104 protein-coding genes and 5 pseudogenes (1 of these 109 only partly in view) are annotated in these 109902 nt (G+C 67.6%); 57 read left to right on the top strand and 52 right to left on the bottom strand.

What is annotated here, in order from left to right:
- A protein-coding gene (locus BLR05_RS27505) for a hypothetical protein (RefSeq protein ID WP_279616016.1) crosses the window boundary here: on the bottom strand, nt 1–119 show its 5' portion. Its footprint begins 16 nt before the window's first position; only the first 119 of its 135 coding nucleotides appear in the window; the start codon lies at nt 117–119; the stop codon falls past the left edge of the window.
- A 246-nt stretch (nt 120–365) separates the two neighbouring features.
- On the bottom strand, nt 366–917 hold the full coding sequence (locus tag BLR05_RS15300; protein ID WP_092835671.1) for a hypothetical protein: 552 nt from the start codon (nt 915–917) through the stop codon (nt 366–368).
- A 75-nt stretch (nt 918–992) separates the two neighbouring features.
- Here BLR05_RS15300 and BLR05_RS15295 point away from each other — a divergent pair, with 75 nt between their 5' ends.
- From BLR05_RS15295 to BLR05_RS25935, 6 genes are all read left to right on the top strand, one after another.
- Entirely contained in the window at nt 993–1316 is a 324-nt protein-coding gene (locus tag BLR05_RS15295; protein ID WP_244160108.1) for a helix-turn-helix domain-containing protein, read from the top strand.
- A 339-nt stretch (nt 1317–1655) separates the two neighbouring features.
- Nucleotides 1656–2321 carry a TnsA endonuclease N-terminal domain-containing protein gene (locus BLR05_RS15290; protein WP_167361272.1) on the top strand — a complete coding sequence of 222 codons (666 nt, stop codon included), beginning with the start codon at nt 1656–1658 and terminating at the stop codon, nt 2319–2321.
- Nucleotides 2318–4210, top strand: coding sequence for a TnsB C-terminal domain-containing protein (locus BLR05_RS15285; RefSeq protein WP_092835665.1), 1893 nt, complete (start codon nt 2318–2320; stop codon nt 4208–4210). The genes BLR05_RS15290 and BLR05_RS15285 overlap by 4 nt, the downstream gene beginning before the upstream one ends.
- Complete coding sequence (locus tag BLR05_RS15280) at nt 4207–5097, top strand: TniB family NTP-binding protein (RefSeq protein WP_092835663.1); 891 nt, start codon at nt 4207–4209, stop codon at nt 5095–5097. The genes BLR05_RS15285 and BLR05_RS15280 overlap by 4 nt, the downstream gene beginning before the upstream one ends.
- Nucleotides 5084–6658 carry a TniQ family protein gene (locus BLR05_RS15275; RefSeq protein WP_143015923.1) on the top strand — a complete coding sequence of 525 codons (1575 nt, stop codon included), beginning with the start codon at nt 5084–5086 and terminating at the stop codon, nt 6656–6658. Before BLR05_RS15280 ends, BLR05_RS15275 begins: the two co-directional genes overlap by 14 nt.
- Nucleotides 6645–8306, top strand: coding sequence for a hypothetical protein (locus BLR05_RS25935; protein WP_143015922.1), 1662 nt, complete (start codon nt 6645–6647; stop codon nt 8304–8306). The genes BLR05_RS15275 and BLR05_RS25935 overlap by 14 nt, the downstream gene beginning before the upstream one ends.
- Before the next feature lie 174 nt (nt 8307–8480).
- Here BLR05_RS25935 and BLR05_RS15270 read toward each other — a convergent pair whose 3' ends face one another.
- From BLR05_RS15270 to BLR05_RS15260, 3 genes are all read right to left on the bottom strand, one after another.
- Complete coding sequence (locus BLR05_RS15270; protein WP_092835659.1) at nt 8481–9293, bottom strand: IS5 family transposase; 813 nt, start codon at nt 9291–9293, stop codon at nt 8481–8483.
- Nucleotides 9294–9364: 71 nt separating this feature from the next.
- Nucleotides 9365–10234, bottom strand: a complete 870-nt coding sequence (locus BLR05_RS15265) for an ImmA/IrrE family metallo-endopeptidase (protein ID WP_092835657.1) — start codon at nt 10232–10234, stop codon at nt 9365–9367.
- Nucleotides 10235–10236: 2 nt separating this feature from the next.
- Nucleotides 10237–10629, bottom strand: coding sequence for a helix-turn-helix domain-containing protein (locus BLR05_RS15260; RefSeq protein WP_092835655.1), 393 nt, complete (start codon nt 10627–10629; stop codon nt 10237–10239).
- A gap of 275 nt (nt 10630–10904) precedes the next feature.
- Here BLR05_RS15260 and BLR05_RS15255 point away from each other — a divergent pair, with 275 nt between their 5' ends.
- From BLR05_RS15255 to BLR05_RS25925, 7 genes are all read left to right on the top strand, one after another.
- Entirely contained in the window at nt 10905–11129 is a 225-nt protein-coding gene (locus BLR05_RS15255; RefSeq protein WP_011812342.1) for a DUF2188 domain-containing protein, read from the top strand.
- 5 nt (nt 11130–11134) lie between these two features.
- A complete protein-coding gene (locus tag BLR05_RS15250; RefSeq protein WP_092835653.1) occupies nt 11135–12136 on the top strand; it encodes a CBASS cGAMP-activated phospholipase in 1002 nt (333 codons plus the stop codon).
- Nucleotides 12130–13272, top strand: coding sequence for a CBASS cGAMP synthase (locus BLR05_RS15245; RefSeq protein ID WP_092835651.1), 1143 nt, complete (start codon nt 12130–12132; stop codon nt 13270–13272). Before BLR05_RS15250 ends, BLR05_RS15245 begins: the two co-directional genes overlap by 7 nt.
- Entirely contained in the window at nt 13269–14897 is a 1629-nt protein-coding gene (locus tag BLR05_RS15240; protein WP_092835649.1) for a ThiF family adenylyltransferase, read from the top strand. The genes BLR05_RS15245 and BLR05_RS15240 overlap by 4 nt, the downstream gene beginning before the upstream one ends.
- A complete protein-coding gene (locus BLR05_RS15235; RefSeq protein WP_092835647.1) occupies nt 14885–15361 on the top strand; it encodes a Mov34/MPN/PAD-1 family protein in 477 nt (158 codons plus the stop codon). Before BLR05_RS15240 ends, BLR05_RS15235 begins: the two co-directional genes overlap by 13 nt.
- Nucleotides 15362–15861: 500 nt before the next feature.
- A complete protein-coding gene (locus BLR05_RS25930) occupies nt 15862–16158 on the top strand; it encodes a hypothetical protein (protein WP_143015921.1) in 297 nt (98 codons plus the stop codon).
- 2 nt (nt 16159–16160) lie between these two features.
- On the top strand, nt 16161–17609 hold the full coding sequence (locus BLR05_RS25925; protein ID WP_143015920.1) for a hypothetical protein: 1449 nt from the start codon (nt 16161–16163) through the stop codon (nt 17607–17609).
- Between the two features lie 20 nt (nt 17610–17629).
- Here the strand turns inward: BLR05_RS25925 and BLR05_RS15230 are convergent.
- Nucleotides 17630–17923 (bottom strand): annotated as a pseudogene (locus tag BLR05_RS15230) (transposase); the annotation flags it as partial.
- A gap of 584 nt (nt 17924–18507) precedes the next feature.
- Nucleotides 18508–19404, bottom strand: a pseudogene (locus tag BLR05_RS15225) (YifB family Mg chelatase-like AAA ATPase); the annotation flags it as partial.
- Nucleotides 19405–19646: 242 nt separating this feature from the next.
- Here BLR05_RS15225 and BLR05_RS15220 point away from each other — a divergent pair.
- The 4 genes from BLR05_RS15220 (at nt 19647) to BLR05_RS15205 (ending at nt 23667) form a co-directional block, all read left to right on the top strand.
- Nucleotides 19647–20372: a TorF family putative porin gene (locus BLR05_RS15220; protein WP_092835645.1), complete on the top strand. Its 726-nt coding sequence runs from the start codon at nt 19647–19649 to the stop codon at nt 20370–20372.
- Nucleotides 20373–20424: 52 nt separating this feature from the next.
- Entirely contained in the window at nt 20425–20763 is a 339-nt protein-coding gene (gene glnK, locus BLR05_RS15215) for a P-II family nitrogen regulator (RefSeq protein ID WP_011793419.1), read from the top strand.
- Nucleotides 20764–20815: 52 nt separating this feature from the next.
- Nucleotides 20816–22255: an ammonium transporter gene (locus tag BLR05_RS15210; RefSeq protein ID WP_092835643.1), complete on the top strand. Its 1440-nt coding sequence runs from the start codon at nt 20816–20818 to the stop codon at nt 22253–22255.
- A gap of 428 nt (nt 22256–22683) precedes the next feature.
- Complete coding sequence (locus BLR05_RS15205; RefSeq protein WP_092835641.1) at nt 22684–23667, top strand: SMP-30/gluconolactonase/LRE family protein; 984 nt, start codon at nt 22684–22686, stop codon at nt 23665–23667.
- Nucleotides 23668–23690: 23 nt separating this feature from the next.
- Here BLR05_RS15205 and BLR05_RS15200 read toward each other — a convergent pair whose 3' ends face one another.
- From BLR05_RS15200 to BLR05_RS15175, 7 genes are all read right to left on the bottom strand, one after another.
- On the bottom strand, nt 23691–24068 hold the full coding sequence (locus BLR05_RS15200; RefSeq protein ID WP_092835639.1) for a hypothetical protein: 378 nt from the start codon (nt 24066–24068) through the stop codon (nt 23691–23693).
- A complete protein-coding gene (locus tag BLR05_RS15195) occupies nt 24065–24667 on the bottom strand; it encodes a DUF4123 domain-containing protein (protein WP_092835637.1) in 603 nt (200 codons plus the stop codon). The genes BLR05_RS15200 and BLR05_RS15195 overlap by 4 nt, the downstream gene beginning before the upstream one ends.
- A gap of 16 nt (nt 24668–24683) precedes the next feature.
- Nucleotides 24684–25412, bottom strand: coding sequence for a hypothetical protein (locus BLR05_RS15190; RefSeq protein ID WP_244160107.1), 729 nt, complete (start codon nt 25410–25412; stop codon nt 24684–24686).
- Between the two features lie 16 nt (nt 25413–25428).
- The gene (locus BLR05_RS25920) at nt 25429–26145 is read right to left on the bottom strand and encodes a hypothetical protein (RefSeq protein WP_143015919.1); all 717 of its coding nucleotides are present in this window, start codon (nt 26143–26145) and stop codon (nt 25429–25431) included.
- Between the two features lie 5 nt (nt 26146–26150).
- Nucleotides 26151–27122 carry a pesticin C-terminus-like muramidase gene (locus BLR05_RS15185; protein ID WP_092835635.1) on the bottom strand — a complete coding sequence of 324 codons (972 nt, stop codon included), beginning with the start codon at nt 27120–27122 and terminating at the stop codon, nt 26151–26153.
- 68 nt (nt 27123–27190) lie between these two features.
- Nucleotides 27191–27532 carry a PAAR domain-containing protein gene (locus BLR05_RS15180; protein WP_092835633.1) on the bottom strand — a complete coding sequence of 114 codons (342 nt, stop codon included), beginning with the start codon at nt 27530–27532 and terminating at the stop codon, nt 27191–27193.
- Between the two features lie 45 nt (nt 27533–27577).
- On the bottom strand, nt 27578–30334 hold the full coding sequence (locus tag BLR05_RS15175) for a type VI secretion system Vgr family protein (protein ID WP_092835631.1): 2757 nt from the start codon (nt 30332–30334) through the stop codon (nt 27578–27580).
- A gap of 259 nt (nt 30335–30593) precedes the next feature.
- On the opposite strand from BLR05_RS15175, the gene glcE reads away from it, so the two are divergent.
- The 6 genes from glcE (at nt 30594) to BLR05_RS15140 (ending at nt 36717) form a co-directional block, all read left to right on the top strand.
- Nucleotides 30594–31721, top strand: coding sequence for a glycolate oxidase subunit GlcE (gene glcE, locus BLR05_RS15170; RefSeq protein WP_092835695.1), 1128 nt, complete (start codon nt 30594–30596; stop codon nt 31719–31721).
- Nucleotides 31722–31729: 8 nt separating this feature from the next.
- A complete protein-coding gene (locus tag BLR05_RS15165) occupies nt 31730–32500 on the top strand; it encodes a YoaK family protein (protein WP_092835629.1) in 771 nt (256 codons plus the stop codon).
- Between the two features lie 45 nt (nt 32501–32545).
- Nucleotides 32546–33805, top strand: coding sequence for a glycolate oxidase subunit GlcF (glcF, locus tag BLR05_RS15160; protein WP_092835627.1), 1260 nt, complete (start codon nt 32546–32548; stop codon nt 33803–33805).
- Between the two features lie 113 nt (nt 33806–33918).
- Entirely contained in the window at nt 33919–34830 is a 912-nt protein-coding gene (locus BLR05_RS15155) for a ProQ/FINO family protein (RefSeq protein ID WP_092835625.1), read from the top strand.
- A 687-nt stretch (nt 34831–35517) separates the two neighbouring features.
- Nucleotides 35518–36231, top strand: a complete 714-nt coding sequence (locus BLR05_RS15145) for a hypothetical protein (protein WP_092835623.1) — start codon at nt 35518–35520, stop codon at nt 36229–36231.
- 12 nt (nt 36232–36243) lie between these two features.
- A complete protein-coding gene (locus BLR05_RS15140; RefSeq protein WP_092835621.1) occupies nt 36244–36717 on the top strand; it encodes a hypothetical protein in 474 nt (157 codons plus the stop codon).
- A 10-nt stretch (nt 36718–36727) separates the two neighbouring features.
- Here the strand turns inward: BLR05_RS15140 and BLR05_RS15135 are convergent, their stop codons facing one another.
- The 3 genes from BLR05_RS15135 to lplT all read right to left on the bottom strand — a co-directional run bounded on the left by BLR05_RS15135 (nt 36728) and on the right by lplT (nt 39558).
- Nucleotides 36728–37222: a glutathione peroxidase gene (locus BLR05_RS15135; protein WP_092835619.1), complete on the bottom strand. Its 495-nt coding sequence runs from the start codon at nt 37220–37222 to the stop codon at nt 36728–36730.
- A 92-nt stretch (nt 37223–37314) separates the two neighbouring features.
- Nucleotides 37315–38190, bottom strand: coding sequence for a DMT family transporter (locus tag BLR05_RS15130; RefSeq protein WP_092835617.1), 876 nt, complete (start codon nt 38188–38190; stop codon nt 37315–37317).
- An 87-nt stretch (nt 38191–38277) separates the two neighbouring features.
- Nucleotides 38278–39558 (bottom strand): lysophospholipid transporter LplT, encoded by a 1281-nt coding sequence (gene lplT, locus BLR05_RS15125; protein WP_092835615.1) that lies wholly within the window; start codon nt 39556–39558, stop codon nt 38278–38280.
- A gap of 139 nt (nt 39559–39697) precedes the next feature.
- Here lplT and alr point away from each other — a divergent pair, with 139 nt between their 5' ends.
- From alr to BLR05_RS15110, 3 genes are all read left to right on the top strand, one after another.
- Nucleotides 39698–40804: an alanine racemase gene (alr, locus tag BLR05_RS15120; protein ID WP_092835613.1), complete on the top strand. Its 1107-nt coding sequence runs from the start codon at nt 39698–39700 to the stop codon at nt 40802–40804.
- Between the two features lie 57 nt (nt 40805–40861).
- Nucleotides 40862–41677 (top strand): hypothetical protein, encoded by an 816-nt coding sequence (locus BLR05_RS15115; protein WP_225979054.1) that lies wholly within the window; start codon nt 40862–40864, stop codon nt 41675–41677.
- A gap of 135 nt (nt 41678–41812) precedes the next feature.
- Nucleotides 41813–43408: an ABC transporter substrate-binding protein gene (locus BLR05_RS15110; RefSeq protein ID WP_092835609.1), complete on the top strand. Its 1596-nt coding sequence runs from the start codon at nt 41813–41815 to the stop codon at nt 43406–43408.
- 29 nt (nt 43409–43437) lie between these two features.
- Here BLR05_RS15110 and fahA read toward each other — a convergent pair whose 3' ends face one another.
- Both fahA and BLR05_RS15100 read right to left on the bottom strand, forming a co-directional pair.
- Nucleotides 43438–44703, bottom strand: a complete 1266-nt coding sequence (fahA, locus tag BLR05_RS15105; RefSeq protein WP_092835607.1) for a fumarylacetoacetase — start codon at nt 44701–44703, stop codon at nt 43438–43440.
- A 9-nt stretch (nt 44704–44712) separates the two neighbouring features.
- Entirely contained in the window at nt 44713–45714 is a 1002-nt protein-coding gene (locus BLR05_RS15100) for a Bug family tripartite tricarboxylate transporter substrate binding protein (protein ID WP_092835693.1), read from the bottom strand.
- A gap of 120 nt (nt 45715–45834) precedes the next feature.
- On the opposite strand from BLR05_RS15100, the gene BLR05_RS15095 reads away from it, so the two are divergent.
- The gene (locus tag BLR05_RS15095) at nt 45835–46614 is read left to right on the top strand and encodes an IclR family transcriptional regulator (protein ID WP_092835605.1); all 780 of its coding nucleotides are present in this window, start codon (nt 45835–45837) and stop codon (nt 46612–46614) included.
- A 21-nt stretch (nt 46615–46635) separates the two neighbouring features.
- Here BLR05_RS15095 and BLR05_RS15090 read toward each other — a convergent pair whose 3' ends face one another.
- From BLR05_RS15090 to BLR05_RS15080, 3 genes are all read right to left on the bottom strand, one after another.
- Nucleotides 46636–47253 carry a glutathione S-transferase family protein gene (locus tag BLR05_RS15090; protein ID WP_092835603.1) on the bottom strand — a complete coding sequence of 206 codons (618 nt, stop codon included), beginning with the start codon at nt 47251–47253 and terminating at the stop codon, nt 46636–46638.
- Nucleotides 47250–48245, bottom strand: coding sequence for a 2-dehydropantoate 2-reductase (locus tag BLR05_RS15085; protein WP_092835601.1), 996 nt, complete (start codon nt 48243–48245; stop codon nt 47250–47252). The genes BLR05_RS15090 and BLR05_RS15085 overlap by 4 nt, the downstream gene beginning before the upstream one ends.
- 124 nt (nt 48246–48369) lie before the next feature.
- Complete coding sequence (locus BLR05_RS15080) at nt 48370–48717, bottom strand: hypothetical protein (protein ID WP_092835599.1); 348 nt, start codon at nt 48715–48717, stop codon at nt 48370–48372.
- Nucleotides 48718–48987: 270 nt separating this feature from the next.
- Here BLR05_RS15080 and radA point away from each other — a divergent pair, with 270 nt between their 5' ends.
- The 4 genes from radA (at nt 48988) to BLR05_RS15060 (ending at nt 52116) form a co-directional block, all read left to right on the top strand.
- Nucleotides 48988–50367 (top strand): DNA repair protein RadA, encoded by a 1380-nt coding sequence (radA, locus tag BLR05_RS15075; RefSeq protein WP_092835597.1) that lies wholly within the window; start codon nt 48988–48990, stop codon nt 50365–50367.
- Between the two features lie 63 nt (nt 50368–50430).
- A complete protein-coding gene (locus tag BLR05_RS15070) occupies nt 50431–50889 on the top strand; it encodes a glycerate kinase (protein ID WP_092835595.1) in 459 nt (152 codons plus the stop codon).
- 44 nt (nt 50890–50933) lie between these two features.
- Nucleotides 50934–51872 carry a branched-chain amino acid transaminase gene (locus BLR05_RS15065; RefSeq protein WP_092835593.1) on the top strand — a complete coding sequence of 313 codons (939 nt, stop codon included), beginning with the start codon at nt 50934–50936 and terminating at the stop codon, nt 51870–51872.
- Between the two features lie 37 nt (nt 51873–51909).
- On the top strand, nt 51910–52116 hold the full coding sequence (locus BLR05_RS15060) for a zinc-finger domain-containing protein (protein WP_092835591.1): 207 nt from the start codon (nt 51910–51912) through the stop codon (nt 52114–52116).
- Between the two features lie 40 nt (nt 52117–52156).
- Here BLR05_RS15060 and BLR05_RS15055 read toward each other — a convergent pair whose 3' ends face one another.
- Complete coding sequence (locus tag BLR05_RS15055) at nt 52157–53149, bottom strand: glycosyltransferase family 32 protein (RefSeq protein ID WP_192883835.1); 993 nt, start codon at nt 53147–53149, stop codon at nt 52157–52159.
- Between the two features lie 179 nt (nt 53150–53328).
- Between BLR05_RS15055 and BLR05_RS15050 the strand changes: the two genes are divergently transcribed.
- From BLR05_RS15050 to BLR05_RS15035, 4 genes are read left to right on the top strand one after another with little or no spacing between them, the layout of a single operon-like run.
- The gene (locus BLR05_RS15050; RefSeq protein WP_092835589.1) at nt 53329–54630 is read left to right on the top strand and encodes an O-antigen ligase family protein; all 1302 of its coding nucleotides are present in this window, start codon (nt 53329–53331) and stop codon (nt 54628–54630) included.
- Between the two features lie 10 nt (nt 54631–54640).
- Nucleotides 54641–55804: a glycosyltransferase gene (locus BLR05_RS15045; RefSeq protein ID WP_092835689.1), complete on the top strand. Its 1164-nt coding sequence runs from the start codon at nt 54641–54643 to the stop codon at nt 55802–55804.
- Nucleotides 55801–56862, top strand: coding sequence for a glycosyltransferase family 2 protein (locus BLR05_RS15040; RefSeq protein WP_092835587.1), 1062 nt, complete (start codon nt 55801–55803; stop codon nt 56860–56862). The genes BLR05_RS15045 and BLR05_RS15040 overlap by 4 nt, the downstream gene beginning before the upstream one ends.
- The gene (locus tag BLR05_RS15035; RefSeq protein WP_092835585.1) at nt 56859–57884 is read left to right on the top strand and encodes a glycosyltransferase family 32 protein; all 1026 of its coding nucleotides are present in this window, start codon (nt 56859–56861) and stop codon (nt 57882–57884) included. Before BLR05_RS15040 ends, BLR05_RS15035 begins: the two co-directional genes overlap by 4 nt.
- On the opposite strand, the gene BLR05_RS15030 is transcribed toward BLR05_RS15035, so the two are convergent.
- On the bottom strand, nt 57862–58959 hold the full coding sequence (locus BLR05_RS15030) for an NAD(P)H-dependent flavin oxidoreductase (RefSeq protein WP_092835583.1): 1098 nt from the start codon (nt 58957–58959) through the stop codon (nt 57862–57864). The two genes, BLR05_RS15035 and BLR05_RS15030, sit on opposite strands and share 23 nt — an antisense overlap.
- Before the next feature lie 40 nt (nt 58960–58999).
- Nucleotides 59000–59884: a LysR family transcriptional regulator gene (locus BLR05_RS15025; RefSeq protein ID WP_092835581.1), complete on the bottom strand. Its 885-nt coding sequence runs from the start codon at nt 59882–59884 to the stop codon at nt 59000–59002.
- Between the two features lie 69 nt (nt 59885–59953).
- Here BLR05_RS15025 and BLR05_RS15020 point away from each other — a divergent pair, with 69 nt between their 5' ends.
- On the top strand, nt 59954–61228 hold the full coding sequence (locus BLR05_RS15020; RefSeq protein WP_092835579.1) for a YbfB/YjiJ family MFS transporter: 1275 nt from the start codon (nt 59954–59956) through the stop codon (nt 61226–61228).
- Between the two features lie 29 nt (nt 61229–61257).
- On the opposite strand, the gene BLR05_RS15015 is transcribed toward BLR05_RS15020, so the two are convergent.
- From BLR05_RS15015 to BLR05_RS15005, 3 genes are all read right to left on the bottom strand, one after another.
- Nucleotides 61258–62502, bottom strand: coding sequence for a sensor histidine kinase (locus tag BLR05_RS15015; RefSeq protein WP_092835577.1), 1245 nt, complete (start codon nt 62500–62502; stop codon nt 61258–61260).
- Nucleotides 62503–62522: 20 nt separating this feature from the next.
- Entirely contained in the window at nt 62523–63242 is a 720-nt protein-coding gene (locus BLR05_RS15010; RefSeq protein WP_092835687.1) for a response regulator, read from the bottom strand.
- Nucleotides 63243–63342: 100 nt separating this feature from the next.
- Complete coding sequence (locus BLR05_RS15005) at nt 63343–64704, bottom strand: AmpG family muropeptide MFS transporter (RefSeq protein WP_092835575.1); 1362 nt, start codon at nt 64702–64704, stop codon at nt 63343–63345.
- Between the two features lie 87 nt (nt 64705–64791).
- On the opposite strand from BLR05_RS15005, the gene BLR05_RS15000 reads away from it, so the two are divergent.
- From BLR05_RS15000 to BLR05_RS14990, 3 genes are all read left to right on the top strand, one after another.
- Nucleotides 64792–65556 (top strand): helix-turn-helix domain-containing protein, encoded by a 765-nt coding sequence (locus BLR05_RS15000; RefSeq protein WP_092835573.1) that lies wholly within the window; start codon nt 64792–64794, stop codon nt 65554–65556.
- A 71-nt stretch (nt 65557–65627) separates the two neighbouring features.
- Entirely contained in the window at nt 65628–66593 is a 966-nt protein-coding gene (locus tag BLR05_RS14995; RefSeq protein WP_092835571.1) for a DMT family transporter, read from the top strand.
- Nucleotides 66594–66733: 140 nt separating this feature from the next.
- Nucleotides 66734–67588, top strand: a complete 855-nt coding sequence (locus tag BLR05_RS14990; protein ID WP_092835569.1) for a M48 family metallopeptidase — start codon at nt 66734–66736, stop codon at nt 67586–67588.
- A gap of 21 nt (nt 67589–67609) precedes the next feature.
- On the opposite strand, the gene BLR05_RS14985 is transcribed toward BLR05_RS14990, so the two are convergent.
- Together BLR05_RS14985 and BLR05_RS14980 are read right to left on the bottom strand one after the other, a co-directional pair.
- Nucleotides 67610–69127 (bottom strand): SLC13 family permease, encoded by a 1518-nt coding sequence (locus tag BLR05_RS14985; RefSeq protein WP_092835567.1) that lies wholly within the window; start codon nt 69125–69127, stop codon nt 67610–67612.
- Nucleotides 69128–69309: 182 nt separating this feature from the next.
- Entirely contained in the window at nt 69310–69948 is a 639-nt protein-coding gene (locus tag BLR05_RS14980) for an MBL fold metallo-hydrolase (protein WP_092835565.1), read from the bottom strand.
- A 167-nt stretch (nt 69949–70115) separates the two neighbouring features.
- On the opposite strand from BLR05_RS14980, the gene BLR05_RS14975 reads away from it, so the two are divergent.
- Nucleotides 70116–71405: a M20/M25/M40 family metallo-hydrolase gene (locus BLR05_RS14975; protein WP_092835563.1), complete on the top strand. Its 1290-nt coding sequence runs from the start codon at nt 70116–70118 to the stop codon at nt 71403–71405.
- Nucleotides 71406–71492: 87 nt separating this feature from the next.
- Nucleotides 71493–72403 (top strand): annotated as a pseudogene (locus BLR05_RS14970) (bifunctional GNAT family N-acetyltransferase/nucleoside diphosphate kinase regulator).
- Between the two features lie 35 nt (nt 72404–72438).
- Here the strand turns inward: BLR05_RS14970 and BLR05_RS14965 are convergent.
- From BLR05_RS14965 to BLR05_RS14955, 3 genes are all read right to left on the bottom strand, one after another.
- Entirely contained in the window at nt 72439–72963 is a 525-nt protein-coding gene (locus BLR05_RS14965) for a GAF domain-containing protein (protein WP_092835561.1), read from the bottom strand.
- A 73-nt stretch (nt 72964–73036) separates the two neighbouring features.
- Nucleotides 73037–73258: a hypothetical protein gene (locus tag BLR05_RS14960; RefSeq protein WP_225979057.1), complete on the bottom strand. Its 222-nt coding sequence runs from the start codon at nt 73256–73258 to the stop codon at nt 73037–73039.
- A gap of 123 nt (nt 73259–73381) precedes the next feature.
- On the bottom strand, nt 73382–74134 hold the full coding sequence (locus tag BLR05_RS14955; protein WP_377778126.1) for a LysR substrate-binding domain-containing protein: 753 nt from the start codon (nt 74132–74134) through the stop codon (nt 73382–73384).
- Here BLR05_RS14955 and BLR05_RS14950 point away from each other — a divergent pair.
- A pseudogene (locus tag BLR05_RS14950) lies at nt 74074–74331 on the top strand (aldo/keto reductase); the annotation flags it as partial. The gene BLR05_RS14955 and the pseudogene BLR05_RS14950 sit on opposite strands and share 61 nt — an antisense overlap.
- Before the next feature lie 16 nt (nt 74332–74347).
- On the opposite strand, the gene BLR05_RS14945 reads toward BLR05_RS14950, so the two are convergent.
- The 5 genes from BLR05_RS14945 to BLR05_RS14925 are packed head-to-tail and all read right to left on the bottom strand — an operon-like array spanning nt 74348 to nt 78810.
- Entirely contained in the window at nt 74348–74695 is a 348-nt protein-coding gene (locus tag BLR05_RS14945; protein ID WP_092835557.1) for a DUF2218 domain-containing protein, read from the bottom strand.
- Nucleotides 74692–75552, bottom strand: coding sequence for an ABC transporter ATP-binding protein (locus BLR05_RS14940; RefSeq protein ID WP_092835555.1), 861 nt, complete (start codon nt 75550–75552; stop codon nt 74692–74694). Before BLR05_RS14940 ends, BLR05_RS14945 begins: the two co-directional genes overlap by 4 nt.
- A complete protein-coding gene (locus tag BLR05_RS14935; RefSeq protein ID WP_092835553.1) occupies nt 75549–76631 on the bottom strand; it encodes a FecCD family ABC transporter permease in 1083 nt (360 codons plus the stop codon). Before BLR05_RS14935 ends, BLR05_RS14940 begins: the two co-directional genes overlap by 4 nt.
- Nucleotides 76628–77638, bottom strand: coding sequence for an alpha/beta hydrolase (locus BLR05_RS14930; protein ID WP_167361271.1), 1011 nt, complete (start codon nt 77636–77638; stop codon nt 76628–76630). The genes BLR05_RS14935 and BLR05_RS14930 overlap by 4 nt, the downstream gene beginning before the upstream one ends.
- Nucleotides 77635–78810 (bottom strand): ABC transporter substrate-binding protein, encoded by a 1176-nt coding sequence (locus tag BLR05_RS14925; RefSeq protein WP_092835549.1) that lies wholly within the window; start codon nt 78808–78810, stop codon nt 77635–77637. The genes BLR05_RS14930 and BLR05_RS14925 overlap by 4 nt, the downstream gene beginning before the upstream one ends.
- 340 nt (nt 78811–79150) lie before the next feature.
- Between BLR05_RS14925 and BLR05_RS14920 the strand changes: the two genes are divergently transcribed.
- Nucleotides 79151–80119: a helix-turn-helix transcriptional regulator gene (locus tag BLR05_RS14920; RefSeq protein WP_244160106.1), complete on the top strand. Its 969-nt coding sequence runs from the start codon at nt 79151–79153 to the stop codon at nt 80117–80119.
- A gap of 159 nt (nt 80120–80278) precedes the next feature.
- The gene (locus BLR05_RS14915) at nt 80279–82402 is read left to right on the top strand and encodes a TonB-dependent receptor domain-containing protein (RefSeq protein ID WP_244160105.1); all 2124 of its coding nucleotides are present in this window, start codon (nt 80279–80281) and stop codon (nt 82400–82402) included.
- Here BLR05_RS14915 and BLR05_RS14910 read toward each other — a convergent pair whose 3' ends face one another.
- Entirely contained in the window at nt 82403–83218 is an 816-nt protein-coding gene (locus BLR05_RS14910) for an exodeoxyribonuclease III (protein WP_092835546.1), read from the bottom strand.
- Here BLR05_RS14910 and pyrE point away from each other — a divergent pair.
- Both pyrE and BLR05_RS14900 read left to right on the top strand, forming a co-directional pair.
- Nucleotides 83217–83936, top strand: coding sequence for an orotate phosphoribosyltransferase (pyrE, locus tag BLR05_RS14905; protein WP_377778122.1), 720 nt, complete (start codon nt 83217–83219; stop codon nt 83934–83936). The two genes, BLR05_RS14910 and pyrE, sit on opposite strands and share 2 nt — an antisense overlap.
- A gap of 33 nt (nt 83937–83969) precedes the next feature.
- On the top strand, nt 83970–84650 hold the full coding sequence (locus BLR05_RS14900) for a DUF4124 domain-containing protein (RefSeq protein ID WP_092835544.1): 681 nt from the start codon (nt 83970–83972) through the stop codon (nt 84648–84650).
- Nucleotides 84651–84662: 12 nt separating this feature from the next.
- Here BLR05_RS14900 and gatB read toward each other — a convergent pair whose 3' ends face one another.
- The 5 genes from gatB to gatC are packed head-to-tail and all read right to left on the bottom strand — an operon-like array spanning nt 84663 to nt 90173.
- Nucleotides 84663–86126: an Asp-tRNA(Asn)/Glu-tRNA(Gln) amidotransferase subunit GatB gene (gatB, locus tag BLR05_RS14895; protein ID WP_092835542.1), complete on the bottom strand. Its 1464-nt coding sequence runs from the start codon at nt 86124–86126 to the stop codon at nt 84663–84665.
- Nucleotides 86127–86133: 7 nt separating this feature from the next.
- Complete coding sequence (locus BLR05_RS14890; protein WP_092835540.1) at nt 86134–87147, bottom strand: ParA family protein; 1014 nt, start codon at nt 87145–87147, stop codon at nt 86134–86136.
- The gene (locus BLR05_RS14885; RefSeq protein WP_092835538.1) at nt 87144–88349 is read right to left on the bottom strand and encodes an RNA-binding domain-containing protein; all 1206 of its coding nucleotides are present in this window, start codon (nt 88347–88349) and stop codon (nt 87144–87146) included. Before BLR05_RS14885 ends, BLR05_RS14890 begins: the two co-directional genes overlap by 4 nt.
- Nucleotides 88346–89851 (bottom strand): Asp-tRNA(Asn)/Glu-tRNA(Gln) amidotransferase subunit GatA, encoded by a 1506-nt coding sequence (gene gatA / locus BLR05_RS14880; protein WP_092835535.1) that lies wholly within the window; start codon nt 89849–89851, stop codon nt 88346–88348. Before gatA ends, BLR05_RS14885 begins: the two co-directional genes overlap by 4 nt.
- A 22-nt stretch (nt 89852–89873) precedes the next feature.
- The gene (gatC, locus tag BLR05_RS14875; protein ID WP_092835533.1) at nt 89874–90173 is read right to left on the bottom strand and encodes an Asp-tRNA(Asn)/Glu-tRNA(Gln) amidotransferase subunit GatC; all 300 of its coding nucleotides are present in this window, start codon (nt 90171–90173) and stop codon (nt 89874–89876) included.
- Between the two features lie 206 nt (nt 90174–90379).
- Here gatC and BLR05_RS14870 point away from each other — a divergent pair, with 206 nt between their 5' ends.
- From BLR05_RS14870 to mrdA, 4 genes are all read left to right on the top strand, one after another.
- Nucleotides 90380–91423 carry a rod shape-determining protein gene (locus BLR05_RS14870; RefSeq protein ID WP_092835531.1) on the top strand — a complete coding sequence of 348 codons (1044 nt, stop codon included), beginning with the start codon at nt 90380–90382 and terminating at the stop codon, nt 91421–91423.
- A 139-nt stretch (nt 91424–91562) separates the two neighbouring features.
- A complete protein-coding gene (mreC, locus tag BLR05_RS14865; protein ID WP_092835529.1) occupies nt 91563–92483 on the top strand; it encodes a rod shape-determining protein MreC in 921 nt (306 codons plus the stop codon).
- Nucleotides 92480–92998 (top strand): rod shape-determining protein MreD, encoded by a 519-nt coding sequence (mreD, locus tag BLR05_RS14860; protein WP_092835527.1) that lies wholly within the window; start codon nt 92480–92482, stop codon nt 92996–92998. The genes mreC and mreD overlap by 4 nt, the downstream gene beginning before the upstream one ends.
- A 34-nt stretch (nt 92999–93032) precedes the next feature.
- The gene (mrdA, locus tag BLR05_RS14855) at nt 93033–94979 is read left to right on the top strand and encodes a penicillin-binding protein 2 (protein ID WP_092835525.1); all 1947 of its coding nucleotides are present in this window, start codon (nt 93033–93035) and stop codon (nt 94977–94979) included.
- 21 nt (nt 94980–95000) lie between these two features.
- Here the strand turns inward: mrdA and BLR05_RS14850 are convergent, their stop codons facing one another.
- The 5 genes from BLR05_RS14850 to BLR05_RS14830 all read right to left on the bottom strand — a co-directional run bounded on the left by BLR05_RS14850 (nt 95001) and on the right by BLR05_RS14830 (nt 99869).
- The gene (locus BLR05_RS14850) at nt 95001–95894 is read right to left on the bottom strand and encodes a DMT family transporter (protein ID WP_092835523.1); all 894 of its coding nucleotides are present in this window, start codon (nt 95892–95894) and stop codon (nt 95001–95003) included.
- A gap of 5 nt (nt 95895–95899) precedes the next feature.
- On the bottom strand, nt 95900–96658 hold the full coding sequence (locus BLR05_RS14845) for an amino acid ABC transporter ATP-binding protein (RefSeq protein WP_092835521.1): 759 nt from the start codon (nt 96656–96658) through the stop codon (nt 95900–95902).
- Complete coding sequence (locus tag BLR05_RS14840; protein WP_092835519.1) at nt 96655–97437, bottom strand: amino acid ABC transporter permease; 783 nt, start codon at nt 97435–97437, stop codon at nt 96655–96657. Before BLR05_RS14840 ends, BLR05_RS14845 begins: the two co-directional genes overlap by 4 nt.
- Before the next feature lie 62 nt (nt 97438–97499).
- Nucleotides 97500–98267: an ABC transporter substrate-binding protein gene (locus BLR05_RS14835; protein WP_092835517.1), complete on the bottom strand. Its 768-nt coding sequence runs from the start codon at nt 98265–98267 to the stop codon at nt 97500–97502.
- Between the two features lie 213 nt (nt 98268–98480).
- A complete protein-coding gene (locus BLR05_RS14830; RefSeq protein WP_092835515.1) occupies nt 98481–99869 on the bottom strand; it encodes an L-serine ammonia-lyase in 1389 nt (462 codons plus the stop codon).
- Between the two features lie 120 nt (nt 99870–99989).
- On the opposite strand from BLR05_RS14830, the gene BLR05_RS14825 reads away from it, so the two are divergent.
- Nucleotides 99990–100913, top strand: coding sequence for a LysR family transcriptional regulator (locus BLR05_RS14825; protein WP_092835513.1), 924 nt, complete (start codon nt 99990–99992; stop codon nt 100911–100913).
- Here the strand turns inward: BLR05_RS14825 and BLR05_RS14820 are convergent.
- Together BLR05_RS14820 and BLR05_RS14815 are read right to left on the bottom strand one after the other, a co-directional pair.
- Nucleotides 100903–101661 carry a sulfite exporter TauE/SafE family protein gene (locus tag BLR05_RS14820; RefSeq protein ID WP_092835511.1) on the bottom strand — a complete coding sequence of 253 codons (759 nt, stop codon included), beginning with the start codon at nt 101659–101661 and terminating at the stop codon, nt 100903–100905. The genes BLR05_RS14825 and BLR05_RS14820 overlap by 11 nt on opposite strands.
- A 301-nt stretch (nt 101662–101962) precedes the next feature.
- Nucleotides 101963–103657 carry a GMC family oxidoreductase gene (locus tag BLR05_RS14815; protein ID WP_092835509.1) on the bottom strand — a complete coding sequence of 565 codons (1695 nt, stop codon included), beginning with the start codon at nt 103655–103657 and terminating at the stop codon, nt 101963–101965.
- Nucleotides 103658–103977: 320 nt separating this feature from the next.
- On the opposite strand from BLR05_RS14815, the gene BLR05_RS14810 reads away from it, so the two are divergent.
- From BLR05_RS14810 to BLR05_RS14795, 4 genes are all read left to right on the top strand, one after another.
- Nucleotides 103978–105105: an MlaE family ABC transporter permease gene (locus BLR05_RS14810; protein WP_092835507.1), complete on the top strand. Its 1128-nt coding sequence runs from the start codon at nt 103978–103980 to the stop codon at nt 105103–105105.
- A gap of 4 nt (nt 105106–105109) precedes the next feature.
- Nucleotides 105110–105994 carry an ABC transporter ATP-binding protein gene (locus tag BLR05_RS14805; protein WP_192883836.1) on the top strand — a complete coding sequence of 295 codons (885 nt, stop codon included), beginning with the start codon at nt 105110–105112 and terminating at the stop codon, nt 105992–105994.
- Nucleotides 105994–106974, top strand: a complete 981-nt coding sequence (locus BLR05_RS14800) for an MlaD family protein (RefSeq protein WP_092835505.1) — start codon at nt 105994–105996, stop codon at nt 106972–106974. Before BLR05_RS14805 ends, BLR05_RS14800 begins: the two co-directional genes overlap by 1 nt.
- 74 nt (nt 106975–107048) lie before the next feature.
- Complete coding sequence (locus BLR05_RS14795) at nt 107049–107714, top strand: ABC-type transport auxiliary lipoprotein family protein (RefSeq protein WP_092835503.1); 666 nt, start codon at nt 107049–107051, stop codon at nt 107712–107714.
- A 60-nt stretch (nt 107715–107774) separates the two neighbouring features.
- On the opposite strand, the gene BLR05_RS14790 is transcribed toward BLR05_RS14795, so the two are convergent.
- On the bottom strand, nt 107775–109160 hold the full coding sequence (locus tag BLR05_RS14790; protein ID WP_092835679.1) for a type III secretion system effector protein: 1386 nt from the start codon (nt 109158–109160) through the stop codon (nt 107775–107777).
- A gap of 57 nt (nt 109161–109217) precedes the next feature.
- Between BLR05_RS14790 and BLR05_RS26590 the strand changes: the two genes are divergently transcribed.
- Together BLR05_RS26590 and BLR05_RS14785 are read left to right on the top strand one after the other, a co-directional pair.
- Nucleotides 109218–109388: a hypothetical protein gene (locus tag BLR05_RS26590; protein WP_167361270.1), complete on the top strand. Its 171-nt coding sequence runs from the start codon at nt 109218–109220 to the stop codon at nt 109386–109388.
- A gap of 236 nt (nt 109389–109624) precedes the next feature.
- Nucleotides 109625–109902: pseudogene (locus tag BLR05_RS14785) on the top strand (transposase); the annotation flags it as partial.

Here is a 109902-nt window from a genome sequence, read left to right as displayed (position 1 = left end):
ACGGCCTCCATCGCCTCGCCAAGTACGGACGCGATCACGCAAGGCGGATGTGCCGCGAGATAGGTGCTGAGCTTGCCAGGCGAGGCAAAGTCGAATGAGATGTTGGCGGTGAGAAGCATTGAGCCAAGTCCTTGGTCGAAGGCGCCGCCATGTCCTGTCTACGGACACCGCCAGCACCGTGGGAAGGTGCTGACGAGGGTGAGGCCAACCAATTTCTCACGCGCGCATCAGCACATCACGAATCGCGATGGAGCGGCGTATGAGAAAGGAAGACGAGAAGGACATCACATGTGCTCAGTTGCAGGCAGAGAGTAGCGAGCGCGAGGCGCGACGTCTAGAGGGGGGTCAAGCTGCAACGCCTCGCTCTAGATGAGGCGGACGCCAGGAATGCGGGCCAACATCGCGGAGCACTGTTCAAGCATTTCCATCTGGTACTCCATGCCGGTCGCGATCTTCTTGCCGGTTCGCCAAAGCACTATGCCACCACCGATCATCAAGATGCCGATGAACACCAGCACAAGCGGAATCCCAAGCAGCACGAGCGCGGCGCCTGCCCACTGGAGCAGTTTGCCTGTTCTGCGGGCCCGATCTGTGTCTGCCATCGTGCTATCCGAGCCTCGGCTTTTCAGATCAATACCGAACGTTGGCCCTCCTTCGCGGCCGACGGCGATCAATGCGGTCGAGGCGTCAGCTGTTCGCACATTCTGACCTTCCAGCAAGTAGAACAGGGCGTCACCGACATTCTGTGTTTCTCTCAACTTTGAGAGCATGTCATCGAAGACCGTGACGTTCCGGACCCTCCCTTCGCTGCGGAATTCCAAGTAACTGAATTGGGTAGCGTTGGCTTCCTGCCTGCTGGGACCAAATTCGACCAACTCGTCGCGAACCACTCTCTGCTGCCACTGTTTTAGCTGCATTGTTTTCCCTGTTGTATGTTGAATGTACGAATTAGTGTGTGTATGAAAGAGTATACCTAGCGGAGAGTCTTGGACGTGCCGCCGCAGAGCCCGTCCACCGTTGCCAAGAAGAAAAAGGTCGAACTCGATCCACGTAAGAGCTTGGGCCTGCGGATCAAGGAATTACGTGTCGAACATGGGCTCACGCAGGAAGAGTTGTCCGACCGAAGCGGCCTCTTCCGGACATACATGAGCAGGATCGAATCTGGCCAGGCCAACCCCACGCTGACGATGCTTCATCAGATCGCTGGCGCCTTTCCGATCGACGTGAGAGATCTGCTGGCTCCCCCCCAGAGCCAAGTAGCGGCCTCCAGAGTGCGAGCTGCTACCTCAGTCTCGCGTGGCCGCGTGAACCGGTGATCAGCACCTTGATCACCCAAGATCAAGGTGCACTAATTCATACATGACTGTGTGGTCTTGCTGATCTCTGCCACGGTGGTTTTGGTATTTCACTAGAGATAAATTCGTGTTGTGATCCAGTCACCAGAACCTCGCGTTTTTCGCTAAGACCCTGATGTCCTAAGCAACGGCGCTGCCGATTCGTTACTTTGTATCGGCCCTTCATCGCGATAGTTCTTTGTGTGATTGTTCAAGGGCGGAGGCCTGGTTTTGTCGGTGAGAATGTGCTCGGCAAAAGTCTTTGCTTTTACGTGCCTTATCGAGAAAACTAAGGTCAATCCTTCTGCCTGGCTCATTCCCGTGCTCCGCCCGCAATCCGTCCGCCGCATTCCGATCTCAACACGAAGCATCACCGGCCGGCTCGGCGATCAGGAGTTCGAATCTGCGCTGGAGAGAGATCTGTTCATGCAGCTTGCATGGGACCACGACGAGATCGATTGGTACGCGGCTCAGCCCGTGACCATCGAGTATGAGGTCTCACCAGGGCAAGCCAGGCGCTACACGCCTGACGTTTTGGTGGTGTTCAAAAAGCAAGCCGGCAACCATCCGACGCCGCTGCTATGCGAGGTCAAGTACCGACGCGAACTTGCCAAGAACTGGCAGGAGCTGAGGCATAAATTCCGAGCGGCCCAGGGGTACTGCGAAGAGCGAGGGTGGCGTTTTGCGGTCCTTGATGAAAGCGATATTCGCACCACAAGGTTGGAGAACATCCAGTTCCTGTGGCGATATCGCAATGCTGACTATCCGGCAGATTTGGCCGCGCAGTTGCTTCGAGCGCTCGAAGATCGAGGCGAGAGCACCCATGGGCAGCTCATCGACATGGTGGCGGCAACGTGGTCGATGGAACGACGTGCCCAAACGATCTGGACGTTTTGGTCGTTAGTCGCCCGCCAGCGCATCGTCTTTGATGACTCGTCACCGGTCACGCATTCCACCATCTTCTCTACGGAAGGCCGCGTCTCGTGAGCAGGGTCGCGCCACACATCCGAGCAGGTAGCGCCGTCGTCAAGAGCGGCATTGCCTACACCGTTTTGGACTTTGTGGATCTCACCAGCGTCGTCGTCACAGACAACGAAGGAAAGCACCTTGTCTGCAACGTCTCGGATCTTCAAAGCACCGTTCAGGCTAACGATCCAGTTCGCGTAGAAGACCTCGACTGCATCGAAGACGAAGCCTGGAACAGAGCGTTCGAAATCTATAGAAATCTCCATGTGCTTCTGCAGTTGAAGCCCGCTGACCGCACCGTGGCAGAGATCAAAAAGGTAGCAAGCGTGCTCGGCCTAAGTTCTTCTTCGGTGTACCGCCTGCTCGCTGCCTACAAGGCGAGTGGTCGCATTTCATCGTTGCTGAGAAAGCGCCGCAGCGACGTCGGCGTGCCTCGCTTGTCTGCGCAGGTGATGTCCATCGTGAATGAAGGCATCGAAAAGCACTATCTGAGCCAGAACAGAAAGTCTGTGGCCAGTGTTTGGAAGGAGATCGATCGAGCTTGCAAGGCTGCCAATCTAGGTACGCCGACGCAGACTACGGTGCGGAGCATCATCCACCGGCTCGATGGCGCCACGGTCGAGGCTCGCCGGTACTCCCGGAAGCGCTCGGAAGAAACCCATGCGCCGCTTCTGGGCTCCTTTCCTAACGCTCAGTTTCCCTACGCCGTCATTCAAATCGACCACACGCCGATGGACGTGATCATCGTCGATGACGTTCATCGAAAGCCAATCGGCCGTGCTTTCCTGACCATCGCCCTGGACGTGAGAAGCAAGATGGTGACCGGGTTCGTTTTGTCCATCGATCACCCCGGCGCGCTGGCGACGGGACTGTGCATCAGCATGTCGATCTTGCCGAAGGACGAATGGCTCCGGGAACGTGGGCTGGAGAAGCACCTCACCTGGCCGTGCTATGGCTTCATGCGCACGATCCATACGGACAACGCGAAGGAATTCCGAGGCGAGATGCTGCGAAAGGCTTGTGCCGAATACTCGATCATTCCCGAGAGGCGAGTTAAAGGGCAGCCGCGGTATGGGGGGCATGTGGAGCGGGCGTTCAGGACGTTCATGCAGGAAGTCCATGAGGAACTGCCAGGCACTACCTTTTCCAACGTCCAGGAGCGAGCGGACTACGATTCCGAAGGCAAAGCGGTACTGACCCGGGCTGGGCTCGAAAAGTGGTTCGCCATCTACCTTCTGGGCCGATACCACCTGACTCCACATGCGGGCAATGATGGGATGGCCCCACTTGATGTCTGGACCAAAGCTCACTTGGAGGGCCTCGACGGAGCACTGCCCTTAGGGCTTCCTCCCTATCTGTCGCCAGAGAAAGCAGAGCGTCTCCGTATCGACTTCTTGCCATTCTTCGAAGCGACGGTCCAGCAGTATGGCGTGAGGAGCTGGAGCATCGATTGGTACTCGCCCCGCATTCAACGGTTCATTGCCGAGAAGACGCCAGATGGAAAAGGCCGTACCTTCGTCTGCCGGTACGACCCACGTGATTTGCACCAGATCTGGTTCTACGACGATCGTGCGCGTGAGTACATCACGTTGCCGTATCGCGTCGCCTCCCGCGCCCCTGTGAGCCTGTGGGAGGTGTCGTGGGCGAAGAAGATGCTGAAGGATCAAGGCAGCCCGACGAACAACGAAGTGCTGATCTTCAACAGCATTGACCTCGCGAGAAAGATCATCGCGGATGAGTCGGCCCTCAAGAAGGCGGCAAACAGGAAGGCCCAGAAGCGCCGAGAGTGGGCGAAAGTGGGCGAGACGCGAAGGCCGAAGAAGGTCACACCTGTCACGGATACTGAAGACGACGAGAATCTGCCGGTGCCAAGCATCGACCTTTTAATCGGAGTACGGGAGGCTTCATGAGCACTGAGCGGGTACTGTCACTAAAGGCGAAGGAGCTTCTCGAAAGCAGTGTTGAGGCACGGATCGAACACATAAAAAAGAACGTGTTCGTGCCCTACCCGAGCGCAGATTCCCTGCTCCAAGAAATGGAGGAACTGCTGGTACTCCCGAAAACCACTCGGCCTCCCAATCTGCTGATCGTTGGGCGCTCTAATAATGGCAAGACGCACATCCTGAAGGAGTTCCGGCTGCGTCACCTCTCGGACGAGCGGCCGACGGGCGACACGACTTTCGCGCCCGTCGTGTTCATACAAGCGCCGCCTACGCCTGACAACCGGCTGTTTCTCGATAGGACACTACACGCTTTCAACATTCAGCCTCAGCGCTCAGCGACGGACAGCCGTAAGCTACAGCTTGTTCTTGACCAATTGAAAGCATGCGGAACCCGGATTCTTCTCATCGATGAGATTCATTCAATCCTCGCAGGGCCTATTCATCGCAGAGAAGCTGTGTTGAACACGTTCAAGTACCTGTCGAACGAGTCCAGTGTGTCTATCGTTGCAGCAGGGACGGCCGTGGCCCGGGACATCCTTCTTGCGGCCTCGGAGATGAAGAGCCGCTTCGAAGTGCGTCCTCTGACACGATGGGATATGGACGATGACTTCAGGCTGTTATTGACCCAGTTCGAAATGCTGCTTCCCTTGCGAGAGAAGTCAACGCTCGCCGGAAAGGCGATGGCTCGAGCGATTCTTGGCATGTCAGAGCAGACGATTGGCGGCATCGCACGAGTTGTTCGCGACGCGGCGATTAAGGCTCTGCAAATGGGAGAGGAGGCGATCACGCTCGAGATTGTGGAAGGCATGCAGCAACAGCGCGAACGCGTCGAGGAGGCCGGTGCTCGACTCTAAACCGCTCAGGCTATGGCCCAATCATTTCAAGCCGCTGCCCGATGAACTGCTCGGTAGCTGGATGCTTCGGCTGGCCCACGCCCATGGCTACAAGGCAGAGCAACTCAGCCTCATGTTTGTTGGTCGCGACAAACCGCTTTGGAACCGCGACGTCGACAGGTGGGCTGGCGAGGAACTCCGACGCTCGCTGCGCGAAGCCACGGCGGCCTCTGACCCGCAGATCTCTGCGGCAACACTGCATGCCTACGAAGGCTATGTGAGTGGAAAAGTCACGCTCAACGGGAATTCAAGGTGGCTCACGCATTTGGGCGTGTTTCACCGCGTACGCCGACGTGCTGGACTTGCATGTTGCTCCCTGTGCTTGTCAAGCGATCGTGAGCCCTATTACAGGCGTGCGTGGAGGCTGTCATTCATCACAGTTTGCTCTGTTCATCAGTGCGAGCTTATTGATGCTTGCCCTCGATGTTCTGCAGCTTTCATGCCTCACCGAATCGACGTGGGCCGCGACGGGTATGCACCGCGACGCGGCCTGCTGGCCCTGTGCTCGGCATGCGGTTACGACATGCGCAAACATGTGCCACAGAAGGCTAAGGCAGCCCTGGTCGCTTGGACATCGACGCTGCTCGACGCGGCGCAACTGGGCCACCTCGCGTGGGCCGGCATTCGTGACCTTCACTCGGTATTGTTCTTCGATGGCCTGCGACCTCTCACCGAATGCATCGTCAGCCAAGTCCTGCGTCTGTCTGGTGATGTGGACGAATTGCGTATCGCCGTGCGGCGGAGTGCGATGGATGAACTCTCGACAATGCTGTCGAACCCGCTGCGGTACACGCGAGAACGAGGACTGAACTTCACGCAGGTCGTAGGAACCAGGGGAGGCATGCAAAGGCCGCTGTGGTTGGAGACCATGTTCTGCGACCTTCGCATGCAGCGAACGAGGCATCACACCCACGAGGAACTTGCCGGGATCGCTAGGGCACTGGACGTGAAGGTCGGGAAGGTCTCGCTTGCCTTGGCCAAAGAGCACTTCGGAGCAAATATCCCCAAGGGCACAAGTTCAAGCTTTTACCGTAGCCAAGTGAGCAACGAAGCATACGAAAGTCTGCTGATATCGCTCGATCACGCGGTTGGCAGCACGGCCGATCCCAAGACTCGTCTCGCGCTGCTGCAGGACAAGCTCGCCATCTCCATGGTGCGAGTGTTGGGCATGAGCATGGTCGAACTCGCCGCCATGACCCTGGACCAGGCTGCAGACCGGCTCCCCCGACCAGATGTTCTGAAGCATCCCGGTCATCAACCTGTTCCTACGGCCGAGGATCAGATCAGTGATCATCTTTGGTGGCACGTTGAAAAGGTGCGGCCTCGCATACCCGGGGCCAGTCACTGCTCCCGGCTCTTCCTGTCTTGCCACACAGGTAGGCCAATGGGTGACACCTCATTTGGAAATCGGTTTGCCAGCGCTGTGCGCGCAGCCTACCTTACGGCTGCGATATCAAGCGTAGATGCCTTGCGCAGAAGACCTGCGATTGCATTACAGGAGATCTGCGATGAGCGAGCGTGAGGAGTACTTCCCACAGCCGATCAAGTTACTGAAGCTTGATCGTGGCCCAGGTGTACGAAGCCACATCGACTGGCTAGGTGACATCGTAGGAGACCAAGAGCGGCGCATACGCGTCGCCGTCTCTGACTGGAACTTGGCCAAGCGGTTTGGTGGAAAATCCGAGCAGCGGATGGTAGAGCTTCCAGTGGCTTACTTGTCAGAATTGCGTGTGGGCGATCTCTGGGTTGAAGGCGTTCGTGAGCAACCGGAACAGGTAACTACTGAGGCCTTCATCAACCTTCGCGTTGACAACACGACGACCGAGCTGTTTGCCGTTGGCAGAAACCTGGCGACCAACCCGCATGAGCTGGCAAAGTTCGCCATTCCCTTCTCCCAATTTGACGGCTACAAGCAGCACACTAAATCATTTGTTGTGCGGGTCAAGGTACGGGAGCGGACGTATCTGTTGGTGCCATCGACTGAAATCGTTCGCTTCTACTTCGGTACGTCGGGAGCATTGTTAAAGCAAATTTTCTCGGGAGCGCTGGCTCGGCGAGAGCTTGTGGCGGGCTGCAATATTCGATCTGACACCGGTGTTGCGAATGTCGAAATGCCGAAAGGCTTTCCGCGAGAAGCCGCGCCAATTATTGCTCGGATCGCATTTGATCCGGCGGCAACTCATGCTCTCAATCAGCTTATTGTTTCAGGCACACTGGCGTGTCAAAACAATATTGCATGGTATCCAAAAATGGGATTTCCCATCGCTGGGACTACGAACCTCCATGCTCGGGGGTGGTGGAGTGAGCAAGGGGAGGAGAGAACCTTTTTTGTGCAAGAGTTGGAGTCATGCTCCTACCCCTTCCCCTATCACACGCTTTTCATACATTACCGTAATGAGCGAGAAGACCTCAATGGAGCGTCTGCAACCTCGGCACGCAAGATTAATGTTGCCGCAAGGGCGAAGTCGAAAAATCCCCTGACATTGGCAACGCGGCCAATAGAACGGGGTAAGCAACTACGTGTGGAGACTGGACATTACCAGCGAATGCCCGCTTTTCCTGATCTCCTCAATAAAAGATTGCTCCGAGGCGCCGAACGCCCGTCCTCTATTACGGCCGCGGCGGCTTCAGAATTGCCCGAGGCCGCCTCCCTGGGAGGTGTACAAGGTGCACCTGCCCCGGGAGTAGAGGTAGTAGTCGATTGGGAAAGAGTGCTCGCCGAACTACCTCCTATCCTAGGGTGCCTCATTTGCAAATTGTATATGGACGGGTGGGTTTCAGTCCGCTTCGATGGCGGACATATTGCGAGCTACTCGGAAACTGACGCACTGCCCACAAAGGCAATTTCTTCCTATGGCCTGTGCTTAGCATTCCTGCGTCGGCCTGGTGGAGGCGATGGCCCGGTTTTTGGTCTGGCATGTCTGGATCCACCGATTGGAGGGCGTATTCCAGAACTCGCCGTGCTACGTCTTTACGATGGGACTTCAGCTAATCTGAGGGATGAGTCGAAAGAGCACCTGCGCAAAACAATGTGGACTAAGACGGCGGGCGGCGCTGCGCGTGCCAAAATTGCTATTGAAGAAGTATTTTCATCGGAACAGGTGACTGAGGCGGTGCAGCGAGAAAGATTGGGAGATCTTCTGCAAGCCATGACTTCAGATGATCAATGAAAATGTGTCAAATGCATGTACTACAACTGTGCTTAAAAAATTGTGCATGCCGAAGGGAAGCTGCCTGTGGCCTAATGTTTGGTACAAGCGCCACGCTTTTGCGCGATATGCTCTAGAAGGCCTATGCGGTAATCTGCGGCGAGCCGAGTAAACAGTAGCAAGTATTAGAGCGTGTTATGAACTTCCCGCCGCAGCCAGCACCCGTGCGGCTGCGGGCAACATGAGCACGGCAAAGACCATGAAATGCAGCCCGCAGAGCACTTCGGGTAATCGCTCATAGTCCCGAGTGAGTCTGCGAAATCTCGCCAGCCAGCCGAAGCTGCGCTCCACCACCCAGCGCCGGGGCAGCAGCACGAAGCCCTTTTTCGCTTCAGGCAGCTTCACGATCTGCAGATCGATGCCGTTGTCCCTTGCAGCCTCTGCTGCCACCTCGCCCGTGTAGCCCTGGTCCGCCCAGCCCAGCTTCACCGAGTGGCCTGTGGCCTGCTGTACGTCTTCGCACAGACGCTGCACCTGCGCTCTTTCCTGTTCGTTGGCTGGCGTGATATGCACCGCCAGCAGGTGCCCCAGGGTATCCACGGCCATGTGAACCTTGCTGCCCCGCTTGCGCTTGTAGCCGTCGTAACCCGCACGCGGTCCGCTCTCGCAGCTCGACTGCAATGTCCGCCCATCCATCACCATGGCGCTGGGCTGTCCCTGGCGCCCTTGCGCCACGCGGATGATCGAGCGCAGATCTGACACCATCGCCTCGAAGCAGCCCGCTTCCAGCCCGCGTCGGGTTTGCTGGTAAACCGCCTCCCAAGGAGGTAGATCGTTGGGCAGCATCCGCCAAGGCGCGCCTGCGCGCACCAGCCAGCGCAGCGCGTCGAAGACTTCGCGCAGATCGTGCTCGCGCTGGGGGGCGCGCTGGTTCATCAGACTCAAGTAGGGCGCAGCGAAGCTCCATTCTTCATCGCTGACATCCGTCGGGTAGGGCTTGCGGGGCATCCGCAGACTCTACCTTTGACTTCCTCGCCGAGGAACAAAGTTCATAACACGCTCTAGGGACGCCAGTTCTACTAACGACGCTTGCTTCGCCTTGGCCAAGCTAATTGCCCCGTAAGTTCCGCCAAGCCGCCATCGTCCTCGACGCGAACACCGAAGCGGTTCACCTCGACCTCAGGCAAGTCTTCAATGTCGAACCACAACAGCGACGTCGTGGTATCCGTACGTGCGTAGTGCCTGGAGAGCTCCCATAGGTCGAGCCCCTTTTCCCAATTTTCGAACCAGATATCTTGTGCAACTTCATCCGTGTCGGCAGCACTGTTGCCCGAAGAACGGAGGCGGTGAGCCACAGAGCCGACAGGGATAGCAGATCTGGGAGATATCCAAGCCCCAGCGTTTCGCAAACTGGTGGACCGTGCTGCATAGCGCACGACACCGCGTTCCATGGTGACAAAGGCGCACGGGATGTCGCTGAGGGACGCAAACCGTGACGCTGCGGCGGGGAATGACGTGTTGAACAAGTCTGCCATGCGCTGGATCAGTTCCAACGAGGGCTCTTCTTTGGGCACAAGCGATAGCCATTGCTGATACGGCATTAGCAGTTCAGCAGCGAAGGTGTCACAGGCGATTTCGTTCGGGTGTCGCTTAGCATAGGACCAGGACGGAACCTCATCGTGGCTCGACTCCAGGGCCAAGACGATATGTGCGATTTCGTGGCAAATGGTGAAGCGCTGGCGTTCTTCTGTCTCCAACGAATTCACTGTGATGACATGTTTGCCGTTCGGCTTGGTGATCGTGTAGCCTGACTCGCCCTCGCAAAGCTCATCCTTCTTGACCTTGGCGTTGGCCGCGATCACATAGGGTGTGAGGTCCTCTCGGATGCCGGACACATCGACCTTTGCCACAAAGGCGCGTGCTTTCTGCCTGACATCCGCTTCATCCATGCTCAGTCGTCCTCGTCCTCGTCCTCGAACGCTCTCCGTATCCGGGCGATCAGCGTCGCGGGGTCGGGTCTGACATTGCCACGATGCCTTACCCCGGCTGCCGCCGAAAAGATGTCGATGCTGATGGAAGGATCGTTTAGCACGAACTCGACAAGGCGGGGATCGGCCTCCGCATGGTCGACGAGCCACATCAACAGCGCGCAATCTCTCTCGCCAGGTTTGAGGACCCTCAGCAGCTTCTCGACCAAGTCCGGTGACGGGTTTGTCTTCTCGCCAGACTCCAGCCGATGGACGTAGGCGTGGTCTACCGAAGAGAGCTGACCGATTTCTCGCAACGAGAGGGTTCTGCGCTCGCGCAGCGTCTTGAGGGCGACGCCCAGGCCTGTTTGTGACATCCGTTCCGTTCCTTGCGGCTGCTGACGAGCGTAGATATGCGCCCGCCCTCGCAGCAGTTGCGTTCTTTGGTTCCAAGCCGATTTGCAGCCTGGCACCGACTCTGATACATTGTTGTCCAGCTAGACAACAGATGCGAATTTCAAGACTGCAATCGGTTGATTTGGCTTGACTCATCCGTTGTCTGTGAGAGCAACATATTTTGCTATAGCGGGTGGTCATTGGCAACTCGGCTGGCTGGCCGAGCTTTCGATGGTTTAACTTTAGGAAATTAGCCATGACAGGCAAAAATCAGCATGTAGTTCCTCACCAGGACGGTTGGGCCGTCAAGGGTGCCGGCAATCAGCGAGCAACCTCCGTGCATGACACGCAGCAGCAGGCCATTGACGCGGGGCGGGATATCGCTCGCAATCAGCAGTCCGAACTGGTGATCCACCGTCCGGATGGCCGCATCCGTGACAAGGACAGCCACGGCAACGACTCTTTCCCGCCGAAAGGCTGAGTGTCATGACAGGCGTGCCCACCTACCATGTGCTCGCCCTGTCTGGGGGCGGCTATCGCGGCCTGTACACGGCGACGGTTCTGGCCGAGCTTGAAGCCGCGCTGGGCCGCCCCATCGCTTCGCATTTCGATCTGATCTGCGGCACATCCGCAGGCGGCATGCTTGCCTTGGGGCTGGCCGCGGAAATCCCAGCCATTGAACTCAAGGCACTGTTCGAAAAGCATGGGTCCCGTATCTTTGGTTGCCGCAGTCTTGCAAGGCGCCTGCTGGGCTTCTGGTTGACCGCGAAGCACGGCTCATCAGGGTTGCAGACCGTCTTGGCCGAGCGCTTCCAGCACATCACGATCGGTGACTTGAAGCACCGTGTACTCGTGCCGGCCGTCAACTATTCCACAGGGCGTGGCCAGTTCTTCAAAACGCCTCACCATCCCTCCTTTGAGATGGACCACCGCATGAAGATCGTCGACGTGGCGTTGGCGACAGCCGCCGCACCCGTGTACTTTCCGCTGGCGCGCAACGACCGGGGAGTCTTTGCTGATGGTGGATTGGTCGGCAACGCGCCTGGACTTTTTGGATTGCACGAAGTCAATACGTTCCTCGCGCCAAAACAGAACGCGCTGGTTCGGGTGCTGTCGATCGGCACGATGACGATCGGCGCGACGGTTCGCGGCGATGCCAGCCTCGACCGCGGCTTCGGCAAGTGGCGCGGGGGGCTGTTTGATCTCGTGATCTCTGCCCAGGAGTCGTCGGTGGACTACATGCTGCGCCAGTCATTGGGGAGCAACTATTTTCAGATCGACGACAAGGCTACGCCTGATCAAAGCAAGGACGTGAAAGCGCTAGACCGGGTTTCCATCGGCGCCACCAATACGCTGAAGGACCGCGGCAACCACGCAGCGCAGCGCGCGCTCGGCGACCCTCATTTCCAACCGTTTCGAGCGCACCAGGCCGGCGCCCCCATCTTCTATCACGGTCCCAATAAGAACGTTCCGGAGGCCGCATGCTGAACCTGAGCCCGCTTTTCTTCACTGCCGTTGATGACGAATCCTGCATGCACGAAGAGCTGGATCTGTCACCAGAACAACGCGCCTGGATCGCCAGCGCCCGCAACGATATCAGGACCTGCCTGCGCACCGGAATTCCGCGCGTCCTACGCGACCGGGGGTACACGGATGACGTACCGCAGCCGCGCTTCTTTACGCAAGGGTCCTGGGCTTACAAGACGTTGAACGCTCCGGCACAACGGCCCCAGCAGGCGGATGTCGATGATGGTTGCTATCTGCCATTGAGTTTCGTCTCGCAAACGAAGCGTCCCAGCAGGGCAACAACGGTGTTCTTTGCCGCTGCAGAAGAAGCCTTGAAGCCGCTGGTCGAGGAAAAGCGTTGGAAGCTCGTCACCGACAAGCCAACATGCATCCGGATAGTGATTGCTGCCTTTGCCCACGTCGACATCCCGCTGTACGCCATCCCTGACATGGAGTTCGACACGCTCGCGAAGGCTTCGATGGAGCGGTACGGATACGCTTCTCTCACCGAGGCGGTCAACAAGGCAGAGCGGGACGCCTGGACGGCCTTGCCCGCTGACAAGGTGCTCCTGGCTCACCGCGAGTGCAACTGGATGACCTCCGATCCCAGGCCCGTGAAGGACTGGTTTCTAGGCGAAGTGGAGGCCAAGGGCGAACAGTTTCGCCGCGTGGTTCGCTACTTGAAGGCGTTCCGCGACTGGAGGTGGTCTAGCGGCGGGCCCGCTTCGATTCTGTTGATGGCCGCGGCGGCTCCGATTTTTGAGAAGCGGGATCGGCGCGACGACCTGGCATTGCTGGATGTTGTCGCGGCATTGCCGGCTCGGCTGCGTGCGGGGGTGAACAACCCAGTAGATGAGTCGGAGTCCCTGACGGTACGCCTCGGCAGAGACGGCGTCGAAGAAGCGGCGAAGGCTTTCGAAGAATTGGAGAAGGTATTGCGTGGCGCAACCGACGCCGGCAGCCCTTCGCAGGCCTGCGTCTGGATGCAAGGCGAGTTCGGTCCACGCTTTCCGAATGCGCCGGATCGGGTCAAGGTGGTATCCATCGCCGCCACTATCGCCTCAGCGCCAGCCACGGCTGGCCCGAGCGAACTGGTCGGGCGAACGAAGGCCGGATGAGCAGCGTCGTTGCAGTTGCAGACGTTGTCGATGCCTTCAAGCAGCAAGGCTTCGAATTTGTCGGCAAGACGGAAGACGGTTGGTTCAAGCTGCGGGGGCTTCTGATTCCCCCCGGCTCGGACCAGGGGCTTCCGTGTGAGGTTCAGCTCGACCCCACGTTCTTCGACCTGCCTCGCATTCGGCTGCTTGACCTTCCCCCTGAACTGCCCAAGGCGGTTCCTCATCTTGGCGCGGAGGGTGGTCTTTGCTATCTCGCCAAGGGAACAGTCGTTCTGGACATCTACGACCCTGTCGGTCAGTCCTTGGCGTGCCTTAAACGTGCGGCCGCGGTCCTCGGGCAGATACTCAAGGGCGAGATGGTCGAAGATCTCGCGGAAGAGTTCTTTGCCTACTGGAATGGCTTGCCTTGTTTCGTGGACATGCAAGGCGACGATCTGGGGCGGCAGAACTGCATCGTCGCGCGAACAAATAAAGATCTGTTGTGGTTCATCACCGACAACGAAGATCGGACCAAGCGGAAGTTGGATTCGCTCGGCCTTCAGGTCACTGATAAAACGGTGCTGACGTACCGGGTCAAGACCACTGGACAACCCCGACCGCTGACGAGCCACTGGCCACCCGAAACCGTGGGGGATGTCCTGACTTGGCAAAGCACCTTGGACCCTCGATGTAGGCGCAAGATTCACGAACGGATCAAGGAGGGGGAAAGCAAGAAGGCAAATGGGGTCCTGATCATCATCGAATCGCCGTTGATGACCTATGGCTTTGCTGTGCTCCTCGACCACCAAGTGAGTCAAAAAAACAAGTTCGCTAATCGCAGAGATTCCAGCTATGGACTGAAGGTGATGCCCGTCTCGGTGATCCGGATCGATGATCGGTATTTGGCCCAGCGCAACATCCCCAACTCGAAGACGTTGGCAGGGAAGCGAATCGCACTTGTGGGTTGCGGCACGATTGGCGGGTACCTATCGGACATGCTAGTCAAGGCCGGGGCAGGAACACGCGGCGGGAAGCTCACGCTGGTGGATTTTGATTGCCTCCTTCCGCAGAACATCGGGCGGCATCGCCTTGGATTTCCGGACCTGTTATCGAACAAGGCGCAGGCCATGGCGAAGGAGCTCAAGCGCTTGTCGCCAGGCGTCGAGGTTTATGCGCTCCCCGTGGATGTTAGGCAGGCCCAACTGGGACAGATGGATCTGCTCATCGATGCCACCGGCGAAGAGTCACTCGGGCACTGGCTGTCTGGCCAATACCGGGCCCCCGCGCCCATGCTTTCTGTCTGGATCGAAGGGCCGGGAACGGGTGTACGTGCGCTCCTGAGAGCGACCGCATCTGGTGCTTGCTACCGATGTCTGTGGCATAGCCACCGCAGGGGCGAGCTTCGCTCGACCCTCGATCCTCTTCCTACCATCTTGGCGGGCCATGGCTGCGAGGGCTTGTACGTGCCTTTTCCGGCTTCGGTGTCGGTACAGGCCGCCAGCTTGGGGGCAGAAATGGCGCTTGATTGGATGAACGGTGTTCATTCTCCGGCGTTGCGGACCCGGCTGATCGACCATACCCATCAGCTCGCCACGCCGGATTGCGATCCCCTACAAGATCAAGACTGCCCCATATGCAATTCCTGAGTTCTTGGGCGACCAGCGATAAAAGCAGGCTACTGCATTTCTCGACAGGTACGCTGGAGACATTCAGTCAGCAGGTCCAGGGCAGTGATGCCGACTGCGAGGCCGGTGGGCTTTTGCTTGGTTCTGTACACGGAGCTCATTTGCTCATTGAGCAAGCAACGGTTCCTACAGCATGGGATAAGCGATTTCGCCACCTGTTCGAGAGGATGCCGTTCGGTCACGAGACTATTGCCCTGGCGCATTGGACGGCGAGCCAGGGAACTGTCCGCTATCTGGGTGAATGGCACACCCACCCTGAAGACCAGCCCCATCCCTCTGATCTCGATAGATCAGAATGGAATCGATTGTCAGCGCAGCGCCGGGACAAGCGTCCAATGCTCGCTGTCATCGTCGGGCGAAGGTCTTTGTATGTTGAACTGGTGCCAAGTTCAGGTTGTGGTCCGGTGCTGATCCCAGTGGAGTAGCGACCAATCGTGAGGTTGTAGTCTTGGTGTGGCGGTGCGCAAGCGCAACAAGGCCAGGAAGTAGCAGGGCGAGTGGACACCGCTCGTGGCCGCCATGTGGGCCAACCAGATCTGAAGCTTGGATTCCGTCAGGGATGCACTGACCAATGTCTGACCATCACCTATGACTTCACCGGCGAGTGCATCAACATCGCGGCGGATCTCTCGATGTCGGTGCCTACGTCGCCCGGGCGATGGAGCAGGCAGGACGCTTCAGAGAGTACCCGCCGGCCATGCGAACCTAAGAAGTACTCAACGGACTACATGCCACCTTTACGGCGGTCGTGAGCCTCGTGGACTGCAGCACTGGAACTGCATCATAGCCGTTCTGAACGCAAAAGTTTCGCGGGAGATTCGGCCTTTGCGATTCCTGAGTCGTATTAAAAAATCTGCCTTCCTTTCGATCATCGAAGGGATAGCGCCGGCTTTTCTCCGGTATCTTGTCGAACTTCGGAGCTTTTATGTCTCTTTCTACCTACCTTAATGAAGCCAACCTCGTGTTCCGCCAGGGACAACAGTTGTATCACTTGCATCAGATGTTGAAGGATTTCCCCGAAGATAGGGTCATTAGCAAACTCGGTCAAACCTACGTAGAACTGGGTTGCGCTTCTACTTTAGCCGCGGGCATCGTAACTGCTGCCGCAGTTGTCGAGTCATATCGCAGCACTGAGCGTGGTGAGCGTGCCATGCAACTTGCAAGACAGGGCCTAAAAAGCACCGCTAAGGCTGAACAAAAATATGGTCTGAAGGAGGCATAAATATGCAAAAGCGCACTTGGACAGATGCCCAACGTGCGCTCGAAAATGAGTTCGAGCGAGTTGAGCGCAAAGAAAAGGAAAATAGCGCTAAAGATGGGAGAAAAGAGAAGAAGGTGAAGTTGGCGATCGAGAAATCAACGGTAATTCAAGTCATTCGAGATGTTCTATCTCTTCCGGAAAATGTGGAAACTCCCGGAACTAAACAGGAGCATCTACTTCTTGAACAGATCGTCTGCCTGATGAATTTTCATAATCGCAAATGGATGCGAGAAATCCAAGTAGCATTTTCATATATGCAGATGATTGGCGATGATATTCCCGGAGAGGCTGAAATTAAACTCCGCGTCACTCTGAGCGAATTGGATGAAGCGAAAGAGCGGGGTCGCATTGTCGATCTGCGGAACTATTTCTGCAAACTGTTACGCATGTGCATTCCTGGCGAGGAGCAGGTCCTGCACGATGAACTTGAAGATTTTTTGAATAAATATTCGGTAGCTGATGCGCGAGTGGAAGTGCTGGAATCCGCTGCATATAACGTGGCAACTAGTTTCCAGTCAGCCTTTTATGAGTGTAAGCGAAGCATTCGTCCCCGGCCTGTGAGAGTTGATTGTCTTTCAGACGAGTCCCATCGTCACAGATACCCGAATTTACTGGATCAGTATATTAAAATTTCGACGCAGATATCTGGTCGAGATTCCTTTCGTATTGGGCTCGCTGCCGAAGATTCCTTATTTACCCGTCTTTACCTTAATGCTAGTCTCAATCGTTTTTTGCTTGAGCAGTGGGCTTATGAGTGGAGGGCTCGTAAAGCATTGCCTGTGCAGGTCGAACTCGTAAAATCTCTTGAATCCTCCGGATGTCAAATTATATCTACTTTGGGCAGACATATAAATGATGGGGTTGTTTGCTACCCGGAAGTGGTCAAGGAAGTCTTGGCCGAGACGCTGCAGAGCGCCGGTGGAGCGGAAAGGGTATTGACCTCAAATGTCTTGGAGCGTATTGGGGAGCAGGTATGCGCCTGCCAAGCCAGCGCACTTCTTCCAGAATTTAGAAATGAGCATGGTACGAACGAATTTATGTTGAAATATCCACCGTTGTCTTGCTGCCTTTGGTGGATCGTTCTGACATGGTGCTACCTACACAAGAGTACACTTCCCAACGACGACGCGCGCGTTCACAGTAGTCTGACAAGGCCAATATCCAAACGATCAAAAATCGTTGTCGGCGGGCAGCAGATGTCCTCTCTTCGTCGCTTATTTTCAACGTTATTCTATAGCTACCAGTTTGTGTCACCCTCGGTGAAGCGGTTGCACTATCATGCCGACCATGTCGCAGGTGTTAAAAAGGTGGTAAACGATTTTGTCGGCATGGAGCTTAAGACGGCATCTTTACATCAGCTAAGATCAGGAGTGGAAAAATTAATCGCCGGTGTTGTTCCTGCAGTGCGGTGACATCCTGACGCTAGAGCGTGTTATGAACTTCCCGCCGCAGCCAGCACCCGCGCGGCGGCGGGCAACATAAGCACCGCAAACACCAGGAAATGCATCCCGCCGAGCACTTCGGGTAGCCGCTCGTAGTCCCGGGAGAGCCTGCGAAACCTCGCCAGCCAGCCGAAGCTTCTCTCCACCACCCAGCGGCGCGGCAGCAGCACAAAGCCCTTCTTCGCCTCGGGCAGCTTCACGATCTGCAGGTCAATTCCGCTGTCCTGCGCCGCCTTCGATGCCGCTTCACCCGTGTAGCCCTGGTCGGCCCAAGCCAGTTGCAATCAGGGTCAGGTACGGCGCAGCGAAGCTCCATTCTTCATCGCTCACGTCCGTCGGGTAGGGCTTGCGGGGCATCTGCAATCTCTACCCTCGGCTCCGCGCTCAGGGAACAAAGTTCATAACACGCTCTAGGCGGGTTGCCAGACAAGTTCTGCGCTGCTGTGCCCGCGGAAGCCAGCCTTGATCTTCAGCGACTTCCTTACCGATTAGGCCACATCGTCCGCACTTAACGCGATTGCCGACCTGATGAGCAACTGCTTTCGCGGGGCCTGGGATGTTGACCTGCCCGCAGTAGATGTGTAGGCAGCGTGCTCTGGAGACCGCTGATAGTGCTGCGGGAGTCTCAGGAGCCTCACTAGGCAGCCGAAGCCCTGTCGCTATTCGGCACTGGGATGACAGCGCGAAACCTGCCGTGATGTGGATGCAACGGGCGCGAGTCACTTATGCCAGCCCACACACAAACCTCGAGGCCTTAGGTGATTAGAGGGCGGGTTGGTGAAAGATCTAGCCTGATTCTTATTTAATGTCGCACTTCCCGGCTAATTCTTATTTAATTCTAATATTCCTAAATAGCGGTTTCGATTACACCGCCCCCCACCAGGGCCACCGCACTGCAGGAGTGGTGGGGCGCGGCCGTCGGCCTGGCACCCCATGCGGTCGGAGTGAACCGCCCGGCCAGGCTGGCCACCGCGGCGCTTTCCAGCGCCTCGTCCACCGACATCGCCGGCAGCAGGCCCGCGAAGCGGTGCGCCAGCATCGACTTGCCCGAGCCCGGCGGGCCCACCATGAGCAGGCCATGGCCGCCTGCGGCGGCGATCTCCAGCGCGCGCCGGGCGGCGGCCTGGCCCTTCACGTCGGCGAGGTCCTCGGCGGGTGCTGCGGCCATCGGGGGCATGCCCTCCACCCGGCACCACCCGTCTTCGGTACCGCTTTCGGGGCCAGGCCCGGCGCTGGCCGCCGCCTGGGGCGGCAGGAACCGCGCCACCACGTCCAGCAGGTGCCGGGCCCGGTACACCTCGGTGCCGGGCACCAGGGCCGCTTCTTCGGCACTGCCGGGCGGCAGCACCATGCGGGCACGGCCATCGGCGGAGCGCAGGGCGAGGCTGGTGGCGAGTGCGCCGCGTACCGGGCGGAGTTCACCGGACAGCGACAGCTCGCCGGCGAACTCATGGCCAGCCAGTTGCGCGCCGTCGATCTGGCCGCTGGCGGCCAGGATGCCCAGGGCGATCGGCAGGTCGAAGCGGCCGGAGTCCTTAGGCAGGTCGGCCGGCGCCAGGTTGACGGTGATTTTCTTGTTGTGGGGGAATTCCAGCCCCGCGTTCTGCAGCGCCGAACGCACGCGCTCGCGCGCCTCCTTCACCTCCACGTCTGCCAGCCCCACCAGCGTGAAGCTCGGCAGGCCATTGGCCAGATGCACTTCCACCGTGACGGCCGCGGCCTGCAGGCCCAGCAGCGCGCGGCTCTGCACCAAGGCAAGACTCATGAACTTTTTCCTCCCCACTTGGGTGCGCCGCCAGGTGTCGGCGCATCGGGGGCGCATGCTACGCACCATTCGGGTGCGCCGTGCTGCAAAACCGTCAGGGTTGTAACCATCCTCGCAAGGGAGGAGAGTGCGGCGCACCCATTCGGAGCGCCCGGGGCACCATGCGGGCAAAACATGGCACGGTCCATGCTTGGCGTCTGGCGAACCTTTATCCACCGTTGGCTTATTCCGAAGGAGCCCCCATGAACCGCGTCCTGAAGTCCCTGAGCATCGCCTTCCTGGCCGCCGCCCCCGTCTGGGCCAGCGCCCAGCTGACTGGCAATGTGAGCCTGACCACCAACTACAAGTTCCGTGGACAGGACCAGGACGCAAGCAAGGTGAAGGCCGTCAAACCCGCCATCCAGGGCGGCTTCGACTACACCTTCGGCGAGACCGGCTTCTACCTGGGCAACTGGAACTCCAGCGTGGACTGGCTGCCCGGCAATTCCATCGAAATGGATTTTTATGGCGGCTATAAATTCAAGGCCGGGGGCATGGACCTGGACGTGGGGGCCCTGACCTATGTGTATCCCGGCAACACCAACGGCAACACGACCGAGCTGTATGGCGCTGCCACGTATGGCCCGGTGACGGCCAAGTACTCGCACACGGTGTCCAAGGACTATTTCGGCTGGGCGGGCGCCAAGTCCTCCAGCAGCCGCGGCCGCAACACCGGCTACCTGAACGTCGCCTTCGCGCAGGAAGTCGCACCGAGCACCACCTTCAAGGCCGCAGTGGGCTACACGCGCTTCGCGAGCGACATCAAGGACCTGGGCGTGCCCAACTATGTGGACTACAGCGTGGGCGGCGCCTACGATTTCGGCGCCGGACTGTCGCTGTCGGCCGCGGTGGCGGGCGCCAACAAGAAGAATTTTTTCGGCCCGGTGAACAAGAACCGGCTCATCGTCACGCTCACGAAAACCCTTTGACCGACCATATCCACAACGGGGGCCCGGAGGCCCCTACTACGGAGATCCGAACATGAAAATGGTGACAGCCATCATCAAACCCTTCAAGCTCGACGAGGTGCGCGAGGCCCTCTCGGACATCGGCGTGCAGGGCATCACCGTGACCGAGGTCAAGGGCTTCGGGCGGCAGAAGGGCCACACCGAGCTCTACCGCGGCGCCGAGTACGTGGTGGACTTCCTGCCCAAGGTGAAGATCGAGGCCGCCGTCGCGGACGACCTCGTGGAGCGGGTCATCGAGGCGATCGAGGGCGCCGCACGCACCGGCAAGATCGGCGACGGCAAGATCTTCGTGGGGCACCTGGAGCAGGTGGTCCGCATCCGCACCGGCGAGACCGGCAAGGAAGCCCTCTGACGGCGGCCCGAGCGCACAGCCAACGGATCAACGCATTCCGAGAGATACAACCATGAAAAAACTGCTTGCTTCCTTCCTGCTGGGAATGGGCCTGCTGGCTGCCGGCTCCGCCGCGCTGGCACAGGCCCCTGCCGCCTCCGAGCCGGCCGCCGTCACCGCGTCGGCGCCCGATGCCGCCCCCGCGCCGGCTGCTGCCGCAGCACCCGCGGCCGCCGCACCGGCTGCCGCTGCCGCCTCCGAAGCCGCCCCCGCGGCGCCGGCACCGAAGCTCGACTCCGGCGATACCGCCTGGATGCTGACTTCGACGCTGCTGGTGATCCTCATGACCATCCCGGGCCTGGCCCTGTTCTACGGCGGCCTGGCCCGCTCCAAGAACATGCTGTCGGTGCTGGTGCAGGTGTTCGTGATCTTCTCGCTGATCTCCGTGCTCTGGGCCATCTACGGCTACAGCCTGGCATTCGGCGGCGAAGGCACGTTCTTCGGCACGTTCGACAAGATCTTCCTCAAGGGCATTGCGCCGGACACGCTCTCCGGCGCGCTGCCGACGATCCCCGAGTACGTGTTCGTGTCGTTCCAGTCCACCTTCGCGGCGATCACCGTCGCGCTGGTCGTGGGCTCGTTCGCCGAGCGCATCAAGTTCGCCGCCGTGCTGATCTTCTCGGTGCTGTGGTTCACGTTCAGCTACATCCCGATGGCCCACATGGTGTGGGGCGGCGGCCTGCTGGGCAAGGACGGCGCGCTGGACTTCGCCGGCGGCACCGTGGTGCACATCAACGCCGGTATCGCCGGCCTGGTGGGCGCCTACATGGTGGGCAAGCGCATCGGCTTCGGCAAGGAGGCGCTCACGCCCCACAGCCTGACGCTGACCATGGTGGGTGCATCGCTGCTGTGGGTGGGCTGGTTCGGTTTCAACGCCGGTTCCGCCGGTGCCGCCAACGGCGCTGCAGGCCTGGCCTTCGTGAACACCGTGCTCGCCACGGGCGCCGCCACGCTGAGCTGGCTGGCCGGTGAATCCCTGCACAAGGGCAAGGCCTCCATGCTGGGCGCCGCCTCGGGTGCCGTGGCCGGCCTCGTGGCCGTCACGCCGGCCGCCGGCTTCGTCGGCCCCATGGGCGCCATCGTGCTCGGCCTGATCGCCGGCGTGGTCTGCCTCTGGGGCGTGGGCGGGCTCAAGAAGATGCTGGGCGCCGACGACGCGTTCGACGTGTTCGGCGTGCACGGCGTGGGCGGCATCCTCGGCGCCATCCTGACGGGCGTGTTCGCTTCGCAGGGCCTGGGCGGCACGGGCGGCCCGACGCCCGACACGTTCTCGATGGGTGCCCAGGTGTGGATCCAGGTCAAGAGCGTGGTGATCACGCTGGTCTGGTCCGGCGTGGTGGCCTTCATCTCCTACAAGATCGCCGATCTGCTGGTGGGCCTGCGCGTCAGCGAGGAAGCCGAGCGCGAGGGGCTGGACATCACTTCGCACGGCGAAACGGCCTACAACCGCTAGAGCAGGCGACACCCCCCTGGGCGGCTGCGCCGCTCCCCCCGCTCTCGCCGCGCGAGCGCGGCGGGCAGGGGGACGCCGCCGGTGGCCCGGCAAAGCCGGTTCCACGGCGTCTGCTGGCGTGGCCTGCTTAGCGGCCATCTGACCGACCAAGCCGCGAGGAGAGTGAATCAGGGTTTGTGCGCCGTTCCTTTGGATGCTGAAAAAGGGTACGGTGCCAGGTATCTGGACCGGGGCGGCGACTGGTGGCGTCACCCGGGCCGGACGACAACGAACGATCGAGTTGCTCCTTTTGGACATTCGGCCCGCCCGCAAGGCGGGCTTTTTTTTTGGCCGTGCGGCGCCATGGCCGAATAATCGGTGCCGGGGCCCGGGAAGGCGGCTGCGGCGGTCGCGCCGCCCAAGGGCTCCATCACCGAAGAGGACACCGCATGCACCTGGACATGGACTGGCGCACGGGCAGCCTGGAGCCCGACGCGCTCGGCGAGTCGCCGTTCTGGCATCCGCTGGAAACCCGCCTCTACTGGGTCGATATCGCCGGCTGCGCGCTGGCCCGCTGGGAGCCCGACACCGGCCGCATCGACCGGTGGGCCATGCCCTGCGAGCCGGGCTGCATCGCCCCCGCGCGCACCGCGGGGGTGGCCAGCGGCCTGGTGATCGCGCTGCGCGATGGCATCTACCGGGCGCGCGAATGGGGCGGTGCCCTGGTGCCGGTGGCCACGCTGCCCTACGACCCGGCCACGCAGCGCGCCAACGACGGCAAGTGCGACGCCCTGGGCCGCTTCTGGGTGGGCACGCTGCACGAGCCGCCGGCCGGGCAGCCGCGGGAGGCGGTGGGCGCGCTCTACTGCATCGACGGCCGCGGCAGCGCCAGCGCGCCCGCGGTGCGCCGCATGCTGGATGGCGTGATGACCGCCAACGGCCTGGCCTGGTCGCCGGACGGCCGGCGGCTCTACTGGGCCGATACCCCGGCCCACACGGTGAGCGCCTGGGAGTGCGACGCGCACGGCGAACCCCAGGGCAGCCCGCGCGTGTTCCATTCCTTCCCGCCCAAGCCGGCGCAGTGGCGCCCCGGCGATCCCGGCTACGCCGGCCGGCCCGACGGGGCCGTGGTGGACGCCGAAGGCCACTACTGGACCGCCATGTACGAGGGCGGCCGGCTGCTGCGGCTGGCACCGTCGGGCGAGATCGTGGCCGAGGTACCGGTGCCGGTGGTGTGCCCCACCATGCCCTGCCTGGGCGGGGTGGGCGGGCGCGAGCTGTTCGCCACCTCGGCCCGCAAGGGCCGCCCCGAGGAGGAAGTCACCCGGCTGCCGTGGACGGGCTTCCTGCTGCGCGCCGGCCGGCCGGCGCCGGCGCCGGGCCAGCCGGTGGCATGGTACGAGGAGGCGGCGCTGCCGGCGGGGATGGATTGACCGGCGCCCGGGCGAGCGTGGCTTTACGGCGGCACCGGCCTGGCCAGGGCCAGTGCGCGTTCGACGCTGGCATGCGCCAGGGCCATGTTGCCTCCGCGAGCCATGCGCACGCAGAAGTCGATCATCTCGCCCAGGTTGCCGTCGATGCCGCAGTGCATGGCGCGCAGCGCGTCGAACCCGGTCAGGATCAGGGCTGCGCCGTCCTCCAGTCCGGCCAGCCGCCCGGCCCGGTGCACCATGTAGAGACAGGCGGTGACCTGCTCGGGCGTGAGGGCTTCCTCGTCCGGAAACTCCTGCGCCTCCAGCCGGAACCAGCGCCGCGCCACCTGCACGATCCAGCGCTGCGCCTCTTCCAGGCTGGCATGCTCCATCTGCTCCGGGGTGAATGCCATCACCGTCATGGGCGGGCTCCTTCCTGCGTGCCGGCCGTTTCGGCCCAATGGTGCTCCGTCACACGCAGAGGGATCGTGGCCGGCACCAGGCCCCACAGCCCCTTGCGCGCGGGGCCATGGCGGACGGTGCGCGTGCGTGCCGCGTCCCCGCCGCTCACCCAGGTCAGCCCGTCCAGCCGGTCGCCCAGCATCCAGCGCAGCTGCCCCTCGGTGCCGATGCGCATGAAGCGGTCGAACACCCGCGCGTCATAGAAGCGGAAATACGCCGATCGACCGTCCGGCAGCCGCACCAGGCTGCTTTTCTTGAGCTGGATGCGCGTGGCCTCCGCGCCGCCCGTGCCGCGCACGACCATGCTCCAGGCCCCGCCCCAGGCATACGGCACTAGCCGCTCCAGGTGCGGCGCCAGCGCGGCCATCGGCACCAGATAGGGCGCCACGCGCGCGAGCGTGAGCGCCTTCACGCCGGAAAACAGGCAGTGGTGTTCGATGTTCGCCTGCCGCATCTGCGGCACCAGGGAATGGTCGCGGGCGGAGTCGATCAGGGCGTAAAGGTTGGCGGCGTCGCTGCGCAGGTGGGCGATGAAGCGCGGGAGACTGGGAGAGGCCATGGCTGGGGTGTTTCGGTCAGCGGACAGCAGCGCGCTGCCGGGGCTCTGCCGGACGTACGCTGCGGCAGAAGATTTCGCATTCATCGCCGTTTTCCGTGTCGCGGGGCGGAGGCGCCATGTACACGGCGATGTCGCTGGAGACCTGGATCAACACAACTTCCTTGCTGACGGTGCAGCAGTATTCAGTGATCTGATACCCCACGGATTCGCCCCATCTTTGCCAAGAGGTTCCATGGCTCACCATGGTGGCAAGAGACATATGACCATAATGATTACCCAACTGCACTTCCTCTGAGGTAGTGCGAGCGCCTTCGGTGTTTTCCCACTTGTTTTCTTTGTAAGTGAAGCCCCCTACCGTCTTTTTGTCTTTATCGAAGTTTGTCTTGGCAACCAGAATTTGGCTGGCCGGTCCGTCCATGGGGCGCCACTCGCACTCATTTTTCTCCGAATCCGGATAGCGGATATCCCCCTCTCTGCAAGTCCCCTCGAAGACACGGCGTTTGGCATATTCGATTTGAAATTCACATTCTTCCACTCCATCCGTGTTGACGGTTCTTTGGGGCGCTGTGATTTTCAGATGGCGCGGAAGTTTGAAGCTGATGCCGCAGGACGTGACTTGTCTTGGTTCTTGGGTTGTTTTTGGCTGGCTGGGCTCGGCATGAGCGGTTTGCATTCCTGTGAATAGGATTGGAAGTATTACTTTTGCGTATGAAGCCGCAAAGCCATCTCTGAATGCTAAGAACATGATTGATATTGATTGGTTAGTCTGGTGCTTTCAAACCTCGCGGTTGAGTGGCTTTTTTTAAAACTGTGGCGTAGCTGAAGCTGGAGTACTTTTTCTGGTTTTGAGGCTTTAAGTTGTCCGGTCGGTTGAACATCAGGTAGATTTCCTGTTTGGTTTTCGATATCGATATGAAGTTGAGCGCGGATGGCATGATGGTTATAGGGACAACGTCAAAATAATACGGCTCCAATTTTGGCCATGTGATAGCGAAATCTTCGGCAGGGAAGATGTTGAGGATGAGCATCTGTTGCTGAAAAGGGGCATCACTTTTCTCATATAAATCGCAGGCCTCTTTCCATCCATCTCCCCATTCGTCATGCGGACAGAAGTCTTGGCCAAAAGGCGGAAATATCGTATACGTGAAGCCATCACCAGCTCTTCCAGACGGTTGTCCATCGGAGGATTTGAGATTCATTGCTGTGATGCCTGTGCTTTTTATGTGGATAATTTTTCCGACAGGAAGATATGCTTTGTTATCTCTAAAGCCCTCTGGCCAATCTTGAGGTAGCGCACGGCCTGATGCAGCCTCGTGCCTGACCACTTGCCACCAGCCTTCGATTTCTCTTGCCGGATTTTTATATCTTGTCATGGATGGTTTTTTGTTAATTGAGGGGTCGGTTGAGGGTTTGGCAAGAGTTGCTAATGAAGAGGCAAGAAAAATGATGGAAATATTTAAAAATATCCGATACCTCATGATTTTTACTCTTTCTTTTTTTCTGGCATTGAAGTGTATAGGTAATCCCATTCGCGGAGTTTGCGGGGGATTTTTTCACGATCTTCGTTTAGAATGGCTGCTTTCAGATCAGGATTAAGGTTCCAGCTTTGGTAAACGTTTGAGAGGATTGATGTTTGTTGCTCTCTAGTAAGCTCCTTAAATGTTTTTGAACCTTGGGGATTTCCTTCCTCATAAAGGGTTTGAGCCCTAGTGGCCGTTTCTTCGCCTGCTCTTAAATTCAATAAATCTGCTTCTCTTTGGCTTATTGTTAGGGGGTTTTTTCTTGCGAAATCGCATGCTTCTCCCCCAATTTTTCCGAAATATGGTTTAATTTTCTCCACGAGTTTTTCTAGTTCTTCTTCTGAAAGAATTTTGTTTCTCTGATTGTATTTTTCCAACCCGCGTTTGTATGCGGCATGACCTTGTTGGCCGAAGTCTATTCCCTTTGCGATGGTGACTCCCGAGTTGTTTTCTCTGCCATCATTAAGTTTTCCCTGGAGTCTGGTCTCCCCATTTCTGTTTTTCAGCAGAGGTTTGCCATCTGGTTGCTGGATTGGCCACCATGGAACATAGGACTGGAGATATACCCCTTCCCATTTTGCGATCTGAGCGAAATCCAGGTTGGTTTTTTGCGCCTCGTTGATCATTTTCCCAATCTCCGGATTTAGAGTGCCCTGCATAGTTTTTTCTGCAGGCAGACATGAGAAATTCCCTTTTGGGCAGTTTTTTCGCATTTTCCCCTCTGTCTGTTTGATCAATTGATCTAGCCTCCGCGCCTCTTCCGCATACCCCTCCGCCTTGCGGTCCAGTTTCTGTCGTTCCTTTTTTAACCCGGGCAATTCCGCCTTGGCCTTCTCCTGTTCCTGGCGGCATTCCTCGGCCGTCTTGCGCAGCGCACGTTCGCGCGAGAGGGCGTCCTTGTCGTAGTCGGGAAGGTCTTCTTCCTTGAGGGCCATGGGGTTCGGGGTCTTTCGGTGTCGATGGAGTGGGGACGGGCGGGCTCGGGTGGTGCGAGGGCCTCACGTCACGGTCGATGCGCCGGCACGACGAAGGCTGCGCCCTCGTCGGCGGCGGCCTGCATGCAGGCTTCGTCCTTGTCGCGGCCGATGCGCACCGTGGGGCAGCCCTGGGCGATCACGCCGTGGCAGGCGACTTCATCGCCGACGCGGGCGGCGGGGCGCCCGGCCAGCCGCACGGAGGGCTCGCCTTCGGTGATGGGTTCGATGCCCTTGTTGTGGCGCACCCGGTCGCCCATGCGGGCGGCGGGTTGCCCCCCGATGCGGACGGTGGGGGCGCCTTCCAGGATGGGCCCGGCGCCGCGCCGGTGGGCGACGTCGTCGTGCATGCGGGCAGCGGGTTGGGCCATGGCGGGTCGATCGCTTTTTCTGTCGGTATCTGGCTGCTGGGTCGGTCAGGGCTTGGCGCTCCAGCCTGGCGTCTTGCCCATGGCCGCAGGGCCGGCGGAACCGGCAGGGGCGCTGGCCACACTGCCGCCACTGCCACCCGCCCCGCCCAGGCCGGCGATGCCTCCGGCCAGCCCGGCCAACCCGGCGATCGCGCCCAGGTCGCCGCTCTTCAGGGCCTTGGCGGTGTCGAGCAGTCCCTTGGCCTGCTGGAGTGCGCCGAGGGCGCTTTGCAGGCCGGAGGCGCCGCCGCCCATGGCGGCGTTCGCGGCGGACTCCGCCTGGCGCTCCGCGGTGTCGGCGGCCTGCTGCGCCGCGTCGCCGGGCGCGTCGCTGGCGGGCGGAGGCGTTTCGGGCGCGGTCTGGCTGCTGCCGCAGTTGAGGTCGATGAGCCCGGCGTCCGCGTTGATCGCGGCGCTGGCCTGCATTTCGATGTGCGTTCCCTGCAGGTAGATGCCACCGTCGCTGCGCAGCACGATTTTCGCCGCGCCGCAGGCCAGTTCCAGGTGCTCGCCGGCCTGGGCGAAGAGCACCTTGCCGGCTCGGGTTTCCTGGCGCTCGCCCACGTTCACTGTCTGGGTGCGGCCGACCTGCAGGTTCCAGGCCTTGCCGATGTCCTGGGTGTAGGTGTCACCCACGTCGAGGCGCTTGGTCCTGCCCACCTGGGTGCTCTGCTGCAGGCCGACCAGCGTGTTCATCGCCACGCCCACGTTGAGGCTGTAGCCCATGCCGACGTTGTCCAGGCGCGCCATGCCCACGTTCTGCAGCGACATCCGGCCGATGGTCTCGGTCTTGGTCTTGCCCACGCGCAGGGACCAGTTTCTGCCGATCCGGTCTTTCTCGTTGTTGCCGATGGTCTTGGCCCGGTTGGCGCCAATGGAGACCTGCTCGTTGCGGCCGACATCCTCCGTGCGGTCCACGCCGATCGATACCGTTTCGTCCAGTTCGACCCGTTCGCGGCGGTTGCGGTGGATGGTGATGGATTCGTCCCGGTCCACCGTTTCGGTGCGGTTGGAGTGGATGGCGATGGTCTCGTCGCCATCCACTTCCTCGGTGCGCCAGCCGTGTACCGTGATCTTCTCGTTGCGGTCCACCGTCTCGGTGCGGTCCCGGTGGATGGTGTTCGTCTCGTCCCGGTCGATCGTCTTGGCCCGGTCATTGCCGACCCAGTGCGCTTCATCGTTCTCGACCTCGATGAGCTGGTCCTTCTGCGCATGCAGCCATAGCTGCTCCGCGCCCTTCCTGTCCTCGAAGCGGATCGCGTTGGCATCGCCGGCGCCGTTCCTCATGCCGTCGCCGGTCGCGCCGCCCTTGCTCGATCGTGTCTTGATGCCGGACTGCGTGGCATTGCCCGGTAGTGCCCAGGGTGGCATGTTCGCCGCGTTGTAGACGCTGCCTATGACGATCGGATAGTCCGGATCGCCGTTCACGAAATCGATCACCACTTCGTGCCCTATGCGGGGGATGGATACTGCCCCGAAGCCTGAGCCGGCCCAACTGGTCGCCACGCGCACCCAGCAGCTGGAATACTCGTCCATCGCCCCCAGCCGGTCCCAGTGGAACTGCACCTTGATGCGGCCGTATTCGTCGGTCCAGATTTCCTCGCCCGCCGGGCCGACCACGACGGCCGTCTGCGGGCCCGTGGTGCGCGGTTTCGGTGTTTTTCTTGCCGGGGTATAGGGCAGGCTCGTGGGCTGGGCCGTGAGGCTGAATTTCTGGAAGGAGCCCTGCTCTTCGTTGCTCTTGAGCGCTTCTCCCGGCGTGGCGCTGTTGATCGAGGACGTGCCCGGATTCTCGTGAAGGTGGTACGTCACCCCGGTGATGAGGTACTGGCGGTTCTGGTCACCCCGCGGGTAGTTCTCCAGCGTGAAGGTATAGCCGGGTGCGATGCTGCGGTGCCGGGACTCGCCCCTGACGGTGCTGTGGCCCGTGAGCCCTTCCTGCAGGCGCACGCGGGCGTATTGCTCGCCGTCGCCGTGCTGCACGTAGCCGCCCGGCCATTCATAGATCTCGTACGCATCGTGCGCGTGCCCCGGCGGCTGCTGGCGCATGTTGGAGAGGTCCGACCGGGGCTTCTTGAAGTCGTAGTCGTCGTTGTAGTACCGGCCCGACTTGATTTCCTCGCTGAGCACCCAGGCATGGATATTCTCTCGGTCGGCCGTGGCCGACTTCTCCGGCGGGTAGAACGGAATGGTTGCCGCGCCCGGCAAGGGTTCGTGGCAACCTACGATGTCGTCGGCAATCACCAGCGTGTGCTGGCCGCTCGCGTGCTGGAAGTAGTAGTACGCGCCCTCATGCTCCAGCAATCGCGAGACGAAGTCGAAATCGCTCTCGCCGTATTGCACGCAGTAGTCCCAGCTGCGATAAGCCCGCGTGAGCTTGAGCTGCATCGGGTAGCCGTAGCGGCCCAGCACGTCCTGCACGATCTGCGGGGCGGTCTTGAACTGGAAGATGCGGAAGTCCTGCCGCCGCGTGGCCACCCAGAGCCAGGGTTGCAGGCGCAGGTGGTACGAACAGAAGCGGTGGTCCTGCCCCTGCATGCCGAAGCGGGTGACCAGGCCATCGAGGCAACGGCGCCCGCCGCCTTGCGTCTCGATCTCCACCGTCGCAGTTTTACCGAGCAGTGCCTTGGGATCGATGTTCCGGCTCTCCGAGCGCAGGTCGATGTCGAAGGAGAAAAGCTGGCTCAGCTCCTCGCTGCCCCGCAGCTGCCGGAACTGCAGCTGCTCTCCCAGGGGCGTCCGGATGGTGACGCGGCGTGTCATTGTGGTCGGGTTCAGCCCTTGCGGCCGAACGGTAGAGTTCAAAACGGGCGCGATGATAGGAAGCGCTTCCAAAGCAGGGAAGGGCTTGCCAAAATTTGTTTTGTGTCCGGATGTCGGGTGTTATGGCGGTGCAAATGAACCGTTATGCGAGGGTGCCGGCGGGGTCGTTTTCGTGCCCATCCAGGCTTCACGCGCCGTGTTCAAAAAATTCACGCGGGCACCGGGCGCCCCGCTCCGGGGCTGCCGCTACGATGCAGCCATGGATTCCGCCCTCCGCCAGATCATCGAACGCGTGCGCGACAGTGCGCGCGAAGGCCGTCCCCTGCGCATCCGCGGGGGCGGCACCAAGGATTTCCATGGCGGCATGCCGCTGGCCGGCGAAGTGCTCGACACGCGTGCCTGCGCGGGCGTGGTGGACTACGAGCCGAGCGAACTGGTGGTGACGGTGCGCGCCGGCACGCCGCTCGCCGAGCTGGAGGCGCTATTGGCCGGCCGGGGGCAGTGCCTGCCGTTCGAGCCGCCGCATTTCGGCGAGGGCGCCACCGTGGGCGGCATGGTCGCGGCGGGGCTGTCGGGCCCGGCCCGCGCGAGCGCCGGAGCCGTGCGCGATTTCGTGCTCGGGGCGGAGATCGTCAACGGCCGCGCCGAATGCCTGCGCTTCGGCGGGCAGGTCATGAAGAACGTGGCGGGCTACGACGTCTCGCGGCTGATGGCGGGGGCCTGGGGCACGCTGGGCATCGTCACCGAAGTGAGCCTCAAGGTACTGCCCGTTCCACCCGCGGAGGCCACGCTGTGCTTCGATCTGCCGCAGGCCGATGCGCTGCGGCGGCTGCAGGAGTGGGGCGGCCAGCCGCTGCCGCTGAATGCCAGCCGCTGGGAGGCCGGCCCGTCCGGTGCCGCAGGCGGCGTGCTGCACTTGCGGCTGCGGGGTGCCGCGGCGGCCGTGGAGTCCGCCTGCCGAGCGCTGGGCGGAACGTTGCAATCGCCGCAGGAGGCGGCCGCGCAGTGGGGTGCCTGCCGCGAGCAGGCGCTGCCGTGGTTCGCCGGCCGGCCCGCGGGCGCCGCGCTCTGGCGCCTGTCGGTGCCGCAGTCGGCTCCGGCCCTGGCATTGCCCTCAGGGGCATCCGGCCCGCTGGTCGAATGGCACGGCGGGCTGCGCTGGGTGCAGGCACCGCCAGCCCTGGGGCCTGCCCTGCAGGAGGCCGCGCGTGCCGTTGGCGGCGCGGCCACGCCGTTCCGCGCTCCGGCGGAGTCTCCTCTGGTGCCGGCGGACGGTGCCGTGCCGGCGCAGCCCGCGGACGCGGCCCTGCAGCGCATCCACGACCGGCTGCGTGCCGCCTTCGATCCCGCGGGCATCTTCAACCCCGGACGGCGGGTTGCGGGGTAGGGAAGGGCATGCGCCTGCTGCGGCACCTCATGGGGCGGCACCGCACCCCGGCCACCAACCGGCTGCTGGGCCTGCTGCTGGCGTTCAACGCGGGCGCGGTGAACGCGGGCGGCTTCCTCGTCGTGCACAGCTACACCTCGCACATGACGGGGTTTCTGTCCACCGTGGCAGACAACCTCGTGCTGGGCAACATGGCCCTGGTGCTGGCCGCCGTGGGCACGCTCTGGGCGTTCATGTCGGGTGCGGGTACCACCGCGATCATGGTGAACTGGGCGCGCCACCACCGGCTGCGCAGCGGGTTCGCGCTGCCGCTGCTTCTGGAGGCCGTGCTGATGCTGCTGTTCGGGCTGATGGGCGCGATCACCCTGGGCTGGCCCACCCCGTTCTCGGTGCCGCTCACCGTGCTGCTACTGGCCTTCCTCATGGGGCTGCAGAACGCGGTGGTGACCAAGATGTCTTCGGCACAGATCCGCACCACGCACATGACGGGCGTGGCCACCGACCTGGGCATCGAGATGGGCAAGATGCTCTACTGGAACCGGCGCGGCACGCCGCCGGAGGCGCACGTGCATTCCAATCGCGCCCGGCTCGTGCTGTTCGCGAGCCTGCTGGGCATGTTCACGGCCGGCGGCATCGTGGGCGCGGCCGGCTTCAAGCATGTGGGCTTCATCTGGGTGGTGCCCCTGGCGGCGGTGCTGCTGGGGCTCGCGCTGCCGCCGCTCGCCTCGGATTTCGGGCACCTGGCCGCGCTGTGGCGTACGCGCCGCCACCGCCCTTGAGTGCCCTGCGGGCCGCCACCACGACATTCCCACGACAAGAACACCATGCAAACCCGACTCGCCCCCGAATTCCAGGACACGCCCGAAGGCCGCGAGGCCGAGGGCATCCTGCGCAAGTGCGTGCACTGCGGCTTCTGTACCGCCACCTGCCCGACCTACCAGTTGCTCGGCGACGAACTGGACGGGCCGCGCGGGCGCATCTACCTCATCAAGCAGGTGCTGGAAGGGGAGACTCCCACGCGCAAGACGCAACTGCACCTGGACCGCTGCCTGACCTGCCGCAACTGCGAGACGACCTGCCCGAGCGGCGTGCAGTACGGGCGCCTGGTGGATATCGGCCGGCGCATCGTCGAGGACAAGGTGACGCGGCCGCTGCCCGAACGCGCGCGCCGCTGGGCGTTGAAGGAGGGCCTGCCCTCGCCGCTGTTCAAGCCGGCGCTGAAGGCCGGCCAGGCCGTGCGCGGGCTGCTGCCTGCCACGCTGCGCGCCAAGGTGCCGCGCCCCCAGGAGGCCGGCGCCTGGCCGGTCCGCGAACACGCGCGCAAGGTGCTCATGCTTGCGGGCTGCGTGCAGCCGGCCATGCTGCCCAATGTGAACCGCGCCACGGCGCGCGTGCTGGACGCCGCGGGTATCCAGACCGTGATCGCCACCGGCGAGGGCTGCTGCGGCGCGGTGAAGTTCCACCTCAATGACCAGGATGGCGGCCTTGCGCAGATGCGCGCCAACATCGATGCCTGGTGGCCGCACGTGGAAGCGGGCGGCGTGGAGGCGATCGTGCTCAATGCCTCGGGCTGCGGCGCCACGGTGAAGGAATATGGCCACCTGCTGCGCCACGATCCGGCCTACGCCGCGCGGGCGGAGCGCGTCAGCGCGCTGGCGCGGGACCTGTCCGAACTGCTGCCGGACATGCTGCCCGCGCTCGCCGAGCGGCTGGAGGGGCGGATCGATCCCCCGCGGGCGCTGCTCGCCTACCACCCGCCCTGCACGCTGCAGCACGGCCAGAAACTGCGCGGCGGGGTGGAGGCCCACCTGGCCCGCCTGGGATTCCGCCTGCGCGTTGCGCGCACGGAAGCGCACCTGTGCTGCGGCTCGGCCGGCACCTACTCGCTGCTGCAGCCGGAGATCGCCGGCCAGCTGCGTGACCGCAAGCTCGGCGCGCTGGACGAGGCGTGCGCGGAGGAGCCGCCGGCGGCCATCCTCTCGGCCAATATCGGCTGCATCACGCACCTGCAGAGCGGCACCCAGGTGCCCGTGCGGCACTGGGTGGAGGTGCTCGACGAGGCCCTGCGGCCGGGTGCCGTCTAGCGCTGCGCAGGAGTCAGCGCGCGGCAAACTGGCATGATGGCGGGTTTTACGCCGCGTGGCCGTGCCGCGCAGCCGGGCCACACGCCCTGACCCAGACCGCATCCTTGATTGCCATGACCGACAACGCGACCGCAGAAGCACCCCAGAACCCCGTCACCGCCGCAGCGGGCGACGCGCAGGCCGTGGCAGGCCGCGAAGCCGCGGCGGACAACGCCGCGCTGGCCGCCACCGGCGATGCTGCCGAGGCCGGCAGCGAAGTCCGCGCCCCCCGCGCCGGCCGGCGTGGAGGCAGGGGCCGCGGAAGCGCCCGCAACCGCGCCGCGGGCGAGCCCGCCGCCGCGCCAGGCGCTGCCGCGGCGCAGGCCCAGGGCCCGCGCCGCACGCACCCCGTGCTGGAACAGCTGGCGGGCTTCTATCCGCACCTCTTCGGCGCGCAGTTCCTGCCGCTCAAGCGCGGCATCTTCCAGGACCTGCAGGACGCCCACCCTGGCGCTTTCGAGAAGGACGACCTGAAGGCCGCGCTGGGTATCCACACCCGCTCCACACGCTACCTGCAGGTGGTGGCCGAGGGCCGCCCCCGCCACGACCTGCAGGGCCAGGCCGTCGAGGCCATGGCGCCCGAGCATGTCCACCACGCACTGCTGGAAGTCTTCCGCCGCAAGAAGCCGCGCGACGGCGAGGATCTCACCGCCAAGCTGCGTCGCCGCATCGTTCAGGCGCACGAAGCATCGGGCCTCACGCGCGACGCCTATGACGCGCTGGTGCGTGGCCGCGACGAGCGCGCCAATGCCGTGCTGGACGAAGCCTTCGCCGAAGTCGCCGAGCGCGATGCCAAGGCCGAGGCCCTGCTGCGCGCCTTCGAGGCCAGCGGCAGCACGGTGGAACAGTTCGCCGACATGTACGGCCTGCAGCCGCGGGCGGCCGAGCGGCTGCTGCAGCGTGCGCGCCAGATGCGGGCTGCGCCCGTGCCTGCGTCCGCACCAGCGGCCCCGGAAGCTCCGGAGCCGCCCCCGGCCGCGGCCTGAGTCGCCCGGCCAGCGCCCGCTGGTGCAGGGTGCCAGCAATTCATCGAGCCGTGCGTCGTTATCCCGTCGCCGGCAAGCCCGTAGCTTCCCTGGTATCGGCAGTTCTGGTTGTTGCCCCTGGTGAGGAGGGTGTCCATGCGGAACGCGCCGTTGCGTGCGTCGAGGTGGATGGCGACCGAGCCGCTGGGAGGATAGGGGGACAGGTACTGCCGGCCCTCGAAGGCCTTGCCGAAGCGCGCGGTATGGTCTTCGTAGCGATAGCGCGAGATGCGCCGCGGCGTGTCGCCGGGCAGCGTGATGGTGCCTGTGGCGGGGCTCGGGCTCCGCGCCCGCCGCCGCGGGGGGTTGCGCCCAGGCCGGCGCGATGCCTGCCGCGGAAGCGGCCAGGACAAGCGCGCATGCCAGAGCAAGGCGTGCCGTGCGGGAGCGCCGGGAGTGCCGGGCGATGATGGTGTTCTGCCTGGGTTTCCCCCCTGTCCTGTGACGTGAATGCGAAGTATTTACTAAAGCGTAAAACGCACTTTTTGCCTATCTCCCCGGGTGAGCATCTGGTATCAGTGGATACCAAAAATGACCTTTGTGACGGGTCGTTTCGCAACCGCGGCGGCCTGCGCTGGTACGGTTGGCACCAGCCCCATGGCACCGCTTTTTCCGGAACCGGGCGCGTCATCACGGGCAGGAGGAGACATGACCACCGATAACGACAATTCCGCAAAGGATCGCTCAGCGTTCGAGACGTCCATCTGGATGCTCAAGGTGGAGATGGGCAATGCCGGCGCGCACATGACCATCGACGCGAACGCCCGGCTCGCCTACACACGCCAGATCGACGCCATGGCCAACGAACTGCGCACGCAGGCCCTGTCGGGGCGCATCACCTGGGCTCAGGCCGCGCAGCAGGCGCAGGACACGCGCAACGTGATCATGGAGGTGGTCCGCGGCCGCAGCACCCCCTTCGGCCGGGCCATGGCGCAGCAACTCAAGGCCGATGGCAAGACGCTCAACGAACTCATCGCGCGCAAGGTGCAGCAGTTGCATGGACCGGGCGCGCAGTTCGACCGGCTCACGGCGGCGCAGCAGAACGGTGTCTATGCGGAGATCGTGAAATCGGCCGGCAAATCCAATCCGCGCGTCACCCAGACGATGCGGGGGCTGTCGCGCGCGGGGCGGGGGCTCATCGTGCTGTCGCTGGCGCTGTCGGTCTACAACGTGGCGACGGCGCAGGACAAGGTGGAGGCGGCCGGCCGGGAGGTGACCGTCACCGGAGCGGGCATCGGCGGCGGCATTGCCGGCGGCGCGCTCGCGGGCCTGGCCTGCGGCCCGGGCGCGCCGGTCTGCGTGGCGGTCGGGGCCTTCGTGGGGGGCGCACTGGCCGCCTTCGGCGTGGACATGCTCTGGTGAGGCTCCCGGCCCATGGATGTCCTCGCCCCTGAAGAACTCTCCCTCCACCTCCTGCGGGAGGCCGATGCGCGGCACAAGCCGCTGAGCGACATCGTGCTGGCCGGGCAGCGCACCGGCCGCACCGTGGAGGCCGCGCTGCTGGAAGCGGCATTCCGCTGCGACAGCGGCTATCTGCTGTTCACCACCGACGACGTGCCGGACGAGGAATTCCTCGGCATCCACCTCTTCAGCCCCACCCTTGAACTGCTGGACTCTGCCACCCTCGGAGGCATGTATTCCACCGGCAGTTTCCTGCTGCTGGGCGTGGAGGGCACGGACACGGTGCGGTTCCGGTTCATCGGCGGCACCGACTGGCGGCTGAGGGTGCTGCCGCGGCCCCGCCTGCGCGTGCCCCTGGTGCCGGAGGCGCGCGGAGTATCGAGGCCGCTGGGGTTCTCGCGCCGCTTCGAGATCACCGGGCGGCCCCAGCGCGAGCTGTCCGACTGACCGGGGTGGCTCAGGGAGCGGGGCTGGCGAGCGCTGCCTCGATGTCCGTGGCGAGCGACGCGGGCTTGTCGGTGGGCGCGTAGCGGCGGATCACCTGGCCGTCCCGGCCGACCAGGAACTTGGTGAAGTTCCACTTGATGGCCTTGGTGCCCAGCAGGCCCGGGGCTTCCGCGGTCAGCCACCGATAGAGCGGCGGCGCCTCGGACCCGTTCACGTCGATCTTGGCCATCATCGGGAAATCCACGCCGTAGTTGCGCTGGCAGAACGTGGCGATCTCGCCGTTCGACCCCGGATCCTGCCGGCCGAACTGGTTGCACGGAAAGCCCAGCACCACCAGCCCCTGGCCGGCGTACCGCTGGTGCAGTTCCTGCAGGCCCGCGAACTGCGGCGTGAAGCCGCAGGCGCTGGCGGTGTTCACGATGAGCAGCACGCGGCCCGCGTATTGGCGCAGCGGCACTGTGTGGCCGTCCATCTGCAGGGCATCGAAATCGTAGGCGGAGGTCATCTGGGCGTCTCCCGGTGAAGAAGGACCCGCAACAGCGGGCTTCGCACCCATTGTCGCAAGGACCGCCGCGGGCCGTGCGCCTGCCGGCGGCTTCAGCGCCGCTGAAGGGAGGCCAGCAGCGCGGCGAGCACGATCATTCCGCCGCCCAGCAGCGTGCGCGGCTGCAATGTGCCCGCCGACAGCAGCACCGACGACACGCTGGCGAACACCACTTCCGAGAGCATCACGACCGCCGTCGTGCCCGCCGCCAGCCGGGACGCGCCGAATTGCAGCGCCCAGTTGCCCAGCAGCAGCACGCCCGCGAGCAGTGCCGCCGTGGCGATCCAGGTGGCGTTCGGCGCTGGGAAGGGCTCCACCACGCCCGTGTGCAGGCCGATCGTGCCCACCACGAGCGCCATCAGCATGCAGCCGCCGAACATCGAGAACATGCGTGCCTGCCCCGGTACTGCGTGCAGGCGCCTCAGCGTGACGTTGGTGAGCGCGAACATGAAGCCGCCCAGCAGGGCGAGGCCGTCCGCCATCGACAGTCCGTGCAGCAGTGCGTGCGCGGAGGCGCCCTCGGGCCAGATCACCAGCACCACGCCTGCGAAGGCCAGCACCAGCCGCATGACCGCCCCGGCCGTGGGCCGTTCGCCGAGCACCTTCCAGGCCAGCAGCACTGCCCAGGCGGGCATGAGGTAGAACAGCAGGATCACGCGTACCACGTCGCCCACGGTGACCGCCCAGTTGAAGGCCACGTTGTTCAGGCCCGAGCTGAGGGCCAGCAGCCAGAGCTGCGGATGCGCGCTCACCTGCGCCCAGAGACCGGGGCGCACCGCCAGCATTGCGAGCAGCACGCCGCAGTACATCAGCGCCGTGGCCCAGAGCGGGTGCAGGCCGGCCGCGTGCATCTGCCGGAAGGGCCACCATGCCAGCCCCCAGGCGAAGGCATTGAACAGCAGGGCGAGGATGGGCAGCGGGGAGGTCATGGGAAATCCGGGCCGGGATGGCGGCGGGTGCCTGGATGCGGATGCCCCGCGCACCGGTGCCGGGCGCGGCCCGCGGGGGCCGGTGCTTCAGTGGTGGTGGTCGTGCCGCGCGATGTGCAGCAGGTGTTCCACCTCGTCGTGATAGCGGGTGCTATTGTGGATGTGCCAGCGCCGGATCAGCCACATCACGCCCGCCACCACGAGCCCGAAGACCGTGATCGCGCCGAACACCGACAGCCCCATCTTGAGCGACAGGCTGTAGAACGCGCCCAGCCCGAGGATGGCCGCCTGCTCGTTGAAGTTCTGCACGGCGATGGACCGGCCCGCGCCCATGAGGTTGTGGCCGCGGTGCTGCAGCAGCGCATTCATCGGAACGACGAGGTAGCCGCCCAGGCCGCCCAGCAGGATCAGGAAGGGGATGGCGATCCAGATGCTCTTGATGAAGACCATCAGGATCAGCAGCACGCCCATGGCGATGCCCAGCGGGATGACCTTGGTCGCCATGTCCAGCCGCATGCGCATGGAGGCCACCACGGCCCCCACCGCGGTGCCGATGGCGACCACGCCGGTCAGCGCCGAGGCCTGGGTGGTGTTGTAGGCCAGCGCCGCGGCCGCCCAGGCCAGCACGATGAACTTCAGGTTGCCGCCGGCTCCCCAGAAGAGGGTGGTGGTGGCCAGCGAGATCTGCCCGAGCTTGTCGCGCCACAGGCGGTTGTTGCAGGCCCAGAAATCGGGCAGCAGCGCCAGCGGGTTGCGGGGCATGGGGCGCATCTCGACGCCGGTGTGCGGGATGCGGGTGTTGAACCAGGCGGCGGCCAGGTACACCGCGATGAGCGTGGCGATGGCGGCCTCGGCGGCGGTGTCCACGCCCGTGTCCACGAACGGGATGTCCACCGACAGCAGCCATCCGGAGATGTTGGGTCCCACCAACTGGCCGCCCAGCAGCACGCCCAGGATGATGGAGGCGATCGTGAGGCCCTCGATCCAGCCGTTCGCCTTGACCAGCTGCGATGCCGGCAGTAGCTCGGTGAGGATGCCGTACTTGGCGGGGGAGTAGGCCGCGGCGCCCAGTCCCACCACTGCGTAGGCGATGAGCGGATGGGAACCGAACAGCATCATGAGGCATCCGACGACCTTGATCGCGTTGCTCACGAACATGACCTTGCCCTTGGGCAGCGCGTCCGCGAAGGCGCCCACGAAGGGAGCCAGCACCACGTAGAACAGGGCGAACATGGGCACCAGCGCAGCCCGCTGCCATTCCGGCGAGCCATTGGTGCGCAGCAGTTCGACGGCCGCCACGAAGAGTGCGTTGTCGGCCAGCGAGCTGCAGAACTGCGCCGACATGATGGTGTAGAAACCGCGCTTCATCGAATGGCTGTGGGGTGCATCAGCGGAACTGATGCCCTGTTAAATCTCGGACCCGGCTGCAAGTGACTGGCGGTTATATCACGCGCCCTGTGCGCTCCGATGCCAGAATTCCTCCCTTTCTGCCTGTCGTCCAGCCCCCATGCCGCGCCCCATACAAGCCACCATCCACACTGCTGCACTGCAGCAAAACCTGGCGCGTGCCCGTGCCGCCACGCCCGATGCCCGTGTCTGGGCCGTGGTCAAGGCCAATGCCTACGGCCACGGCATCGAGCGCGCGTTCGAGGGGCTGCGCGGCGCGGACGGCTTCGCGCTGCTGGACCTGGGCGAGGCCGAACGGGTGCGCCAGCTGGGATGGCGGGGGCCCATCCTCCTGCTGGAAGGGGTGTTCGAGCCCCGCGACCTGGAGCTGTGCTCGCGCCTGTCGCTCTGGCACGTTGTGCATTGCGACGAACAGATCGACTGGCTGTCCGCGCACAAGACGCACGCGCCGCACCGGGTGTTCCTCAAGATGAATTCGGGCATGAACCGCCTGGGCTTTCCCTCCGCGCGCTACCGGGCGGCCTGGGCGCGGCTCAATGCGCTGCCCCAGGTGGACGAGATCTCGTTCATGACCCACTTCAGCGACGCCGACGGGCCGCGCGGCATCGCCCACCAGGTCGATGCCTTCTGCGCCGCCACGCAGGACCTGCCGGGCGAGCGCACGGTCAGCAACAGCGCCGCCACCCTGCGGTACGCCGGCGATGCACGCGTGCGCGGCGACTGGGTGCGCGCGGGCATCGTGCTCTATGGCAGCGCGGCCGACCACCCCGAACACACGGCAGCGCACTGGGGCCTCGCACCCGCCCTGACGCTGTCGGCGCGCATCATCGGCACCCAGCAGCTGCAGCCCGGGGACACCGTGGGCTACGGGTCTTCCTTCACGGCGGACCGGCCGCTCGCCATCGGCGTGGTGGCCTGCGGCTACGCCGACGGCTATCCCCGCCATGCCCCCACAGGCACGCCGGTGCTGGTGAATGGCGTGCGCACCCGCACCGTGGGCCGGGTGAGCATGGACATGATCACCGTGGATCTCACGCCGCTGCACGAGGCCGGCGTGGAAGCGGGCGTGGGCAGCGAGGCCACTCTCTGGGGGCGGGCGTCCTGCGGGACCGTGCTGTGCATCGACGAGGTGGCGCAGGCGGCCGGCACGGTGGGCTACGAGCTGATGTGCGCCCTGGCCCTCCGGGTGCCGGTCGTGGTGGACTGAGCGGTGCGCGGCAAAGCCCGGTCCGGACAGCGCGCCGGGGGATCGAACTGGCGCCGCGTGCGCACGCCCGCCAGCACGCTGCAGGCGTCGCTGCTGAGCCGCTACCGGCTGCGCGTGCACGGCTGGTGCATCGGTGCCTTCATGATGGCCTTCATGTGGGCGGTCTCGCACACGCAGATGGTGCTGGGCGTGGAGTCGCTCGCCGTGCGCTACCTCGTCACGCTCGGGGCCGGGTACCTTGCCTATCTGCTGGTGCTGCGGCTCTGGGCGGCGCGGCTGGTGCAACTGCCGGCCGGCCGGTCGCGCCACCGGGAGGATGACGGTATCGATCCCTCCAGCGGCATGGACGTGGCCGACGTGGCCGAAGCCCTCTGCGACGCCGGCGATCTCGCGGCCCGGGCGGTGAGGGGTGCCGGCGGGCGCGCGCCGGCGCTGCCGCAGTCCGGCGGTGGCGATTTCGCCGGGGCAGGGGCGGACGGGTATTTCGGCGATGCCCTGGGGAGCATGGCGGGAGATGCGCTGGGTGCCGCCGCCGAGGCCGACGAAGGCGCGGTGGTGGTCGTGCCCGTGGTGGCCATCTTCCTCATCGGCGCGGCCGTGCTTTTCGGCGCGGGGGCGCTCGCGCTGCTGTATTTCGGCTTCGACGTGCTGCTGGCCGTGGCGGTGGAGCTGGCATTTTCCTATGCCACGGCGCGCGCCGCCATGGGCGTGGAGCGCGCGGGCTGGCTCGCGGCCGCCGTGCGCCTCACCTGGAAACCCCTGCTGGGCGCGGTGCTGTGCGCCGTGGTGCTCGGGGCCGCGCTCGACCGCTTCCTGCCCGACGCGCGGTCGCTGCCGCAGGCGGTGCGCATGCTCCGGGGCGGCCACCGCTGAATCTGCGATGTGGACGCGGGCTGCGCCTGCCGCCCCATATCGATACAACCACAAAGTCGTTCTGCCGGCGGGGGCGGCTTGGCATAGTGGCTCCCTCGCTGCGGAGCAGCCCCATCCCGAGACGAAGACACCACCATGCGATTTTCCCGCACCCTCCTGGCGGCCGCGCTCGCGGCCTCGATCACGGCAGCCCTGCCCCTGGCCGCGCAGGCTGCCACCTTCCGCTTCGCCCGTTCGGCCGACGTGACCACCTGGGACGTGCATGCCCACAACGTGGGCCCGAACAACGTGCTGCATTCGGCGGTGTACGAGACGCTGGTCGAATACAACAGCAAGACCTTCAGGCCCGAGCCGCAGCTGGCCACCGCGTGGAAGCAGGTGAGCCCGACGCAGCTGCGCGTCACGCTGCGCCAGGGCGTGAAGTTCAGCGACGGCTCGCCGCTCACGGCCGAGGACGTGAAGTTCTCACTGGAGCGCGCCCAGGCCAGGACCTCGAACTATGCGGTCTATGCCCAGGGCATCGACCGCGTGCAGGTGGTCGATGCGCAGACCATCGACATCTTCTCGGACGTGCCCAACCCGGTGCTGGTGAACCAGCTCACCGAGCTGCGCATCCTGAGCAAGCCCTGGGCCGAGAAGAACAACGCGCTCACGCCCAAGGACATCAAGACCAGCGACGAGCCCTACACCCACCGCAACGCGCTGGGCACGGGGCCGTTCGTGCTCAAGTCGTGGTCGCCCGACCAGCGCACCGTGCTCGCGGCCAACCCGCACTGGTGGGGCAAGGGCAAGTTCGCCGGCAATGTGACGGACGTGGTCTACACCCCGATCAAGTCGGACGCGACGCGCACCGCGGCGCTGCTGTCGGGCGAGGTGGACTTCGTGCTCGATCCGAGCCCGCAAGACATCGCCCGCGTGCGCCAGACCAGCGGCTTCAAGGTGCTGGAAGGCCCGGAGAACCGCACGCTGTTCCTCGGCCTGGACCAGTTCCGCGAAGAGCTGCCCGGCTCGAACGTGAAGGGCAAGAACCCGCTCAAGGATGTGCGCGTCCGGCGCGCGCTCTACCAGGCGATCGACATCCAGACCACCCAGCGCGTGACGCTGCGCGGCCTCGCGCAGCCCGCCGGCGCGCTCATCGCGCGGCAGGTGAACGGCTGGACGCAGAAGGCCGACGTGCGCTGGCCCTACGACGCCGCCGCTGCGCAAAAGCTGCTGGCCGAGGCCGGCTATCCGCAGGGCTTCGAGGTCGATTTCGCGTGCAGCGCGGGCCGCTACACGAACGACGAGCAGCTCTGCCAGGCGATCACGGCGCAGTGGGCCAAGGTGGGCGTGCGCGCCAAGCTGCGCACCCAGCCCTTCGCCACGTACTTCCCGATGATCCAGCGCAACGAGGCCAGCATCTACCTGCTGGGCTGGGGCGTGCCGACCTTCGATGCGTTCTATTCGCTGCAGTCGCTGGTCCGATCGCCCGGCGCGGGCGGCGATGGCAACTTCAACCTGGGCCGCTTCTCCGACCCGCAGCAGGACGCGCTGATCGAGCGCATCAAGAAGGAAACCGATGCCGCGACGCGCAACGGCCTCATCGAGCAGGCCCTGCTGAAGGACCACGAGCTGATCTCGCACATCCCGCTCTACAACCAGATCATTCCGTGGGCCGCCACGCAGAAGGTGGAGCTGCCGCACCGCGCCGACAACCGCATCGACTGGCGCGTGCTGAAGGTCGAGAAATGACCGGCCCGCGGCGCGCGTGAGGGGCGCCGTCAGCCGGAGATCGTCCCGCTGGCTTCGCCCAGGCCGATGCGCGCCGCGCCCTCGCGCTCGCACCAGCCGCGCAGCGTGACCGTGTCGCCGTCCTCCAGGAAGCTGCGCTCCTCGCCCGACGGCAGGCGCACGGGCTGGCGGTCGGCCGCGGCCAGTTCCAGCAGCGAGCCGGCCTCGCCCGGGCCCGGCCCCGACAGCGTGCCGGAGCCGAGCAGGTCGCCGCTCTGCAGGTTGCACCCGTTCACCGTGTGGTGCGCCACGAGTTGCGCAGGCGTCCAGTAGGCGGCGCGCGCGGTGCCGGTGCGCGAAAGTACTGTCGGCGGCAGCCCCTGGGCGCGCATGCGTTCCGTCTGCAGCAGTACTTCCAGCGTGATGTCGAATGCGCCCGCGGCACGGTGGGCGGATGAGTCCAGGTAGGGCAGGGGCTGTGGATCCTCCGCCGGCCGCGTGAAGGGCGCGCGGAACGGCGCGAGGGCTTCCAGCGTCACCACCCAGGGCGAGAGCGTGCTCGCGAAATTCTTCGAGAGGAAAGGGCCCAGCGGCTGGTACTCCCAGCCCTGGATGTCGCGCGCGCTCCAGTCGTTGAAGAGCGCGACGCCGAACAGGTGGTCCTCCGCCTCGCCGATGCCGATGGGCTCGCCCTGTGCGTTGCCCGTGCCGATGAACCATCCCAGTTCCAGTTCGTAGTCCAGCCGCCGGCTGGGCGCGAGCACCGGTGCCGCGGCATCGGAGGCCTTGAGCTGGCCGTGGGGGCGCCGCACCGCCGCACCGCTCACGCCGATGGAGGATGCGCGGCCGTGGTAGCCGATCGGCACCCACTGGTAGTTGGGCAGCAGCGGGTTGTCGGGGCGGAACTGCCGGCCCACGTTGGTGGCGTGGTGGATGCTGGTGTAGAAATCGGTGTAGTCGCCGATGCGGCAGGGCACGAGCATCCCGGTGCCCGCCTGGGGCAGCAGCGCGGCCTGCCATGCGGCCTGCTGCGCGCTGCCGGCGGCGAGGCCCTGCGAGAGGCGCGCGCGCAAGGCCCGGCGCGCCTGCGGCCCTGCGGCCATGAGCGCGTTCATGTCGTCGCCGGCCACGAGGCCCGCGGCCTGCAGGTCCAGGATCCGGTCGCCGATGGCCACGCCGATGCGGGCGCCGCCTTCCTGCGCGCGGAAGCGGCCGAAGGGCAGGTTCTGGATGGGAAAGTCGCTGCCCGCGTCGTTGGCGGATTCGACCCAGCTGCGCAGTGCCGGGTCATGGGTGGCGTCGGTGTGCTGTGGCATGGCGGGACCTCAATCGACGGTCATCCCGGCCGTGCGGGCCACTTTGCCCAGGCGGTCGTACTCGCGCAGCGTCAGCGCTCCCAGTTCGGCCGCGGAGGAGCCGCGCGGCGTGAAGCCGGCCGCCTGCAGGCGGTCCTTCACGGCGGGATCGGCCAGGGCCTCCTGCAGGGCCTTGTCCAGGCGCTGCACCACCGCGGCCGGCATGCCGGCGGGGCCATAGACCCCGAACCAGGGTTCCACCGCGTAGCCGGCCAGGCCCGCTTCGGCCAGGGTGGGCACGCCGGGCAGCGCGGGCGAGCGCTGCGATCCGGCCACCGCCAGCGCCCGCAGCTTGCCGGCCTGGATGTGCGGCAGCGACGCGGGCAGGTTGTCGAACGCCACGGGCACCTGGCCTGCGATCAGGTCGGTGATGAGCGGGGCGCTGCCCTTGTAGGGCACGTGCGTCCATTCGGTCTTGCTCAGCTGCCCGAACAGTACGCCGGCCAGGTGCATGGAGGTGCCCGCGCCCGCGGTGGAGAACGGCAGGCCCGGGTGCTTGCGCGCGTAGTCGATCAGCTCGGCCACGTTCTTCACGGGCAGGGCGGGGCCGGCTTCCAGCACGATGGTCGATTGGCCCAGCAGGCCCACGGGGGTGAAGTCCTTGCGCGGGTCGAAGGGCATCTTCTTGTAGATGTGCGGGTTCAGCGCATTGGTCGAGATCGCGCCCATGCCCACGGTGTAGCCGTCGGGCGCGGCCTTGGCCACCGCGTCCATGCCGATGTTGCCGCCCGCGCCGCCGCGGTTGTCGATGACGACGGGCTGGCCCAGTGTCTGGGCCATGCGCGCGCCCACGGTGCGCGCGACGAGGTCTGTGGTGCCGCCGGCCGCATAGGGCACGATGAAGCGGATGGGGCGGGACGGAAACGCCTCCTGCGCGGCCAGGGGGCCGGCGGCGGCCAGCAGCAGGGCCGCGGCGGCGCCCATTGCCATGCGGCGCGGCATGCAGGGGGAATCGGAAGGGATGGAACGCATGCTGTCTCCTGATGGGTCGTTGCCGCGATTGTTGCCAGCCTTCCCGGCCATGCCAGTGGTTTGTCCACGGTGTGGACAAGAAGCGGCGAAATTCCATTCCCCGCCGGGTATGCTGGTGCCATGACCACCGTGGTGCTCGATCGCGTCCTGCGCATCCTCGACCAGCTCTCGCGCTACGACGCAGGAGGCCTCTCGCTGTCGGACATCGCCCGCCAGTCGGGCATACCGCATCCGACTGTGCACCGCCTGCTGCGCGACCTGGCGCAGGCGCGCCTCGTGACGCTGCTGCCCGATGGTCGGGGCTATGTGCTGGGCCGGCTGGCCTACGAGGTGGGGCTGGCGGCCCGCGCGCGGCACGATGTGGCGACGCTCTTCTCGGCCGCCCTGCGCCGCCTGGCCGAGGCCACGGGCTACGCCGCCTATCTGTTCGTGCGCAGCGGCCTCGAGGCCGTCTGCCATGACCACACCCACGCGCAGCGGCTCGATCCACCCCTGTCCGTCACCGTGGGCGGCCGGCGGCCGCTCGGCGTGGGCGCCGCGGGCCTGGCCCTGCTGGCCGCGCAGGACGACGCCCGGGTGGAGGCGTCGCTCGCGGCCCATGCGGGCGTGCTCGGGCGCTACGGCGGGCTCGACGTACCATCGCTGCGCATGCTCATCGCGCAGACGCGCGCCCTGGGCCATGCCCGCAGCGGTGGCTGCCTCAACACCAACACCGCCGCGGTGGGCCATGCCGTGCGCGACCCGGGCGGCTGCGCGTTCGCGGCCGTGAGCCTGTCCACCACCGTCGCGCGCCTCACGCAGCGCGAGGCCGCCCGCCTGGCGGCGCTGCTGCGCGCGGAGATCGCGCAGATCGAGCCGCGCGTGCGCTTCGCATGGAGCGACGAGGCCGCGCTGCGGTGAAGCGGGCGGCCCGCCGCAGGCTCAGGCCAGTGCCTGCTGTACCGTCGGGCGCGCCGCCACGCGCTGAGAATGGGCGTGCACCTTGGGAAAGCGGGCGATGTCCACGCCGTCGCCGGCCAGCCAGCCGGCCACGGTGAACAGGTAGCCGTCGGCCACCGTGTACTGGTCGCCCATCACCCAGGGGCCATCGCCGAGGGCGTGGTGCTCGATCATCTCGAAGCACTCGGTCATGTTCTGCGGCACCTTGCGCTGCATCGCGGCGATGGCCTCGGGCTCGTCTGCCCAGCGGACCGCGCGGGGACGGTGCGCATGGGCGACGTGCACGGTGGAGGCCAGGTAGCTGTGGAACTCCTGCATGCGCGCGAAGCCATGGGCATCGGTGGGCGCAAGGCGCGCCTGCGGAAAGCGCTGGGCCACGTAGGCGAGCAGGGCGGGCGTCTCGGTCAGCGTGCCCTCTTCGGTGACCAGCGCGGGCACGCGGCCCTTGGGGTTGATCGCGAGGTATTCCGGGCTGCGCTGCTGGCCGGCCGGGAAGTCGAGGCGCACCAGGCGGTGCTCCGCGCCGGCTTCGTGCAGGGCGATGCGAACCGCCTGTGCGCAGGTGCCGGGGGCGTAGTAGAGGGTCAGGGCAGAGGTCATGGGCGGGTGTCGTTGCGAAGGGAAGAACGGGTGGATGCGAACAGGCGCACGAGGCCCAGCAGCGCATCGGTGTGGGGCGTGGGCACGCCGGTGGCATGGCCCAGTTCGTGCACGGCGCCCACCAGGGCGTCGATCTCCAGCGGCTTGCCGGCCTCCACGTCCTGCAGCATGGAGGTCTTGAAGGCGCCGAGCTTGCGCGTCACCGCGTGCCGGTCCTCGGGCTGCTGTTCGATGCGCAGGCCCAGGCGCTCGCCGATCGCCTTGGCCTCCAGCATCACGGCGGAGACGAATCCGCGCACGAGGTCGTCATCCAGGATGCGGTCGGTGGTGGCGCCGGTCAGGGCGCTGATGGGGTTGATCGTCATGTTGCCCCAGAGCTTGAACCAGATGTCCTGCTGGATGCGCGGGGACTGCTCCACCTCGATGCCGCCGCGGGCGATGAGCGCCGAAAGCGCTTCCAGGCGCGGGGTGGTGCCGCCGCCGGCCTCGCCGAGGATGAGCCGGTTGCCGAAATGCTGCCGTACGATGCCAGGCCCATCGACCGAGCAACTGGCGTGCACCACGCCGCCGACCACCCGGCGGATGGGGATGGCGCGCGCCAGCGAGCCGCCCGGGTCCACGGAAGCCAGCTCCCGCCCATGCACCGGGCCGGAACATCCCTCCAGGAACCACCAGGGCACGCCGTTCATCGCCGTGAGCACGGTGGTCCCGGGGCCCAGCAGCGGCGCGATGCGCGCGGCCACGTCGGGCAGCGCCGGCGCTTTCACGGCCAGGACGACCACATCCTGCACGCCGAGCGCGGCCGGATCCTCGTGGGCGGCGACGGGCACCGCTTCCCGGCTGCCGTCCGGCCGGATGCACTGCAGGCCGTGCGTGCGCAGGGCCTGCAGCGTGGCGCCCCGCGCCACGAACGATACGCCGGCGCCGCCTCGCGACAGCGCCATGCCCAGCCAGCCGCCGATGGCGCCGGCACCATAGATCGCAACCTGCATCGTCTCCTGTCTCCTCGCGTGTCGCGCTGCAACGAGCGCAAAACCGCCCGGCACGCGAGACGCGTGCCGGGCGCAGGAGGCTATTGTGCTGTGGGTGGCGGAGCCACCCGGAAATGGCGCGGTATCAGTTCGGGACGCTGGCGGCGTCCGATGCCGCGGAGGCGGGTGCGGTGGGTGCCGTTCCGCCGAAGACGGCGCCGCCGGAAGGGGCGGAGGACGCCGCGCCAGGGGACGTTCCGCCGAAGACCGCGCCGCCGGAGCTGCTTCCGGAGCCCGACGTGCCCGCATCGGAGGCGGGCGGCGTGGTCGTTGGCGCCGGGGCGGTGGCAGGGGCCGGGGTGCTGGCCGGCGTGTTGTTCACGTTGCTTTCCTTGTTACGGTCGCAGGCGGACAGGGCCAGCACCGATGCCAGCGCGATCGGTGCGGCCACCAGCCAGCGGCGCGATGCGGAAAGTGCGGTGTTCTTGGTCATAGATTCGTTCTCCGTTGAAGGAACAAGGCGGCGCCATGCCACCGGGAGGCCCATCCTAGGGAGGCCGCCGTCCGCGCGGAGTAGGATAGGGTTGACGACGCATTTGCTTACGGTTGCCCCGCTTTCCTGCAGGGCCCACCGCTGCGCGCCCCGTGAAAATCGGCATCGCCGGCCCCATCTGCATGCCTGGATGCGTGCCGACCACTGGGTCTCGCTCCTCTCTCTGCACCTTCCTTTTCCCTGGCCCGCATCCTGCGGGCTCCCTCTGCCATGGCCAAAGACAAGACCGTTTTCACCTGCACCGAATGCGGGGGCACCAGCCCGCGCTGGCTCGGCAAGTGCCCCGCCTGCGGGGCCTGGAACACGCTGGTGGAATCCGTCGCCGAGTCCGGACCGGGCAAGAACCGCTACAGCACGCCGCAGCATGCGGGCCTGGCGCAGTCGCAGGCGGTGACGCCCCTGTCGGCCATCGAGGCCGCCGACGTGGCGCGCACCGCCAGCGGCATCGAGGAGCTCGACCGGGTGTTGGGCGGCGGGGTGGTCGAGGGCGGCGTGGTCCTCATCGGAGGGGATCCGGGCATCGGCAAATCCACCCTGCTGCTGCAGGCACTGGACGCGCTGCAGCGCCTGGGCCTGCCCACGCTCTACGTGACGGGCGAGGAAAGCGGCGCGCAGGTGGCGCTGCGCTCGCGCCGGCTGGGGCTGGACCACAGCCAGGTCAACGTGCTGGCGGAAATCCAGCTGGAGAAGATCCTCGCCACCGTCGAGGTGACGCAGCCCGCCGTGGCCGTGATCGACTCGATCCAGACCGTGTATTCCGACCAGCTCACCAGTGCGCCGGGGTCGGTGGCCCAGGTGCGCGAGTGCGCGGCGCACCTCACGCGGGCGGCCAAGACCACGGGCGTGTCCATCATCCTCGTGGGCCACGTGACCAAGGAGGGGGCGCTGGCCGGCCCGCGCGTGCTGGAGCACATGGTGGACACGGTGCTGTACTTCGAGGGCGACACCCACAGCCAGTTCCGGCTGGTGCGCGCCATCAAGAACCGCTTCGGTGCGGTGAACGAGATCGGCGTGTTCGCCATGACCGAAAAAGGGCTGAAGGGCGTGACCAACCCCAGCGCCATCTTCCTGAGCCAGCACAGCGAGCCGGTGCCCGGCAGCTGCGTGCTGGTCACACTGGAGGGGACCCGGCCCATGCTGGTGGAGATCCAGGCGCTGGTGGACGAGGGCGGCCCGAGCCCGCGCCGCCTGTCGGTGGGCCTGGACCGCGACCGCCTCGCCATGCTGCTGGCCGTACTGCACCGCCATGCGGGCGTGGCCTGCATGGACCAGGACGTGTTCGTCAATGCCGTGGGCGGCGTGCGCATCAGCGAGCCGGCGGCCGACCTGGCCGTGATGCTGGCCATCACCAGCAGCCTGCGCGGCAAAGCCCTGCCCAAGGGTTTTCTCGCCTTCGGCGAAGTGGGGCTGGCGGGCGAGGTGCGGCCCGCGCCGCGCGGCCAGGAGCGCCTGAAGGAGGCCGCCAAGCTCGGCTTCACCCTGGCCGTCGTGCCCAAGGCCAACGCGCCCAAAAAGCCCATCGAGGGGCTGACGATCCATGCGGTCGAGCGGGTGGAAGAGGCGATGGAAGTGGTCCGCGGCATGGGTTGAATTCCTCCCTGTATAAGCACCATCCACAGCGAGGGGCTTGCCCGGGCCGACGACAATCGGCGCATGAACCTGCTGCGCCGCTTCTTCATTCCCGTCCTCATCGCCCTGCTCGTCATCGCGGCCTACCGCTCGTACGGCTGGCAGGGCGTCTTCGCCGTCGGCGGCGGCCTGCTCATGTGGGCGCTGCTGCATTTCACGCGCCTCATGAACGTGATGCGCAAGGCCGCCGACCGGCCCATCGGCTACGTGGGCAGTGCCGTGATGCTGAACGCCCGCCTGCGCGAGGGGGTGAACCTGATGCACGTGGTGGCCATGACGCGCTCGCTGGGCGAACTGCTCTCGCCCGAGGGCGAGGATCCCGAGCGCTACCGCTGGACGGACGGCACGCAGTCGCACGTGACCTGCGAGTTCCGCGGCGGCCGGCTTGCCGCCTGGGAGCTGGTGCGTCCGGCAGACGCCGGGGCCGGGGCCGGCGGCGCTTCCGGTGCGCTGCCGCCCGCCGCCGGGCCGTCCGCGCCGTAAAATCGCCGGTTTTGCGGCAGCAAGCCCCCGGACAAAGGAATCCCATGAGCCCCGTAGTTCCCTCGATGGCCGACCGTGACGGCAAGATCTGGATGGACGGCAAGATGGTGGATTGGCGCGACGCCAAGATCCACGTGCTCACCCACACGCTGCACTACGGCTGCGGCGCGTTCGAGGGCGTGCGGGCCTACCAGACGCCCCAGGGCACGGCGATCTTCCGCCTGCAGGAGCACACCGAGCGGCTATTCAACAGCGCCAAGATCCTGCGCATGCAGATCCCCTTCACGCAGGACGAGGTGAACGAGGCCCAGCGTGCCGTCGTGCGCGAGAACCGGCTCGCTTCCTGCTACCTGCGCCCGCTCACCTGGATCGGCTCGCAGAAGCTGGGCGTGTCGCCCAAGGGCAACCAGATCCACCTGATGGTCGCGGCCTGGGCCTGGGGCGCCTACCTCGGCGAGGAAGGCATGCAGCGCGGCATCCGCGTGAAGACCAGCAGCTACACGCGCCACCACGTCAACATCACGATGACGCAGGCCAAGGCGGTGAGCAACTACACCAACTCCATCCTGGCCAACATGGAAGCCACGGAAGACGGCTACGACGAGGCCCTGCTGCTCGATTCCGCCGGCTTCGTGTCCGAGGGCGCGGGCGAGAACATCTTCGTGATCAAGAACGGCGTGGTGTACACGCCCGACCTGTCGGCCGGGGCGCTCAACGGCATCACGCGCAACACGATCCTGCACATCTGCAAGGATCTCGGCATCGAACTCGTGCAGAAGCGCATCACGCGCGACGAGGTGTACATCGCCGACGAGGCGTTCTTCACCGGCACGGCCGCGGAGGTCACGCCCATCCGCGAACTCGACCGCATCGCCATCGGCGCGGGCAGCCGCGGCCCGGTCACCGAGAAGATCCAGAACGCGTTCTTCGACATCGTGAACGGCCGCAACCCGAAGTACGCCCACTGGCTGACCCTGGTCTGATCCTTTCCCTTTTTGCCCGCACAGCGCGAACCCCACCATGACGCAAGCCATCATCGAACTGCTCGCCCAGGACCTGAACCCGCAGGGCGGCGTCTTCTGCCCCAGCCCCAAGGCCGACATGAAGGTCTGGAACACCCATCCGAAGGTGTACCTGGACGTGGCCCACACGGGCGAGGCCAAGTGCCCCTACTGCGGCACCGTGTACCGCCTGAAGGCGGGCGAAGCCGTTCGCGCGGGCCATTGAGCCGCGGCCGCCTGCGCGCGCGGCGCTGATTTCCATGTCCCTACGCTGCCGAGCCGTCTCCGGCGTGCGATGGCGCCGCTCCGCTGCAGGCCTGCTGCCAGAGGCTGCCGGGCGCCGGCCCGCCATGCTGGGTGAACAGGTCCGAGAAATGCCGGCGTTCGCCGCCGCGCAGCTTGATGAGCGGCGCCGGGTCCGGCTCGGCCGGCACGAGGCACAGCCGCGGATACAGCAGATACCACTTCCAGCGCAGGGCCTGCTGGTAGAAGAATGCGGTGTCCTCCGCCTTGCAGAGCGCCAGCCGGAAGGCATTGCCGCGCCGCAGCACCTGCTGGGCGGCCACGTGGATCAGCAGATAGGCCGGGTCCGCGATGCCCTGCAGCCGTGCGGCCGCATCGTCCTGCCCCCGCACCTGCGCCAGGTAGGCGTCGGTGCCGGCAGTGACCAGCGCGTGGTGGAACTCCTGCTGCCAGGCGGTCACGAAGGGCGCGTGCGCGGGGGCGCCGAAGGCCCAGCTCTCGATCACCGGAAAGCGTTCGTCGTGCGTGTAGCCGCCCAGGTAGAAGCCCGCGAATTCCGCGCCGTGCGACTGCCGCAGCGCGTCCATCCAGTGCAGCGGCTGCGTGAGCAGGATGGTGGCGTCGAGCCAGTAGCCGCCATGGTGGCGCACCAGGTAGAGGCGCACCCAGTCCGACTGCTTGGTCGGATGCAGCTGGGCGAAGCCCGGCGGCAGGTCGCCGGCCGCGACGAAATCGCCGATGTTGCGGCGGTTGACCACCTGCACCTCGAAGTCCGGGCAGTGGATGCGCCAGTTGGCGATGCACTGGTCCACCAGCGGATCGGCGGTCTCGGTATCCCAATACGTCCACAGGCGTGGAGGGATCGGCCGGCCGGCAGCGGCGGGCGCAGCGCCGGGCTGGCCGTCGAACAGCACGGCCTGCGGCTGGCCGGGATAGCGGGCGTTGCCGCGGGGGCGCAGGCAGGTCACCAGGCGGTAGGCCGCGCGCAGGGCGCGGGCAGAAATGCGAAGCGTCATGGAATGCCGTGTCGGCCGGACTGCGCGGATGCGCGACGGTCGGCATTCTGGCACCGCGGCGCTGCGTTACGATCCGCCGCGGAGAGACCATCCGAATAAATATTCCGCGTTCCGCGCCGTCGCGCCCTGCGTGGCGCCCTTTCCGTATCCGTGCCCGCGAAGCACGCCTTTCCCCTCCGATGACTCTCGCTGCCTTCTCCTCCCTGCTGGGGCCCGACCCCTGGCCGCGTCGCCTCACGACGCTGGTCGCCTTCCTGTTGCCGGCCCTGGCGCTGACAGTGCCGTCCGGCTATTCGTACGGGGCCGTGCTGCTCCTGCTCGGGGCCCTGGCCACGCTGCCCCGCTGGATGCGCCTGCGCCCCGACCGGGGGACGCTGGTCCTCGTCGCGGTGACCTTCGCGATGGGGCTGCTGTGGTGCGTGATGTCCGATCCGCGCGAAACCATGGGCCAGTGGGACCGTCCCATCAAGTTCATACTGGGCGCCGTGTGCGGGCTGTTCATCGCCTCGCAGCCGCCCCGGCCGCGTCCGCTGTTCTGGGGGCTGCTCGCAGGCTGCGTCGGCGCAGGCCTGGTGGCGCTGTGGCAGGTGCATGTGCAGGGCGCGCTGAGGGCTTCCGGATTCCCGACGGGCCGCACGAACGCCATCCAGTGGGGCAACCTGGCATTGCTGCTGGGCTCGATGCTGGCCCTGCAACTGATCGTGCTGTGGCGCCAGCTTCCGCGCGCGGTCGCATGGCTGGCGGTCGTGGCCGCGCTCGGGGCCCTCAATGCCTCGGTGCTGTCGCAGTCCCGCGGCGGATGGCTGGCGCTGCTGCTGGCGCTGCCCATGGGCCTGTGGCTGCTGCACCGCCTGCATCCGGGCCGGATCACGGCGATCACCGCCGTGCTGGTCACCGCGCTGGCCGTGCTGACGGCCATGAACTGGGGCGTGATGGAAAAGCGCTGGGAGCGGATGCAGGAAGAGGTGACGCAGTACGACACCCACGGCGAAGCCGACAACTCCGTCGGCCAGCGGCTGGAGCATTGGCGCTTCGCCTGGAACGTGGGCATGGAGCGGCCCTGGACCGGCTGGGGCATGGCCGGCTACATGCAGGAGAAGGCCGCTCGGGTGGCAGCGAAGCAGTACGAGCCTTCCATCCTGGAATACATCTACGTCCACAACGAACTGCTGGACGTCTTCGTCAAGACCGGCATCGGGGGCGTGATGCTCCTGCTGTGCTTCTACGGCGTGCCGCTCGCGCTCTTCTGGCCCAGCCGCCGCCGCATGGCCGCGGTGGCTTCCGAGCCTGAGCCGGTGCGTTTCCAGGTGCTGGCACTGCGGCTGTCGGGGGTGTGCATCCCGGTGCTCTATGCGGGCTTCGGGCTCACGCAGGTGTTTTTCGCGCACAACAGCGGCATCATGTTCTACATCTTCATGAACATGGTGACCTGGGCTGCCTTGCTGGGCATGCGTGCGCCGGCGGCGGGCGCCAGGGCGTGAAACCCGTGCCATGAGCGCGCGCACGCTCCACGTCGCTCCGGCCGCGGGCATGCCGCCAACGCGGCGGCCGCGCGTGCTGCATTTCGTGACCGGCGGCTTCTCCGGCGCCACGCAGGTGGCCGTCGATCTGGTGCGCGCGCATGCGGGATCCGGCCGCTTCGACGCCCTGCTCGCGCTGCGCTCCAAGCGCCGTACCACCACGCCCGAGCGCGTGGCGGCGCTGCGGGCCGAGGGTCTGGCGGTCGAGCTGGTGCCCGGCTGGGCGCATGCGGCCACCGTGTGGCAGCTGGCAGCGCTCTGCCGACGCTGGCGGCCGGACATCCTGGTCGCGCACGGCTTCAGCGAGCACCTCTGGGGCCGCTATGCCGGCCTGCTCGCGGGCGTGCCCCGGCTGGTGCACGTGGAGCACAACTCCCGCGAGCGCTACACCGCCTGGCGGCTGGCGCAGGCGCGCTGGCTGGCGCGGCGCACGGCGGCCATCGTCGGCGTTTCGGAGGGCGTGGGCGGCACGCTGCTGGAGCGCGGCTTCCCGCCGGAGCGCATCCATGCCATTCCCAATGGCGTGCGGCTGGAGCCCTTCGCCCAGGCCGCCGCCCACCCCTTCGCCGCGCGCGAGCCCGGCATCGTGATGGCCGCCCGCTTCGCCCGCCAGAAGGACCACGCCACGCTGCTGCGCGCGGTGGCGCTGCTGCGCGATCGCGGCCTCACGCCGCCCGTGCGGCTGGCCGGTGGCGGAAAGGCCGGCGCACGGCAGGCGGCCGAGCGGCTGGCGCGCGCACTGGATCTGCTGCCCCAGGTGCAGTTCATCGGCCACTGTGCCGACGTGCCCGGACTGCTGATGGGCCAGCGGATCTGCGTACTCTCCACGCACTACGAGGGCATGCCGCTGTCGCTCATCGAAGGCATGGCCGCCGGCTGCGCGGTGGTGGGCAGCCGCGTGGTGGGTGTGCAGGAAGTGATCGCGCCCGGCCGCACGGGCCTGCTGGCCGAGCCGGGCGATGCGGCCTCGCTGGCCGATGCGCTGGAGCGGCTCCTGACCGATCCCGATGCCGCCGCCCGCATGGCCGCCGCCGCGCGCGATGACGCCGTGGCGCACTATGGCCTGCCCACCATGACGGCGCGCTACGAAGCCCTGCTGGAGGGGCTGCTGCGCGAGGCGCCGGCTGCACCATGACGTTCTCCGCATCCCCTGTGGCGGCCTGCACGGCCGCCACGTCCTGGCTCAGCGTGCTGGTGCCCGTCTTCAATGTGCGCGAGTACCTGGCCGAATGCGTCGAATCGGTACTGGCCCAGGCACCGGCCGGTGCGGGTGTCGAAGTGCTGCTGCTGGACGACTGCTCCACCGATGGCTCTGCCGAGGTCATGGCCGCGCTGGATGCCCGCTGGCCCGGCCGCCTGCGGCTGATGCGCCACGAGCGCAACGCGGGCCTGAGCGCCGCGCGCAACACGATGATCGCCGCGGCGCGGGGCGACTACCTCTGGTTCCTCGATTCCGACGACAAGCTCCTGCCCGGCGCCATCGCGGGCTTGAGCGAAGTAGTGCGCCTGCACGCGCCCGACGCCGTGCTGTGCGACTTCACCGTGTGGCGCGAGCGTCCGCGCCTGAAACACCGCCTGCGCGGCGAAGGCCACCGGGGCAGCTTCGACGGCCCGCATGCCACCTTGCGCCCCGGCGGGCCGGAGCTGCTGGCCGGGCTGCTGTCCACGGGGCAGCTGCACGCCTGGTCCAAGATCACGCGCCGCGGACTCTGGCCGGATGCCGTTCGCTTTCCGGCGGGCCGGTATTTCGAGGACATGGCCACCATGCCGCTGGCGCTGCTGGGCGCCCGCAGCTACTGGCATGCGCCCCGGCCCTGGGTGGCCTACCGCCAGCGCGGTGGCAGCATCCTGGCCACCATGACGCTGCCCAAGGCACTGGACCAGTCCGCCGCACTGCGGGCTTTCAGCGAAGCGCTGCGAGGCCGGCCCGAGGCCGGGGACGCGGCGCTGCGCTTCGCCCTGGCCCACCAGAGCGCGCGCAATCTCACGGGCGCCATGCGCGTGGTGGCCCGCGCCGCGGGCCAGCCCGGCGCGGATGCGGCGGCGCTGGATGCCACCGCCGACCGCATCCGCGCCGATTTCGCCGCCGTGTCGCCGCTGCCGGCCGACGCGCTGGCGCGCGCCTATCTGCGGCGCGGCTGGTGGTTGCGGCGAATGAAATTCCTGCGCGCCCACGCGCTCCGTCCACAATGAACCTGCCCGCATTCCCCCGCCCCACGCTCAAGACGCATGGCGAACTCTGGCTGGCGCGCGGCCTGCGCTGGTTCTACGGCCTGTGGCCGCGCCGGCTCGAGGCCTGTCCCCCGCCACCGTTCGCGCTGCATGCCATCGCGTCCGCCCCGGGCGTGCCTGCGGACGGAGAGGGCGAAGCGGGCCCGCGCCCGATTCCGCGCGTCATCTGGGCCTACTGGAAGGGGGCCGCTGCGCCCCTGCTCATCCAGCGCTGCTTCGCCAACTGGCGGCGCAACAGCCCGGGCTACGAGATCCGCCTGCTGGACGATGCCTCCGCCCGGGCATGGCTGCCCGACATCCCGGCCGTGCTCGACGACGTATCGCCCGCGAAGCGCGCTGACTGGATCCGGCTGGAACTGCTGCGGCTGCATGGCGGCATCTGGGTGGATGCCAGCACCATCCTCACGGCGCCGCTGGACTGGGTGCTGGCGCAGCAGGAGCACACCCCGGCCGATTTCGTGGGCTTCTACCTCGGGCGCCACACCCGCGACGCGGCCTACCCGGTCGTGGAGAACTGGTTCATGGCGGCGCCGCCGGGCAGCCGCTTCATCGCCGACCTGCAGCAGGAGTTCACGACCCAGGTGATCCACCGCACGGGGCATGAATACATCGCCCACCTGCAATCCCTGGGCGTGTACGAGGAGGTGCGGCAGTACATCGATGCGCCGGACTACCTCAGCATGCACCTGGCGCTGCAGTTCATCCTGCGCGCACGTGGCGGCTACCGGCTGGCGCTGGCCCGCGCGGAAGACGGGCCGTTCTACTACCACATGCTTGGGCGCTGGCAACGCACGCAGCTCAAGCTGCGGCTGCTGTTCTCGCGGCCCGCGGGCTCGCTGCCGCCGCTCATCAAGCTGCGCGCACCCGACCGCAGGCGGCTGGACGACTATCTGGCACGGGGCCTCTACCTTCCGGACAGCATCGCCGCGCGGCACCTCATGGCAGAGGCCGGCCCGGCCGTCACGCCGGTGAGACCCCGCTGACCCCGCCCGCCGCAGCCCGCCATTCGCCGGCCAGCAGCGCCACCAGCTCGCCCGCCGGCATCGGCCGCACCGCCGCCACGCCCTGGCCGGCCCACAGCGCCACCGCATCGGCGCAGCCCCGGGCGGCGGCGGCCTTGCGCACCGGGCCCATCAGCGCGTTCTGCACCGGGTAGGCCGGCACGCTGCCTTCCCAGGGGGCAAGCCGCTCCATGGTGGCGTTGACGATGCCGCGCGCCGGCCGGCCCGAGAACACGCGGGTGAGGCGGGTGCTGGTCTCGCCTGCCTGGGCCAGCGCCGCCCGGTAGGCCGGTGCGATGGCCGACTCGGGGCAGGACAGGAAGGCCGTGCCCATCTGCGCGCCTTCGGCGCCCAGGGCCTGCGCGGCAGCGATGCCGCGCCCGTCCATGATGGCGCCGGCCGCGATGACCGGAATGCGCAGCGCGTCCACGCACTGCGGCACCAGGGCCAGCGTGCTGACCTGGCTGGATGCGAAGTCGGCCAGGAAGGTGCCCCGGTGGCCGCCGGCCTCGAGCCCGCTGGCGCAGACCGCGTCGGCGCCCACGTCGGCCCAGGCACGGGCCTCCGCCACGGTGGTGGCGGTACCGATGACGACGCAGCCCGCCGCCTGCAGCCGCTCCACCTGGCGCGCGTCGAGGATGCCGAAGGTGAAGCTGGCGACGGCCGGGCGGGCCTCGACCAGGGCCTCGAACTGCGCCGCGAAGTCTTCGCACCACTGCGCGGGCACGGTGGGCTCCAGGCCGAATTCGGCGTACAGCGGCGCCAGCCGGTCCAGCGCCTCGCGCACCGTGGCGGCGTCGGGCGAAGGCGTGTCCTGCACGAAAAGGTTCATGCCGAAGGGGCGGGCCGTGCGGCGGCGCACTTCGGCGGCGGCCTCGGCCATGGCGGCGGGCGAGCGCATGCCGCAGCCCAGTGTGCCCAGCCCGCCGGCTTCGGACACGGCGGCGGCCAGGGCGGGGGTGTCGGCGCCGGTCATGGGGCCCTGCACGATGGGCAGGTCGATGCCCAGGCGGTCGAACAGCGGGGTGCGGCGGGGTGAAAGGACGGGCGTCGGCATGGCGGGTCTCCGGTGGACTGGGAACAGGGGATGGCCGGGATCAGGCGCCCGGCGGCGCGCCGGCCGGGGCGTCGCGCAGCGCGTCCAGCAGCGCATCCAGGGCCGGGGTGTGCCAGCCGCGCCGGCGCACGAGCACCGTCTCCCGGTCGGGCAGCGGCACCCAGCGCAGCGCGGGCGGCTCGCGCATCAGGTCGATGACGGACTGCGGCACCACGCCGGCGCAGCGCCCGGCGGCCACGCAGGCCAGGATGGCGTGGTAGGAGGCCAGTTCCAGCACCTGGGGCGCGGCGCCGTGCCGCTGCACGCGCATCCAGTCCTCGCCCATGCGGCGGTAGGTGCAGCCGGTGCCGAAGGCGGCGAGCGTGTCCACCTGCAGGTCGCCGGGGCGCGCCACGGGCGGGTGGCCGGCCGGCAGGGCAATGGCCAGCGATTCGCTGAAGACGGGCGTGCGGTCCACCGGCGCCTCCGGGTCCACGCCGGGCGGCGGCCAGGCGACCAGGGCGCAGTCGCTGGCGTGGGCCAGCACCTGGTCCACCAGGTCGCGCGACGCGCCGGTACGCAACTCCAGCTGCAGGCCGGGCCATCGGGCGTGCAGGCGGGCCAGGGGGGCGGGCAGGCGCGCGGCGGCGGTGCTCTCCATGGCGCCCAGGCGCAGCCGGCCCACGGGCGTGCCGGGGTGCAGGGCCTGGCGGGCCTCTTCGGCCAGCGCCAGCAGGCGATCGGCATAAGCCACCAGCGAGGTGCCGGCCGGTGTCAGGGCCATGCGCCGCCCTTCGCGCAGGAACAGCGTGGCGCCCAGCTGTTCCTCCAGCTGCTGCACGCGGGTGGTGACGTTCGACTGCACCCGGCCCAGCCGCTCGGCCGCGCGGGTGACGCTGCCTTCGGCAGCGACGGCACGGAAGATTTCCAGGGCGGACAGGTCCATGAAATTCTTTTTGAGAGATGGATATTTTGAATGTTAATCTTAAAAAGAGAATAAACAAGAGGAGACCGCATGGCACACCATCCCATTCCGTCCGATCCCTTGGCCGCGGCCCCCGCCCTGGCGGATCGCCCGCTGGCCGTCGCCCTGGCCGGCATGGCCGCGCTGGGCGCCGCCATGGGCATCGGCCGCTTCGCCTTCACCCCGCTGCTGCCCATGATGCTGGCCGACGGCGTGGTCACCCTCGCGGGTGGCAGCTGGCTGGCCACGGTCAACTACGTGGGCTACCTGGTGGGCGCCCTGGTCTGCATGGCCCTGCCGTGGCTGGCGCCGGGCACGGCCCGGTCATGGCAGGGGGCCCGGCTCACGCGCTGGGGGCTGGCGGTCACGGTACTGCTGACCTGCGGCATGGCGCTGCCCGTGCCTGGCGCATGGCCGCTGCTGCGCGCGGCGGCGGGCGTGGCCAGCGCGGTGGTGTTCCTCAACGTGTCGTCCTGGTGCATGGCCCGCCTGGTGGCGCTGGGGCAGCCAGCGCTGGGCGGGCTGATCTTCTGCGGGCCGGGGCTGGGCATCGTGCTGACGGGGCTGTCGGCCGGCGCCATGGTGTCGGCGCACTGGCGGGCCGCTACGGCCTGGGCGGTCTTCGGGCTGCTCTGCGCGGTGCTGTGCGCGCTGGTGTGGCCGGTGGTGCATGGCGCGGCGCGGCGTGCGGCGGGCGCGCCGGGGCCTGTGGCGGTGCAGGCGGCCGCCCCCGCGGCCGGGGGCGGCCGCTCCGCCCGTGCGCTGCTCACGCTGGCCTACGGCCTGGCAGGGCTGGGCTATATCGTCACCGCCACGTTCCTGCCGGTGATCGCCCGCGGGGTGCTGCCGGCCGGATCGCCCTGGCCCGACCTGTTCTGGCCGGTGTTCGGCGCGGGCGTGGCGTTGGGCGCGGCCCTGTCCACCCGCACCCCGGCGGTGTGGGACCGGCGCTGGCTGCTGGCGGGCTGCTATGCGCTGCAGGCCCTTTCCATCGGCCTGGGCCTGGCATGGCCGGGGGTGCCGGGCTTCGCCCTGGGCAGCCTGCTGCTGGGGCTGCCCTTCACCGCCATCACGTTCTATGCGCTGCAGGAGGCGCGGCGCATCTGGCCGGCGGCGGGCGACAGCTTCGCTGGCCTGCTGACGGTGGCCTACGGCCTCGGCCAGATCGCCGGGCCGCCGCTGGTGGCCTGGGCACTGCACCATGCGGCCACGCCGCAGCAGGGGTTCTCGCACGGTCTGGCGATGGCGGCCGGAGCGCTGGTCCTGGGGGCGGCGGTGCTGGGCGCCATGGCGTGGCGCTGGCCGCCGGCGCTGGAAGGGGGCTGAAGCGCGGTGTGGCGCCGCCGGGGTGTCGGTCAGCCGGCGCGGGGCAGGCGCAGCACGAAGCAGGCGCCGTCCGCTCCGTCGGGCCGGTCCGCGCAGTACACGCTGCCGTCATGCCGCTCCGCGATGGAGCGCACCAGGGACAGGCCCAGGCCGACGCCGCCCGAGCGTTCGCTGGCGCCGGGCAGGCGGTAGAAGGGCTCGAAGATGCGTTCGCGCTGTGCCGGTGGCACGCCGGGGCCCTGGTCGCACACGCTCACCTCCACCTGCGTCGCCGTGCTGCGCAGCGTGACGGTGATGTCGCCCTGGCTGTAGCGCCGCGCGTTCTCCAGCAGGTTGCGCAGCGCGCGGCGCAGCAGCTTGGCGATGCCGCGCACTTCCAGCGCATCGGCGGCCGTGCCGTCGGCGGCCTGCAGTTCGGCGTCCACGCGCACGCACTCCTCGGCGGCCAGGCCCATCAGGTCCACCGTTTCCACGGTGCCCATGTCGGCTTCGCGCGCGTCGAGGCGGCTGGCGAGCAGGATCTCGTCCACCAGTTGATCCAGTTCGGCGATGTTGCGCAGGATTTCGGAGCGGAACGCCGGCGAGGGCGTGCTGCCCTGCATCAGCTCCAGCCCCATGCGGATGCGCGTGAGGGGCGAGCGCAGCTCGTGCGAGGCATTGGCCAGCAGCGACTTGTGCGACTTCACCAGGGTCTCGATGCGCGCGGCAGCGGCGTTGAACTGCCGGGCGAGGTCTGCCACCTCGTCCTGGCCGTGCTCGGCCACGCGCACCGACAGGTCGCCTTCGCCGAAGCGCTGCACGCCGCGCTGAAGGTTCTCCAGCCGCTTGAGCAGGCGGCGGATGATGGGGAACACCCCCACGGCCACCGCGATCCCCACGATGCCCAGCATCCAGAGGAAGCCGAAGGGCGGGCGCGTCCAGAAAGCGACCTCCGGGCCGCCGCGCCGGTCCCGGTCGGGGCCCGGAGGGCGCACGCGGGGCGAGAACTGCAGCGTGTAGGGCAGTTCGCCGTTCTCCGCCTCCACGCTGAATTCCAGCCCGCCCGGAGGGCCGCCCGCGGTCGGCGGCACGCGGATCGCGAGACCGCGCAGCACGGGCTGGCCCGCGGCATCCATGAGCACCACCTCGCGCGGCGGCGGCGCCGGCTGCGACAGCGCGTTCTGCTCCGATGCGATGCGCCACGCCCATCCCACCGCCAGCGTGAGCACCGCCATACCGCCGACCACGGCGAGCCAGATGCGCAGGTAGAGGCGGCGGGAAAAGGGATTGGACATGGGGGATGGCTTGCGTGCCGTCAGTCTTGTTGCTTGGCGAACACGTACCCCACGCCGCGCACGGTCAGGATGCGGCGGGGGGTCTTGGGGTCGGATTCGATGGCGGCGCGGATGCGGCCCATGTGCACGTCGATGGAGCGGTCGAAGGCTTCCAGCTCGCGGCCGCGCACGGCCTCCATGATCTGGTCGCGCGTGAGCACGCGGCCGGCGCGCTCCGCGAGCGCCACGAGCAGGTCGAACTGGTAGGAGGTGAGGTCGGCCGGCTGGCCGCCCACCGTGACGGAGCGCGCGTCGCGGTCGATTTCCAGCGAGCCGAAGCGCAGGGCCTGCGAGGGCGCCGCGGGCCCGGTCTCGCGGCGCCGCAGGATGGCCCGGATGCGGGCCAGCAGTTCGCGCGGCTCGAAAGGCTTGGGCAGGTAGTCGTCGGCGCCGAGCTCCAGCCCGATGATGCGGTCCATGGGGTCGCCCTTGGCGGTGAGCATCAGCACCGGTACCTGGGCCGCGGCACCGGGCAGCGAGCGGATGCGGCGGCACACGTCCAGGCCGTCCATGTCGGGCAGCATCAGGTCCAGGATCACGAGGTCGGGCAGCGGTCCGGCATCGCTGCCCTGCAGCCGCGCCATGCCGCTCTGGCCGTCGGCCATGTGGGCGACCTCCAGGCCCGACTGGCCGAGGTATTCGATGACCATCTGCGCGAGGCGGAAGTCGTCTTCGATCATCAACAGCTGGGCGGTACTCATGGCGTCTCTCGTCTCCTTCTGCAGGGGCAGGATGTCATGCTCTTCCCGGCGCATCTCGGGGCGTTGAAGTGGCCGTAAAGTTTCGGTAAACCGGCGGCGCTTAGCCCGGCGGGCGCCGCTGCACCCGCGCGGCCAGCGCCACCAGCAGCAGCACGGGCAGGCCCAGCAGCGCCGTGGCCGCGAAGAACTCGGGGTAGCCGAAGGCATCCACGAAACGCCCCGAGAACCCCGCGAGCCATTTGGGCAGCAGCAGCATCATGGAACTGAACAGCGCGTACTGGGTGGCCGAATATTGCACATTCGTGAGGGCCGAGAGGTAGGCGATGAACGCGGCCGAGGCGATGCCCCCGGCCAGGTTGTCGGCCGAGACCACCAGCACCAGCAGGGTCACGTCGTGCCCCTGCAGGCCCAGCCAGGCGAACAGCAGGTTGCTGGCCGCGCTCAGCAGCGCGCCGAGCATCAGCACGCGCATCACGCCCACGCGCATCGACAGCGCGCCCCCGAGGAACGCGCCGGCCAGCGTCATGATGACGCCGAATACCTTGGTGACCGCGGCCACCTCGTCCTTGGTGTAGCCCATGTCCACGTAGAACGGATTGGCCATGATGCCCATCACCACGTCGCTGATGCGGTAGACGGCGATCAGCGCCAGGATCAGCGCGGCCTGCCAGCGGTAGCGCGCGATGAAGTCGGCGAAGGGGTCGATCAGCGCGCCGCGCAGCCACTCGGCGGCATTGCGCGCAGGCGGCAGCGGGCGCGGCGCAGGCTCGCGCGAGAGCAGCACCGTGAGCACGCCCGACAGCATCGAGGCGGCCATCACCAGATAGGCCGTGCGCCAGGCACCGTGCTGGTAGCCCGCGAGGCCGGGCACCTCGGCGCGCGCCGCGACCCACAGCACGCCGGCACCGGCCCAGATCATCGCCAGCCGGTAGCCCGTCTGGTAGGTGGCCGCCAGCGCGGCCTGCCGGTCGGCGTCGGCCGATTCGATGCGGAAGGCGTCGAGCGCGATGTCCTGCGTCGCCGAACCGAAGGCCACCGCCAGCGCGCACCACACCATGGGCGCCAGGGCCGCGCGCGGATCGTTGAAGGCCATGCCCGCCAGGCCCGCCATCACCAGCGCCTGCGAGAACAGCAGCCAGCTGCGGCGCCGGCCCAGCGCGCGCGTGAGCAGCGGCAGCGGCATGCGGTCCACCAGCGGTGCCCAGACCCATTTGAAGGCGTAGGCCAGGCCCACCCAGCTCAGGTAGCCGATGGTGGTGCGGTCCACGCCCGCCTCGCGCAGCCAGAACGACAGCGTGCCCAGCACCAGCAGCAGCGGCAGGCCGGCGGAGAAACCCAGGGCGAGCATGCGCAGGCTGGCGGGTTCGGCATAGACCTTCCAGGCGGCCTTCCAGGAACGGCGGGGCGGTGCTGGCACGGAGGGCGCGGACGATGGAGGCTCTGAAGGCTGCGTGGAGGTCATGGGCAAGGGCGTGGCCGTCCCCCGGGGCGGGGGCGGCCGGGCGTGGCGGCATTATCGGGGCGGGCCGCCGGGCGTACCATCCGGGCCATGCTGCCGGGAACCCCCGCCTTCCTTTCCTGCACCCTGCGCCACTACGGCGGGGAGCACGCCGCGCATGCACACGACCATGCGCAGGTGCTGGTCGGACTGCAGGGGCGCATGGAGCTGGAGGTGGACGGCCGCGCGGCGTTCGTGGACGCCTCCTGCGGCATCCTGATACCTGCCGGTGCGCGGCACGGGTACCTGGCCTCTCCCGGGGCCCGCTTCTGCGTGGTCGATGCGGCGGCGCAACCGGGCATGGACCGGCTGCGCCGCTTCGCCGTGCCGGCCCAGGCGCGCGATGGACTTGTGCGTGCCATCGGAGGGACTGGCGGCGCCTCCTGCCTGCCCTCGCTGCCTGGCGTGTGGAGCGCGCCCGTCGCGCAGGGCGCGCAGCTGGCCGCCCACCTGGAAGCCCTGCTGCGCCGTGCGCCGCGCGTGCTGGCCCGCCGGGCCTTGCCGCTGGAGCGGCTTCAGCAGGCCGTGGAGGCCGCCCTGCACGAACCCTGGCCCACGTCCCGCATGGCGGCCCTGTGCCACCTGAGCCCGCAGCGCTTCCATGCCCGCTGGCTGGAGCTCACGGGTGCGACGCCCCAGGCCTGGCTGCGCGGGCTGCGCCTGGATGCCGCCGCGCAGCGCATCGCGCGCGGACAGCGGCTCGACGATGCGGCGCTGGCCTGCGGCTACGCCACGGGCACGGCCCTCGCGAGCGCGCTGCGCCGGGAGCGCGGCACGGGTGCCCGCGCGCTGCGCGGAGACGCGGGAAGGGGCTGAGGCACGGCGCAAGGCGCACTTCGAGCGTTGCGCGACATCCGGCGGCCGTGCCGCGTGGCACGCTCGCAGCCATGTCCTCCCCATCGCCAGCGACTTCGTCCGCGACGCCACCTTCCACCTCCATCTCCCGGCCGCCGGCACAGTCCCCTGCCCGGGCGCCGCTGGGCATCGGCATGGTGCTGCTCGCTGCCGTGCTCTGGGGCACGACCGGCACGGCGCAGAGCCTCGCGCCTTCCGGCCTGGCGCCCGTGTGGGTGGGGGCGCTGCGGCTGCTGATCGCCGGTGCCTTCTTTGCGGCGCTGCTGCGGTGGCAGGGCGGCGCGCGCGGCCTCGGTGCGCTGCCCTGGCGCGGCGTGCTGGCCGGCGGGGTCTGCGTGGCCGCCTACAACCTGAGTTTCTTCGCCGGGGTGAAGGCCAGCGGCGTGGCGCTGGGCACGGCGATCGCGATCGGCAGCGGCCCGATCTGGGCCGGGCTGCTGCAAACCGTGGTGCAGCGCCGCTGGCCCGCGGCCGTGTGGTGGGCGGGCACGCTGCTCGGCGTGGCGGGCGGTGCCGCCATGGCGCTGGACGGCCGCACCAGCGTGCAGGCGCCGCCCGGCGGCATCGCGCTGTGCCTGCTGGCCGGCCTGTCGTACGCCGCCTATGCGCTCGTCAACCAGCGGTTGGTGGCCCGTGCCGCGCCGGGGGCGGTCAACCTGGCGGTGTTCGGCTCGGCCGCGATGCTGTCCCTGCCGGCCGCCTTCGCCATCGCCGGGCCGCTCGCGGTGTCGGCGCGCGCCTGGGGGGTGGTGCTGTACCTGGGCCTGGTGGCCACCGGGCTGGCGTACCTGCTGTTCACGCACGCGCTGCGGCACATCAGTGGCGCGACCGGCGTCACCCTCGCGCTGGCCGAGCCGGTCACCGCGTTCGCCCTGGCCGTGGCGGTGGTGGGCGAGTCGCCGTCCGCCATGGCCGTGTGGGGGCTCGCGGGCGTGCTCGGCGGGCTGCTGATCGTGGTCTGGTCGGAGATCCGTGGCCGCAAGGGGGGTGCGGGCTGACGGACGCCGCTTCGGCTGCATGGACATTTGCGCGGGCGGCCTACAGCCGCGCTGCGGCAGGGCGCACTAGACTCGCCCCCATCATGCCGAACGATCACCCGACTTCCCCTTTCGCGGCCGTCGATGGGTCTCCGGCGGCCGTGCCGCATTCCGACACCGGCTGCCGCTTCTGCACCGTCCTGCGCACCGGACCCTGGAATGCGCGGCGGGGCTTCCTGCTGGCGGCTGGCGCGGCGGCCGCGGCCCCGGCGCTGGCCCAGGTGGACGTGGGCTCTGCCTCGCAGATGCGGCGCCTCGTGCCGGCCGAGCAACTGGAGGCCGCCGCCGACCAGCAGTACGACCAGATGCTCGCCAAGGCCAAGGCCCAGCGCGCCCTGGCCGGCGACACCCATCCCCAGCTGGTGCGCCTGCGCGGCATCGGCCAGCGCCTCATCCCCTTCTCCGCCCAGTGGAACGACCGCGCGCGGCAGTGGAAGTGGGAGGTCAACCTGATCGGCAGCAAGCAGATCAACGCCTTCTGCATGCCGGGCGGCAAGATCGCCTTCTACACCGGCATCCTGGACCAGCTCAAGCTCTCCGACGACGAGGCCGCCATGGTCATGGGCCACGAGATGGCCCACGCACTGCGCGAGCACGCCCGCGCCCGCCTGGCCAAGACGCAGGCCACGAGCATGGGCCTGTCGCTCGGCGCGCAGTTGCTGGGCCTGGGCGACCTGGGCAACGCGGCCGCGAACCTCGGCACGCAGCTGATCTCCCTCAAGTTCAGCCGCAGCGACGAGACGGAGGCCGACCTCGTCGGCCTGGAAATGGCCGCCCGCGGCGGCTACAACCCCGAATCCGCCGTCACGCTCTGGCGCAAGATGGGCGAGGCAACGGGCGGTCAGGGCGGCCTCGCGTTCCTGTCCACCCACCCGAGCGGGCCGGACCGCATCCGCGAGCTGGAGCAGAACGTGCCGCGCGTGCAGGGCCTCTACCAGGCCGCGCGGCGCGGATGAGCCCGCGCCGCCTGCGCAGCGTCAGAGCACGCCCATCCAGGGCCACAGCGTGGCCGACAGCAGCAGGATGAGCGCCAGGCCCGCCAGCGTCACCACCAGCCCCACCTTGGCGAACTGCAGCGTGCCGAACGCGCCCGTGCCATAGCACAGCATGTTCTGTGGCGCGTTCGTCGGCAGGATGAAGCCGAACGACACCACGAAGCTCTGCACGAGCACGATGCCGAATGCCGTCTCCTTCGAGACCGGCAGCGTCTGCGCGAAGGCGATGAAAATGGGGATCAGCGTGCTGGCCAGGCCCGTGGCGGAGGCGAAGCCCAGGTGCAGCACGATGCTGAACACGGCCAGCGCGCCGATCACCGACACCACCGGCAGGCCCGAGAGCCCCAACTGCCCCAGCGTCTGCTGGGCCAGCCAGCCGGCCGCCCCGGTGCGTTGCAGCAGCGTGCCGAGCGAGATCGAGGCCGCGAACAGCACCACGGTGCCCCAGGGCACGAGTTTTTCTGCCTGCGCCCAGTGCATCACGCCGATGCGGGGCATGAGCAACAGGGCGATGCCCAGCTGCGTCGTGGTGGTCGTGTCGAACGGGTGCAGCGTGCCTTCGGTGGACCAGAGCACGAGCAGCAGCAGCGCCACCGCGATCAGGCGCTTTTCCGGGGCACTGACGGGGCCCAGCGCGCGCAGTTGCTCGCGCAGGTTGCCCGCGGCGCCCTCGGCGTCGGGCACCTGCGGGCGCAGCAGCCACAGCGACACGAAGAACAGCACCACGGACATGCCGACGGTGAAGGGCAGGGCGGCCAGGAACCACTGCCCCCAGGTCACGCCGTGCCCGAAGGCACCCTGCATGAAGTTCAGGCTGATGAGGTTCTGCGCCGCGCCCGTCTTCACCGCGATGTTGAAGATCGAGCAGGCCTGCGCCGTCACGATCATCAGCGTGGCGCCCAGGCTGCTGCCCACGGGCAGGCCGAGCGCCGCGGTGATGCCGACCATGATCGGAATGACCGCACCCACGCGCGCCGTGGCGGAAGGAATGAACAGCGCCAGCACGAACCCCACCAGCATGGCGCCCAGCGTGAGGCGGGCCGGCGAGATGCCCACCCGGCTCATCACCAGCAGGGCCACGCGGCGGTCCAGCCCCGTGTGCTTGAGCGCCACGGCCAGGAACAGCGCGGCGGCCACCAGCAGCACGGCCGTGGATGAGAAGCCGCCCAGCATCACGGTGAGCGCATCGGCCGAGCCCATGGGTTTGGCGCCCGGCGTGAGCGGCTTGCCCATCAGCCCCACCACCGCCATGCCGGTGAGCAGCACCGCGCTGTTGGCGGGCGAGACGCATTCGCTGATCCACAGCGTGACCACGAGCACCAGCAGCCCCAGGGCGACCTGGCCCGAAGGCGAGAGCCCGGCCGGCGCGGGCAGGGCGAGCACCAGCGCATACAGGCCCAGGGCGAGCAGCAGGTAGCCGAGCTTGCGGCGGGAGTCGGGCTCGGGCTGCGAGGTGATCGGAGCGGCGGGAGAGGGCGAGGGGACGGGTGTCGTCGTCATGGCGGAGGCTTTGCTTTCACGGTGAGGCCCGTGGCCCGCCATGGATCGGAAACGACCGATTGCGCGGTGCCATCAGGCCTGCCGGAAAGGATGCCCGCATGCCGCCGTCGGGGCATTGACGGGCATCAAGGCCGGATGGATGCCCGGCCGTGGCGCTCGCCGCATCCGCCGCGGAGGGCCGCTCAGGTGCCGCCGACGTAGGGATTGCTGCGCCGCTCGCGCCCGAAGGTGCTCTCCGGCCCGTGTCCGGGAATGAACACCGTCTCGTCGCCCATGGGCCACAGGCGCTGCACGATGCTGTCGATCAGGTGCTGGTGGTTGCCCTGGGGGAAGTCCGTGCGGCCGATGCTGCCGGCGAAGAGCACGTCGCCCACGAAGCAGCGCTGGATCTGCGGCGCGTGGAACACCACATGGCCGGGCGTGTGGCCGGGGCAGTGCCGCACGTGCAGCGTCTCGTTGCCGATCTGCACCGTTTCGCCGTCGTGCAGCCAGCGCGTGGGCGTGAAGGGCCGGGCGGGCGGAAAGCCGAACATCGCGCTCTGCTGCGGCAGCCCGTCGATCCAGAACTGGTCCCCCGGATGCGGGCCGGTGATCGGCAGGGACAGCCGCCCGGACAGTTCGCCCGCGCCGCCGGCATGGTCGATGTGGGCATGCGTGAGCCAGATCTGCTCCAGCCGCAGGCCGCGGCGTTCCACCTCCGCGAGCACCTGGTCGAGGTCGCCACCGGGGTCGATCACGGCAGCCGCTTGCGTGCCGTCGCACCAGACGAGCGAGCAGTTCTGCTGGAAGGCGGTGACGGGTTGGGTGTGGTAGTGGAGCATGGGGCTGGAAGGGGCGCGCTGAAAAGCCTCATTGTTGCCGGCCCCGTGCAGCTCGAACAGCCCCGGCACCCGGCAGCATCCCGAAGATGCCGTTGCAAGAGCGTGCCGCCGAAAGGCCCCGTCCATAATTGCCCACTTCCCACACCACCGAAGTCCCGTACAGACCCATGCGCCACACTCGAATTTCGACCTCCGCACTTCGCCCCGCCGTCGTCGCACTGTCCCTGGGTTTCGCCGCCGCAGCCGCGCATGCGGCACCTGTGGCCGAAGTGCACGACCTGGCCCGGAAGGAGCAGCCGGCCGTGCTGGACACTCTCCGCGACCTGGTCCAGATAGAGTCGGGCAGCAAGGACATCGAGGGACTGAATCAGATCGCCGGCCTGATTGCCGGCCAGCTCAAGACCTTTGGCGGCACGGTGGAGGTGCTGCAGCCCTCCGACATCCACCGCCTGGACGATACGCCCGAAAAGGTGGGCCCCGCGGTGAAGGCGGTGTATCGGGGAACCGGCAGCAGGAAGATCATGCTGATCGCCCACATGGATACGGTCTATCTCAAGGGCATGCTCAAGGACCAGCCGTTCCGGATAGAGGGCGACAAGGCTTACGGCCTGGGCATCTCCGACGACAAGCAGGGCGTCGCGCTGATCATCCACACGGTAGCGCTGCTGCACAAGCTCGGGTTCAAGGACTATGGCACCCTGACGGTGCTGGTCAACGGCGACGAGGAGATCAGTTCGCCCGGCTGGCGCAACACCATCACGCAACTTGCGGCGGACCAGGATGCGGTGCTCTCCTTCGAAGGCGGTGGCACGGACGGCATGCTGCGACTGGCCACCAGCGGCATCGGTGCCGCCTACCTCACGGTGCAGGGCAAGGCGTCGCATGCGGGCGCAAGGCCTGAGGATGGGGTGAACGCGCTCTACGAACTGTCGCACCAGCTACTGCAGCTCAAGGACCTCTCGAAGACCGAAGACGGGCTGAAGCTCAACTGGACCGTCGCCCAGGCCGGCACCAACCGCAATGTGATCCCCGCCCAGGCCACCGCGCAGGCCGATGCCCGCGCACTGAGGGTGTCGGACTTCGACGGGCTGGAGAAATCGCTGCAGGCCAGGGTGCAGACGAAACTGCTGCCGGCCTCCGCGGTCACCGTGAAATTCGAGGTGCGCCGCCCGCCGTTGGAAGCGACCGATGCCTCGCGACGGGTGGCCGGCTATGGCAAGACTATCTACCAGGAGCTGGGTTTGCCGCTGCAAGTCGCCGAGAGGGCCACCGGTGGCGGCACCGATGCAGCCTTCGCCGGACTGAAGACCAGGGGCGCCGTTGTCGAGGGCATGGGCCTGTCGGGCTACGGCGCGCATTCCAACGATGCCGAATACGTGCAGATCGGCACTATCGTGCCCCGCCTGTATCTGGCTGCCAGGATGGTGATGGACGTTTCGCGCGACCGGATCAGGTGACCTGGGCCGGGCAGATTCTTTTTCCGAAAGAACCGCCATGGCCCTGGCCATGGAAGGCTTTCATGGTCGCAACCCGATGGGGTGAAGATGAACAAGCCTTTCATTTCCCTGTGCCCGGAAATCACCCGGGCCCACGCACTCCTGTTGATGGACTGGCTGGAAGACGAGGGCGTGACCCGCTAGCTGAGCGATGCGCGCGATGTCTTCCGGTCCATCGGGCAGGTGGTCGGCCGGGTCCAGCTGCCGGTGCTCACGCATCTGTTCAACCAGGGTGGCCGGTTCTTCATGGCCTGCGACCGGCATGACGTGCCCGTGGGCTTCGTCCGCCTCGTCAAGGACGGCCCGGACTGCGAGATGGTCCTGGCCATCGGCGACCGCGCCAACTGGGGCGCCGGCTGGGGGCCAGCGCGATCCGGGAAGGGATGAAGCGCGCCTTCTTCGACATGCGGGCCGAAAGGCTCATCGCCAAAGTCCATCCGGACAACGCGCGGTCGCTCAAGGCGTTCCTGCGCAGCGGATTCGCGCTGGAAAGCGAAGGGCCTTCCGTAACGTCCCTGGCCATGGGCTCGGATCGCTATCTCCGGCTCCTGCGCGAACACCCTGTGGCCAGTACCCCCGCCATCCACGTCACCGAGATCGGCGAGGCCCGGCTCCGGCAACTCGTCGCGTTCCACCCGGATCCGGAGATTTTCGAACTGGAGCACGAGATCGAGCGGGCCACCGTCGTCGATCCGCGGCAGGTGGCGGAGGACGTCGTCACGGTGAATTCCAGGGCCCTGCTGGAGGTGGACGACGAAGGGGTGGATGTGGCACTGGTCTATCCGGGGGATGTGGACGAGGCCGCCGGCAGGCATTCCGTCTGCTCGGGCCTCGGCACCGCGATCCTGGGCTACCGGGAGGGCGAAGCCTTCCGCTGGCGGATCGCGAACCGGACCCGTCGCATCCGTATCCGGAAGGTGCTCTACCAGCCGGAAGCCCGGGGCGATTTCCACCTGTAGGCCCGCAGCGGCACCGGCTGTACCGGCCTGCCCGCTCAGCCGGCGGAAGCCGGCTTGCCTGTCCCGGGCTTGAGCCGCGATGCCAGCAGGTCGGCCGTGTACCGCAGGCGGCCGATGTCGGCTTCCGGGTGGATGCCCCGGCTGAAGCAGCACAGCGTGCCATAGACCCCGCCTCCGGGCAGGCGCACCGGCGTGCTCAGAAGCGTACCGACGGGATACCCCGGATCCGGCGCCTTCCCTGCCTTGACGTAGGCGGCCGCATTCTCCGTGCGCTCCGGCAGCCGGCCTTCGATGACGTGCTGGCACCAGGTTTCCTCGACCGGGTCGGACGTGCCGGCCGGAAGGGGATCGAAGCCGGGCGCGTGGTCCACCGCCTGGATCGTGCGGCGCCCGTCTGCGATCTGCGAGACGAAGGCCACGTCCATGTCCAGCCGCGTGCGCAGCAGGCGGAGGACGGCGGGGACGGCAGACGGCAGTTCGGGGTCGGCGGAGTCGCAGGTGGCCACCAGCAGTTCCGAGATCCGGACATCGAGGTCGTCGGGGTTGTAGTCGAGGAACATGGCCCAGTCTAAGCATCAGCAGGTGCGCGCGTAAAAGGCAGTCTGCAACAGAGCGTACGGCCGGGCACACCCGTCATGCGCCGGCGGGCCGGGCATGGTTGCCGCGGCGCGGGGTTTTTTGGCCCGTGGACGGCCGGATGCCGGGCCGCAGGTCCGGGCACAGATCGCCGCACGCGAATCGCTGCCAGACCAGCCGGTCGCGCTCCTCGCAGAACCAGAAGCAGATGAAGGAGCCGTCGCCGTTGTCGCAGGTCACCAGCATGCGGATGTTCCCGTTCCGGGAGCGTACGTACATGCCGGGGCGGAGTAAAGGGATGTTCGTCGGGCGCATGGCGGCATTGGAGTGCCCCGGGGGGCGGGGCGCCTTGCGTTTTCGCAAGCCTGTCTCCAGGAGGAGGCACGGTCCTACAGAGGCCTCTCAATGCCCGGGCTCGACCAGGCGGGCCGCCAGGAAATCCAGGAAGCAGGCGATGCGCGATGCCGGCTGCGTGTTGCGGTAGTACACCGCGCTGATGGGCTGCCGCACGTAGGCCGTATCCCGGGTCAGCAGCTGCAAGAGGTCTCCGCGCTCGCGGTCATGCGCGGTCATGAAATCCGACAGGCAGACGATGCCGGCGCCCGCCAGCGCGAGCTGGCGCAGGGTTTCGCCGCTGGAGGCCGCGATGTCCGGAGTGACAGTCCATGCGTCGCCATGGGGGCCGCGGCGGCTGGAGCCCAGCGGGCGGGCATGCAGCGTGGAATCGCGCAGCGTGCCGATGCGGGTGGCGACATCCGTGCGCCGCTCCAGCAGGTCGATGTTGCGTTCGTCGGTGTCCAGTTCCAGGGCGATCTGCGGGCAGGTGCTGCGGAATGCAGGCACCAGCGGCGCCACCACGTGCAGCATGAACGGCGTGGCCGCGTTCACGCGCAGGCGTCCTGCGGGCTGGTGCCGGCGTGCAGCCATGTGCTCTTCCGCCTCGTCCAGGGCCGTGAGGATGGCCCGGGCGCGCGTGAGGAAGGCGTGGCCTTCCTCCGTGAGCTCGATGCGGCGCGTGGTGCGGCGCAGCAGCGTCGTGTCGAGCTTCTTCTCCAGGCGCGCGAGCGCCCGGCTGACGCCCGACGCCGTCTGGCTACGGCCAGATGCTGCAGGATGCGGAGATCCAGTCGATCGCGCAGGAATGCGATGCCACACCGGCCCAGGTCGCACTGGCCTGGGCGATGCAGTCGAGCTTCGCCGTGATCCCTTCGTCCACGCGCCGCGAGCACCGTCACTCCAACCTGCGCGCCACGCAGCTGCGGCTGGAGGATGCCCACATGCAACGCATCGCCGCGCTGGACCGCGGCGGCCGGCTGGTGGACCCGGAAGGACTGGCCCCGGCCTGGGACTGAAACGGCCGACGGCGCTTCAGAAAGGGGCGCCGCTGCACGTGCCCACACGCGCGTCCGGGCCCGCATCTGCATCCGCATGCACCGGCGCGTCCCACACCACCTGCAGCGGGCTCTTTCGCGAGAACAGCTCCACGTGCGAATCGATCGCATGCTGCACGCGCGCGAGCGCTTCGGCGTCGGCCGCGCTGCAGTCGAAGGACAACTGGCCGGCGTCCGCCCGCAGCACGCATGCGCCCCACGGAAAGCGCGCGTCCCCGCGCACCTGGTCGTATTCGACCGGGATCTTGCGGCGGAAGTGGTAGCACAGCCGCGTGAGGAAGCGGCTGGCCTCGGCGGTGTCCATGCGGCCGTGGCGTGTGATCATGAAAAGGCAGTGTCGTGGGGGTGTGGGGCACGGGCGATCGCGGCGGCGCCGGCCAGGGCCAGCGCTTCGTCGGCGAGCACGACCGGGTGGCCACGCGAGCAGCGCTCCACGCGCGCCCGTACGCCGTAGGCTTGCTGCAGCAATTGCGGCGTAACCACGTCGGCGGGTACGCCATCGGCCAGGATGCGGCCCTGGCCCAGCACCAGGATGCGGTCGCAGAAGCGCAGGGCCAGGTTGAGGTCGTGCACGGCGATGAGCGCGAGCGTCTGCCCGCCGTCCACCAGGGCGCGCACGGTCTGCAGCACGGTGAGCTGCCAGCGCAGGTCGAGCGCGCTGGTGGGCTCGTCCAGCAGCAGCAGCCGGGGCGCACGCACCAGTACCTGGGCGAGGCCCACCATCTGGCGCTGCCCGCCGGAGAGTTCGTCCAGCCGGCGCAGCGCCAGGCCGTCCAGGCCCAGGTCGCCGAGCACGCGGGCCAGTGCGGCGTCGGCGCGCGCGCCGGCAAGGTCCGGGCGGCCTGCGCGCACGGCGCTCAGCATCGATTCGTGCACCACCAGCGAGGTGGCCTGCGGCAGCGTCTGCGGCAGGTAGCCCACGCGGCGCAGCCGTTCGCGCGGAGCCAGGCCGGCGAGGTCGTCACCGTCCAGGCGCATGGAGCCGCGCGCGGGCTGCAGGCCCGCGATGGCGCGCAGCAGCGTGGATTTGCCCACGGCATTGGGGCCCACCACGGCGGTGAGTGTGCCGGGCATGGCGCGCGCAGGCGCGATGTCCGAGAGCACCGTGCGGCCCGGGTAGCCCACCTGCACCTGCTGCAGCACCAGGCCTTCCACCGCTGCATCGTGGTTCGCCGCGCTCATGCCGGCCGCCTGCGCGCGAGGATCAGCGCCATGAACATCGGCACGCCCACCAGCGCGGTGATGATGCCGATCGGCAGCACCACGCCCGGCACCAGCGCCTTGCTGAGGATGGAGGCGCCCGCGAGCATCAGCGCGCCCGCGAGCGCGCTGCCCGGCAGGTAGTAGCGGTGGTCCTCGCCCACCACCAGCCGCGCGATGTGCGGCCCCACGAGGCCCACGAAGCCGATCGTGCCCACGAACGACAGCGCGGTGGCCGCCAGCAGGCTCACGCGCAGCATTGTCACGAGCCGCAGCCGCTCCACCGCCACGCCGAAGCTGCGCGCCTGGTCCTCGCCCGCGCGCAGCGCCGTGAGCGGCCAGGCGTGGCGCGCCGACCAGAGCCCGCAGAACGCGAACACCGTGCCCACCAGGCCGATCTTGTTCCAGGTGGCGCGCGACAGGCTGCCCATGGTCCAGAACACGATCTGCTGCAGCGCGTTGCTGTCGGCGATGAACTGCAGCAGCCACAGCAGTGCCTCGAAGGTGAACAGCAGCGCGATGCCGAACAGCACCACCGTGTCCACCGTGGCGCCGAAGCGCCAGGCCAGGAACTGGATGAGCAGCGTGGCGCCGGTCGCCGCGGCGAAGGCGCACAGCGGTACGGCCAGGTTCTCGCCGAACGCGACCAGCGTCAGGCCCGAGACCACGGCGACGGACGCCCCCACGGCCGAGGCCGCCGAGATGCCGAGGGTGAACGGGCTGGCGAGCGGGTTGTTGAGCACCGTCTGCATCTCCGCGCCGGCCAGCCCCAGCGAGGCGCCCACGAGCACGGCCATCGCGGCATAGGGCAGGCGCACTTCCCAGAGGATAACGCGCTGTTCGTCCGGCAGCGTGCCCGGCGCCAGCAGGCCGGCCCACACGTCGGCCAGAGGAAAGTGGGAGGGGCCGGTGGATACGTCCACCGCGAACGCCAGCGCGAGTGCCACCGCCATGGCCGCGAGCACCAGCACGCGCACCGAGGCGAAACGCCGGTAGCGGCGGGCGAGCGCTGCGCCCGCCGCGTCGCCGGCGCCCGGGGCGCTCGGTGCATCCACGGTCATGCGGCGGCCTCCTGCAGCGCGAGCGCGACGGCGCGCCCCGCGGCCGGTGCCATCGTGCTGCCGTGGTCCTCGTCCTCGAAGCGCACGAAGCGCGTGCGCAGTCCCGGCACGCCCTCCAGGTGCCGCGCCCAGTCCTGCGGCGTTCCCCCGGCCTGGCGCTGGCGCACGATGGCCGCACGCGCGGGGTCCGTCGGCAGCACCGGCGGCGCGCCCTCGCGGCCCCCCGCGGTCATCAGCAGGTCGATGCCGGCAGGCGGCAGCGCCCCGGCACGCGCGCGGGTGATGAATCGATCCCGCTCCCGCGCCAGCGGCCCGCCGCGCCACCACACCGACGGGCTGGCGGCGCAGTAGTGCGTGAACAGGGCGGGGCGGGTGAACAGGGCGTGCAGCGTCAGCAGGCCGCCGTACGAATGGCCGAACAGCGTCTGCCGCCGCGGGTCGAGCGGGAAGCGCTCCGCGATCCAGGGGCGGATGCGCCCTTCGAGCAGGTCGAGGAACGCGTCGGCGCCGCCTTCCCGGCGACCGCGCGGGTCCACCAGCGGCGCCCCCGCGGTCCCCGCATCGTCACCCTGCAGGGGCGGCGTGTAGTCGTAGGCGCGGGCGGTGGTGTCCAGCACGCCCGGCGTGGCGTAACCCAGGCCCACCACCACCGCCGAGGAACGCGCCGCCGCATCGCTGCGCACCGCACGGTTGCGCACCAGCTGCGCCACGATCGGGAACAGGATGTTGCCGTCCAGCACGAAGATCACCGGGTGGCCCTCGGGTGGCGGCGGGACCAGCGGCTCCGCCACGAAAATGCGGTGCACGTGGCCGTTCGCGGCCCAGTCGATCTGCCGGGTGCCCGGCATGGCGAAGGCGGGCGCGCCGTCCAGCGGCGGCAGGGCGGCATCCGCGTGGCGGGTCGCCAGGACCGGCTGCCCGGCCGCGCATCCCGCCAGCGCGAGCGCCGCCCCCGCGCCTGCGCACAGCAGGCCGCGGCGCTCTGCCGAGGTGGGCCCGGCGCTCATCGGGGCAGCTCCGTCCAGTAGGTGCCTTCCAGCGCGAAGGGCTGGAAGCGCTCGGTCAGCGTGCGGAAGGTCTCGCGCGGGTCGACGTCTGCGAACAGTTCGGGATGCAGCCATTTGGCGAACACCTGCACCGCGACCACGTTGAAGGGCGAGTTGTAGAAGTGGTGCCAGATGGCGAAGGCGCGGCCCTCCTGCACGGCTTTCAGCTGGGCGATGCCGCGGCGCTGCACCGCGCGCGCGAGCGAGGCGCGCGCCGCCTCGGGCGTGGCGTCGGCGCCCAGCACGATGCGCAGCGGCATCCCCTGCGCCGTGGCGGCCGAGCCGATTCCCGTGCCGATGTAGAAGCGCGGCTGCCGCGCGATCAGCAACTCCGGGTTCAGCGTGCCGAATTCCCCGGGCACCAGCCCCTTGCCGATGTTGCGGCCCCCCGCGGCGTCCAGCAGCATGCCCACGAGGCCCACCATCGTGTCGCAGCAGCCTTCGGAGAGGCCCACGCGGTTTTCCAGGAACACCGTGGGCGCCTCCGGCCTGGCGCGCGCCAGCCGGTCCGTCACCACGGCCAGCTGCGCCTTCCAGGCTGTGACGAAGGCGTCGGCCTCGGCACGTCGGCCCAGCACCTCGCCCAGCAGCGCCATGCTGCGCGGCGTGTTGCGCAACGGGTCGTGCCGGAAATCGATGAACACCGCGGCCACGCCGGCCGCCTCCAGGCGCGCCAGCGTCTCGCGGTCCCGCTCGCTCGGGCCATGCCCGCCGGCCAGCCCGAGGATCGCCACCTGGGGCCGCAGCGCGACCGCCTGCTCGTCGCTGAAGCTGCCGCTGCTGGTGCGCCCCACGCGCGGCACCTGGTCGAGATGCGGAAAGCGGCGCGCCCACTGCGCGTAGCCGGGGGCGTCGAGCTTCTCGAATTCGCCCATCATGCCCACGAGCCGGCGCGTCGGGTCCTCGCGGTCGAAGACGGCGAGGGCGGGCAGCAGCCGGCCCTCGCCGAGCAGCACGCGGTCCACGCGGGCCGGCAGGCGGACGGTGCGCTGCGCGAGATCGGTCACTTCGATGAAGCCGGCCGCAGCGACAGGCTGTGCCTGGCCGGTGGCGGGCAGGGCCCACAGGCCGGCGGCCGCGGCCACGGCGCCGCAGAGGGTGCGGCAAACGGAACGGCGAAAAAGGAAGGTCATGGTGGCGTGGCGGATGCAGGAGAGAGGAAGAAGCCGGACGGGCGGAGGGGAAGGCAGCCGCGCGCGATCCGTGCGCTCGGGATGCGTCCCGCGGATCACACCGGGCAGGATGCGCAGACCAGGGGAGCGAGACCGGCACCGACCGGGTTGCCATGGAATTGTATTGAGAACCATTTGTGTTATCGATCGCTGCCTGATAGCATCCCACGCACTGCGGCACCGCGTGTTTGCACCGCCAACGAAGATGTTTGCGCGGCCCCGCCTCCTTGTCCGCTGGCCGCTTTCCGCCCGGCCTCTGCCCCTGCATCTCGCCCGTTTCCCCTGCCGCCGCTGCCCCGCCGTGCCGCCGTCCGCACCTTCCGTCCATCCCCTCGCATCCGTGCCCGGCGCGCTCGCCGCCGAGCCCGCGCTGCGTGCGCATTTCCTGCGCATGCGGCAACTGCGACCAGGGCTGCATCTGCACACCGACGATGCCTGCGACGAGCGCGACCTCACCGCGCAGGCCGAAATCGAGGAAGGGCTGCGCATCGTGCTGCTGCTGGAAGGCTCGGTGGACGTCTCGTACGGCCCCGAGCGCGTGCGGCTCACGGGCCGCGCCGGCCATGCCAGCGCCCTGCTCGTATCGGTGGCCGAGCGCGAGCACTTCACCCGCCGGGCCCGCCAGGGTACCTATGCGCGCCGCGTGAGCCTGGGCCTGGGCTGGGACTGGATCGCCCAGGCGCTGGGCGAGGGCGGCGATCCGCCGGGCGCCCGCGGGCAGCTGGGCGAATTCCGCCACCGCCACCTCGCCATGCAGCGGTGGCAGGCCTCGCCGCGCGCCGTGGCGATCGCCGAACAGCTCGTGCGCCCGCCGGTGCTCGAGCCACTGCTGCAGCACCTCTACCTGGAAAGCCGCGCCCTCGAACTCGTGGGCGAGGCACTCGGCACGCTCTACCGCAATCCCGCCGCGCCGCCGCCCCCCGCGGCCTCGTCCGCCGCGCTGCGCCCGCGTGAGCACCAGCGCCTGCGCGAGCTGCACGCCTTCCTCGGCTCGGGCGAGGCGGACCAGCTCTCGCTCGACGAGATCGCGCGCCGCGCCGGGGTGAACGCCAACACGCTGCAGCGCCAGTTCCGCACGGTCTACGGCACGACGGTGTTCGACTACCTGCGCGATTGCCGCCTGCAGCGCGCCCGCCAGGCCCTGGAGCGCGACGGCCTCACCGTCGGCCAGGCCGCGATGGTGGCCGGCTACACCAGCGCGGCCAACTTCGCCACCGCGTACAAGCGCCGCTTCGGCCTCTCGCCCAAGCAGGCCCGCAGCCGCGTCTGAAGAGAGCGGCGGCTCGGGCACCCGAGCCACGCTGGCCCGGGCCTTCCGCGCAAACATCTTTGTTGGCGCGGCAAACCACCGCGCAGGCAGGGCATGGAAGAATCGTTTCAGAAAGTAATGCGAATCATTCCTGAAACCATCACTCCGCCACGCCGCGCCATGCACCTTCTTCCTCCCTCCGAATCCTTCCGCCGACGCGCTCCGTCGCTCCATCCCTGGCTCGCCGCCGCCCTGCTGGGCGCCTGCGCCGCCGCGGGCGCCCAGGCGCAGACCGCCGCCGCCGATGCGTCCGCCGACGCCCCCGCGCTCGGCACCGTGGTCGTCACCGCCAGCGGGCGCGAGCAGCAGGTCAGGGAGGCCCCCGCGAGCATCTCGGTGATCACGCGCGAGGAACTGGATCAGCGCCCCTACGCCACGCTGCAGGACGTGATGAAGGACCTGGAAGGCGTGAGCGTGGTCGGCGCCAGCGCCAACGAAAAGGACATCGTCATCCGCGGCATGCCCGGCGAATACACCCTCATCCTCGTGGATGGCCGCCGGCAGGGCACGCGCGAGACCATGAACCGCGGCACGGCGGGCGTGCAGTCGAACCTGATCCCGCCGCTGGCCGCCATCGAGCGGATCGAGGTGGTACGCGGGCCGATGTCCTCCCTCTATGGCGCGGACGCGATGGGCGGCGTGATCAACATCATCACCCGCAAGGTGCCGAAGCAATGGAGCGGCTCGCTCGAGGTCGGCGGCATCTGGCAGCAGGACCGCGACCAGGGCGACTCCACGCTGGCAGACTTCTGGATCGGTGGCCCGCTGCGCGACGACGTGCTGGGCGTGCAGGTCTTCGGCAAATCGCGCCACCGCGGCGAGGACGACATCTTCTTCCCGCTCAACGCCACCAGCGGCAACTTCGGCAACCGCGACGAGGAGCTGACGGCCAAGTTCACCCTGAAACCCTCGGCGGGCCAGGAGTGGACCTTCGAGGCCGGCCAGGGCCGCTTCACGCAAAAGAGCACGCCCGGCCGCTCGCTCTCGCCCACCGCCTCGGCAACCACCGTGGTGCGCACCGAGCACGAGCGGCGCCACTGGGCGATCGCCCACGACGGCCGCTGGGATTTCGGCACCACCGCCGTGTCGCTCTACCAGGAGGTCGGCCAGCAGACGCAGTGGCGCACGGGCGGCCGCAACCCGGTGGCGCCCGAGCTCACCAACACCGTGCTGGACGGCACCGCCACGCTGCCGCTGGGGCGCAGCGTGCTCAAGGTAGGCGGCCAGGCCACGCGCAACGAGCTGACCGGCATCGCCGCGCAGGATGCGGCACCGGGCGGCTACGGTGCCAACGTGGACCGCGTGAAGCTCAATGGCTGGGCGCTGTTCGCCGAAGACGAATTCTTCGTGACCGACCGCTTCACCGTGACGGCCGGCGCGCGCGTGGACGACGACGACCGCTACGGCCGCCACTGGACGCCGCGCCTCTACGGCGTCTACCAGCTGGCGCCTGCCTGGACGCTGCGCGGCGGCATCGCCAAGGGCTTCAAGGCCCCCACCATCCGCCAGAGCACCACCGGCTACTGCATGACCACCGGCGGCGCGGGCGGCGCCACGCCCGGCACCCTCTGCGGCGACGGTGGCCTGAAGCCCGAGACCAGCCTCACCCAGGAGATCGGCCTGCGCTTCGACCAGGGCGGCAGCAACGTCTCGGCGACGTTCTTCCACAACGCATTCAAGAACAAGGTGGCGAGCTACGACACCGGCGTGCGCGATCCGCGCTCGGCCGGCCGCAACATCTACGTCTATGACAACATCGACCGCGTGACCCTGCGCGGGCTGGAGCTCGGTGCCGGCACCACGCTGGCCCGCGACTGGAAGCTGTCGGGCAACTACACCTTCACCGACTCGCGCCGCAAGGGCGGCGGCGAGCCCGCCTTCAACGGCACCTCGCTCGAGGGCCGCCCGCTCGACAAGACCCCGCGCCACGTGCTCAACGCGCGCGTGGACTGGACGGCCACCGGCCAGCTGTCGCTCTACGCCTCGGCCAGCTACATCGGCAAGCAGTACTGGGCGGCCTTCCGCAACGCCGCGCTCGGCGTGCGCGAACGCGGCGCCTCCACCACGCTGGATTTCGGCGGCCAATACGCCTTCAACCGCAACCTGGCGCTCAAATTCGCGGTGCTCAACCTGACGGACAAGGTCGTGCCCGTGGACGCGCGCGCCCGCACGGGCGGGCTGGACGGCAACTGGATGGTGGATGAGGGGCGGCGCCTGTTCGTGGCGCTCAATGCCTCGTTCTGATCAGATCGCCAGTTCGTAGCCCACCGTGATCGGCGCGTGGTCCGAGAACTTCTGCTGCTTGTAGATGGATTCGGTGCGTGCCAGCGCCGCGATGGCCGGCGTGGCGAGGTGGTAGTCCAGCCGCCACCCCACGTTGTTCGCATAGGCCTGCCCGCGGTTGCTCCACCAGGTGTAGGCCGCCTCGGTGGTGTCGGGCTGCAGCAGGCGGTACACGTCCACGAGGCCGCCGCCCGCATCGGTCTTGTGCAACAACTTTGTCACCCACTCGCGCTCCTCGGGCAGGAAGCCGCTGTTCTTCTGGTTGCTGCGCCAGTTCTTCAGGTCGATCTGCTGGTGGGCGATGTTGACGTCGCCGCAGAGGATGAATTCGCGCTCTTCCTTCACGCGCATCAGGTGCACGTGGAATTCCGCCAGGAAGCGGAACTTGGCCAGCTGGCGTTCCTCCCCCGACGAGCCGCTCGGGAAGTACGCGCTGATGATCGACAGCTTGCGCGACGGTGTATCGAAGCGGGCCTCCACGTAGCGCCCCTCGGCGTCGAACTCGGTGGAGCCGTAGCCCACGCGCACGTCGCTCGGCTCGTGGCGGGTGTAGATGCCCACGCCCGAGTAGCCCTTCTTGGCCGCGTAGTGGAAATGCCCCTTGAGACCCGCCAGGGTCTCGAAGCGGCCTTCCATGTCGGCGGACTGGGCCTTGATCTCCTGTACGCAAATACAATCCGGCCGCGTCTCGGCGATCCAGGCCTCCACGCCTTTCGAGGCGGCGGAGCGGATGCCGTTGAGGTTCAGGCTGGTCAATTTGAAAAGGGAAGCATCCATGGTGGCAGACGGCGCGCAGCGGCAGGCGGGGGAGAAAATGGCAGGAGAGGGCGCGTCGGCGGACCGCCTCGCCCAGGAATTCGTGCACTTCGCCGTGGAGGCGGGCGTGCTCAGGTTCGGCGAATTCAAGACCAAGGCGGGCCGCATGAGCCCGTACTTCTTCAATGCCGGGCTTTTCGACGATGGCGCCAAGATGGGCCGGCTCGCGGAATTCTATGCAAAAGCCTTGGCTGCAAGCGGCATCGAGTTCGACATGGTCTTCGGGCCCGCCTACAAGGGCATCCCGCTGGCCGCCACGGTGGCGGTGGAGCTGGCCCGCCATGGCCGCAATGTGCCCTTCGCCTACAACCGCAAGGAAGCCAAGGACCATGGCGAAGGTGGCACGCTGGTCGGTGCGCCGCTGCGGGGGCGCGTGCTCATCGTGGACGACGTGATGTCCGCGGGCACCGCCGCGCGCGAATCCATCGCGCTCATCCGGGCGGCCGGTGCGGTACCCCATGCGATGGCCATCGCCCTCGACCGCCAGGAAAAGGCCACCGAGAACGGCCAGGACGTGGACCACAGCGCCGTGCAGTACGTGCGCGGCCAGTTGGGCATGCAGGTGTGCACCATCGCCAAGCTGGCCGATTTATTGCAATATCTGCAGGACCGCGGGGGCTCCGACATGGGCGCCCACCACGAGCGCGTGCTGGCCTACCGCCAGCGCTACGGCGTCTGACGGCGCCAGACCCTTCTTCGCACGCCATCCAGCATGGGAGCCCTTCCGGTGAAGCAACTGAGCCTCTGGCGCACGGGCGCCGGAGCGGCGCTGGCCGTCCTGTGCGGCGGGGCGGCCCATGCGCAGCAGCAGCCGGGGCCCGGCGGGATCTACACCTGCGTGGATGCCAAGGGCCGGCGCCTCACGGCGGATCGTCCCATCCCCGAGTGCCTGGACCGCGAGCAGCGCGTGCTGGGGCCGTCCGGCACCGAGCGCACGCGCGTGGGCCCCACGTTGTCCGACCAGGAGCGCGCCGCGCTCGAGGCCCAGCGCCGCAAGGAGGCCGACGAGCGGGCGCGCGCCGCCGAGGAGCGGCGCCGCGAGCGCGTGCTGGTCGCCCGCTATCCGGACCAGGCCGCGCACGACGCCGAGCGCGCGGTGGCCATCGCGCAGGTGAACGAGGTGACCGCCGTGGCCGAGGCCCGCGTGGCCGAACTGCGGCGCCAGCGCAAGACGCTCGATGCCGAAATGGAGTTCTACCGCCGAGACCCGTCCAAGGCCCCGATGGCGCTGCGCCGCCAGATCGCCGAGCAGGAAGAGTCGCTCGCCCAGCAGCAGCGGTTCATCGCCTCGCAGGAGGACGAAAAGCGCCGGGTGCACCAGCGCTTCGATGCGGAACTGGCCCAGCTGCGGCAGCTCTGGGCCGCGCAGCAGGGCACGCCGGCCGCGCGCTGACCGGGGCCAGCGTCAGGAGGCCGCGCCCAGCCTGGCGCGCAGGAGGTCGTTGACCTGCTGCGGGTTCGCCTTGCCGCGGCTGGCCTTCATGGCCTGGCCGACCAGTGCGTTGAAGGCCTTGTCCTTGCCGGCCTTGAACTGGGCCACGTTGTCGGGGTTGGCGGCGATCACCTCGTCGATGATCTTCTCCAGCGCGCCGGAGTCGTTCATCTGCCTGAGGCCCTTGGCCTCGATGACCGCGTCCACGTCGCTGCCTTCGCCGGTCCAGAGCGCCTCGAACACCTGCCGGGCGGCCGCGTTGGAAATGGTGCCGTCGGCGATGCGCTGGATCAGCTTCGCCAGCAGCGCGGCCGTCACCGGCGCGGCAGCGATGTCGGTCTCGCCCGCGTTCACGCGGCGCGACACCTCGCCCATGATCCAGTTGCTGGCGAGCTTGGGGCTGCCGCTGGCCTTGGCCGCTTCCTCGAAATAGGCCGCCATGGCCTTCGATTGCGTGAGCGTGGTCGCGTCGTATTCCGGCAGGCCGTAGTCGGCCACGAAACGCGCCGCCATGGTGCGTGGCAGTTCGGGCATGCGCGCGCGCTCTTCCTGCACCCACTGCTCCGAAATCCGCAGCGGCGGCAGGTCCGGGTCGGGGAAGTAGCGGTAGTCGGCCGCGTCTTCCTTGGTGCGCATGGCGCGTGTCTCGCCCGTGTCCGGGTCGAACAGCACGGTGGCCTGCTGGATGGCGTGGCCGTCCTCGATCTGCTCGATCTGCCAGCGGATCTCATAGTCGATGGCCTGCTGCATGAACTTGAAGCTGTTCAGGTTCTTGATCTCGCGGCGCGTGCCGAGCGGCGCCCCGGGTTTGCGCACGGAGACGTTGGCGTCGCAGCGGAAGGAGCCTTCCTGCATGTTGCCGTCGCAGATGCCGATCCAGGTCACGATCTTGTGCAGCTCGCGGGCATAGGCCACGGCTTCCTCGCTGCTGCGGATGTCGGGCTCGGTCACGATCTCCAGCAGCGGCGTGCCGGCGCGGTTCAGGTCGATGCCCGACTGTCCGATGAAGTCCTCGTGCAGCGACTTGCCCGCGTCTTCCTCGAGGTGGGCGCGCACCAGGCGCACGGTCTTCTTCTCGTCGCCCAGGTAGAACGACACCTCGCCGCCCTGCACCACCGGGATCTCGAACTGGCTGATCTGGTAGCCCTTGGGCAGGTCGGGGTAGAAATAGTTCTTGCGCGCGAAGATGCTCTCGGGCGCGACCCGGGAGCCCAGGGCCAGGCCCAGGCGGATGGCGCAGGCCACGGCCTCTCGGTTCATCACGGGCAGCGTGCCGGGCAGGGCCAGGTCCACCGCGCAGGCCTGGGTGTTGGGCTCGGCGCCGAAGGCCGTGGGTGCGCGGCTGAAGATCTTCGATTGCGTGGCGAGCTGGGTGTGGGTCTCGAAGCCGATGACGACTTCGTAGCCGTGGATGAGGAGAGATGACTGAGCGGACATGGTTTTTTCACGCAGGCGTGACGCCGACACGGGAAAGGATTTTCAAGGCGAGGGTGTGGAAGTCTTGGTAGGCGCGGGTCACGGCGGCAGCGTGGCTGCCGATGGCACCGTCTGCCGAACGGAGTTTGAAGACGGGCTTGCGTGCCTCTTGAGAAAACGGAATCAGGCTTTTGTAGTGGCGCAGCAGGGCAAGGCAGTAAGGATCGTTTTTGATGTCCGGGAGCGTTCCGCTCGCCTGTTCCTGGAGCAGGTGCTGACGGTACTCCCCTGGAATCCTGCCGAGCCATGACACGTAAGCCTGCACAGGGCGCGACAGCCGTTCCTGGTGCTGCAGCGCGATGTATCCCGCGGGCCGGGCTTCCCCGGCCGGCAGCGAGCCCACGGCATCCCCGATGCGCAGCTTGCGCTCGGCCCAGCCATTGCGCCATCGCACGAGTGCGGGACCCAGGTTGCGCAGGCCCTGCAGCGAAAACAGGTCTGCCGCCAGCGGCACGACGACATGGTCCGTACCGATCAGAACCGACCGGTTGATGGCCCCCAGGTTGGGGCCCACGTCGAAAATCACGAGGTCGGCGTCCATTTCCTTCGCCTTGGCCTGTGCCATGCGCCAGAACGCGCTGAGCACCAGCATGGCCCGTTCGCGCGTGTCGTCCCCCAGCGCCTTGGTCCACTGTTCCGAGAGCTGGTCTTCGAAAGCGGACAGGCCCAGATCCCCGGCAATCAATTGCAATCGTGGATCGACGGCGATGGTGTCCGGTGGTGCGAAGTCGCCGATGCGGGTGAGCGGCCGGACGGCTTCATAGATGGTTCCCGCGGAATGGTCGCCTCCCGGCGGGTTCCACAGGTTCGAAAGCGTCGCCTCGTCGACGAAGGCCGCCGTCAGGTTCGCCTGCGGGTCGCAGTCCACCACCAGGGTCCGCACGCCCAGTTCCGCGAACATCCAGGACAGGTGGTAGACCAGCGTGGTCTTGCCGACTCCGCCCTTGTTGTTGAAGAACGTCAAAGTGGGCACGGAAGTCATGCCGCCGGCCTCTTCCGGATGGTGACCAGCACGAACCCCTGCTCCACGCGGAATTCCGGCGGGGGGTTGCCGTTGTCGTGCAGCACTTTCCGGGCACTCTGGATGCCGAAGCCGAACCGCTGCACGAACTGGAGATGCGCCAGGGCCTCGGCGATCGACGGATTGCGGTAATCGGCGATGTACGGCTCGCCGAAGTTGTCGGGCGTCACGATGCCGTAGGGGCCGCCCGGATTCCACACTTCGATGCGGTCGTCGAACCAGTACACCCGGACGGGCGCATTGGTGCCCTCGTAGGTGCGGTGCAGTATGGCGTTGCGAAAGAGCTGCTGCAGGGCCGCCAGCGGATAGTCCGGCGCGGCGACTTCCCGGTCCACGCCGAGGATGCGCAAGGACGTCCGGATGTGGGCTTTCAGGCGCCGTTCCGTCTCCAGAATGACCGTTTCCAGCGTGCCGGTGATCTTTTCCTGGTCCTCGATGTCCGAGCCCTGTTCTGTGCCGGCGTACCGGATGAACTGCACATACGCCCCGGCCAGGAAGTCCTGTGGCGACAGGCCGAGGGTCAACAATCCGGTGACCGTGGGAAGGCAGGGCGCAGTGCCCAGGGCCATGCGCGTGGTGGCCAGCTGCTCTTGCATGGAGCGGCCGTTGGCGGCCAGCACGTCCGGTGCAAGCGCCGAGGGCAAATAGTTTTCCTTGAAGTAGCGCAGATCCAGATCATCCACCGAAGCGCTTGGAATGGCTTCGCTGTCGAACGGCCGGCCGGCATTGGTCCTGCGCACTTCGTCGAGCACACGCTCGTCTTCCCGATGGGCCTGCCGATTGCTGGCGGACATCCGAACCCATGCCCTGCCGTCGAAGCGGACAGGAGGCAGTGCCGACGGCGTGACCACGATGGCGACCACCGAGCGGCCATCCATCGGCAGGACCCTTACCGTCACGCTGGGCAGCGGCTGAATGCGCGCGTCGGAGGTGATCTGGTCGATGCTCAGAAGCAGCCGGTCGTCGGCCTGGACACCGACGACGGTACCGTCGTCGCGGATTCCGATGAACAGCACGCCGGGCTGGCGGTTGCGTGCCAGGTCGTTGGCAAACGCGCAGACGGTCTTGCACACCTTGTCCTTGTCGAAGGACTCCTTGCGCTCCAGAACCTGAGACTCCGGCGCTGCGAGCAGGGCCAGGAGTTGCGCGTCCGTATAGCTCATGCCGGGAATGCCGCGGGCGTGCGGAGGTGGAAATCGGTCGCCTGCTGCAGGCGGTGCGCGGCGTTCAGCAGCCGGCCTTCCTGGAAGTAGTTGCCGATGAGCTGCAGGCCCACGGGCATGCCGCCTTCGCCGAAACCGGCGGGCACGCTCATGCCGGGCAGCCCGGCGAGCGACGCGGGCAGCGTGAAGATGTCGGCCAGGTAGTCGGCCAGCGGGTCGTTGCCATGCTCGCCCAGCTTCCAGGCCACCGTGGGCGCCACGGGGCCGGCGATCAGGTCGCAATCCTTGAAGGCGTTCTGGAAGTCGTCCGCGATCATGCGGCGGATCTTCTGCGCCTGCAGGTAGTAGGCGTCGTAGTAGCCGTGAGAGAGCACGTAGGTGCCGATCATGATGCGGCGCTTGACCTCGTCGCCGAAGCCTTCGGCGCGCGTCTTCTTGTACATGCCCACCAGGTCGGTGTAATCCCTGGCGCGGTGGCCGAACTTCACGCCGTCGAAGCGGCTCAGGTTCGACGAGGCCTCGGCCGGCGCGATGATGTAGTACACCGGGATGGACAGCTCGGTGCGCGGCAGCGTGATCGGCACCAGCTTCGCGCCGAGCTTCTCGTATTCCTGGAGCGCGCCGTCCACCGCGGCGCGCACGTCGGGCGCCAGGCCCTCGCCGAAGAACTCGGCCGGGATGCCGATGCGCAGGCCGTCGATGCTGTCGCCCAGCTTCGCGCTGAAGTCCTCGGCCGGCACGTCCAGGCTGGTGGAGTCGCGGTCCGGGTCGGGGCCGCAGATCGCCGAGAGCAGCAGGGCGCAGTCCTCGGCCGAGCGGGCCATCGGGCCGGCCTGGTCCAGGCTGGACGCGAAGGCGATCATGCCGTAGCGGCTGGCGCGGCCGTAGGTGGGCTTGATGCCCGTGATGCCGCAGAACGAGGCCGGCTGGCGGATGGAGCCGCCCGTGTCGGTGCCCGTCACGGCCGGGGCGAGGCGTGCTGCCACGGCCACGGCGCTGCCGCCGGAAGAGCCGCCCGGCACGCGGTCGGTGGCCCAGGGGTTGCGCACCGGCGCGGGCGCATCGGCGCCCAGGGGGGGCACGGCCGAGTTCTCGTTGGCCGAGCCCATGGCGAATTCATCGCAGTTGAGCTTGCCCAGCGTCACGGCGCCGGCGTCGGCCAGCCGCGTGACCACCGTGGCGTCGAAGGGCGACTGGTAGCCGGCCAGCATCCTCGAGCCGGCCGTGCTGGGGAAGTCGCGCGTGACGAAGATGTCCTTGTGGGCGATGGGCACGCCCGCCAGCGGGCCGGCCGTGCCGGCGGCGATGGCCGCGTCCTGCGCGCGGGCCTGGGCCAGGGTGGCGTCCTCGTTGACGCCCACGAAGGCGCCGAGGTCGGTGTGCTGCCGGATGCGGGCGAGGAAATGGCTGGCGGTCTCGACGGCGGAGATGCGCTTGCCGCGCAGGGCCGTGGCCAGCTCGGCCACGCCCAGGGTGTGCAGGGAAGAGGAGGGTTCGCTCATGGATGACGGATGTTTATTCCTGTTATTCGATCACCTTGGGAACGAGGAACAGGCCCCGCTCCACGGCCGGCGCGCTGCGCTGGTTGGCCTCGCGCTGGTCGGGCTCGCTCGCGGTGTCCTCCCGCAGGCGCAGGGCGATGTCCTGGATGGCCGCGACAGGATGGGAGAGGGGTTCCAGGCCGGTGGTATCCACAGCCCGCATCTTCTCGACGATGCCGAAGAAGCCGTTGAGCTGGGTGAGCATGCGCTCACTTTCGGCGGGGCTCAGCTCGAGCCGCGCCAGGTTGGCGATGCGGCCAATGTCCTGGGATGTCAGTGCCATAGGGAAAACAGGTCCGGAAACGGGATGTAAAGCTGCGCCCGCGCAGGGGCGGGCGGAAGTTATTCACAGGGGATGCGGTATTATCCCGGCTTTGCCGCAATACCCTCCCAACCGCCGGTCATTGTGCGAAAAAAGCCAACAAACACCCCCTAAACACCCGGCGATGGCAGGCCGACGTGCATGCCGTGCCCGAGAGGAATTTTTGAATGTTCGGAGCTTTCCGTCGGTACTTCTCCACCGACCTTGCCATTGATCTTGGCACAGCCAACACGCTGATCTTCGCCCGCGACAAGGGCATCGTTCTCGACGAGCCCTCCGTCGTCGCCATCCGCCATGAAGGCGGCCCCCACGGCAAGAAAGTCATCCAGGCGGTCGGCCACGAGGCCAAGGCCATGCTCGGCAAGGTGCCCGGCAACATCGAAGCCATCCGGCCCATGAAGGACGGCGTCATCGCCGACTTCGTGATCACCGAGCAGATGATCAAGCAGTTCATCAAGATGGTGCACCCGCGCACGCTGCTCACGCCCAGCCCGCGCATCATCATCTGCGTGCCCTGCGGCTCCACCCAGGTCGAGCGCCGCGCCATCAAGGACGCGGCCGAAGCCGCGGGCGCCACGGCCGTCTACCTCATCGAGGAGCCCATGGCCGCCGGCATCGGCGCGGGCCTGCCCGTCTCCGAGGCCTCCGGCTCCATGGTCGTGGACATCGGCGGCGGCACGACCGAAGTCGGCGTGATCTCGCTGGGCGGCATGGTGTACAAGGGCAGCGTCCGCGTGGGCGGCGACAAGTTCGACGAAGCCATCATCAGCTACATCCGCCGCAACTACGGCATGCTGATCGGCGAGCCCACCGCCGAGTCCATCAAGAAGCACATCGGCTCGGCCTTTCCCGGCTCCGAGGTGCGCGAGATGGAGGTCAAGGGCCGCAACCTCTCCGAAGGCGTGCCGCGCAGCTTCACCATCTCCAGCAACGAAGTGCTGGAGGCGCTCACCGACCCGCTCAACCAGATCGTGTCCTCCGTCAAGAACGCCCTGGAGCAGACCCCGCCCGAGCTGGGCGCCGACATCGCCGAGCGCGGCATGATGCTCACGGGCGGCGGCGCGCTGCTGCGCGACCTCGACCGGCTGCTCGCCGAAGAGACGGGCCTGCCGGTGCTCGTGGCCGAGGACCCGCTGACCTGCGTGGTCCGCGGCTGCGGCATCGCGCTCGAGCGCATGGATCGCCAGGGCAGCATCTTCACGAGCGAGTGACATGACCATGCCGCCGGTCGGAGGCTGCGGGTCCGCCGGCCGGGCAGGCCGGCCCCCGGGCCTGCGCGCCGCCGGTTCCGGTTTCGCGTTCGCGCGGCCCCGTTCCTCCTGACATTCCCAGCGGCTGTTCCCTACCGCCATGCCCATCGGTACCCTCGAACGGACCGCGCCGTCTTTCTTCAAGCAGGGCCCGTCGCCGCGCGCCCGCTTCGCGCTGTGCGGCGCGCTGGCGCTGTTCCTCATGGTGGCGGACGCCCGCTTCCACGTCACCGAGCCGCTGCGCAAGGCCATCGCCGTGGCGCTCTACCCGGTGCAGTGGGTGATGCTGCAGCCCGTGGAGTTCGTGGGCGGCGGCATGGCCTACTTGCGCACCATGGAGTCCGCCCAGGCCGAGGTGGATGCCGCGCGGCGCAACATGGTGGCCATGGCCCAGCGCGCCAACCAGGCCGACCAGCTCCTGCAGGAGAACGAGCGCCTGCGCAAACTGCTGCAGCTGCGCGACCGGCTGCAGACCCCCGCCAAGGCCGCGCAGGTGATCTACGACGCCGCCGATCCCTACACCCGCCGGGTGATGATCGACCAAGGCCAGATGGCCGGTATCGCGCTCGGCTCGCCGGTGATGGACGAGTCCGGCATGCTGGGCCAGGTGACGCGGGTGCATCCGCTGCTGAGCGAAGTCACCCTGCTCATCGACCGCGACCAGGCCATTCCGGTCATGAACGTGCGCACGGGCGCGCGAGGCGTGGCCTACGGAGACCCCGTCATCGCGCATGGCGGAGGGATGGAACTGCGCTTCATGCCCAGCAACGCCGACGTGCAGGAAGGCGACCTGCTCACCACCAGCGGGGTGGACGGGCTCTATCCGCCGGGCCTGCCCGTGGCCCGCATCGTGCGCGTGGAGCGCCGCGCCGACTCCGCCTTCGCCCGCATCTACTGCGCGCCCCTGGCGCAGGCGCAGGGCGCGCGCCACGTCATGGTGCTGCAGCCGCTCGATGCGGGCCTGCCCGAGCGCCCGCCCGCCGCCGAGCCCGCACCGGCCCGCAAGGGAGGCCGCCGATGATCATGCCCCGCGGCGAGCAGCTGCTGATGCCCGTGCGTCCCGCCTTCATCGCGGCCAGCCTGCTGGTGGCGCTGGCGTTCAACATGCTGCCCCTCGGGCGCGTGGTGTGGACGCCCGACCTCGTCATGGTGCTGCTCGTCTTCTGGGGCGTGCACCAGCCCCAGCGCGTGGGCATGACCGTCGCGTTCGCCATGGGCCTGTGCATGGACGTGTACCAGACCGCGCTGCTCGGGCAGCATGCGCTGGCCTACTGCGCCATGATGTTCGGCGCCATCTACCTGCACCGGCGCCTGCTGTGGTTCAGCCCGTTCTCCCAGGCGCTGCAGGTGCTGCCCCTGTTCCTGGCCGCGCATGCGATCGAGCTGCTCGTGCGCATGGTGTCGGGCGGCATCCTGCCCGGGCTGCCGGGACTGGTCGCCCCCGCGATCGAGGCGCTGCTGTGGCCGCTCGCCAGCTGGGTGCTGCTCGCGCCGCAGCGCCGCCCGCCCGACCGCGACGAGAACCGGCCGCTCTGACGCGGCCCTTCTCTTTTCATTCCGCCCTGCCGACATGACCGAGCTGCGCAATACCGAGGCCGATCTCTCGCGGTTCCGCCTGCGCGTTTTCGTCGTGGGCTTCGTGGTGCTGCTCGCCATGTGCCTCATCGTGTCGCGCCTGCTGGTGCTGCAGGTGGTTCGCCATGAAGACCTCGCCGACCAGGCCGAGAGCAACCGCACCGCGGTCGTTCCGATCGTGCCCAACCGCGGGCTCATCCAGGACCGCAACGGCATCGTGCTGGCCACCAACTATTCGGCCTACACCCTGGAGATCACGCCCTCGAAGGTGGACGGCCTGGAAGAGACGATCGACGAGCTGGCCAAGGTCGTGGAAATCCACGCACGCGACCGGCGCCGCTTCAAGCGGCTCATGGAGGAGTCGCGCAGCTTCGAGTCGCTGCCGATCCGCACGCGCCTCTCGGACCAGGAGGTCGCCCGCTTCACCGCCCAGCGCTACCGGTTCCCGGGCGTGGACATCAAGGCGCGGCTCTTCCGCAACTACCCGCTGGGCGACATCGGCAGCCACGCGATCGGCTACATCGGCCGCATCAACCAGCGCGAGAAGGAGCGCATCGAGGATTCCGAGGACGCGGCCAACTACCGCGGCACCGACCATATCGGCAAGCTCGGCATCGAGCAGAGCCAGGAGACCACGCTGCACGGCCAGACCGGCGTGGAGCGCATGGAGACCTCGGCCGGCGGCCATGCGGTACGGCGCCTCGCGAGCCATCCGGCCACGCCGGGCAACACGGTGATGCTGTCGCTGGACATCAAGCTGCAGAAACTGGTGGAGGACATGTTCGGCGACCGCCGCGGCGCGCTGGTGGCCATCGACCCGCGCAACGGCGAGGTCCTCGCGCTGGTGTCCAAGCCGACCTTCGACCCGAACCTGTTCGTGGAAGGCATCGATGCGGAGAACTGGCAGGCGCTCAACGAATCGATCGACAAGCCGCTGCTCAACCGCGCGCTGCGCGGCACCTATCCGCCCGGCTCGACCTACAAGCCCTTCATGGCGCTCGGCGCGCTGCAACTGAACAAGCGCTCGCCCACGCAGGTGTACAACGACCCGGGTTTCTACACCTACGGCGGCCACACCTTCCGCAGCCACGAAGGCGGCCTGGGCGGCGTGGACATGGTGCGCGCCATCCAGTTCTCGAGCAACACCTACTTCTATTCGCTGGCCGTGGACATGGGCGTGGACACCATCCACGACTTCATGAAGCCGCTGGGCTTCGGCCAGATCACGGGCATCGACCTCAACGGCGAGGTGCGCGGCGTGCTGCCCAGCACCGAGTGGAAGCGCAATACCTACAAGCGCCCGGAGATGAAGCGCTGGTACTCGGGCGAAACCGTGTCCCTCGGCATCGGGCAGGGCTACAACAGCTTCACCATGCTGCAGCTGGCCTCGGCCGAGGCCACGCTGGCCAACGGCGGCATCCGCTACCGCCCGCACCTCGTGAAGGCCGTGCGCGACACCGTCACGGGCGCGGTCACGGAAGTGCAGCAGCCGCCCGGCCAGAACCTGGGCTATTCGCCCCGCAACCTCGAGATCGTGCGCAACGGCCTCACGGCCGTGATCAAGGCCGGCACGGGCACGCGCGTGTTCGCGGGCGCTCCGTACACCGCGGCCGGCAAGACCGGCACCGCGCAGGCCGTGAGCCTCGGCCAGAACGTGAAATACAACGCCAAGTCATTGGAAGAGCATCAGCGCGACCATTCCCTGTTCGCCGCCTTCGCGCCGGCCGAGAGCCCGCGCATCGCGGTGGCGGTGATCGTCGAGAACGCGGGCTTCGGTGCCGCGGCGGCGGCGCCCATCGTGCGCCGCGTGTTCGACTACTGGCTCCAGGGCGACTATCCCAACGAGCAGGACCTGGCGGCCGTGGCCAAGGGCCAGGCCGGCGCGCCCATGGGCACGCCGCGCCGCGCGGCCGAGGTGCAGGTGACGGCCCCGGCGCCCTGACGGAACGGCGATCGCGGCCTTTCAGCCGGCGGCCTGGGGCGCGCGCGGCGGCTGCAGCTGGCTCACGATCAGCGCACCGACGATGAGCGCCGCCCCGCACACGCCGGCCCCGCCCAGGCGCTCGCCGATCAGCACCCAGGCCGTGAGCGCAGCGAACACCGGCTCCAGGCCGAATACGATGGCGCTGCGCATGGCGTCCACGCGCTGCTGGCCCCAGGCCTGCAGCGTGACCACCAGCACGCTGGCCACCACGCCCAGGTAGGCCACGGCACTCCACGCATCGCCCGGCAGCTGCGCGATCTGCGCCATCGGCGTGGCATAGCCGCCATGGCGTACGCCCACCAGCACCGTGGCAGCACCGAACATCACCAGCGCCTGCATGGCCGCCATGCGCGTGGCCCGCAGCGGCGCGCCGGCCGTGCGGCGCGCGCACTCCTCCAGCGCGAGGATGTAGATGGCGTAGAACACCGTGCTGGCCAGGGTGAGCGTATCGCCCAGGCTCCAGGGTTCGTTCTCGTGGAACATCAGGCCCATGCCCGCCAGCGCCATGCCGCAGGCGGCCCACAGCGTCCAGCCGTAGCGCCGGCCCAGCACGGCCATGGCCAGCAGCGGCACGACCAGCACGTTCAGGCCGGTGACGAAGGCGTTGCGGTTGCTGCTGGTGCGCGCCAGGCCCTCGATCTGCAGCCAGAACGCCAGGAACAGGAGGGCGCCCAGCATCAACCCCCAGCCGAACTCGGCGCGGCGCATGCCGCGCCACATCGGGCTGAGCACGGCCAGCGCGATGGCAAAGCGCATCCAGATGATCTGCAGCGCGTCCAGGTGCGCGGACAGCATCTTCATCGCGGGGAAGGTCGTTCCCCAGACCATGGTGACGAGGAGGAGGGCCAGCAGGCCCTGGCGTTCGGAGCGCAAGGCGGTCAGCTGCCCATGCGTCCCAGGAAGGCGCGGATGCGGTCGTTGGCCGGGTTGGCGAAGAACTCGGCCGGAGGCGCATCGTGCGCGATGCGGCCCTGGTCGAAGAACATCACGCGGTCGGCCACTTCGCGGGCGAAGCCCATTTCGTGGGTGACCACGATCATGGTCATGCCGCCGCGCGCGAGCTCGCGCATCACGTCCAGCACTTCCTGCACCATCTCCGGATCCAGGGCGGAAGTGGGCTCGTCGAACAGCATCACCTTGGGCCGCATGGCCAGCGCCCGGGCGATGGCCACGCGCTGCTGCTGGCCGCCCGAGAGCTGCCAGGGATACTTGTGGGCATGCTCGCGCAGGCCCACGCGCCGCAGCAGCTGCAGGGCCTGCTCGTTCGCCTCGGCGCGCGGCGTGCGGTGGATGCGGCGCGGCGCGAGCGTCACGTTGTCGAGCACGCTCATGTGGCCGAACAGGTTGAACTGCTGGAACACCATGCCGACCTCGCTGCGCTGCTGCTGCAGGACGCGCTGGTCGTCGGTGACTTCCACGCCGCCGATGGTGATGCGGCCGCTGTCGTGCGGCTCCAGCCGGTTGATGGCGCGCAGCAGCGTGGACTTGCCCGAGCCGGAGGCGCCGATGATCACGGTGACCTCGCCCGTGTTGAACACGGTGGAAACGTCCTTGAGCACCTCGTGGGCGCCGAACGCCTTGCAGACGTTCTCCGCCACGATGTAGGGCGTGGCGGGGGTGGTGTGCGGCCGGTTCATTGGGCGCGGCCCTCCACGTCGAAGCGGTGCTCGATCGCGTTGGACACCTGGGTCACCAGGGTCGTCAGCAGCAGGTAGGTGATGGCCACGGTGGAGAGCGTGGCGATCGGCTGGAAGGTGGCCGACTGGATGCGGTTGCCCACGTTGGTCAGCTCCACCACGCCGATCGCGTAGGCGAGGGAGGAGTCCTTGAGCAGCGCCACGAAGTTGCTCACCAGCGGCGGCAGCGAGATCTTGAACGCCTGGGGGAACACCACGTCGAAGAAGACATGCGTGCGCGACAGCCCCAGGGCGCGCGCCGCCTCGGTCTGCCCGCGCGGCACGGCCAGCAGCCCGGCGCGGATGGCTTCGGAGTTGTAGGCGCCCACGTTCAGGCCCAGTGCCACCACGGCGGCGGCGAAGTCGGGCAGGTTGAGCCCCGGCACCAGCACCGGCAGCGCGAAATACACGAACAGGATCTGCACCAGCAGCGGCGTGCCGCGGATCACCCAGATGTAGAAGCGGGCCGCCCAGCGCAGCGGCGTCCAGCGCGCGGTGCGGGCCAGGGCCGCGCCGGTGCCGAGCACGAGGCCGCAGAACCCGCTCACTAGCGTGAGCCAGAGCGTGGTGCGCGCGCCGTCGGCGAAGGCCTGCGCGTTGGGGCCGATGGGGTCGGGGAGTAAGGAGAGGGCCTGGCCGAGCAGGGCCAGGGCCAGCACCATCAGCACCAGGGCCGAGACCAGCGTCGCATTGCTGCGCTGCTGGCGGCTCCAGTGCCGGGGCCAAAGAGCGGTGAGCATGGAGAAAGCGTCCGGAAGGCCGGCCGCGGCGCCGCGTCAGGGCGCCGGCCGGCGGTCAGGGATCAGGGAGTGCAGCGGACGTCTTCGTTGAAGTACTTCTTGGACACGGCGGCATAGCTGCCGTCGGCCTGGATCTCGGCGAAGGCCTTGTTCCAGGCATCGGCCAGGCCGGTGTTGCCCTTGGCCACGGCCGGGGCGATCTTCTCGATGAAGAGCATGTCGCCGAGCTTCAGGCCTGCCTTGGGGTTCTTGGCGGCGACTTCCTTGGCCACGAACTTGTCGGTCACCCAGGCGTCCACGCGCTTGGACGTGAGGGCGCTGCGGGCGTCCACGTCGGTCGGGAAGTTCTTCACGTCCTTCACGCCCGGCACCTTCTTCACGTTCTCGAGGTAGCTCGTGCCGGTCTGCACGGCCACCACCTTGCCGGCGAGGTCCTTGCCCGCGCGGATGGCCGGGTCCATGGAAATCACCATGCCGCCGGAGCAGTAGTGGGGCGTGGCGAAGGTGACGGCCTTGGAGCGCTCTTCCGTCACGCCGTGCGAGGCGATGGCAACGTCCCAGCGGTCCTGCGCGAGGCCGGTCAGCAGGGCGTCGAAGCCCAGCGTCTTCCATTCCACCTTCAGATTCATCTTCTTGGCCACCAGGTTGGCGACCTCGACCTCGAAGCCCGTGAGCTCCGTGCCCTTGAAATAGTTGAAGGGCGCGAACTGCCCCTCCGTGGCGATGATGATCTTGCCGTCCTTCTGGATGGCGTCGATCGGGCGGGCCTGTGCCGAGAAGGCTGCGCACAGTGCCACGGCGGCGGTGGCCATCGTCTTGAGAATCTTCATCTGCGGTTCCTGGTGGGGTGGGACAGGGTACAAAAAATCCGGCTTGGCGTGTGGCGAAGCCGGACATGGTGGACCCGCCGCCCGGGGTCGGGCGTCACGGAGTGGACACATTATAAAGACGGGGCATGGCGCCATGCCCTCTCGAAAATGCGGATGGTCCGGTGCCGCATGGAGCGGCTACACGGCCCAGCAAGAAGCGGACCTGCGCGGCCTTCAGCACTCCACGATGTTCACCGCCAGGCCGCCCCGGGCCGTCTCCTTGTACTTGGTGAGCATGTCGGCCCCGGTCTCGCGCATGGTCTTGATGACCTGGTCCAGGCTCACGAAGTGGGTGCCGTCGCCGTGCAGCGCCATGCGCGCCGCGTTGATCGCCTTGACCGAGGCGATGGCGTTGCGCTCGATGCACGGGATCTGCACCAGCCCGCCGACCGGGTCGCAGGTCAGCCCCAGGTGGTGCTCCATGCCGATCTCGGCCGCGTTCTCCGCCTGGGCCGGCGTGCCGCCCAGTGCCGCGCACAGCGCGCCTGCCGCCATCGAGCAGGCCACTCCCACCTCGCCCTGGCAGCCGACTTCCGCGCCGCTGATGGACGCGTTCTGCTTGTAGAGGATGCCGATGGCCCCGGCCGTGAGCAGGAAGTCCACCACGCCGCGCTCGCTGGCGCCGGGTGCCGTATGCACGTAGTAGTGCAGCACGGCCGGCACGATGCCGGCGGCGCCGTTGGTCGGGGCGGTGACCACGCGGCCGCCGGCGGCGTTCTCCTCGTTGACCGCCAGTGCCCAGAGGTTCACCCAGTCGAGCACCCGCAGCGGATCTTCCGGACGGGGATCGAACGTTCCCAGCCGCTGCGCCAGGCCGGCTGCGCGCCGCTTCACCTTGAATCCTCCGGGCAGCAGGCCCTCGGTGCGGCAGCCGCGCTCGACGCAGCCCTGCATGGTGCGCCAGATGGCCAGCAGGCCGGCGTCGATCTCCGCGTCCGTGCGCCAGTGCCGCTCGTTGGCGCGCATGATCCCTGCGATGTCCAGGCCGTGCGTGGCCGTGAGGCGCAGCAGGTCCGCCGCGTCGCCGAAGGGCATGGGCAGCACCGACGGGTCGGGCGCCACCACCTTGTGCCGCGAACCGTCCGCGGCCACCGCCTCGCTCACCACGAATCCGCCGCCCACGGAGTAGTAGGTGGCTTCGTGCAGCAACTCTCCCGAATTGGCGAGCGCGGCGAACCGCAGCCCGTTGGCGTGGAAGGGCAGGGTCTTGAGGGCGTAGAAGCGCAGGTCGCGCGGCTCGTCGAAGGCGATCGGGTGGCGGCCCGCGAGCGGCAGGCGCCCGCCCGCACGAATCTCTGCCACGTAGCTGCCGATGCGGTCCACATCGACGGTGTCGGGCTCGTGCCCGGACAGGCCCAGCAGCACGGCGGTGTCGCTGCCGTGGCCCTTGCCCGTGGCGCCCAGCGAGCCGTAGAGCTCCGCCTCCACGCGCCCGGTGGCGGCCAGCAGGCCCTGGTGCTCCAGCGCGTGGGTGAACAGGCGGGCGGCACGCATGGGGCCCACGGTGTGGGAGCTGGACGGACCGATGCCGATCTTGAAGAGGTCGAAGACGCTGATGGCCATGGGATCGGAGTGCAAGCTGCGGATGGGCGCACAGCGTAAGCAACAAGTTTCGCCAGGTCCACTGATCTTTCGTGAGGGAATACATTAGCGATCCTGTTGAATCGCGAAAGCCGGCAAACCATGGACATGAACCGCCTGCGCGCCTTGCGCGAACTGGCCCGCTGCGGCACCATGGCCGCGGCCGCCGAGGCGCTGGCCCTCACGCCTTCGGCGGTGTCGCAGCAGATCGCGCAGCTGGAGGCGGAGGCGGGCATCGCGCTCACAGAGCGGCAGGGGCGCGGCGTGCGGCTCACGCCCGGCGGCGAAGCGCTGGTGCGGCACGCGGAGCGCCTGATGGCAGTGCTGGACGAGGCGAAGTCCGAACTGGCGCTGCTGCGGCGCGAACTCGCGGGGGAATTGCGCGTGGCGGCGTTCCCGTCGATCGCCTCCGCGCTGCTGCCCGAGACGATCCAGGCGTTGCGGGCCGCCTATCCGCGCCTGCGCCTGGCCGTGGAGGAAATGGAGCCGGCGGACGGCCTGGCGGCGCTCGGCTCCTGGCGCGCCGACATCGCACTCATCGACCACCTCGCGCTGCGCCGCGACCGGCGGCAGGACGGCTGCGGCTTCGTGGCGCTGGCCCGGGATTCGCTGCACGTGCTGTTGCCCGGCACCCATCCGCTGGCAGCCCGCCCGTGGCTGGGCGTGGCGGACCTGCGGGACGAACCCTGGGCCATGGACGCCGCCTCCAGCAGCTTCGGCGAGTTCGTGCGCAACCTCTGCCTCGCGGAAGGCTTCGAGCCGCGCATGGACGTGCGCGCCCTGGGCTTCGAGGTGGTGTCCGCCATGGTGGGCGCCGGCTGTGCCGTCACCGTGGTGCCGGGCCTGCGCCTGCTGCGCCCGCTGCCGGGCATCCGCGCCGTGCCCCTGCGCCCGGCCGTCGCCCGGGAGATCTCCGTCGCCTTCCGGCGCGGCGAGCGCGACCACCCGGCCGTGAAGGTGTTCATCGACGAGATCGTGCGCGCGGCGGAGCGCCTGTCCCGCCCGGCAGGCGATGTCACCTCATGAATCCGTCATAACCGGTTTTCAGGATGAGCGCGCCCACCACGACGATGAAGATCCCCCGGACGAACCCCGTGCCATGCTTCATCGCCATGTGCGTGCCCAGCATGCTGCCCGCCACGTTGGCCACCGCTAGCGGCAGCGCGAAATGCCACCACACGTGGCCCTTGGCCGTGAACAGGATCAGTGCCGCGACGTTGGTCGCGATGTTGAGCAGCTTGGCCGAGGCCGAGGCGTTCAGGAAGTCGTAGCCCAGCAGGCGCACGAACAGGAACACGAAGAAGCTGCCCGCGCCCGGCCCGAAGAAGCCGTCGTAGAACCCGACGGCGGCGCCGATCAGGCAGGCCACCCGGGTTTCGGTGCCGCCCTCGAAGCGCGGCGCATGGTGTTTGCCCAGGTCCTTGCGCGCCAGCGTGTAGAGCAGCACGGCCAGCAGGATGAAGGGCAGCAGCCGGCGCAGGAAGTCCACCGGGACCACGGTCACGGTCCACGCCCCGGCGAACGCGCCTGCGAAGCCGGTGGCTGCGGCCGGCAGCAGCGCCTTCCAGCGCATCTGCACGCGGCGGCTGTATTGCCAGGTGGCGATGCCCGTGCCCCAGATCGAGCCGCTCTTGTTGGTGCCCATCATGGTCGCCGGGGGCGCGGTGGGGAAGGTGGCGAACAGCGCGGGCACCAGGATGAGCCCGCCGCCGCCCACGATCGCATCCACGAAACCGGCCAGCAGCGATGCCAGCGAAACAATGATCCATTCCATCCCCGGATTGTCTCATTTGCTATCGTTTCAATAGCTTGCGGGCAAAAAAAAGCGCCGGGATCACCGGCGCTTGGGGAAATGGGGCATCTTGTAGGGGATGCTTGGAATGTTTTTCGAGTTCGAGTTTGTCTCCTCGGCCCCCTCGTTGCGCGACGTGCGCGCCATCGGGTAACCGCAATGTAACTCCCGCACCCGCCTGGTGCATTGGGGGTTTCCCGCAGATCGCCTGTGCGCGATGGCGGTGCGCCGGGTGGCCGGGCGGGGGGCCGCGGTGGTGCATCGGCCCGTGGTCGGCTGCGCGTCAGCCGCCGGCCCTGGCTTCGGCGCGCAGCCATTCGGCCGCCTTTTCCGCGATCATCAGGGTGGGTGAATTGGTGTTCCCGCTCGTGATGGCGGGCATGGCGCCCGCATCCACCACCCGCAGGCCCTCGATCGTGCCGCCCCGGCCGTCCCGCACGCGCAGCCGCGCGTCGAGCACGGCGGCGGAGTCGCCGTCGGCGCCCATGCGCGTGGTGCCCACGGGATGGAAGATGGTGGTGGCGATGTCGCCCGCCAGGCGCGCGAGCTCCTCGTCGGTCTGGTATTGCGGTCCCGGCTTCCATTCCTCGGGCCGATAGGGCGCCAGTGCCGGCTGCGCCACGATGCGGCGCGTGACGCGCAGCGAATCGGCGGCCACCTGCCGGTCCTCCGGCGTGCTCAGGTAGCGCGGCGCGATCGCCGGTGCGTCCTGGAACCGGGGGCTCCTTATGCGCACCGTGCCGCGGCTCGTGGGATTGAGGTTGCACACGCTGGCGGTGAAGGCCGGGAAGGTGTGCAGCGGCTCGCCGAACGCGTCGAGCGACAGGGGCTGCACATGGTACTGGATGTTGGGGTGCGGCTGCTCCGGTGCGCTGCGGGTGAAGGCCCCCAGTTGCGAAGGCGCCATGCTCATCGGGCCGGTGCGCTTGAGGGCGTATTCGAGCCCGATGCGCGCGCGGCCCCAGAGGTTGCCCGCCAGCGTGTTGAGCGTGGGCACGCCATTCACCTTGAACACCGCGCGGATCTGCAGGTGGTCCTGCAGGTTGCCGCCCACCCCTGGAAGGTCGTGCGCCACCGGAATGCCGTGCGACTGCAGCAACTCTCCCGGGCCGATGCCCGAGAGCTGCAGCAGCTGCGGCGAGTTGACGGCGCCCGCGCTCAGGATCACATCGCGGGCGGCGTGCGCGGTGACCATCTCGCTGCCGTTCCAGACCTCGACGCCCGTGCAGCGGCTGGTGCCGTCCGGCCGGGTCTCCAGCAGCAGCCGGGCGGCCTGCGCGCCGGTCCACATCTCGAAGTTGGGGCGGCCGTAGCAGGTCGGCCGCAGGAAGGCCTTGGCGGTGTTCCAGCGCCAGCCGTTCTTCTGGTTGACCTCGAAGTACCCGACGCCCTCGTTGCTGCCGCCGTTGAAATCGTCGGTCGCGGCAATGCCGGCCTGCTGCGCGGCGAGCGCGAAGGCGTCGAGCACGTCCCAGCGCAGGCGCTGGCGTTCCACGCGCCACTCCCCGCTGCCTCCGGTGCTGCGGCTGCCGTGCAGTCGCCGGAACGCGTCCGTGGCCGTGTCGGGGCGGTCCAGGCGCCAGTGGTCCTCGTGGCGGCGGAAGGCCGGCAGCACGGATTCCCAGCGCCAGGTGTCGTCGCCGGTGGTTTCCGCCCACTGCTCGTAGTCCCGCGCCTGGCCGCGCATGTAGATCATGCCGTTGATGCTGCTGCAGCCGCCCAGGGTCTTGCCGCGTGGGTAGCGCAGGCTGCGTCCGTTCAGGCCTTCGTCCGGTTCGGTCTGGTAGAGCCAGTCGGTGCGCGGGTTGCCGATGCAGTAGAGGTAGCCCACGGGGATGTGGATCCAGTGGTAGTCGTCCTTGCGGCCTGCCTCCACGAGCAGCACGCGGTGCCGCGGATCGGCGCTCAGCCGGTTGCACAGCAGGGCGCCGGCCGTGCCGCCGCCGATGACGATGGTGTCGAAAGAGGTGTCGCTCATGGAAAGGAGGGCGGGAAGCCGCGGCGCGGCAACGGGCCCGGCCCATTGTGCGCGGCGGTGCCGCGCTGTCGATAGGGAAACACCTGCTGCTCCTGGTTCGATAGCTTTGCCTGTCCATCCATGCAGGCGCCAGGCCGGATTTGATGAAATTTCAACCGGCGCCTTCCGCCATACGGACGGGCTCTGCGCTGACGCGGGCGGCGTGCCGCACTCCGCTAACATCCGGTTGCCGTTTTTGGCGGCACTTTTTTTGCCGTCCGTTCACCGCCACCGCATCCCGCCCGCCCATCCCGACCCCGATCCGGCCCCGTTTCCCCTCCATGAGCGACAGCCAGCCACGCATCACACGCACGGACACCCCCGAAGGGCCGGTCGCGGCGCTGCTCGGCCGCTGGGGCGCTGCGGAACTGGGCACGCGGCCGGCCTGGAAGGCCCTGTCGGCGCAACTGGCGAAGACGCCGCCCGCGTCCGGCCTGGGGTGGGACCTGCGCGGCGTCGAATGGCTCGACCACGTGGGCGCGCAGCTGCTCTGGAACCATTGGGGCCGAGAGTGGCCCGAACGCCTGTCGGTGGACGACGCGCAGCGCGACATGCTCGAGCGCGTGGCTGAATACACCGTCACCCGCCGGCCGCCCGAATCGCCCTGGCGCCTGGCCGAGGAGGTCGATCGGCTCGGTGTGAAGGTGCTCAGCGCCCTCGGCCACGGCCGCCACCTGCTGGAGCTGGTGGGCCAGCTGATGATCGACTTGGTCCGCGTCGTGCGCGCGCCGCGCCGTGCGCCATGGCGCGACATCTCCGGCCACCTCTACCGCATGGGCGCCACGGCCCTGCCCATCACGGCCATCGTGGGCTTTCTGATCGGCGTGGTGCTGGCCTATCTCATGAGCCTGCAGCTGCGGCAGTTCGGGGCCGAATCCTTCATCGTCAACATCCTGGGCATCTCGCTGATCCGGGAACTGGGCCCCATGCTGGCCGCCATCCTCGTGGCGGGCCGGTCCGGCTCCGCCATCACGGCCCAGATCGGCGTGATGCGGGTCACCGAGGAACTGGACGCGATGCGCGTCATGGGCATACCGCACGGCTTCCGGCTGGTGATGCCCCGGGCCGTGGCCCTCGCCATCGCCATGCCGCTGATCGCCGTCTGGACCACGCTGTGCGCCCTCGCCGGAGGCATGCTCGCGGCCGACATCGCCATGGACGTCTCGCCCGCCTATTTCGTGCAGGCGCTGCCCAATGCGGTGGGCTTCTCCAACCTCGTGCTTGCCATGGGGAAATCGGTGGTGTTCGGCGTCGGCATCGCCCTCATCGGCTGCCACTGGGGACTGCGCGTGAAGCCCAACACCCAGAGCCTGGGCGAGGGCACCACGGCCTCGGTGGTGAACGCCATTACCATGGTCATCATCGTGGATGCGCTCTTCGCGATCGCGTTCAAGAACCTGGGGATCTGAGCGCATGACGAGCGAAGCAGAAGCAGAAGCAGACGCCATCGCCACGGGTCCCGCAGCCGCCCCCGAGCCGCCGCCGGCGGACGCGACGCCCGTGGTCGAGATCCAGGGGCTGTCCACCGTGTTCGGCAAGGGCGACGAAGCCTTTGCCGTGCACGAGAACCTCGACCTCACGGTGCGCCGCGGCGAGATTCTCGCGCTCGTGGGCGGTTCGGGCACCGGCAAGACCGTGCTGCTGCGGCAGATGCTGGGCCTCACCCGTCCGGCCAAAGGCAGCGTCACCGTGCTGGGCCGGCCGGCCTCCGAGATGGGCCGGGCGGGCGCCGCGAGCCGCGTGGGCATGCTGTTCCAGCACGGCGCGCTGTTCTCGGCGTTCAGCGTGCTGGACAACGTCGCCTTCGCGCTGCGCGAGCAGGGCACCCTGCCCAGGGACCTGATCTGCGATGCCGCCATGGTCAAGCTGCGCATGGTGGGCCTGAAACCCGAACACGCCACGCGCATGCCCTCGGATCTCTCCGGCGGCATGATCAAGCGCGTGGCGCTGGCGCGCGCGCTCGTCATGGACCCGCCGCTGCTGCTGCTCGACGAGCCCACCGCGGGCCTCGATCCGAACAGCTCCGACGAATTCTGCGAACTGCTGCGCGAGCTGCATGCCGCGCTGGGCCTCACCGTGGTGATGGTCACGCACGACCTGGACACGCTCTTCGCGCTCAGCACGCGCGTCGCGGTCCTCGCGGAAAAGCGGGTCATCACCAGCGGCACGCCGCAGGAGGTAACCCGCTTCGAGCATCCGTTCATTCAACACTTTTTCCTCGGGGAGCGCGGCCGCCGCGCGATGGCGCCCGCGCCATCGGCGCCGCCCGCCGCCGCAGCCCCGGGACAGGAGGCCTGATGGAAAACAAGTCCCATGCCCTGGCCGCGGGCATTTTCGTGGTCGTCGTGGCGGCGCTGCTGGCGGGTCTGGGCCTGTGGCTCACCCGCGACCGGGCGAGCTACCAGCTCTACGAACTGTCCACCCGCGAGAGTGTGGGCGGCCTGCAGCCCCAGGCCGCCGTGCGCTACAAGGGCGTGGCCGTGGGCAAGGTCACGCGCATCGGCTTCGACCCTGATGTGCCGGGCAACGTGCTCATCCGCATCGCCGTCAACGAGCAGGCGCCCGTCACCCCCGCCACCTTCGCGGTGCTGGGCTACCAGGGCGTCACCGGGCTGGCCCACGTGCTGCTCGACGACGGCAACGGACCGCAGCCGGCGCTCCCCCGCGGATCCAGCGGCCTGCCGCGGCTGCCCCTCAAGAGTTCACCCTTCAGCCAGTTGGCGGAACAGGGGCCGGCCATCCTCGCGCAGGTGCAGCAGGCGACCGACCGCATCAACGACCTGCTGGGCGACGAGAACCAGAAACGCTTTTCCCTGGCGCTGGACAACCTGGGCCAGGCCGCCGGCAGCGCCAATGCGCTCATGAAGCGGCTCGACGCCACGGTGGAGCAGCGGCTCGACCCGGCCCTGGCATCGGTGCCGGTCGTGGCCAGCGATGCCCGCGAGACGCTCAAGGCGCTGCGGCAGGCGGGAACCAACGCCGGTGACGCGGCCAACGAGGTCAAGGCCGCCGTGCGCAAGCTCAGCGCCGAAGGCGGGCCGCTGGACCAGATCGCCGACAGCTCGCAATCGCTCTCGCAGGCCGCAGACCGCTTCGGCCGCGTGACGCTACCGCGCCTGAACCACGCCGCCGACGAAACCTCGCGGGCCGTGCGCCGCCTGGGCCGCGCGGCCAGCAACCTCAGCGACAACCCGCAATCGCTGATCTACGGGCCCGGCCGCTCTGCGGGTGGTCCCGGCGAACCCGGCTTCGAGGCGCCGGCCGCTGCGGCACCGTGAAGCGCCGTGCCGGCACCCGCAGGCATGCACCCGCAAGACCTTCCACCGCATCCAAGGACATGACGAGGAACGACATGGCACACCACGCAGTCACCCCCCGGGCCCGCGGCCTCTGGGCCGTCGCGCTCGCGGCCGCAGCGCTCACTGCGGGCTGCTCCGCCCTGCCCGCGCCACCACCCCGTGCCGACGTGTACGACTTCGGTCCCGGCCCGCTGGAGCAAGCGCCCGCCGAGCGCGGCGCGCCGCTGCCGCCCATCGCGCTGCCGGAAGTGGCCGCCGCGGGGCCGGTCGAAGGCAGCACCGCCGTGCTGTACCGCCTGGCCTACGACGATCCGCGCCACCTCCGTCCCTACGGCCAGGCACGCTGGAGCCAGCCGCCCGCGCAGCTCGTGCAGCAGGCCCTGCGCGACCAGCTTGGCTTGCGCCGCCCCGTGCTCATGGGCGACGAGGGTGCATCGCAACTCGTCGATACGGGCAAGCCGCCGATAGTGCTGCGCGTGGAGATCGAGGAGTTCAGCCAGGTCTTCCAGTCGCCCAAGGCCAGCACCGGCGTGCTGCGGCTGCGCGCCTCGCTCGCCGAGTCCACCCCGGCCGGCGAGAAGCTCGTCGCCCAGCGCGTCTTCGTCATCCAGCGCCCGGCCCCCACGGCCGATGCGCGCGGCGGCACCCTCGCCATGGCGCAGGCGGCCGCCCAGGCGGCGCAGGAGGTGGCGCAGTGGCTGGAGCAGATGGGTCGGTAGGAGGGTATGAAGGGCAGTATCCACCGTCTCGGTATTGCAGCAGCCTTCAGCCCGCTATCGTCACGTCCTGGATTTATGGACGATGTTGTCGATGAACGAGGCATTGCGAGCCAACACCGTGTCCACCAGGTCGGCGTCCGGCATCCAGCTGCATCCTGAAAGATGCCCCAAGCCTTGGCGCAACGAAAGAAGCGATGCGGTGGATCTATCAATGTCGAGTGAGGCGTACCAGCGCTTTACCGCCGCCGCTTCGGGCGTGGCGTTCTGGTGCAGCACTTCGCGCATGCAATCGACGACGGCCTCGTGCACCGGATCGAGACCTTTCGCATAACGGCTGTTCAGCACACTCCGGTCGAGCAGCACGTTCAGCGCCAGCCCGGGGTTCTCGATGACCTTTCCCCAGCCATGCCGCACCGGATCCTGCGGACTGGACGTGGCGTCTTTCTCCCGGTCGTAGCGGAACCCCGTGACATCGATGTTCACGACCTGGTGCCGGCCGTCTGCGCCAGGGACGACCAGCATGTTGTCCGGCCCCAGATCGGACGATTCCCCCAGGGTTAGCCGGGTCAGCAGCGACATGAACAGTCCGTCCAACCCCTTCTGTTGCAACGCCTCGCTCAGGGCCCGCTGGCCCGAGCGGAGATTGGCGGGATCGTTGATCCGTGATACCAGTGCCTGCGCCCGTGTGACCTCATCCGGTTCTACCCGGTTTCCGGCAGCGGCTGCCTTGATGAGCGACGCAGCACGTTTTGCGTCCGCGAGCGAAACGCCATCCGGAAGAAAAGGCTGGGTCAGGAAAGCATCGAGCGGCGTGGCGTCCGGAATGAGCCGCGAAGCGATCAACGCATTGTTCTCCACCGTCAGCAGGGAGGAGTCCGGAATATGGTGCTTTGCAAGATAGGTGCCTTGCAATGCATTGACCATGTCCTGCGCGGCAGCCACGTTGATGACATCGAAAATGATCGGTATGCCGAGTGGGTTTTTCAACTGTGGATTTGAGAGGACGAGGCTCGCATGAACGTCGCTGACATCGTTGATGTCCAGCTCGTCCGCCTTCGCTTTCTCCGCCAGTTTTCTTCCTTTCCCGCTTTGGAGAAAGCCATGGAAAGCATCTGTCAGCTCTCGTTCCAGAGCCCCTTTCGCGGTGCCACCCTCCACAAGCCTGTCCCAGGCACTGACGATGTACCCCAGGCGCTTGTTCGCTTCGGAAATCTGCCCTTTCGCACAAAGTGCAACCGCCTGGCCCAGCAAGCTTCTCGAGATTCCTGTCTTGACAAGATGCTCCTCGCCATCGATCTTCCCGACCATTCCGACGTCGCTGCCTCCCAGCGCCTTCTTCGAGCGTGAGAAGACAACGCCATTTCCGGAGGCTCCCGATGCGGCCTGGACGTCGCCTGGGGTACTGTGGGTGGACAGGAACGACAGGTGTCTGATGATCGAGAACATGGCCCCGTGAGGCCGGGGCCCTTGAGCCGGCCTGGCGGGGCGGTCCATCGAAGCCGAATGCCTGGCGAGCAGTGCCTCTCCGTCAAGGGGCTGCGCTGGATCGTCACCCGTCACTCTTCTGCGCGGCAATCCATCCAGCCCCGGGACGTGGATGTGTCCGGCATGGCGACCCGCCGGGACGGCAGGGGCCGTGCTCTGTTCGAGATCATTGGTTCCACGGGAGGATGAGCCCGTGGTGCGTGCCTGACGATTGATTCGATATTCCACGATGTTTCCGCAGCAAATGGAAAATCTTGGGGAATAGAAGCCGCATCGCACAGTCAGCCTGCGTACCAGTCCATCGATAAACGAAAATCAAACCGCAGCGCGGCAACGGAGCCCACGCGTTCCCATGGGCTGACCTGCTCCCCATAGGGCGTACCAATAGAAGGTTAGTAGAGTCCGTTTTCAGAGGAAGAACGGACATGAAGAAGAGCAGATTCACCGACGAGCAGATCATCGGGTTCCTCAAGCAGGCTGAAGGCGGCATGCCGGTCAAGGAACTGTGCCGCCTGGGCGGCTTCAGCGACGCGACCTTCTACAAGTGGCGCGCCAAGTTCGGCGGCATGCAAGCCAGTGAGGCCACACGACTACGCGAGATCGAGGGCGAGAACGCCAAGCTCAAGAAGCTGCTGGCTGAGGCCCACCTGCACATCGAAGCGTTGAAGGTGGGCTTCGGGGTAAAGCGCTGACCCCGCAGGCC

Source organism: Paracidovorax cattleyae, from assembly GCF_900104515.1.
Classification (GTDB): Bacteria; Pseudomonadota; Gammaproteobacteria; order Burkholderiales; family Burkholderiaceae_C; genus Paracidovorax; species Paracidovorax cattleyae.
This window is presented reverse-complemented; position numbering and strand designations above follow the sequence as displayed.

Excerpts from the sequence above, each read along its gene's own strand:
- BLR05_RS15300 (WP_092835671.1), bottom strand. The coding sequence starts at position 917 with ATGCAGCTAAAACAGTGGCAGCAGAGAGTGGTTCGCGACGAGTTGGTC.
- BLR05_RS15280 (WP_092835663.1), top strand. The coding sequence starts at position 4,207 with ATGAGCACTGAGCGGGTACTGTCACTAAAGGCGAAGGAGCTTCTCGAA.
- BLR05_RS25935 (WP_143015922.1), top strand. The coding sequence starts at position 6,645 with ATGAGCGAGCGTGAGGAGTACTTCCCACAGCCGATCAAGTTACTGAAG.
- BLR05_RS15270 (WP_092835659.1), bottom strand. The coding sequence starts at position 9,293 with ATGCCCCGCAAGCCCTACCCGACGGATGTCAGCGATGAAGAATGGAGC.
- BLR05_RS15265 (WP_092835657.1), bottom strand. The coding sequence starts at position 10,234 with ATGGATGAAGCGGATGTCAGGCAGAAAGCACGCGCCTTTGTGGCAAAG.
- BLR05_RS15260 (WP_092835655.1), bottom strand. The coding sequence starts at position 10,629 with ATGTCACAAACAGGCCTGGGCGTCGCCCTCAAGACGCTGCGCGAGCGC.
- BLR05_RS15255 (WP_011812342.1), top strand. The coding sequence starts at position 10,905 with ATGACAGGCAAAAATCAGCATGTAGTTCCTCACCAGGACGGTTGGGCC.
- BLR05_RS15250 (WP_092835653.1), top strand. The coding sequence starts at position 11,135 with ATGACAGGCGTGCCCACCTACCATGTGCTCGCCCTGTCTGGGGGCGGC.
- BLR05_RS15245 (WP_092835651.1), top strand. The coding sequence starts at position 12,130 with ATGCTGAACCTGAGCCCGCTTTTCTTCACTGCCGTTGATGACGAATCC.
- BLR05_RS15240 (WP_092835649.1), top strand. The coding sequence starts at position 13,269 with ATGAGCAGCGTCGTTGCAGTTGCAGACGTTGTCGATGCCTTCAAGCAG.
- BLR05_RS15235 (WP_092835647.1), top strand. The coding sequence starts at position 14,885 with ATGCAATTCCTGAGTTCTTGGGCGACCAGCGATAAAAGCAGGCTACTG.
- BLR05_RS25930 (WP_143015921.1), top strand. The coding sequence starts at position 15,862 with ATGTCTCTTTCTACCTACCTTAATGAAGCCAACCTCGTGTTCCGCCAG.
- BLR05_RS25925 (WP_143015920.1), top strand. The coding sequence starts at position 16,161 with ATGCAAAAGCGCACTTGGACAGATGCCCAACGTGCGCTCGAAAATGAG.
- BLR05_RS15220 (WP_092835645.1), top strand. The coding sequence starts at position 19,647 with ATGAACCGCGTCCTGAAGTCCCTGAGCATCGCCTTCCTGGCCGCCGCC.
- glnK (WP_011793419.1), top strand. The coding sequence starts at position 20,425 with ATGAAAATGGTGACAGCCATCATCAAACCCTTCAAGCTCGACGAGGTG.
- BLR05_RS15210 (WP_092835643.1), top strand. The coding sequence starts at position 20,816 with ATGAAAAAACTGCTTGCTTCCTTCCTGCTGGGAATGGGCCTGCTGGCT.
- BLR05_RS15205 (WP_092835641.1), top strand. The coding sequence starts at position 22,684 with ATGCACCTGGACATGGACTGGCGCACGGGCAGCCTGGAGCCCGACGCG.
- BLR05_RS15200 (WP_092835639.1), bottom strand. The coding sequence starts at position 24,068 with ATGACGGTGATGGCATTCACCCCGGAGCAGATGGAGCATGCCAGCCTG.
- BLR05_RS15195 (WP_092835637.1), bottom strand. The coding sequence starts at position 24,667 with ATGGCCTCTCCCAGTCTCCCGCGCTTCATCGCCCACCTGCGCAGCGAC.
- BLR05_RS15190 (WP_244160107.1), bottom strand. The coding sequence starts at position 25,412 with ATGTTCTTAGCATTCAGAGATGGCTTTGCGGCTTCATACGCAAAAGTA.
- BLR05_RS25920 (WP_143015919.1), bottom strand. The coding sequence starts at position 26,145 with ATGAGGTATCGGATATTTTTAAATATTTCCATCATTTTTCTTGCCTCT.
- BLR05_RS15185 (WP_092835635.1), bottom strand. The coding sequence starts at position 27,122 with ATGGCCCTCAAGGAAGAAGACCTTCCCGACTACGACAAGGACGCCCTC.
- BLR05_RS15180 (WP_092835633.1), bottom strand. The coding sequence starts at position 27,532 with ATGGCCCAACCCGCTGCCCGCATGCACGACGACGTCGCCCACCGGCGC.
- BLR05_RS15175 (WP_092835631.1), bottom strand. The coding sequence starts at position 30,334 with ATGACACGCCGCGTCACCATCCGGACGCCCCTGGGAGAGCAGCTGCAG.
- glcE (WP_092835695.1), top strand. The coding sequence starts at position 30,594 with ATGGATTCCGCCCTCCGCCAGATCATCGAACGCGTGCGCGACAGTGCG.
- BLR05_RS15165 (WP_092835629.1), top strand. The coding sequence starts at position 31,730 with ATGCGCCTGCTGCGGCACCTCATGGGGCGGCACCGCACCCCGGCCACC.
- glcF (WP_092835627.1), top strand. The coding sequence starts at position 32,546 with ATGCAAACCCGACTCGCCCCCGAATTCCAGGACACGCCCGAAGGCCGC.
- BLR05_RS15155 (WP_092835625.1), top strand. The coding sequence starts at position 33,919 with ATGACCGACAACGCGACCGCAGAAGCACCCCAGAACCCCGTCACCGCC.
- BLR05_RS15145 (WP_092835623.1), top strand. The coding sequence starts at position 35,518 with ATGACCACCGATAACGACAATTCCGCAAAGGATCGCTCAGCGTTCGAG.
- BLR05_RS15140 (WP_092835621.1), top strand. The coding sequence starts at position 36,244 with ATGGATGTCCTCGCCCCTGAAGAACTCTCCCTCCACCTCCTGCGGGAG.
- BLR05_RS15135 (WP_092835619.1), bottom strand. The coding sequence starts at position 37,222 with ATGACCTCCGCCTACGATTTCGATGCCCTGCAGATGGACGGCCACACA.
- BLR05_RS15130 (WP_092835617.1), bottom strand. The coding sequence starts at position 38,190 with ATGACCTCCCCGCTGCCCATCCTCGCCCTGCTGTTCAATGCCTTCGCC.
- lplT (WP_092835615.1), bottom strand. The coding sequence starts at position 39,558 with ATGAAGCGCGGTTTCTACACCATCATGTCGGCGCAGTTCTGCAGCTCG.
- alr (WP_092835613.1), top strand. The coding sequence starts at position 39,698 with ATGCCGCGCCCCATACAAGCCACCATCCACACTGCTGCACTGCAGCAA.
- BLR05_RS15110 (WP_092835609.1), top strand. The coding sequence starts at position 41,813 with ATGCGATTTTCCCGCACCCTCCTGGCGGCCGCGCTCGCGGCCTCGATC.
- fahA (WP_092835607.1), bottom strand. The coding sequence starts at position 44,703 with ATGCCACAGCACACCGACGCCACCCATGACCCGGCACTGCGCAGCTGG.
- BLR05_RS15100 (WP_092835693.1), bottom strand. The coding sequence starts at position 45,714 with ATGCGTTCCATCCCTTCCGATTCCCCCTGCATGCCGCGCCGCATGGCA.
- BLR05_RS15095 (WP_092835605.1), top strand. The coding sequence starts at position 45,835 with ATGACCACCGTGGTGCTCGATCGCGTCCTGCGCATCCTCGACCAGCTC.
- BLR05_RS15090 (WP_092835603.1), bottom strand. The coding sequence starts at position 47,253 with ATGACCTCTGCCCTGACCCTCTACTACGCCCCCGGCACCTGCGCACAG.
- BLR05_RS15085 (WP_092835601.1), bottom strand. The coding sequence starts at position 48,245 with ATGCAGGTTGCGATCTATGGTGCCGGCGCCATCGGCGGCTGGCTGGGC.
- BLR05_RS15080 (WP_092835599.1), bottom strand. The coding sequence starts at position 48,717 with ATGACCAAGAACACCGCACTTTCCGCATCGCGCCGCTGGCTGGTGGCC.
- radA (WP_092835597.1), top strand. The coding sequence starts at position 48,988 with ATGGCCAAAGACAAGACCGTTTTCACCTGCACCGAATGCGGGGGCACC.
- BLR05_RS15070 (WP_092835595.1), top strand. The coding sequence starts at position 50,431 with ATGAACCTGCTGCGCCGCTTCTTCATTCCCGTCCTCATCGCCCTGCTC.
- BLR05_RS15065 (WP_092835593.1), top strand. The coding sequence starts at position 50,934 with ATGAGCCCCGTAGTTCCCTCGATGGCCGACCGTGACGGCAAGATCTGG.
- BLR05_RS15060 (WP_092835591.1), top strand. The coding sequence starts at position 51,910 with ATGACGCAAGCCATCATCGAACTGCTCGCCCAGGACCTGAACCCGCAG.
- BLR05_RS15055 (WP_192883835.1), bottom strand. The coding sequence starts at position 53,149 with ATGACGCTTCGCATTTCTGCCCGCGCCCTGCGCGCGGCCTACCGCCTG.
- BLR05_RS15050 (WP_092835589.1), top strand. The coding sequence starts at position 53,329 with ATGACTCTCGCTGCCTTCTCCTCCCTGCTGGGGCCCGACCCCTGGCCG.
- BLR05_RS15045 (WP_092835689.1), top strand. The coding sequence starts at position 54,641 with ATGAGCGCGCGCACGCTCCACGTCGCTCCGGCCGCGGGCATGCCGCCA.
- BLR05_RS15040 (WP_092835587.1), top strand. The coding sequence starts at position 55,801 with ATGACGTTCTCCGCATCCCCTGTGGCGGCCTGCACGGCCGCCACGTCC.
- BLR05_RS15035 (WP_092835585.1), top strand. The coding sequence starts at position 56,859 with ATGAACCTGCCCGCATTCCCCCGCCCCACGCTCAAGACGCATGGCGAA.
- BLR05_RS15030 (WP_092835583.1), bottom strand. The coding sequence starts at position 58,959 with ATGCCGACGCCCGTCCTTTCACCCCGCCGCACCCCGCTGTTCGACCGC.
- BLR05_RS15025 (WP_092835581.1), bottom strand. The coding sequence starts at position 59,884 with ATGGACCTGTCCGCCCTGGAAATCTTCCGTGCCGTCGCTGCCGAAGGC.
- BLR05_RS15020 (WP_092835579.1), top strand. The coding sequence starts at position 59,954 with ATGGCACACCATCCCATTCCGTCCGATCCCTTGGCCGCGGCCCCCGCC.
- BLR05_RS15015 (WP_092835577.1), bottom strand. The coding sequence starts at position 62,502 with ATGTCCAATCCCTTTTCCCGCCGCCTCTACCTGCGCATCTGGCTCGCC.
- BLR05_RS15010 (WP_092835687.1), bottom strand. The coding sequence starts at position 63,242 with ATGAGTACCGCCCAGCTGTTGATGATCGAAGACGACTTCCGCCTCGCG.
- BLR05_RS15005 (WP_092835575.1), bottom strand. The coding sequence starts at position 64,704 with ATGACCTCCACGCAGCCTTCAGAGCCTCCATCGTCCGCGCCCTCCGTG.
- BLR05_RS15000 (WP_092835573.1), top strand. The coding sequence starts at position 64,792 with ATGCTGCCGGGAACCCCCGCCTTCCTTTCCTGCACCCTGCGCCACTAC.
- BLR05_RS14995 (WP_092835571.1), top strand. The coding sequence starts at position 65,628 with ATGTCCTCCCCATCGCCAGCGACTTCGTCCGCGACGCCACCTTCCACC.
- BLR05_RS14985 (WP_092835567.1), bottom strand. The coding sequence starts at position 69,127 with ATGACGACGACACCCGTCCCCTCGCCCTCTCCCGCCGCTCCGATCACC.
- BLR05_RS14980 (WP_092835565.1), bottom strand. The coding sequence starts at position 69,948 with ATGCTCCACTACCACACCCAACCCGTCACCGCCTTCCAGCAGAACTGC.
- BLR05_RS14975 (WP_092835563.1), top strand. The coding sequence starts at position 70,116 with ATGCGCCACACTCGAATTTCGACCTCCGCACTTCGCCCCGCCGTCGTC.
- BLR05_RS14965 (WP_092835561.1), bottom strand. The coding sequence starts at position 72,963 with ATGTTCCTCGACTACAACCCCGACGACCTCGATGTCCGGATCTCGGAA.
- BLR05_RS14960 (WP_225979057.1), bottom strand. The coding sequence starts at position 73,258 with ATGTACGTACGCTCCCGGAACGGGAACATCCGCATGCTGGTGACCTGC.
- BLR05_RS14945 (WP_092835557.1), bottom strand. The coding sequence starts at position 74,695 with ATGATCACACGCCACGGCCGCATGGACACCGCCGAGGCCAGCCGCTTC.
- BLR05_RS14940 (WP_092835555.1), bottom strand. The coding sequence starts at position 75,552 with ATGAGCGCGGCGAACCACGATGCAGCGGTGGAAGGCCTGGTGCTGCAG.
- BLR05_RS14935 (WP_092835553.1), bottom strand. The coding sequence starts at position 76,631 with ATGACCGTGGATGCACCGAGCGCCCCGGGCGCCGGCGACGCGGCGGGC.
- BLR05_RS14930 (WP_167361271.1), bottom strand. The coding sequence starts at position 77,638 with ATGAGCGCCGGGCCCACCTCGGCAGAGCGCCGCGGCCTGCTGTGCGCA.
- BLR05_RS14925 (WP_092835549.1), bottom strand. The coding sequence starts at position 78,810 with ATGACCTTCCTTTTTCGCCGTTCCGTTTGCCGCACCCTCTGCGGCGCC.
- BLR05_RS14915 (WP_244160105.1), top strand. The coding sequence starts at position 80,279 with ATGCACCTTCTTCCTCCCTCCGAATCCTTCCGCCGACGCGCTCCGTCG.
- pyrE (WP_377778122.1), top strand. The coding sequence starts at position 83,217 with ATGGTGGCAGACGGCGCGCAGCGGCAGGCGGGGGAGAAAATGGCAGGA.
- BLR05_RS14910 (WP_092835546.1), bottom strand. The coding sequence starts at position 83,218 with ATGGATGCTTCCCTTTTCAAATTGACCAGCCTGAACCTCAACGGCATC.
- BLR05_RS14900 (WP_092835544.1), top strand. The coding sequence starts at position 83,970 with ATGGGAGCCCTTCCGGTGAAGCAACTGAGCCTCTGGCGCACGGGCGCC.
- gatB (WP_092835542.1), bottom strand. The coding sequence starts at position 86,126 with ATGTCCGCTCAGTCATCTCTCCTCATCCACGGCTACGAAGTCGTCATC.
- BLR05_RS14890 (WP_092835540.1), bottom strand. The coding sequence starts at position 87,147 with ATGACTTCCGTGCCCACTTTGACGTTCTTCAACAACAAGGGCGGAGTC.
- BLR05_RS14885 (WP_092835538.1), bottom strand. The coding sequence starts at position 88,349 with ATGAGCTATACGGACGCGCAACTCCTGGCCCTGCTCGCAGCGCCGGAG.
- gatA (WP_092835535.1), bottom strand. The coding sequence starts at position 89,851 with ATGAGCGAACCCTCCTCTTCCCTGCACACCCTGGGCGTGGCCGAGCTG.
- gatC (WP_092835533.1), bottom strand. The coding sequence starts at position 90,173 with ATGGCACTGACATCCCAGGACATTGGCCGCATCGCCAACCTGGCGCGG.
- BLR05_RS14870 (WP_092835531.1), top strand. The coding sequence starts at position 90,380 with ATGTTCGGAGCTTTCCGTCGGTACTTCTCCACCGACCTTGCCATTGAT.
- mreC (WP_092835529.1), top strand. The coding sequence starts at position 91,563 with ATGCCCATCGGTACCCTCGAACGGACCGCGCCGTCTTTCTTCAAGCAG.
- mreD (WP_092835527.1), top strand. The coding sequence starts at position 92,480 with ATGATCATGCCCCGCGGCGAGCAGCTGCTGATGCCCGTGCGTCCCGCC.
- mrdA (WP_092835525.1), top strand. The coding sequence starts at position 93,033 with ATGACCGAGCTGCGCAATACCGAGGCCGATCTCTCGCGGTTCCGCCTG.
- BLR05_RS14845 (WP_092835521.1), bottom strand. The coding sequence starts at position 96,658 with ATGAACCGGCCGCACACCACCCCCGCCACGCCCTACATCGTGGCGGAG.
- BLR05_RS14840 (WP_092835519.1), bottom strand. The coding sequence starts at position 97,437 with ATGCTCACCGCTCTTTGGCCCCGGCACTGGAGCCGCCAGCAGCGCAGC.
- BLR05_RS14835 (WP_092835517.1), bottom strand. The coding sequence starts at position 98,267 with ATGAAGATTCTCAAGACGATGGCCACCGCCGCCGTGGCACTGTGCGCA.
- BLR05_RS14830 (WP_092835515.1), bottom strand. The coding sequence starts at position 99,869 with ATGGCCATCAGCGTCTTCGACCTCTTCAAGATCGGCATCGGTCCGTCC.
- BLR05_RS14825 (WP_092835513.1), top strand. The coding sequence starts at position 99,990 with ATGGACATGAACCGCCTGCGCGCCTTGCGCGAACTGGCCCGCTGCGGC.
- BLR05_RS14820 (WP_092835511.1), bottom strand. The coding sequence starts at position 101,661 with ATGGAATGGATCATTGTTTCGCTGGCATCGCTGCTGGCCGGTTTCGTG.
- BLR05_RS14815 (WP_092835509.1), bottom strand. The coding sequence starts at position 103,657 with ATGAGCGACACCTCTTTCGACACCATCGTCATCGGCGGCGGCACGGCC.
- BLR05_RS14810 (WP_092835507.1), top strand. The coding sequence starts at position 103,978 with ATGAGCGACAGCCAGCCACGCATCACACGCACGGACACCCCCGAAGGG.
- BLR05_RS14805 (WP_192883836.1), top strand. The coding sequence starts at position 105,110 with ATGACGAGCGAAGCAGAAGCAGAAGCAGACGCCATCGCCACGGGTCCC.
- BLR05_RS14800 (WP_092835505.1), top strand. The coding sequence starts at position 105,994 with ATGGAAAACAAGTCCCATGCCCTGGCCGCGGGCATTTTCGTGGTCGTC.
- BLR05_RS14795 (WP_092835503.1), top strand. The coding sequence starts at position 107,049 with ATGGCACACCACGCAGTCACCCCCCGGGCCCGCGGCCTCTGGGCCGTC.
- BLR05_RS14790 (WP_092835679.1), bottom strand. The coding sequence starts at position 109,160 with ATGTTCTCGATCATCAGACACCTGTCGTTCCTGTCCACCCACAGTACC.
- BLR05_RS26590 (WP_167361270.1), top strand. The coding sequence starts at position 109,218 with ATGCCTGGCGAGCAGTGCCTCTCCGTCAAGGGGCTGCGCTGGATCGTC.